General features: G+C 60.8%; 106 protein-coding genes, 2 pseudogenes and 1 riboswitch (2 of these 109 only partly in view). Of the genes and pseudogenes, 53 read left to right on the top strand and 55 right to left on the bottom strand.

Translation table 11 applies throughout. The features are described 5' to 3' along the window. The 5 genes from FHX03_RS15670 to FHX03_RS15690 form a co-directional block, all read right to left on the bottom strand. Positions 1–504, bottom strand: partial view of an ABC transporter ATP-binding protein gene (locus FHX03_RS15670; protein ID WP_097629062.1) — the start only. Its footprint begins 630 nt before the window's first position; only the first 504 of its 1,134 coding nucleotides appear in the window; it begins with the start codon at positions 502–504; the stop codon falls past the left edge of the window. Between the two features lie 91 nt (positions 505–595). Next, on the bottom strand, positions 596–1,801 hold the full coding sequence (locus FHX03_RS15675; protein ID WP_097629061.1) for an ABC transporter substrate-binding protein: 1,206 nt from the start codon (positions 1,799–1,801) through the stop codon (positions 596–598). 73 nt (positions 1,802–1,874) lie between these two features. Then, positions 1,875–2,732 carry a carbohydrate ABC transporter permease gene (locus FHX03_RS15680; protein WP_003594798.1) on the bottom strand — a complete coding sequence of 286 codons (858 nt, stop codon included), beginning with the start codon at positions 2,730–2,732 and terminating at the stop codon, positions 1,875–1,877. Beyond that, positions 2,729–3,613, bottom strand: coding sequence for a carbohydrate ABC transporter permease (locus tag FHX03_RS15685; RefSeq protein ID WP_049735830.1), 885 nt, complete (start codon positions 3,611–3,613; stop codon positions 2,729–2,731). Before FHX03_RS15685 ends, FHX03_RS15680 begins: the two co-directional genes overlap by 4 nt. Positions 3,614–3,626: 13 nt before the next feature. Then, complete coding sequence (locus FHX03_RS15690) at positions 3,627–4,784, bottom strand: Gfo/Idh/MocA family protein (RefSeq protein ID WP_116409423.1); 1,158 nt, start codon at positions 4,782–4,784, stop codon at positions 3,627–3,629. Between the two features lie 330 nt (positions 4,785–5,114). Here FHX03_RS15690 and yghX point away from each other — a divergent pair, with 330 nt between their 5' ends. Beyond that, positions 5,115–6,002 carry a YghX family hydrolase gene (gene yghX, locus FHX03_RS15695; protein WP_097629058.1) on the top strand — a complete coding sequence of 296 codons (888 nt, stop codon included), beginning with the start codon at positions 5,115–5,117 and terminating at the stop codon, positions 6,000–6,002. 70 nt (positions 6,003–6,072) lie between these two features. Here yghX and FHX03_RS15700 read toward each other — a convergent pair. Continuing rightward, positions 6,073–7,448: pseudogene (locus tag FHX03_RS15700) on the bottom strand (MmgE/PrpD family protein). Between the two features lie 39 nt (positions 7,449–7,487). Between FHX03_RS15700 and FHX03_RS15705 the strand changes: the two are divergent. The 18 genes from FHX03_RS15705 to FHX03_RS15790 all read left to right on the top strand — a co-directional run bounded on the left by FHX03_RS15705 (position 7,488) and on the right by FHX03_RS15790 (position 26,923). After that, positions 7,488–8,462 carry a LysR family transcriptional regulator gene (locus tag FHX03_RS15705; RefSeq protein WP_183854452.1) on the top strand — a complete coding sequence of 325 codons (975 nt, stop codon included), beginning with the start codon at positions 7,488–7,490 and terminating at the stop codon, positions 8,460–8,462. 35 nt (positions 8,463–8,497) lie between these two features. Continuing rightward, positions 8,498–9,403, top strand: a complete 906-nt coding sequence (locus FHX03_RS15710; protein WP_183854454.1) for a LysR family transcriptional regulator — start codon at positions 8,498–8,500, stop codon at positions 9,401–9,403. 178 nt (positions 9,404–9,581) lie between these two features. Continuing rightward, the gene (locus tag FHX03_RS15715; protein ID WP_183854456.1) at positions 9,582–10,526 is read left to right on the top strand and encodes an ABC transporter permease; all 945 of its coding nucleotides are present in this window, start codon (positions 9,582–9,584) and stop codon (positions 10,524–10,526) included. Further along, complete coding sequence (locus tag FHX03_RS15720) at positions 10,523–11,341, top strand: ABC transporter permease (protein WP_007812730.1); 819 nt, start codon at positions 10,523–10,525, stop codon at positions 11,339–11,341. Before FHX03_RS15715 ends, FHX03_RS15720 begins: the two co-directional genes overlap by 4 nt. Then, on the top strand, positions 11,338–12,966 hold the full coding sequence (locus tag FHX03_RS15725) for an ABC transporter ATP-binding protein (protein WP_183854458.1): 1,629 nt from the start codon (positions 11,338–11,340) through the stop codon (positions 12,964–12,966). The genes FHX03_RS15720 and FHX03_RS15725 overlap by 4 nt, the downstream gene beginning before the upstream one ends. A gap of 1 nt (position 12,967) precedes the next feature. Next, positions 12,968–13,828, top strand: a complete 861-nt coding sequence (locus FHX03_RS15730; RefSeq protein ID WP_183854460.1) for a serine hydrolase — start codon at positions 12,968–12,970, stop codon at positions 13,826–13,828. Positions 13,829–13,852: 24 nt separating this feature from the next. Then, positions 13,853–15,397: an ABC transporter substrate-binding protein gene (locus FHX03_RS15735; RefSeq protein WP_183854462.1), complete on the top strand. Its 1,545-nt coding sequence runs from the start codon at positions 13,853–13,855 to the stop codon at positions 15,395–15,397. Between the two features lie 135 nt (positions 15,398–15,532). Beyond that, a complete protein-coding gene (locus FHX03_RS15740) occupies positions 15,533–16,981 on the top strand; it encodes a M20 family metallopeptidase (protein ID WP_183854464.1) in 1,449 nt (482 codons plus the stop codon). A 142-nt stretch (positions 16,982–17,123) separates the two neighbouring features. After that, positions 17,124–18,257 carry a transporter substrate-binding domain-containing protein gene (locus FHX03_RS15745; protein WP_097629049.1) on the top strand — a complete coding sequence of 378 codons (1,134 nt, stop codon included), beginning with the start codon at positions 17,124–17,126 and terminating at the stop codon, positions 18,255–18,257. Position 18,258: 1 nt separating this feature from the next. Then, entirely contained in the window at positions 18,259–18,882 is a 624-nt protein-coding gene (locus FHX03_RS15750) for an ANTAR domain-containing response regulator (protein WP_097629048.1), read from the top strand. A gap of 194 nt (positions 18,883–19,076) precedes the next feature. Next, the gene (locus FHX03_RS15755; protein ID WP_097629047.1) at positions 19,077–19,922 is read left to right on the top strand and encodes a nitrilase family protein; all 846 of its coding nucleotides are present in this window, start codon (positions 19,077–19,079) and stop codon (positions 19,920–19,922) included. A gap of 30 nt (positions 19,923–19,952) precedes the next feature. Next, on the top strand, positions 19,953–21,101 hold the full coding sequence (locus FHX03_RS15760) for a substrate-binding protein (RefSeq protein ID WP_183854467.1): 1,149 nt from the start codon (positions 19,953–19,955) through the stop codon (positions 21,099–21,101). A gap of 51 nt (positions 21,102–21,152) precedes the next feature. After that, positions 21,153–21,986: a branched-chain amino acid ABC transporter permease gene (locus tag FHX03_RS15765; protein ID WP_131710811.1), complete on the top strand. Its 834-nt coding sequence runs from the start codon at positions 21,153–21,155 to the stop codon at positions 21,984–21,986. Continuing rightward, on the top strand, positions 21,979–23,736 hold the full coding sequence (locus tag FHX03_RS15770; RefSeq protein WP_409565144.1) for an ABC transporter permease subunit: 1,758 nt from the start codon (positions 21,979–21,981) through the stop codon (positions 23,734–23,736). Before FHX03_RS15765 ends, FHX03_RS15770 begins: the two co-directional genes overlap by 8 nt. Beyond that, on the top strand, positions 23,729–24,436 hold the full coding sequence (locus FHX03_RS15775) for an ABC transporter ATP-binding protein (protein ID WP_183854471.1): 708 nt from the start codon (positions 23,729–23,731) through the stop codon (positions 24,434–24,436). Before FHX03_RS15770 ends, FHX03_RS15775 begins: the two co-directional genes overlap by 8 nt. A 10-nt stretch (positions 24,437–24,446) precedes the next feature. Further along, positions 24,447–25,607, top strand: coding sequence for an amidase family protein (locus FHX03_RS15780; protein WP_183854473.1), 1,161 nt, complete (start codon positions 24,447–24,449; stop codon positions 25,605–25,607). A 180-nt stretch (positions 25,608–25,787) separates the two neighbouring features. Next, entirely contained in the window at positions 25,788–26,633 is an 846-nt protein-coding gene (locus FHX03_RS15785) for a pirin family protein (protein WP_183854475.1), read from the top strand. A 71-nt stretch (positions 26,634–26,704) separates the two neighbouring features. Beyond that, positions 26,705–26,923, top strand: a complete 219-nt coding sequence (locus FHX03_RS15790; RefSeq protein WP_097629041.1) for a hypothetical protein — start codon at positions 26,705–26,707, stop codon at positions 26,921–26,923. A gap of 42 nt (positions 26,924–26,965) precedes the next feature. Here FHX03_RS15790 and FHX03_RS15795 read toward each other — a convergent pair whose 3' ends face one another. Then, positions 26,966–27,406 (bottom strand): DMT family transporter, encoded by a 441-nt coding sequence (locus FHX03_RS15795; RefSeq protein WP_183778229.1) that lies wholly within the window; start codon positions 27,404–27,406, stop codon positions 26,966–26,968. After that, positions 27,403–27,888 (bottom strand): DMT family transporter, encoded by a 486-nt coding sequence (locus tag FHX03_RS15800; RefSeq protein ID WP_183854477.1) that lies wholly within the window; start codon positions 27,886–27,888, stop codon positions 27,403–27,405. Before FHX03_RS15800 ends, FHX03_RS15795 begins: the two co-directional genes overlap by 4 nt. A gap of 179 nt (positions 27,889–28,067) precedes the next feature. Between FHX03_RS15800 and FHX03_RS15805 the strand changes: the two genes are divergently transcribed. Continuing rightward, positions 28,068–28,307: a hypothetical protein gene (locus FHX03_RS15805; RefSeq protein WP_183854479.1), complete on the top strand. Its 240-nt coding sequence runs from the start codon at positions 28,068–28,070 to the stop codon at positions 28,305–28,307. A gap of 66 nt (positions 28,308–28,373) precedes the next feature. Here the strand turns inward: FHX03_RS15805 and FHX03_RS15810 are convergent, their stop codons facing one another. After that, positions 28,374–30,140 (bottom strand): SLC13 family permease, encoded by a 1,767-nt coding sequence (locus FHX03_RS15810; RefSeq protein ID WP_183854480.1) that lies wholly within the window; start codon positions 30,138–30,140, stop codon positions 28,374–28,376. Positions 30,141–30,332: 192 nt separating this feature from the next. On the opposite strand from FHX03_RS15810, the gene ligD (FHX03_RS15815) reads away from it, so the two are divergent. The 8 genes from ligD (FHX03_RS15815) (at position 30,333) to FHX03_RS15850 (ending at position 40,403) form a co-directional block, all read left to right on the top strand. After that, the gene (ligD, locus tag FHX03_RS15815; RefSeq protein ID WP_183854482.1) at positions 30,333–32,975 is read left to right on the top strand and encodes a DNA ligase D; all 2,643 of its coding nucleotides are present in this window, start codon (positions 30,333–30,335) and stop codon (positions 32,973–32,975) included. A 195-nt stretch (positions 32,976–33,170) separates the two neighbouring features. After that, positions 33,171–33,896 (top strand): FadR/GntR family transcriptional regulator, encoded by a 726-nt coding sequence (locus FHX03_RS15820; protein ID WP_183778219.1) that lies wholly within the window; start codon positions 33,171–33,173, stop codon positions 33,894–33,896. A gap of 50 nt (positions 33,897–33,946) precedes the next feature. Next, complete coding sequence (gene denD / locus FHX03_RS15825; protein ID WP_097629034.1) at positions 33,947–34,936, top strand: D-erythronate dehydrogenase; 990 nt, start codon at positions 33,947–33,949, stop codon at positions 34,934–34,936. 147 nt (positions 34,937–35,083) lie between these two features. Further along, positions 35,084–36,151 carry an ABC transporter ATP-binding protein gene (locus FHX03_RS15830; RefSeq protein WP_183778215.1) on the top strand — a complete coding sequence of 356 codons (1,068 nt, stop codon included), beginning with the start codon at positions 35,084–35,086 and terminating at the stop codon, positions 36,149–36,151. A 157-nt stretch (positions 36,152–36,308) separates the two neighbouring features. Further along, entirely contained in the window at positions 36,309–37,613 is a 1,305-nt protein-coding gene (locus tag FHX03_RS15835; RefSeq protein WP_183854484.1) for an ABC transporter substrate-binding protein, read from the top strand. Positions 37,614–37,756: 143 nt separating this feature from the next. Further along, complete coding sequence (locus FHX03_RS15840) at positions 37,757–38,689, top strand: carbohydrate ABC transporter permease (RefSeq protein WP_183854486.1); 933 nt, start codon at positions 37,757–37,759, stop codon at positions 38,687–38,689. Between the two features lie 10 nt (positions 38,690–38,699). Next, on the top strand, positions 38,700–39,599 hold the full coding sequence (locus FHX03_RS15845) for a carbohydrate ABC transporter permease (RefSeq protein ID WP_183778209.1): 900 nt from the start codon (positions 38,700–38,702) through the stop codon (positions 39,597–39,599). A gap of 123 nt (positions 39,600–39,722) precedes the next feature. Further along, positions 39,723–40,403 (top strand): redoxin domain-containing protein, encoded by a 681-nt coding sequence (locus FHX03_RS15850; protein ID WP_183778207.1) that lies wholly within the window; start codon positions 39,723–39,725, stop codon positions 40,401–40,403. Positions 40,404–40,439: 36 nt separating this feature from the next. Here FHX03_RS15850 and FHX03_RS15855 read toward each other — a convergent pair whose 3' ends face one another. Next, positions 40,440–41,033, bottom strand: a complete 594-nt coding sequence (locus FHX03_RS15855) for a TetR/AcrR family transcriptional regulator (protein WP_183778205.1) — start codon at positions 41,031–41,033, stop codon at positions 40,440–40,442. Between the two features lie 157 nt (positions 41,034–41,190). On the opposite strand from FHX03_RS15855, the gene FHX03_RS15860 reads away from it, so the two are divergent. The 3 genes from FHX03_RS15860 (at position 41,191) to FHX03_RS15870 (ending at position 42,836) form a co-directional block, all read left to right on the top strand. Then, positions 41,191–41,589: a RidA family protein gene (locus tag FHX03_RS15860; RefSeq protein ID WP_179612893.1), complete on the top strand. Its 399-nt coding sequence runs from the start codon at positions 41,191–41,193 to the stop codon at positions 41,587–41,589. Positions 41,590–41,916: 327 nt separating this feature from the next. Then, entirely contained in the window at positions 41,917–42,381 is a 465-nt protein-coding gene (locus FHX03_RS15865) for an NUDIX domain-containing protein (protein WP_183854488.1), read from the top strand. A gap of 173 nt (positions 42,382–42,554) precedes the next feature. Continuing rightward, positions 42,555–42,836 carry a hypothetical protein gene (locus tag FHX03_RS15870; RefSeq protein WP_054184529.1) on the top strand — a complete coding sequence of 94 codons (282 nt, stop codon included), beginning with the start codon at positions 42,555–42,557 and terminating at the stop codon, positions 42,834–42,836. Between the two features lie 42 nt (positions 42,837–42,878). On the opposite strand, the gene FHX03_RS15875 is transcribed toward FHX03_RS15870, so the two are convergent. The 3 genes from FHX03_RS15875 to FHX03_RS15885 form a co-directional block, all read right to left on the bottom strand. Next, positions 42,879–44,924, bottom strand: a complete 2,046-nt coding sequence (locus tag FHX03_RS15875) for an SPFH domain-containing protein (RefSeq protein WP_183854490.1) — start codon at positions 44,922–44,924, stop codon at positions 42,879–42,881. 498 nt (positions 44,925–45,422) lie between these two features. Next, on the bottom strand, positions 45,423–46,718 hold the full coding sequence (locus tag FHX03_RS15880; protein ID WP_183778198.1) for an MFS transporter: 1,296 nt from the start codon (positions 46,716–46,718) through the stop codon (positions 45,423–45,425). 182 nt (positions 46,719–46,900) lie between these two features. Continuing rightward, complete coding sequence (locus tag FHX03_RS15885) at positions 46,901–47,353, bottom strand: MarR family winged helix-turn-helix transcriptional regulator (protein ID WP_183778196.1); 453 nt, start codon at positions 47,351–47,353, stop codon at positions 46,901–46,903. A gap of 201 nt (positions 47,354–47,554) precedes the next feature. On the opposite strand from FHX03_RS15885, the gene FHX03_RS15890 reads away from it, so the two are divergent. Genes FHX03_RS15890 through FHX03_RS15915 form a run of 6 tightly spaced genes read left to right on the top strand, consistent with a single transcriptional unit; the run spans position 47,555 to position 52,597 of the window. Next, positions 47,555–48,094, top strand: a complete 540-nt coding sequence (locus FHX03_RS15890; RefSeq protein ID WP_183854492.1) for a flavin reductase family protein — start codon at positions 47,555–47,557, stop codon at positions 48,092–48,094. A gap of 10 nt (positions 48,095–48,104) precedes the next feature. Further along, entirely contained in the window at positions 48,105–49,337 is a 1,233-nt protein-coding gene (locus FHX03_RS15895; RefSeq protein ID WP_183854494.1) for a flavin-dependent monooxygenase, read from the top strand. Between the two features lie 44 nt (positions 49,338–49,381). After that, the gene (gene tsdA, locus FHX03_RS15900) at positions 49,382–50,362 is read left to right on the top strand and encodes a gamma-resorcylate decarboxylase (RefSeq protein WP_183854496.1); all 981 of its coding nucleotides are present in this window, start codon (positions 49,382–49,384) and stop codon (positions 50,360–50,362) included. A gap of 1 nt (position 50,363) precedes the next feature. Next, complete coding sequence (locus FHX03_RS15905; protein WP_183778181.1) at positions 50,364–51,422, top strand: maleylacetate reductase; 1,059 nt, start codon at positions 50,364–50,366, stop codon at positions 51,420–51,422. A 21-nt stretch (positions 51,423–51,443) separates the two neighbouring features. After that, a complete protein-coding gene (locus tag FHX03_RS15910; RefSeq protein WP_183778180.1) occupies positions 51,444–52,292 on the top strand; it encodes a dioxygenase in 849 nt (282 codons plus the stop codon). Next, entirely contained in the window at positions 52,289–52,597 is a 309-nt protein-coding gene (locus FHX03_RS15915) for a YciI family protein (RefSeq protein ID WP_183854498.1), read from the top strand. Before FHX03_RS15910 ends, FHX03_RS15915 begins: the two co-directional genes overlap by 4 nt. Before the next feature lie 20 nt (positions 52,598–52,617). Here FHX03_RS15915 and ligD (FHX03_RS15920) read toward each other — a convergent pair whose 3' ends face one another. The 9 genes and pseudogenes from ligD (FHX03_RS15920) to FHX03_RS15960 all read right to left on the bottom strand — a co-directional run bounded on the left by ligD (FHX03_RS15920) (position 52,618) and on the right by FHX03_RS15960 (position 62,419). Next, entirely contained in the window at positions 52,618–53,670 is a 1,053-nt protein-coding gene (gene ligD / locus FHX03_RS15920) for a non-homologous end-joining DNA ligase (RefSeq protein WP_183778176.1), read from the bottom strand. 65 nt (positions 53,671–53,735) lie between these two features. Further along, positions 53,736–53,886 (bottom strand): annotated as a pseudogene (locus tag FHX03_RS15925) (transposase); the annotation flags it as partial. Between the two features lie 247 nt (positions 53,887–54,133). Further along, entirely contained in the window at positions 54,134–55,339 is a 1,206-nt protein-coding gene (locus FHX03_RS15930; protein ID WP_246699257.1) for an MFS transporter, read from the bottom strand. 201 nt (positions 55,340–55,540) lie between these two features. Next, positions 55,541–56,725, bottom strand: a complete 1,185-nt coding sequence (locus FHX03_RS15935; RefSeq protein ID WP_183854503.1) for an MFS transporter — start codon at positions 56,723–56,725, stop codon at positions 55,541–55,543. A 333-nt stretch (positions 56,726–57,058) separates the two neighbouring features. Next, positions 57,059–57,973, bottom strand: a complete 915-nt coding sequence (locus FHX03_RS15940; RefSeq protein ID WP_183854505.1) for an SMP-30/gluconolactonase/LRE family protein — start codon at positions 57,971–57,973, stop codon at positions 57,059–57,061. 17 nt (positions 57,974–57,990) lie between these two features. Next, complete coding sequence (locus FHX03_RS15945; RefSeq protein WP_183854507.1) at positions 57,991–58,938, bottom strand: ABC transporter permease; 948 nt, start codon at positions 58,936–58,938, stop codon at positions 57,991–57,993. Further along, a complete protein-coding gene (locus FHX03_RS15950; RefSeq protein WP_183778166.1) occupies positions 58,935–59,882 on the bottom strand; it encodes an ABC transporter permease in 948 nt (315 codons plus the stop codon). The genes FHX03_RS15945 and FHX03_RS15950 overlap by 4 nt, the downstream gene beginning before the upstream one ends. Further along, a complete protein-coding gene (locus FHX03_RS15955; protein ID WP_183778164.1) occupies positions 59,879–61,330 on the bottom strand; it encodes a sugar ABC transporter ATP-binding protein in 1,452 nt (483 codons plus the stop codon). Before FHX03_RS15955 ends, FHX03_RS15950 begins: the two co-directional genes overlap by 4 nt. Positions 61,331–61,402: 72 nt before the next feature. Continuing rightward, positions 61,403–62,419 (bottom strand): ABC transporter substrate-binding protein, encoded by a 1,017-nt coding sequence (locus tag FHX03_RS15960; protein ID WP_183778162.1) that lies wholly within the window; start codon positions 62,417–62,419, stop codon positions 61,403–61,405. A 279-nt stretch (positions 62,420–62,698) separates the two neighbouring features. Here FHX03_RS15960 and FHX03_RS15965 point away from each other — a divergent pair, with 279 nt between their 5' ends. Together FHX03_RS15965 and FHX03_RS15970 are read left to right on the top strand one after the other, a co-directional pair. Then, positions 62,699–63,937, top strand: a complete 1,239-nt coding sequence (locus tag FHX03_RS15965) for a sensor histidine kinase (protein WP_183778160.1) — start codon at positions 62,699–62,701, stop codon at positions 63,935–63,937. A gap of 13 nt (positions 63,938–63,950) precedes the next feature. Further along, entirely contained in the window at positions 63,951–64,673 is a 723-nt protein-coding gene (locus FHX03_RS15970; protein ID WP_183778158.1) for a response regulator transcription factor, read from the top strand. 40 nt (positions 64,674–64,713) lie between these two features. On the opposite strand, the gene FHX03_RS15975 is transcribed toward FHX03_RS15970, so the two are convergent. The 7 genes from FHX03_RS15975 to FHX03_RS16005 form a co-directional block, all read right to left on the bottom strand. After that, a complete protein-coding gene (locus tag FHX03_RS15975) occupies positions 64,714–67,038 on the bottom strand; it encodes an EAL domain-containing protein (protein ID WP_183854509.1) in 2,325 nt (774 codons plus the stop codon). A gap of 199 nt (positions 67,039–67,237) precedes the next feature. Then, entirely contained in the window at positions 67,238–68,059 is an 822-nt protein-coding gene (locus tag FHX03_RS15980) for a DUF1206 domain-containing protein (RefSeq protein WP_183778154.1), read from the bottom strand. 417 nt (positions 68,060–68,476) lie between these two features. Further along, positions 68,477–69,436, bottom strand: a complete 960-nt coding sequence (locus FHX03_RS15985; RefSeq protein WP_183854511.1) for a sugar phosphate isomerase/epimerase family protein — start codon at positions 69,434–69,436, stop codon at positions 68,477–68,479. Beyond that, positions 69,433–70,434 carry a Gfo/Idh/MocA family oxidoreductase gene (locus FHX03_RS15990; RefSeq protein ID WP_183854513.1) on the bottom strand — a complete coding sequence of 334 codons (1,002 nt, stop codon included), beginning with the start codon at positions 70,432–70,434 and terminating at the stop codon, positions 69,433–69,435. The genes FHX03_RS15985 and FHX03_RS15990 overlap by 4 nt, the downstream gene beginning before the upstream one ends. A gap of 93 nt (positions 70,435–70,527) precedes the next feature. Continuing rightward, positions 70,528–71,352 carry an ATP-binding cassette domain-containing protein gene (locus FHX03_RS15995; protein ID WP_183854515.1) on the bottom strand — a complete coding sequence of 275 codons (825 nt, stop codon included), beginning with the start codon at positions 71,350–71,352 and terminating at the stop codon, positions 70,528–70,530. A gap of 10 nt (positions 71,353–71,362) precedes the next feature. After that, complete coding sequence (locus tag FHX03_RS16000) at positions 71,363–72,415, bottom strand: ABC transporter permease (protein WP_097629015.1); 1,053 nt, start codon at positions 72,413–72,415, stop codon at positions 71,363–71,365. Between the two features lie 97 nt (positions 72,416–72,512). Then, positions 72,513–73,478 carry a substrate-binding domain-containing protein gene (locus FHX03_RS16005; RefSeq protein WP_097629014.1) on the bottom strand — a complete coding sequence of 322 codons (966 nt, stop codon included), beginning with the start codon at positions 73,476–73,478 and terminating at the stop codon, positions 72,513–72,515. A 313-nt stretch (positions 73,479–73,791) separates the two neighbouring features. Between FHX03_RS16005 and FHX03_RS16010 the strand changes: the two genes are divergently transcribed. From FHX03_RS16010 to FHX03_RS16020, 3 genes are all read left to right on the top strand, one after another. Beyond that, a complete protein-coding gene (locus tag FHX03_RS16010) occupies positions 73,792–74,835 on the top strand; it encodes a LacI family DNA-binding transcriptional regulator (protein WP_210202856.1) in 1,044 nt (347 codons plus the stop codon). A gap of 450 nt (positions 74,836–75,285) precedes the next feature. After that, entirely contained in the window at positions 75,286–75,918 is a 633-nt protein-coding gene (locus tag FHX03_RS16015; RefSeq protein ID WP_183854517.1) for a hypothetical protein, read from the top strand. A gap of 5 nt (positions 75,919–75,923) precedes the next feature. Next, positions 75,924–76,214, top strand: a complete 291-nt coding sequence (locus FHX03_RS16020; protein WP_246699262.1) for a GH32 C-terminal domain-containing protein — start codon at positions 75,924–75,926, stop codon at positions 76,212–76,214. Between the two features lie 150 nt (positions 76,215–76,364). Here the strand turns inward: FHX03_RS16020 and FHX03_RS16025 are convergent, their stop codons facing one another. Next, positions 76,365–76,772: a carboxymuconolactone decarboxylase family protein gene (locus tag FHX03_RS16025; RefSeq protein WP_131710838.1), complete on the bottom strand. Its 408-nt coding sequence runs from the start codon at positions 76,770–76,772 to the stop codon at positions 76,365–76,367. A 299-nt stretch (positions 76,773–77,071) separates the two neighbouring features. Between FHX03_RS16025 and FHX03_RS16030 the strand changes: the two genes are divergently transcribed. Next, positions 77,072–78,001, top strand: coding sequence for a TauD/TfdA dioxygenase family protein (locus tag FHX03_RS16030; protein ID WP_183854519.1), 930 nt, complete (start codon positions 77,072–77,074; stop codon positions 77,999–78,001). Between the two features lie 46 nt (positions 78,002–78,047). On the opposite strand, the gene aspA is transcribed toward FHX03_RS16030, so the two are convergent. From aspA to FHX03_RS16055, 5 genes are all read right to left on the bottom strand, one after another. After that, the gene (gene aspA / locus FHX03_RS16035) at positions 78,048–79,475 is read right to left on the bottom strand and encodes an aspartate ammonia-lyase (RefSeq protein WP_183854521.1); all 1,428 of its coding nucleotides are present in this window, start codon (positions 79,473–79,475) and stop codon (positions 78,048–78,050) included. A 100-nt stretch (positions 79,476–79,575) separates the two neighbouring features. After that, a complete protein-coding gene (locus tag FHX03_RS16040; RefSeq protein WP_183854523.1) occupies positions 79,576–80,670 on the bottom strand; it encodes an asparaginase in 1,095 nt (364 codons plus the stop codon). Positions 80,671–80,741: 71 nt separating this feature from the next. Then, entirely contained in the window at positions 80,742–82,211 is a 1,470-nt protein-coding gene (locus tag FHX03_RS16045; RefSeq protein ID WP_183854525.1) for an amino acid permease, read from the bottom strand. A 224-nt stretch (positions 82,212–82,435) separates the two neighbouring features. After that, on the bottom strand, positions 82,436–83,143 hold the full coding sequence (locus tag FHX03_RS16050; RefSeq protein ID WP_183854527.1) for a FadR/GntR family transcriptional regulator: 708 nt from the start codon (positions 83,141–83,143) through the stop codon (positions 82,436–82,438). 60 nt (positions 83,144–83,203) lie between these two features. Then, positions 83,204–83,914, bottom strand: a complete 711-nt coding sequence (locus tag FHX03_RS16055; RefSeq protein WP_183854529.1) for a FadR/GntR family transcriptional regulator — start codon at positions 83,912–83,914, stop codon at positions 83,204–83,206. Positions 83,915–84,532: 618 nt separating this feature from the next. Here FHX03_RS16055 and FHX03_RS16060 point away from each other — a divergent pair. Beyond that, positions 84,533–84,910 (top strand): hypothetical protein, encoded by a 378-nt coding sequence (locus FHX03_RS16060; RefSeq protein ID WP_312865339.1) that lies wholly within the window; start codon positions 84,533–84,535, stop codon positions 84,908–84,910. Between the two features lie 9 nt (positions 84,911–84,919). Here the strand turns inward: FHX03_RS16060 and FHX03_RS16065 are convergent, their stop codons facing one another. Continuing rightward, entirely contained in the window at positions 84,920–85,186 is a 267-nt protein-coding gene (locus tag FHX03_RS16065) for a hypothetical protein (protein WP_183854814.1), read from the bottom strand. A 24-nt stretch (positions 85,187–85,210) separates the two neighbouring features. Between FHX03_RS16065 and FHX03_RS34500 the strand changes: the two genes are divergently transcribed. The 3 genes from FHX03_RS34500 (at position 85,211) to FHX03_RS16075 (ending at position 86,900) form a co-directional block, all read left to right on the top strand. Beyond that, positions 85,211–85,402, top strand: a complete 192-nt coding sequence (locus FHX03_RS34500) for a hypothetical protein (protein ID WP_246699258.1) — start codon at positions 85,211–85,213, stop codon at positions 85,400–85,402. A 736-nt stretch (positions 85,403–86,138) separates the two neighbouring features. Continuing rightward, a complete protein-coding gene (locus FHX03_RS16070) occupies positions 86,139–86,459 on the top strand; it encodes a hypothetical protein (RefSeq protein WP_097629006.1) in 321 nt (106 codons plus the stop codon). A 150-nt stretch (positions 86,460–86,609) separates the two neighbouring features. Beyond that, positions 86,610–86,900: a ribbon-helix-helix protein, CopG family gene (locus tag FHX03_RS16075; protein WP_097629070.1), complete on the top strand. Its 291-nt coding sequence runs from the start codon at positions 86,610–86,612 to the stop codon at positions 86,898–86,900. Positions 86,901–87,093: 193 nt separating this feature from the next. On the opposite strand, the gene FHX03_RS16080 is transcribed toward FHX03_RS16075, so the two are convergent. The 7 genes from FHX03_RS16080 to FHX03_RS16110 all read right to left on the bottom strand — a co-directional run bounded on the left by FHX03_RS16080 (position 87,094) and on the right by FHX03_RS16110 (position 95,097). Then, on the bottom strand, positions 87,094–87,915 hold the full coding sequence (locus FHX03_RS16080; RefSeq protein WP_097629005.1) for a bifunctional allantoicase/(S)-ureidoglycine aminohydrolase: 822 nt from the start codon (positions 87,913–87,915) through the stop codon (positions 87,094–87,096). Between the two features lie 79 nt (positions 87,916–87,994). Beyond that, positions 87,995–89,830: an ABC transporter ATP-binding protein gene (locus FHX03_RS16085; RefSeq protein ID WP_183778140.1), complete on the bottom strand. Its 1,836-nt coding sequence runs from the start codon at positions 89,828–89,830 to the stop codon at positions 87,995–87,997. Between the two features lie 21 nt (positions 89,831–89,851). After that, a complete protein-coding gene (locus tag FHX03_RS16090; protein WP_183854531.1) occupies positions 89,852–91,048 on the bottom strand; it encodes an aminotransferase class V-fold PLP-dependent enzyme in 1,197 nt (398 codons plus the stop codon). 69 nt (positions 91,049–91,117) lie between these two features. Next, positions 91,118–91,630, bottom strand: coding sequence for a RidA family protein (locus tag FHX03_RS16095; RefSeq protein ID WP_041672209.1), 513 nt, complete (start codon positions 91,628–91,630; stop codon positions 91,118–91,120). 48 nt (positions 91,631–91,678) lie between these two features. Further along, a complete protein-coding gene (locus tag FHX03_RS16100; protein ID WP_183778136.1) occupies positions 91,679–92,548 on the bottom strand; it encodes an ABC transporter permease in 870 nt (289 codons plus the stop codon). Next, positions 92,548–93,489, bottom strand: coding sequence for an ABC transporter permease (locus FHX03_RS16105; RefSeq protein ID WP_183854532.1), 942 nt, complete (start codon positions 93,487–93,489; stop codon positions 92,548–92,550). Before FHX03_RS16105 ends, FHX03_RS16100 begins: the two co-directional genes overlap by 1 nt. A gap of 81 nt (positions 93,490–93,570) precedes the next feature. After that, a complete protein-coding gene (locus FHX03_RS16110; RefSeq protein ID WP_183854533.1) occupies positions 93,571–95,097 on the bottom strand; it encodes an ABC transporter substrate-binding protein in 1,527 nt (508 codons plus the stop codon). A gap of 66 nt (positions 95,098–95,163) precedes the next feature. On the opposite strand from FHX03_RS16110, the gene FHX03_RS16115 reads away from it, so the two are divergent. Continuing rightward, positions 95,164–95,328, top strand: coding sequence for a hypothetical protein (locus FHX03_RS16115; protein ID WP_165503882.1), 165 nt, complete (start codon positions 95,164–95,166; stop codon positions 95,326–95,328). Further along, positions 95,325–95,909, top strand: a complete 585-nt coding sequence (locus FHX03_RS16120) for a DUF1349 domain-containing protein (RefSeq protein ID WP_097629000.1) — start codon at positions 95,325–95,327, stop codon at positions 95,907–95,909. Before FHX03_RS16115 ends, FHX03_RS16120 begins: the two co-directional genes overlap by 4 nt. Before the next feature lie 68 nt (positions 95,910–95,977). Here FHX03_RS16120 and FHX03_RS16125 read toward each other — a convergent pair whose 3' ends face one another. The 12 genes from FHX03_RS16125 to FHX03_RS16180 all read right to left on the bottom strand — a co-directional run bounded on the left by FHX03_RS16125 (position 95,978) and on the right by FHX03_RS16180 (position 110,719). Continuing rightward, on the bottom strand, positions 95,978–96,292 hold the full coding sequence (locus FHX03_RS16125) for a colicin (RefSeq protein WP_097588476.1): 315 nt from the start codon (positions 96,290–96,292) through the stop codon (positions 95,978–95,980). Between the two features lie 22 nt (positions 96,293–96,314). Further along, positions 96,315–96,566, bottom strand: a complete 252-nt coding sequence (locus FHX03_RS16130) for a MafI family immunity protein (protein WP_097628998.1) — start codon at positions 96,564–96,566, stop codon at positions 96,315–96,317. 167 nt (positions 96,567–96,733) lie between these two features. Further along, the gene (locus FHX03_RS16135; RefSeq protein ID WP_245426869.1) at positions 96,734–97,672 is read right to left on the bottom strand and encodes a hypothetical protein; all 939 of its coding nucleotides are present in this window, start codon (positions 97,670–97,672) and stop codon (positions 96,734–96,736) included. Positions 97,673–97,780: 108 nt separating this feature from the next. Beyond that, on the bottom strand, positions 97,781–98,158 hold the full coding sequence (locus FHX03_RS16140) for a hypothetical protein (RefSeq protein ID WP_131710846.1): 378 nt from the start codon (positions 98,156–98,158) through the stop codon (positions 97,781–97,783). Positions 98,159–98,438: 280 nt separating this feature from the next. Next, a complete protein-coding gene (locus FHX03_RS16145) occupies positions 98,439–99,068 on the bottom strand; it encodes a hypothetical protein (protein WP_097628996.1) in 630 nt (209 codons plus the stop codon). 421 nt (positions 99,069–99,489) lie between these two features. Next, positions 99,490–99,993 carry a hypothetical protein gene (locus FHX03_RS16150; protein ID WP_183778128.1) on the bottom strand — a complete coding sequence of 168 codons (504 nt, stop codon included), beginning with the start codon at positions 99,991–99,993 and terminating at the stop codon, positions 99,490–99,492. Between the two features lie 171 nt (positions 99,994–100,164). Next, positions 100,165–100,872 (bottom strand): toxin C-terminal domain-containing protein, encoded by a 708-nt coding sequence (locus FHX03_RS34995; protein ID WP_210298589.1) that lies wholly within the window; start codon positions 100,870–100,872, stop codon positions 100,165–100,167. 107 nt (positions 100,873–100,979) lie between these two features. After that, positions 100,980–107,198, bottom strand: coding sequence for a hemagglutinin repeat-containing protein (locus FHX03_RS16160; RefSeq protein WP_246699259.1), 6,219 nt, complete (start codon positions 107,196–107,198; stop codon positions 100,980–100,982). Between the two features lie 91 nt (positions 107,199–107,289). Beyond that, the gene (locus tag FHX03_RS16165; protein ID WP_183854534.1) at positions 107,290–107,844 is read right to left on the bottom strand and encodes a hypothetical protein; all 555 of its coding nucleotides are present in this window, start codon (positions 107,842–107,844) and stop codon (positions 107,290–107,292) included. Between the two features lie 44 nt (positions 107,845–107,888). Further along, a complete protein-coding gene (locus tag FHX03_RS16170; RefSeq protein ID WP_097628992.1) occupies positions 107,889–108,356 on the bottom strand; it encodes a hypothetical protein in 468 nt (155 codons plus the stop codon). Between the two features lie 13 nt (positions 108,357–108,369). Next, positions 108,370–110,091: a ShlB/FhaC/HecB family hemolysin secretion/activation protein gene (locus tag FHX03_RS16175; RefSeq protein ID WP_183854535.1), complete on the bottom strand. Its 1,722-nt coding sequence runs from the start codon at positions 110,089–110,091 to the stop codon at positions 108,370–108,372. Positions 110,092–110,104: 13 nt separating this feature from the next. Then, a complete protein-coding gene (locus tag FHX03_RS16180) occupies positions 110,105–110,719 on the bottom strand; it encodes an invasion associated locus B family protein (RefSeq protein ID WP_097628990.1) in 615 nt (204 codons plus the stop codon). Positions 110,720–111,423: 704 nt separating this feature from the next. Further along, a riboswitch (TPP riboswitch) is annotated at positions 111,424–111,520 on the top strand. A 48-nt stretch (positions 111,521–111,568) separates the two neighbouring features. On the opposite strand from FHX03_RS16180, the gene thiM reads away from it, so the two are divergent. The 4 genes from thiM to FHX03_RS16200 form a co-directional block, all read left to right on the top strand. Continuing rightward, the gene (gene thiM / locus FHX03_RS16185) at positions 111,569–112,372 is read left to right on the top strand and encodes a hydroxyethylthiazole kinase (RefSeq protein ID WP_097628989.1); all 804 of its coding nucleotides are present in this window, start codon (positions 111,569–111,571) and stop codon (positions 112,370–112,372) included. Continuing rightward, positions 112,369–113,004 carry a thiamine phosphate synthase gene (thiE, locus tag FHX03_RS16190; RefSeq protein ID WP_183854536.1) on the top strand — a complete coding sequence of 212 codons (636 nt, stop codon included), beginning with the start codon at positions 112,369–112,371 and terminating at the stop codon, positions 113,002–113,004. The genes thiM and thiE overlap by 4 nt, the downstream gene beginning before the upstream one ends. After that, positions 113,001–113,834 carry a bifunctional hydroxymethylpyrimidine kinase/phosphomethylpyrimidine kinase gene (thiD, locus tag FHX03_RS16195; protein WP_183854537.1) on the top strand — a complete coding sequence of 278 codons (834 nt, stop codon included), beginning with the start codon at positions 113,001–113,003 and terminating at the stop codon, positions 113,832–113,834. Before thiE ends, thiD begins: the two co-directional genes overlap by 4 nt. Positions 113,835–114,050: 216 nt before the next feature. Next, positions 114,051–114,232 carry the 5' portion of a GNAT family N-acetyltransferase gene (locus tag FHX03_RS16200; RefSeq protein WP_097628986.1) on the top strand. The gene runs 298 nt beyond the window's last position, so the window shows 182 of its 480 coding nt (coding positions 1–182); its start codon is at positions 114,051–114,053; the stop codon falls past the right edge of the window.

Below are 114,232 nucleotides of genomic sequence, written 5' to 3' on the forward strand. Positions count from 1 at the left end.
GAGTGCTGCGTCAAGGTTGGAGAGCGGCTCGTCGAACAGGAAGATTTTCGGTTCGCGCACGATGGCGCGGCCGATCGCGACGCGCTGGCGCTGGCCGCCGGACAGCATGCCGGGTTTCTGTTGCAGCCGCTGTTCGAGGTGAAGGATGCGCGCCGCGTTTTCCACCTTGGCCTTGAGCTTCTCCTCTTCCATCCTCTCGACCCGAAGCGGGAAGGCGATGTTCTCGAAGACCGTCATGTGCGGATAAAGCGCGTAGGACTGAAACACCATGGCGATGCCGCGCTTGACCGGCGGCAGGTCGTTGACCCTGATGCCGTTGATGACGATATCTCCAGCCGTCGTCGCATCGAGGCCGGCGATCATCCGCAAGAGCGTGGATTTGCCGCAGCCCGACGGCCCGACGAAGACGACGAACTCGCCGTTCTTCACCTCGAGCTGCACGCCCTTCAGAACTTCGTAGTCGCCGTAGAATTTCTGAACTTTGTTGAGAAGGAGCTGTCCCAAAAATCTGTCTCCGCCGGCGGTCTTCGTCGCACATTCAATAGAGGGGAGGGGCCGCGGCTCGTGCCGCGACCCCAGGGAGCCTCAGGAGGGCTTATTTGAAGGCTTCGATTTCACCGGCAGCCTTCTTCAGCGCTGCTTCCGGTTCGGCCTTGCCGGTGACGACCGACTGGATCATCTCGATCATCGAGTTCTGGAAGCCCTTATAGTCGGTGAACAGCGGCTCGGGACCACCATAGCTGATGCCCTCGATGAGCGGCTTCCAATAGGGATCCTTGGCGACGAACTCGTCGACCTTTGCCGAAGGACGCAGCGGGGTGAGGCCGGCGCCGCCCTGCAGCTCGTATTCCGACTGGACGTCGGGCGAGGTGATGAACTTGGCGAACTCGGTCGCCTTGTCCTCGACGCCGGAGCCCTTGAAGATCGCCAGGCTGTCGGTGATCAGCAGCGTGCCAGGGCCCTTGGCATCGGGGCCGAGCGGCAGCGTCGTGATGCCCCAGCTGATCTGCGTCTTCTTCAGGCGGTCGGCGGCACCCGAACCAGCCTGGATCATCGCCACCTTGCCATCGAGGAAGATGGCGCGGACTTCGTTCTGCTCATAGGCCGTCGGGCCTTCTTCGGAGTAGGGGACGATATCCTTGTAGGCCTTCAGCGCGGCGAGAATCTGCGGGCTGTCGAGCGTGACCTTGCCGTCGGCATCGGTCACCGCGCCGTTATTGGTGTAAACCCAATGCATGAACTGGTGCATCGTGTTGTCGAAGGTCTTGGCGGAAAGACCGAAGCCCGGAATGCCAGTCTTTTCCTTGATGGTTTTGGCCATTTCGATTTCTTCGGCCCAGGTCTTCGGCGGCTTCTCGGGGTCAAGGCCGGCCTGCTTGAAGAGATCCTTGTTCCAGTAGAGCGCCTTGGTGGAGAAGGCGATCGGAACGCCCCACTGGTTGCCCTCGAAGGTCACCGTATCGACGATGTGGGGGTAATAGGTCTTCTTCTCATCATCGGTCATCGGCACCGGAACGATAAGGTCGTTCTGCGCGAATTCCTTCAACGTGCGCGAGCCGACATAGGCCATGGCAACCGGCGTGCCGGCGGCAGCGAGCGTCGTTGCCTTGTCCTGGCACTGCGCCCAGCCGACCACCTCAGGCGTGATCTTCCAGCCTGCGTTCTTTTCTTCCCACTGCTTGATGTATTTGGTATGGACCGGGTCGATCGTGTCGCCGCAATAGATCCAGCTGATTTCCTTGTCGGCCGCATGGGCAGTGACCGCAGTCAATGCCGTCGAACCGAGCAAAGCGAGCGCCATAAGGCCTGTCTTGATTGTTATGCTCACGTCGTGACTCCCGTTCTTGTGTTAGCTGTTCACTCGTTTTTTGGTCTTATTGTTTCACCGCACCGGCGGTCAGCCCGCCGACAAGGTAGCGCTGAAGGAAGAAGATGACGACCATCGCCGGCGCGATGCCGACGAAGGAAGCCGCCATCAGTTCGTTCCAGATGACCTCCTGCTTGCCGAAATAAGCAAAGAGACCCACCGGAAGGGGCATGTATTCGGTCTTCGAGTTGAAGGTCAGCGCGAAGATGAATTGCTGGGCGTAAGCGCCGATGAAGGTGGTGATGGCGACGACGATGATCCCCGGCATCGCAATCGGCAGGATGACGCGGCGCAGCGTGTAGAAGTGGCTGGCGCCATCCATATAGGCGGCTTCGTTGAGCTCCTGCGGGATACGGATCATGTAGGTACGCAGCAGCCAGATCGCCGAGGGGATCAGGAAGGCCACGCCAGGCACGATCATGGCGAGATAGGTGTTGAGCACGCCCATGCTGCGCATCAGCCGGAAGAGCGGGATCAAGAGCACGGCGCCGGAGAACATGTTCACCGTCAGGAAGGCGCCGAGCAGGATGCCCATGCCCTTGAACTCGAACTTCGCGAAGGCGTAGGCCGCCGGAATGACGAGGCAGAGCACGATCAGCGTGACGATGATCGAGATGAAGAACGAGTTGAAGATATAGCGCCCGAAACCCGGCACGCTGACCCACATCGTCCGATAGGCTTCGAAGGAACCGTTCTCCGGCCAGAAGCGGTAGGGCGAGGAGAAGAGCTGGCTGAGCGGCTTCAGCGACACCATGAAACCTTCGAAGAAGGGCGCCAGCACGAAGAACAGAAACAAGGCGATGCCGCAATAGATCAGGATGATTTCCCACCAGCGGTAACGGTCGATCATGGCAGCACTGCTCATGCGCGCTTCTCCGGGTTGAGGCGGCGGGTGACGCGGAAATAGGCAAAGCAGAAGAGCGACAGGAAGATGCAGATCAGCACGGCGCGCGCTGCCCCTTCGCCGTATTTTTTCGAGCCGATGGCGGTCTGATAGGTGTCGATGATCATCGTCGTCGTCTCGCCGCTCGGCCCGCCCTGCGTCAGGATCCAGATAATGTCGAAGGAGTTGAAAGTGGCGATCAGCGACAGCATCGACATGGTGATGATGGCGGGCACCATCAGCGGCAGAGTGATGCGGCGGAAGCGGTACCAGCGGCCGGCGCCGTCGGTCCAGGCGGCCTCGTAGAGATCCTTCGGAATCGACTGGATCGCCGCCAGGAAGTAGATCGTCACCAGCGGTACGCCGATCCACACGTCGGTGACGATCGTCGCCCAGAAGGCGGTGCTGCCATAGGCGAGGAAGGCGACCGGACCGTCGACCAGACCGAAGCGCTGCAAAACGCCCGATATCATCCCGAACTGGCCATTATACATCCAGCCCCACATGAAGATGCCGATCGCCATCGGCACGATCCAGGGCGGCATGGTCAATAGCCGGAACAGCGAGCGGCCGGGTACGGCGGCATTCAGCATCGTCGCGCCGAAGGTGCCGATCACCATTTTCAGCGCGACCGAGAAGAAGGTCCAGACGAAGGTGCGGAAGATGACCTCGGCAAAGGTGGCGTTGAAGATCTTCTCGTAATTGACCCAGCCGACCCAGTTGGTGGTCTTCTTCAGCGACGCATCGGTGAAGGAGAGAATGAAGGTATCGACGAGGGGATAGGCGACGATGGCGAGAACATAGAGAACGGCCGGAAGGAGGAGGATCCAGGCGAAGATGAAGGCGCTTCTTTGGACACTCATCTTGCCGTCGTCCTCAAGCCGCTCTTGCGTGAAGGGCCTCGTCGAAGCGGTCCCAGATGGGACGCAGGTCGACGACGGTTTTCTTCATCCTCGCTTCGTCCATCGCCAGCGCCAGGATGCCGGCTTCGAGCGCATTCAGCGTGGACACGGGCAGTTCGAGCCCGGTGCGCACGCTTTCCAAAAGGTCGCTCGCCATCTGCTCATCGGCGCCGTAATGCTGGGAGAGCTCAGTGGCGGCATATTTGTTTTCAACCACCTTGTTGCCGGTCAGCTGCTCATGCACATCGAGATAGCCGCGCACGAAATCGCCTTCGGCCATGCCGCGCGAGCCCATGATGGCGAAGCGGCGGAATTGATCGGGCACATTCAGATTGGTGTGGAAGTTCATGCCGACGCCGTTTTCATATTCGACGATCGCCACTTGGTAATCGATGATGTCGGCATCGCTGTCGAAGACCTTGTCGGAGCCCATCCAGCCGCTCGGCTTGCGGTGGAAAAGCTCGAGATCGTTGATACCCTCGCGGGCCGGATCGTTGGCCGGAATGAAGCTCTTGCGGCCGCCGAAACTGGCGACCCGCTCCGGCCTTGCGCCGACGACGCCATTATAAAGGTCGAGGTCGTGGCAGCATTTCTCCAGCATGAAGCTGCCGGAATAGCGCTCGTAGCGGCGCCAATCGCGCATGAAGAAGGCGCCGTGATAGGGCTCGATATGTTCGGAAGCCTCGATCGAGACGATCTGGCCGAGTTTGCCCTCGGCCTGGATGGCGCGCAGATCCTTGTAGAGGGGCGAATAACGCAGCACCAGACCAACCATCAGCCGCTCGTGACCGAACTTCGCCATCAGATGGGCAAGCTCGATGCTCTCGGCGATTGATGTGACGATCGGCTTTTCGCAGAAGACCTTGAGGCCGGCTTGCAGCCCGAGCCTGATATGATCGAGGTGCAGGTGATTGGGGGAGCCGATCATCAGCAGATCGAGCTTTTCGGAGGCGAGCAGTTCCTGCGGCGAGCCATATGCCTTGCCGACCGAAATTCCCTTTTCCGTCAATCCGGGAAGCCCGGCGGGATCCGGATCCACATAGCCGACAATGTCGAAGCTGCTATCGATCGCTTTGAAGACGTAGCCGAGATAGCCGAGCCGGAATCCGAGCCCGATGATTCCCACTTTCATGCCGATCAAGTTCCCAGTTTAGGTAATTTATTTTCTTTAAGTTGGGACAAAAAACGAGAGGCGTCAATAGAAAACGGGCCTCACAGCATGAGTATGAAATTTATTTTCATAGATCGGTAGGCGGCTGCCGATTGCCGGCTGCGACAGGCAGGCCGCGGATTGCAAATGGAAAAGCGCGCACCGCTTGAGGCGGCGGCGGCGAAATCAGCCTCTGCCGCCGCAAGTGGCGATCGCTGCGGCAAGCTCACGCCAAACTCGCGAAATGTTGAAAAGAGTCACGATTTTGCGTGTGTAGGATGGTGCGAAACCCAAAGCCAAGGAGGAGCCATCATGACCCGCATGACAGCCAAGGACTTCCCGCAGGAAATTCTCGAACTCTACGATTACTACGCGCACGGGAAAATCACCAAGCGCGAGTTTCTCGACCGGGCCGGCAAATTCGCCGTCGGCGGGCTGACGGCAGCCGCCATCCTCTCGTCGCTGAGCCCTGATTACGCGCTGGCAACCCAGGTCGAGTTCACCGATCCGGACATCGTGGCCGAATACATCACCTATCCCTCGCCGAAAGGAAATGGCGACGTCCGCGGCTATCTCGTCCGTCCTAAGAACGCCACCGGCAAAGTCGCGGCCGTGGTGGTCGTGCACGAGAACAGAGGCCTGAACCCCTATATCGAGGATGTGGCGCGGCGTGTGGCGAAGGCCGGCTTCATCGCGCTGGCGCCGGATGGCCTCACTTCGGTCGGGGGTTATCCCGGCAATGACGAAAAGGGACGGGAACTGCAGCAGAAGGTCGATCCGGAAAAGCTGATGAACGACTTCTTCGCGGCCGTCGAGTTTCTGATGAAGAGCGACCTCACCACCGGCAAGGTCGGCATCACCGGCTTCTGCTATGGCGGCGGCGTCGCCAATGCCGCGGCAGTCGCCTATCCGGAACTTGCCGCCGCCGTGCCGTTCTACGGCAGGCAGCCGCGCGCCGAAGATGTGCCGAAGATCAAGGCGCCCCTGCTTCTGCATTATGCCGGGCTGGACAAGGGCATCAACGAAGGCTGGCCGGCCTATGAAGCGGCGCTGAAATCCTCTCAGAAAACCTACGAGGCCTATGTCTATCCCGACGTCAACCACGGCTTCCACAATGATTCCACGCCGCGCTACGACGAAGCAGCCGCCAAGCTCGCCTGGCAGCGAACCGTCGACTGGTTTACGAAATACCTTGCTTGAGAGGGGCGTGGCCTGAACGCTGCAGTGGGCGGGGCGGGGGTTCCCCGCCTTCTATCCGTGTCGTGGCTTGTCAGAGCGACTGACGGCCTGCAATCAGGCTCCAGAAGGGATCGTCGCCGGACAGGTTTTCAAAATCGGCAAGCTTGCGAAGTTGCAGGAAAAAACAGCGTCGTACCCATTCCGATTTCCCCAGCGCAAGCAGTCCATGAACTTAACTTCACGTTCGTGATCACTCATCGGCGCTTCGAGCGACCCCTTGGCGTGCAAACGTGATTTCCAATAGATGCGCCCGTCGCGCAACGTGACCGTGACGACATGCGGGAGCCGCTCCACGCCTTTTTCCTCTTCGGCCGAATAGGACTCCATGCCGATGCGCGGCATGAATTCCCGGATTTCCGGCCGTCCGATCCCCTGCCGCGTAAAGTCCGAAAGGCTGAGAGCCCCATTGAGGAAAGCTGTCGCCAGGCAGTATTGCATCGAGAAGCGGGCCTGCATCTCATCGGTGGGCTCGGGATAAGCGAGGTTGCGGACGGCGGATATGCCGACTTTCGCCTCGATCCTGGCAATGTCGCCCGCCAAAAGTCCATGCTCCTGCTTCAGATCCAGAAGCGCGTCGATGGCGCGATGGGTGGAGGCGCAGCAGGGATGGCGTTTGGTCACCACACCGCGGCTTTCGATGATATGCTCCTCGTCGAATGTCAGGCCGTCCCAGCCCTTGGCATCATCGCCTCCGAAAAGGTCGAGGAAGCCTTGCGGCCCCTCGAGGATATCCGGCCGGCCGCTCATGCCCGCAAGCGCCATGCGCGCCGCATCCACGGCATTGCGCGCGGCAATGCCGGCGTGAAGCGGTTTGGCGGCCGTGCCGAATTGCCCTTTCGGGCCACAGGCGAAGCTCGTCGCGAGACTCATCGCCGCGACCAGGCCGTTTTCGTCGGCACCGAGAAGCCGGGCCACGCCAGCCGCAGCCCCAATGCTGCCGACCGTCGCCGTCGCGTGCCAGCCCCTGTTGTAGTGAGAGGGATTGACGCCGAAGCCGACCGCCGCTTGCGCTTCCAGCCCTGCCAGATAGGCTTCGAGAAACCGCCTTCCGCTTGTGGCCTTGCCGCTCGCCAGAACCGCCAGCAGCGCCGGCACCAGCACCGCGGAAGCATGCGCCCTCGCCGGATGGAAATTGTCATCGAAATCGAGTGCATGCGCCGCCGTTGCGTTGATGAGTGCGGCGAGCGAGGGCGAAGCGGAGCCGCCGGTGACGAGCCGCGCTTCGCCGCCTCCGGCGATTTCCCCGTCGAAAGCGCGGGTGAGCGCGGCAACGCTTTCATCGCTTCTGCCGGCAATCATGCAGCCGATGGTGTCCACCGCAGCATCTCTTGCCCGGTCCATGGCGAGGTTTGAGAACGTCGTTCGCGACAGGACCTGTTGCGCGATCTTCCGGAGAATGGTGGCCATTGACGAAAGTCTTTCCGTGAGTTTGGTTCTCAGCGGAAAATGTTCAACTTTCCTGAGATCCGCAATCTTATGCGGTTTGCGGGTAGGGCTATCGACATTGGAGATAGAATGGCGCGAGACACGAGTGCGGCGATCAGCCTGAAGCATATCGAGGCCTATGACGCCATCGCCGCGACGGGCTCGACGATCGCCGCTTCCGTCGAGCTTGGGATCTCGCAATCGAACGCCAGTCGTTTGCTGCAGCAACTGGAAGACTATCTCGGCGTTCGGCTTTTCGATCGGGAAAAGAACCGCCTTCAACCGACCCGCGAAGGACTGCAACTCGGCCCGGAAATCCGCGCCATTTCCGACCGGCTGCGCGCCTTGAAAACGGCAGCGATGGAGCTTGAGAGCGGTCGATCGCGAGAGATCATGCTGCGGCTCGCCTTTCCCGCCAGCCTTTCCTCGACGCGCATTCCGAAGCTTGTGAAGAAGTTTCTCGCAGAAAATGGCCCGATGCGCGTCGAAGTCGCGTCCGGCACCTATCTGGCAATCGAACGGATGGTGGCCGACGGCGAGGCCGATGTCGGTTTCGCGCGTCTGCCGCTGAGGAGCCCGGGCTTGAAGCAGAAAAAGATCCTGTCGTCGCGGATCATTTGCGTGCTGCACAACGATCATCCCAAAGCCGGCAGCCGGCAATTGTCGGTCGGCGAGCTGAAAGGGCAGGATCTGATCATGCTGAGCAGGGAGCGCCCGGTTCGCCATGAGCTGGAGGCGTTGTTCTACAAGGCCGGCATCCGCCAACGCCCCTTGCTCGAAGCTCATTCGGTGGCGAGTGCCTGCGCGCTGGCCGCGCAGGGGCTCGGCATTGCGCTGGTCGGCGAGATCATCGCCAGCGAATATGCGACGCTGCCCCTGCAGTTCATTCCGCTCGAACCGGAACTGCCGGTTGCCTACGCGCTGATCAGCGGAGAGAAATTTCCGATGCCCAAGGCCGCCAGCCTCTTCCTTCAAAGCATTTCGGACTGGGCATGATGACGGCGCCTGAACCGTCCCGGGGGAGCAAGCGCATGAATATCAAGCAACTGGAAGTCCTGCGCACGCTTCTGGCGACAGGGTCGACGATTGCCACGGCAAAGACGATGGGGCTCAGCCAGTCCGGCGTCAGCCGCCTTCTCCAGCAGCTCGAGGCGGACCTTTCAATGTCGCTGTTCGTGCGCGACAAGGGCCGTCTCATCCCCACCCCCGAGGCCCTGCTTCTTGCCCGCGATGCCGAGACCATCTTGCTCGCGGTCGATCGGATGTCGGGCCACGCGGAGGACTTAAGAAGCGGTGCGGCCGGCCCGGAGATCGTCCGCATCGGCCTGCCCAGCAGCATGTGGGAGCATTTCGCACCGGCAATGCTGGCCGACTACATCAGCGATTTCCCCGGAGTGCGGATCGAAACCTTCTTCGAGACGACGACCGCGATCAACAAGCTCGTCGAGCAGAGGGTGATCGATTTCGGCTTTTTGCGCATGGAGGGCGAGAGCGGACCGGGCATCGAGGTGGAGCGCGTCGCCACCGGCGAAAGCGTCTGCGTCGTTCCGAAGGATCATCCTCTTGCGAAACTGGAGGAAATCACGGTCAGGAATTTGCGCGACGTGCCCCTCATTCTGATCGGCCGCCAACGGCCGAACCGCATGGCGCTCGACCAGACCTTCCGGCGGGCCGGCGTCAAGCAGATCGTCAAGATCGAGACGCATACCAACAGCTCCGCCTGTTCCTACGTCGCGCATGGCCTTGGGGTCACGATCATCAGCAGTTTTTATGCGAATCTCTATCGCCACCTGCCGGTGGTTCACCGCCCTTTCGTGCCACGCGCGACCCAGGAATTCGGATTGGCGAGGGCGGTCGGGACACCACTCTCGATTGCCGCCCACGCTCTGAGCGACGCCTTGAAGCGACAGATCCAGCTTTCTCAAAAAGACGTTTAAAATCAAATTTTTAGCCTGAACCCTTACGCCAAGGCAGCCGTTTTGGTTGCGGTCGTATTCCGCATAGACTTATGACAGAATCGCATAATATTGCGGACATTTCCTCATTCGATCATAGTCTGCGGCAACGAAACCGATGTCGCCGGGCACTGTCCGTCGCCAATCGCGGGGAACAAAAATGCTGAAATTCGTTCTGAACCGCCTGTTGATGGCATTGCCGACGATCGTCCTCGTTTCGGTGACCGTCTTCACGCTGATCCGCTTCATACCCGGCGATCCGGCGGCACTGATGCTGGGTGATATGGCTGAGCCGGCCCAGATCGCGGCGATGCGCTCGGAACTCGGCCTCGACAAATCGCTGCCGCAACAGTTCCTCATCTGGACCGCCAATGTCGTGCAGGGTGATTTCGGCCGCTCGATCGTCAATGAGGAGCCGGTTCTGCCGCTTGTCGCATCACGTTTTCTGGTCAGCGCCGAAGTCGTCGTCGTCGCCGTCCTTCTGGCGAGCCTCATCGCCGTGCCGGCCGGCGTCATCGCCGCCTGGCGGCAGAACAGTCTGACAGACCTGGCGCTGGTCGGCACGGCCACGATCCTGCTGTCGATCCCGACATTCTGGCTCGGTCTCCTGCTTCTGCTTTTCTTCGGCTTGAAACTCAGCTGGCTACCGGTCCTCGGCTATGTCTCGATCGGCAGCAACGTCACCGGCGGCCTGCTCTACCTCGTGCTGCCGATCATGACCCTGGTCATTCATGAGATGGGTGTGTTGATCCGCATGGCACGCGCCTCGACGCTGGAAGTGCTGCGGCTCGACTACATCACCCACGCCCGGGCAAAGGGGCTTTCGGAAAGCGCCGTGCTTTGGCGGCATGCGTTCAAGAATGCCTTCGGCCCGACCTGGACAGTCATCGGTCTGATCCTCGGCAATCTGCTCGGCGGCATTGCCGTCATCGAGACGGTCTTCACCATTCCGGGGCTCGGGCGACTGATGGTCGACAGTATTTTTGCCCGCGATTACCCCGTAATTCAGGGTTGCCTGCTGTTCGTCTCGCTTTCCTATGTGCTGGTCAATCTGGTCGTCGACCTGCTCTATCCCTTGTTCGATCCGCGGGTAGTCGCCGAATGAAAAACGTCACGTTCAACGGCTTCATCGGCAGCATTCTGATTGCCGCACTGCTGATCTCCGCTGCGATCGGCCTTTTCTGGACCCCCTACGATCCGATGAAGCTCGGCTTCACCGCACGGCTGGCGGCGCCAAGCAGCGCCCACTGGCTCGGAACCGATGAATTTGGCCGCGACGTGCTCAGCCGCCTGATCGTCGGCGCCCGGGCGAGCGTCTGGATCGGCACCTTGACGGTCACTTTCGCAACAGTCTGCGGCACGCTGATCGGTCTCGTCAGCGGTTACGCCCGCGGTTGGATCGATGCCGTCATCATGGCCGTCAACAATGCGCTTCTCGCCTTTCCGGGCATCCTTCTGGCGCTTGGATTGCTCGCCGTCTTCGGCGCCAACCAATATGGCATCATCTTCGCGCTGGGCATTGCCTATTCTCCCTCGATGGCCCGCGTCGTCCGGGGGGCCGTCCTGTCGCTGCGCGAGCGGGAATTCATCGAGGCCTCCAAGGTGATGGGCAATGGCGAGCTCTACACCATGTTCCGCCATATCCTCCCCAATTGCGTCGCCCCGATCACCGTGCTTGCGACGTCGATGTTCGGCTGGGCGATCCTTTCGGAAAGCGCGCTCAGCTTTCTCGGTCTCGGCGTTCCGCCACCGGCCCCGACCTGGGGCAACATGCTGGCTGCCGGCCGACCATTCATCGAGCAGGCGGTCTGGCTGGGTCTCTTCCCTGGCCTGGCGATCGCCCTGACGCTCCTCGGCATCAATCTTCTGGGCGACGCTCTTCGGGACAAGCTTGATCCGCGGATGAGGGGGCTGAAATGACGAATAGAACGCTTTTGAATGTCCGCAACCTGTCGCTTCAGGTGACTGGGACTGGTGTGCAGGTCGTCAAGGACGTCAGCTTCGACATCGCGCCGGGCGAGATCTTCGGCATCGTCGGAGAAAGCGGATCGGGCAAGACGCTGGCAACACGCGCCCTGATCTCACTGCTGCCTGCACCGATCAAGGTGATCGGCGGCTCCGTTGCCTACAAGGGACGCGACGTGCTTTCCATGAACGGCGCGCAGTTGCGTCAATTGCGTGGAGCCGAAATCGGTGTCGTCTTCCAGGAACCGATGACCTCGCTCAATCCCTCGATGACCGTCGGCCGCCAACTCGAAGAAGGGTTGCAGCTGCATACGAAACTTTCGCGGGAAGAGCGGCGCAGCCGGATCCTCGACATGCTGAACCGGGTCGGGATCCGCGATCCCGCCGGGGCGCTCACGTCCTATCCGCATGAATTCTCGGGCGGCATGCGCCAGCGCATCATGCTGGCATCCGTCATGCTGTTGAAACCGGCGCTCTTGATTGCCGACGAGCCGACAACGGCGCTCGATGCCGTGATCCAGCGCGACGTCATGGAATTGATGGTGGAACTGACGCAGGCGGAAGGCACCGCCGTGCTGCTGATCAGTCACGATCTGCCGATGGTTGCCCGTTACACGAACCGCATCGTCGTCATGGAAAAGGGCGTGATCGTCGAAGAAGGACGCACCGCCGATCTGCTCGACGCACCGCAGCGTGCCTATACGAAGAAACTGCTTTCCTCCCTGCCATTCCGCGGAGAGACGCGGACGATCGACAAGACCAAAGCCCCGATGGTCTCGGCGCGCGATATCGTCGTCGACTATCCGGGCCGGCGGTCGCTGATGAAGACGGCAACGCCGAAACGGGCGCTGCATGGCGTCAGCATCGACATCCACGAGGGTGAAGTCGTGGCACTGGTCGGCGGTTCGGGTTCCGGCAAGACCACGCTCGGCCGCACCATTGCCGGACTGGTCCGGGAGAGCGAAGGCGATATCCAATTCAAGGGACGCAGCCGCGACGACGACTGGATGGACTATCGGCTGAATTGCCAGATGGTGTTTCAGGACCCCTATTCCTCGCTCAATCCGCGCATGACCATCGTAGCACTCGTCGAAGAAGCGCTGCGGCTCGTTCCCGATCTCGATCCGTCGGCAAAGCGCAAGCGCGCCCTGGAGACGCTGGAGGAAGTCGGGCTTGGGGCCGACTATGCCGGGCGCTACCCGCATGAGCTTTCGGGCGGCCAGCGTCAGCGCGTGGCGATCGCCCGCGCCATTGCGCGCCGGCCGAAATTTCTGATCGCCGACGAACCGGTATCGGCGCTTGACGTGACGGTCCGGGCGCAGGTGCTCGAACTCCTGTCCGATCTGCAAAAACGTTACGGCTTTTCCTGCCTGTTCATCAGCCACGATCTCGGCGTCGTCGAACAGGTCGCCGATCGCGTCGTCGTCATGCAGGACGGCCGGATCATCGAGGAGGGCAACCGCGATACGGTTTTCGACAGCCCGAAGGAGGCCTATACGCAAAGGCTTCTCTCGGCCATCCCCGCTCTGGACCACAATGCCCAGGGCGGCGTGATCCTCAAATGGCGCCTGGAGAACTGACATGACGATGATGGAATTCGGAAAGCTTGCGGAGCGATTGAACGCGATCTGCGATGCCCAGCCGTTCGTAACGCGCTTCATGGTGCGTGTGCTTTCAAGCGGCGAAACGATCGGCAGGGGCGCGGACGAGGAAACCCCTTCCGCCAGCACCCGAAAGACCTCGATCATGATGGCAGCTCTGAAGGCCGCCCATGAAGGCCGCCTGGATCTCGACGAACGCATCACCTACGAAAAACGTTTCGCCGAGGAAGTGGCGAGCGGGATGTTCCGCTATCTGACGCCCGGAATCGTCATATCGCTGCGCGACGCCATCACCGGCATGATGGTGCTGAGCGACAATGTCTGCACGAAGATGGTCTTCGAAAGACTGACGCTCGAAGAAGTCGACGGCTATTGCAAGTCGATCGGCATGACCGGAACCAACCATCGCTTTCTGATCCCGCCCTTGGCGCTGTCGCCCGATCATTCATTGAAGGCCGTCACCACGACGACGGCGCGCGATCAGGTCTATCTACTGCAGACCATCCTCGATGCCCAGGATTCGCGGGAAGCCGCCGACCGGCTCGGCTGCTCGCAGGCGCTCAGCGCCTATGCGCTACAAACCCTGAAGAACCAGATCCTGCGCTATGCCATTCCCTCCCGGCTGCCGTTCGGTGTGCTCGTCGCCCACAAGGGCGGCACGGGAAAGCGCGGCCGCATGAATGCCGGTATCGTCTATCGCGATGGTTCCCCCTTCTACATCATCGCCGCCTATACCGACGAGGTGCCGCAGGAGATGCCGGACGGCACCCCCGGCTACACGGTCGCGCTTGAAACCATTGGCAGGCTTTCACGCGCCTGCTGGGATGAACTCCAATCCTGACGAACCATAAACGAGGGTAGAACAATGCATAAGCTTCTTCTTGCAGGCACCATGTTGATGGCGATGACCGGTGTGGTCGACGCCCGCGACATCGTCGTGGCTCAAAGTTCCGATCTGCGCAGCGCCAATCCAGGCGTCAATCGCGACGGCAATACCGATGGCGTCATCCTGCACATCGTCGAGGGGCTCGTCGGCTATGCCAACAACGGCGAGGTCAAGCCGCTGCTGTCAAAGAGCTTCGAAGTCTCGGCGGATGGGCTGACCTACAGCTTCAAACTGCGTGACGACGTCAAATTCCACAACGGCATGACATTGACCGCCGATGATGTCGTGTGGAACTGGAACCGCTATCTCAAGCCCGAAACGAAATGGACCTGCCTTCCTGATTTCGACGGCAGCGGCAGCGTGCATGTTACCGGGGTCAAGGCAGTCGATCCTTCCACTGTCACCATCACCCTGGAAAAGCCATCCGCGGTTTTCCTTGGCCTGATGTCGCGCCCCGAATGCGGTTACACCGGGATGATTTCGCCGGAATCGGTCGGCGCGGACGGGAGCTTCATCAAGCCGATCGGTACCGGTCCCTTCAAATGGGATGAATGGAAGAAGGGCGAGTATATCCATCTCGCCAAGTTCGACGATTATGTCTCGCCGGAGAACGACGGCAAGCCCGACGGGATGGTCGGCTCCAAGCGCCCTCTCGTCGATGGCATCAAGTTCATGGTCATTCCCGATGCTTCGACCGTAAAGGCCGGCCTTCAGTCCGGCGTGCTCGATACCGCGGAGATTTCGCCGGATCTCATTCCCGAATTCAAGACCAGCGACACGATGCAACTGATCGTGGCGCGCAACAACGGCAAAAACCTCTTCTACATCCAGACGCGCGACAAGGTTCTGAGCAATCCCGGCGTGCGCCGTGCCATGGCGATGGCACTCGATCTCGACCAGCTCGTCGAGGCCGCCTCCAATGGCACCGGCGCAGCCAACGGTTCCATGGTTTCGCAAGACTCGCTCTATTTCGACGATGTCCAGAAGAAGCGTCTGCCCTACGACATCGAGGCCGCGAAGAAGGAGCTCGCGGAGGCCGGCTACAAGGGCGAGCCGATTACCATCATCGCCAACAAGCGCAGCAACGTGCCAAGCTTCCCGGCCGCGGTGATGGCGCAGGCCATGATGCAGCAGGCAGGTCTCAATGTGCAGATCGAGGTGCTCGACTATGCGACGCAGGTCGATCGTCGCCGCTCCGGCAACTACCAGATCATCTCGCAATCGGTCGCGCCGCGGCTCGATCCGGCGCTGATGTACGGCTTCTATGTCGGCAACAAGGACAAGAATGCTTCCTTGATGTGGGACGATCCGAAGGCAGTCGAGCTGATGAAGGCCGCCTATGCGGAGGCCGATCAGACGAAGCGGCAAGCGATCTTCGATGAGTTTCATACGCTGATGCTCAAGGAAATGCCGGGCATCTTCCTCTACGACATGGTCGATGTCTGGGGCGCGACCAAGAAACTGAAGGGCCAGCCCGTCTGGCAATCGAATGCCCGTCTTTGGGAAGTTTCGCTCGACAATTGAGCCCGAATTGCCGCGCCCGGTGGATCGAGGCGCGGCCGTCCCACTTCGACAGTCAACAGGAGATCCGGCAGGCGGTCCTGCCGGGTCCAGTGCAACACGTCCCTGTGGCGGCAGGACAGACACCGAGGAAATGCCATGAATCTTGACGCGATCAGCTCCATTGCCGCGACGATCGATAAGATGAAACCCGATTATGTCGCCCTCAGCGACAGTATCTGGGATTTCGCGGAGTTGAAGTTCGAGGAGCGGCGCTCGTCGCAATTGCTGGCAAGGACGCTCGAGGAAAACGGCTTTGCCGTGCGCCGCGGCGTCGCAGGCATGGAAACGGCCTTCATCGGCGAATCCGGCAGCGGCAAGCCGGTGATTGCCTTCCTCGGCGAATTCGATGCCCTGGCCGGAATGAGCCAGACCGCCAATCTGGCCGAGCCTCGTCCCCAAGCGGCGGGAGCGACCGGTCACGGCTGCGGGCACAATCTGCTTGGTGTCGGATCGCTGATGGCGGCGGTTGCACTTGCCCGCCACCTTAAGCAGAGCAACCTGCCCGGAACGGTGCGCTATTACGGCTGCCCGGGAGAGGAGGGCGGTTCCGGCAAGACCTTCATGGTTCGCGCCGGCGCATTTGATGACGTCGATGCCGCCCTGACCTGGCATCCGGCTCCGTTCAACGGTGTTCGCTCAACGAACAATCTTGCCGTTCTCGAATATTATTACCGCTTCAGGGGTGTCGCGGCACATGCGGCTAACAGCGCCCATCTCGGCCGTTCGGCGCTCGATGCGGTCGAACTCATGAATGTCGGCGTCAATTTCCTGCGTGAACACATGCCGCAGGATTGTCGCGTTCACTACGCGATTACCGACACCGGCGGCAGGGCCGCCAATGTCGTGCAGGCCAGCGCCGAGGTTCTCTATCTGATCAGGGCGCCTGACATGCCGCAGGCGCTTGCGCTTGCCGGGCGCGTCGAGAAAGTTGCACGAGGTGCTGCGATGATGACCGAAACCGAAGTCGAGAGCGTGTTCGACACCGCCTCGACGAACCTTCTTCCCAACATCACGCTTGAAACGGCAATGCACGAGAACATGGTCACGCTCGGGCCGATAGCCTTCGACGAGGCCGACATCGCCTTCGCCCGGAAAATCCAGGACACCTTCACTGAGGAAGCGATCAAGAGCAGCATCCGCCTCTATCAGATCAGGGGCGATGTGTTCTCCAATGCCAAGGTCGATGGCTCGACGCCCTTGCACACCGGTCTGCGCGATTTCGAGGGACAATCGCATTTCCGGGCCGGATCGACCGATGTCGGCGACGTCAGCTGGGTGACGCCGACCGCGCAATGCTGGGCGCCAGCCTGGGCGATCGGCACCAATCCCCATACATGGCAGGTCGTCGCACAGGGAAAAAGCCCGGCCGCGCACAAAGCCATGGCGCATGCGGCCAAGACGCTTGCGACGACGGGGCTCGCATTGATGACGTCATCGGACCTCCTGGCAGCCGCGAAAGCCGAGTGGCGGGAAAGGACCGGCGGCAAAGCCTATACATGTCCGATCCCCGACAATGTGATGCCCGCAACGGTTCATGGCCGGTAGTTCCCGTCTCCGTCTGCGGCAACGACCTGCATCGCACCCGCTTGCAGGATCCCATGGAAAAGCACTAAGGGTATGGGAGTCGAAAGCGCGGAACTGAGGCATTCACCGCGTTCGAACCTCCAACATTTCGGAAAAGGCAAAGATGACAAGCTCCGAATGGCGGGTGGGAGTGCTGTTTTCCAGAAGCGGAATTAGCGAAATCACGGAAACCGAGCACTTTCTTGGCACCGCGCTTGCGATCGAGGAAGTCAATGCAGCAGGCGGCGTGCTTGGCAAGCCTATCGTTCCGATCGCCTATGATCCGGGCGGGGACCAGGCCGCTTATCGCAACCTGGCGCGGCGGCTGCTCGCAGACGACGACGTCAACATCATCTTCGGCGCGTCGATGTCGGCCAGCCGAAAGGCGGTGCTGCCGATTGTTGAGCGGCACAACGGACTGCTGTTTTATCCGTCGATGTATGAAGGCTTCGAATATTCGGAGAATGTGGTCTATACCGGCGCCACCCTCAACCAGAACACTTTCGCGCTGGCAGAATATCTGCTGCGCCACCATGGACGCCGCATCCTCTTCGTCGGCGCGGATTACATCTATCCGCGCGAATCCAATCGGGTGATGCGGGATGTGCTCGAGGCAAAAGGCGGTGAAGTCGTCAGCGAGCGATATCTTCCTCTTCATGCCGACGAACAAACCTTGCGGTCGGTTATTTCCGATATCGTCCGTCTTGAGCCCGATGCCATTTTCTCGACGATCGTCGGCCGGCCGGCACAGCGCTTTTACCGCATGTATGCCGACGCGGGGATCGATCGCAAACGGGTTCCGATTGCCAGCCTGACCATGGCCGAGAGCGAGATTCGCGAGATCGGAGCCGACGCTTGCACCGGCCATATTCTTTCGGCGACCTATTTCCAGACGGTCGAAAACGAGGCGAATGAGCGCTTCGTGGCGGCGTTTAAAGCCCGCTTCGGCCAGGACTTCACCACCAGCGTATGGTCGCAGCCGGCCTATGCGCAGGTTCACCTTTTCGCCCGCGCACTCGCCCGGGCCGGCTCGCTCGAGACCCATCGCATTTCCGAGGAAATTCTCCTGGAGGATTTTTCTGCTCCGGAAGGGCGGATCAATTTTGACGCCGATACCCGGCATCTCTGGCTGCATCCCCGCATCGGCGTGGCGCGGGCCGACGGGCTTTTCGATATTGCCTGGCAGGCGCCCGGCCCGATCAGGCCGGACCCGTACCTGACCGCTTCGCGGTTCGAAGATGTTTGGTTGGGGGCCTGAGATGGCGGGACCAAGCCGGATCGTTCAGGATCTGCGGCGCGCACGCGTTCTGGTTGTCCATCCGCGCGACGAGGACGGCAATTTGCTGATCGCCCACCTCAAACGCCTCGGCTGCGAGGTTCGCGCGACCTGGCCGCTCCCGCCTGCCTTGCCGCCCGACATAGACACCGTCTTCCTGCATGTCGAGGATGTCCAACTCGAGCATGCGCTCGAGATCATCGATCTCCAACAGACGGCGGTCATCGCCATCCTGACATATGAGAGCCCGACGGCACTCCAGGCGATCATCGATCTCAACGCCCACGGCGTTATCAGCAAACCGCTGCGGCCGCTCGGCATTCTGACGCAATTTGCGCTTGCACGCTATCGGCAAAGCTACGAAAAACGGCTCGCCGGCAAGGTGCAAAAACTCGAGGAAACGTTGAAAAGCCGGCGGCTGGTCGAAAAGGCCGTTTCGGCGCTGCGGGTCATGAATGGCCTCGATGAAGAGGCGGCCTATAAGCTCTTGCGCGATCAGGCGACGTCAAGGCGCGTTCCGATGGCGACGATCGCCGAATCGATCATTGCCGCGCAAGACACGATGAAAAGCCTTGGACTGTCGATCGGCGCAAAAACGCAAATTTAAGCCTTGAGTTGTGGTCGCGCACGTCTTGAAAATATTGAATAGAGCGGCTTGACGGTCGTATTCTTTCGTGCCAGCCTAAAGATAACGAGCAGGTTTGCTCAGCGGCAGGGCTGCCGTATTAACATCATGGCTATGTAGCCTCTGGTTCACGGATTGAATTCCGTGCCAGAGGTTTTTTGCGTTTGGAGACGAGATTGAGCATCAAGACCTCGACCGCACGGATGGCAACCGTCGCAACCGTCCAGTTCGAACCCATCGTCGGCGATCGTGCCCATAACCTCGCCGCCATCGAGCGGCTGGCGAGGGCAGCAAAGGCCAAGGGCGCAGAGATCGTCGTTCTGCCGGAACTGGCCGACAGCGGCTACAGCTTCCGTGACGGCGACGAGGTTGCCGCATTGGCCGGTCCGGTACCCGGCGGCCCGACTGCCGAGACGCTCTGCCGCCTTGCCGGGGAACTTGGCCTTTACATCGTCAGCGGCGTTGCCGAGCAGGATGGCGAGCGGTTTTATAACAGCGCTCTTCTCTGCGGTCCGGAGGGATATATCGGCAAATACCGCAAGCTCCATCTCTGGAACAACGAAAACCGTCTTTTCAAAAAGGGTGATATCGGGCTGCCGGTATTTGACCTGCCCTTCGGCCGTATCGGCATCGCCATCTGTTACGACGGATGGTTTCCGGAAACATTCCGCGAGTTGGCGCTGGCCGGCGCGGAACTGGTCTGTGTGCCCACCAACTGGGTGCCGATGCCCGGTGCGGAAAGCGTTGCGGAGCCGATGGCCAACATCCTGCACAAGGCAGCCGCTCACACCAATGGCCTTTACATCGCCTGCGCCGACCGGATCGGCGTCGAGCGCGGCCAATCCTTCATCGGCCGCAGCTTTATCGTCGGCCCGCAAGGCTGGCCCATCTCCGGTCCGGCCAGTGCCGATCGCGAGGAAATCCTGATTGCAAAAATCGATCTGTCGAGCGTCACGGAGACCCGCACGCTCAACAGCTTCAATCATCTGCTCAGCGACCGCCGAGCCGATGTCTACGGGTAATCTCGACCCAACTCAAGAAAGGGGAACAAAATGCAAATGAAAACCATCATCCTGACACTGGCATCAGCGGCATTCGCCACCGCAGCTTTTGCCGAGGATCCAATCAAGATCGGCGTGCCGGTGGGGCTGTCAGGCGCAAACAGCGTGGTCGCCCCGTCGGTCGTCCAGGCTGCCGAACTCGCCGTCGAAGAAATCAATGCCAAAGGCGGCGTGCTCGGGCGGCCACTGGCGCTTGAGATCGCCGACGATGCATCCGGGGCCGCCGGCGCGCAAAAGGCCTTCGATTCCCTGGTTTTCCAGAAGGAGGTGAACGCCGTCATCTCCATGGAAACGAGTGCTGCACGCAATGCCGGACTGCCGATCATTTCCAAGGGTGACGTGCCGTATATCTACACGTCTTTCTACGAAGGCAAATCCTGCAACGCCAAGCTTTTCGTCAATGCCTGGGTGCCTGAACAGCAGGTGCCGCCTGTCGTCGACAATTTCATCGGCAAACAGGGCGCCAAGAAGTTCTTCTTGATCGGTTCGGACTATTCTTTCGGGCGCGGTATGCTGACCTTCGCCAAAGCCTATATCGAAAAAGCCGGCGGAGAGGTCGTTGGCGAGGAATATCTGCCGATGGACGGCAGCGACTGGACGGCCATCATCTCCAAGGTCCGCTCCTCCGGCGCCGACGCCATCATCACCTCGACGGCCGGCGGCGCACCGAACGTGACCTTGACCAAGCAGCTGCGTTCGTCCGGCGTCACCCTGCCTTACGGCAATCTGGCGGTCGACGAAGGCACCGCCAAGAGCATGGGCGCGGATGCCAAGGACATCTTCCTCTCCGCTTCCTACGTCACCGGCATCGACAGCCCCGAGAACAAGGCCTTTCTCTCGGCCATGGAAAAGAAGTTCGGCAAGGAACTGCGCACGCCGAACGATCTTTCGGTGCCGCAATATGAGGCGATCTACCTCTATAAAGCGGCCGTCGAGAAGGCCGGCAGCACCGATACGGCTGATGTGCTCAAAGCCCTTCCCGACGTCTCCTTCACCGGTCCGCGCGGCAATATCTCCATGAACAAGCAGCACCACGCGCCGCTGACGATGTATCTTGGCCAGGTAAAGGACGACGGCAGCGTTGCAGTCGTCGATAGCTTCAAAGATGTCGATCCTGGCGATCAGTGCCCGAATCTCTGAAACCAGCGAGGCGGGGCAGGGTGCCCCGCCTCCAGCATCGGAGTTCTAGAAATGACCCTCTTTCTCGATATCGTCAGCACCGCGGCCATTCTCTTCATCGTTGCCGCCGGGCTGCTTGCGATCTTCGGCGTGCTGAAGATCATCAATTTCGCGCACGGCGCGTGGCTGACCATCGGGGCTTACTGCGCTGTCGTCGTCAGCGGGTTCGGCCTCAATCCGTGGCTTGCCATTCCCTTCGCGTTTCTAGTCGGAGCGATCCTCGGCGGTATCGCCGAACGCTTCATCGTGCGGCCTCTCTATCGCCGGCCGCTCGACGCCATTCTCGCAACCTGGGGCCTTGGCATCGTCATCGGCCAGTTGATCACGCTCTGGTTCGGCCGCGACGTGCAGTTCACGCCGGCGCTGCTGCCCGGCACCTTCGATCTCTTTGGCACCGGCTACTCGGCCTACCGCCTTTTCGCCATTGCCGCGGCTATCGGTCTGGGCCTCGGTTTCACCTTGCTGCTCGATGGGACAAGGCTTGGCCTTTCCGCCCGGGCAGTCATCATGAATGAAACACTGGCGCGCGGACTCGGTATCGACACCGAAAAGGTGCGGCTCGCGACCTTCATGATCGGCACCGGCCTTGCCGCCCTGGCAGGCGTACTGCTGGCGCCGCTGACCAGCGTCGATCCCAATATGGGCGTCGCCTGGCTGACGGGCGCCTTCATGCTGGTGATGGTGGCGGGCTCTTCGTTCGCCGCGCTTGCCGGCGCCTGCCTCATCTTCGGGGCCGCCCAGGTGCTCGTCAGCACCTATTTCAGCCCAATCCTCGGCGGCATCACCGTGGCCGTCCTCTGCGCAATCACACTGCGCATACGTCCGAAAGGATTTGCCCGTGCGTGACAGACAAAAACTCCGGCTTGTCCTTCTACTGGCGCTGGCGCTTGCAGCCCTCCTGCTGATCGTCTTGGGACCGACGTTTCTCGGCCGCTTCAGCCTCAACGTCCTGACGCGTTCGATGATCTACGCCATGCTGGCGATCACTGTCGACTTGCTCTGGGGCTATACGGGTGTTCTCACCTTCGGGCAGGCGGCATTCTTTGGCGTCGGCGCCTATGCCACCGCCATGGTTCTCACCCATATCGGCGCAAGCCCGGCGCTTTTCGTCGTCGCCCTTGTGGCCGCCGTGCTCGTTCCGCTCGTGCTTGGCCTCGCCGTCGGCTGGCTGTCGTTCTATCACGGATCGACACCGCTTTACGCCACCGTGATCTCGCTCGTTGTGCCGATCGTCGTCACACAGCTCGTCTTTTCGGGCGGCACCTGGACCGGTTCATCGAGCGGCCTTGTCGGTTACGACACTCTGCCGCTCGGGCTTCCCGGCTACTTCCGCCTGTCGGGCGCCTGTCTACTGGCATTGGCGATTGTTGCGATCGTCTTTGTCCGGTCGGATGCCGGCCGTCTGCTTGTGGCAATCCGCGACAATGAAGCCCGAGTCGCCTATCTGGGCATGAATCCGGCCCGGTTGAAGATCGTCCTGACGGGCGTTCTTGCCGGCGTATGCGGCCTTGCGGGCTTCCTTTATGCCAATGCATCCGGTGTCGTCGCACCAGAGAATACCGGTTTCGTCTTCGGAACCGAACTCGTCGTCTGGACGGCGCTCGGTGGCCGGGGAACGATCATCGGGCCGTTGTTCGGCGCAATCGGTATCGACTATCTGAGCGCTAGTCTTTCGGGCGATCTGCCCTTCCTCTGGCAGCTGATCGTCGGTGCGCTGTTCGTCATCATGATCATCCTTCTGCCGGGCGGCCTCGCCTCCTTGGTGACGCGTTTCCTCAAGTCCGCAAGCTCCAACAGCGCCCTGAAGTCCTTGCCGACGCGCATCGTCGCCAGGAATGGTGCGGTGGCAGGCAAAAGCCTTCTGTCGATCCGCGGTCTCGGCAAGTCCTATGGCAGCTTGGCCGTGCTGAAGGGCATCGACCTGGAAATCGGCGCCGGAGAACTCGTCAGCCTGGTCGGCCCGAACGGCGCCGGCAAGACCACGCTGATGCGTTGTCTTTCGGACGGTACCGAGCAGATCGAAGGTCAAGTGGATATCATCGGCACCAATATCGCCGGTCGTGCACCCGAACGGATCGTCGCACTCGGCGTCGGCCGGAAATTCCAGGTCGCCAGCATCTTCGACAGCATGACCATCGGCGAATGCCTGAAGATGGCGCGTCTCAGCCGCGAGACGCCCAACCCGATGCGATCGTCCGCCGAGATCATGCTGCCGGCCGCTGCGGCCGAAATCCTGACGCTCACCGGCATGGCCGGCATGCTGGACAAACCGGTCTCGCTGCTGTCGCACGGTCAAAGGCAGGCTCTGGAACTGGCGATGGTCGTCGCTCTGGAACCTCGCATCATTCTTCTCGACGAGCCAACGGCGGGTCTTACCAAGACCGAACGCATGACCATCGGCGCCATCCTCAAGAAACTGACGGACGAGATGGGTTTCGCCGCCATCCTGGTCGAACACGATCTGGATTTCGTGCGTGAGATATCGAGCCGCATCGTGGTTCTCCATCAGGGCAAACTGGTTCTCGACGGCACGGTGAATGACGTGGTCAATTCCGAAACGGTTCGCACCATCTACGCAGGAGGCGCACATGGCTGACGCGTTCAAACTCGAGCTCAGCACTGTGTCGAGCGGATATGGCGCGGTCGATGTCGTCAATGGGGTGTCGCTCGCCATCCGGCCCGGCGAGATCCTCACCCTCATGGGCAAAAACGGCATGGGCAAAACGACGCTGCTGAAGACGATCCTCGGCTTCCTGCGGGTCGGCAAAGGCAAGATCGAGGTCGATGGCGCCCCTATCACCGACAGGAAACCGGCGGAGCTGATCGCTTCCGGAATCGGCTATGCGCCCCAGGAATTGCCGTTGTTTCAGGATCTTTCCATCCGCGACAATCTGCGCCTGGCGCTAAAGGGCGACCGGGACATGGCATCCGCCCTGGAGAGGGTCTACGGCTATTTCCCGTTCCTAAAGGACCGGTTGACCCAGAATGCCGGCACGCTATCGGGCGGTGAGCAGAAAATGCTGATCCTGGCACGGGCGCTGATGCTGCGGCCAACGCTGCTGCTAATCGACGAAATCTCCGAAGGCCTGCAGCCCTCCGTCGTCCAGAACATCGCCAAGGCGTTGAGGGACGACCGTGAGAAACGCGGCACGACCATCCTGCTGGTCGAACAGAACCTGGATTTCGCCCTTTCGGTAGCGGATCGCTGGGCCATTCTCAAACTTGGAGCGATCGAAGACGAAAGCGCCAATGGTCCGGACAGCCGCAGCCGTGTCTTGCAACATCTGAAGATCTAGGGAGCGGTAAGTGCAGGACCGGTGGAATGCATTCATGCCCTATCCCGACGTCGATGTCGGCCATGCGTCCACCGGCCCACTTTCCGGCCTTCGCCTGGCGGTAAAGGACCTTTTCGACGTTGCCGGCTATCCAACTGCGGCCGGCAATGCCGCGGTGCTCGCTGCATCGGGCATCAGGGCAGCGACGGCGCCTTTGGTCCAGGCGCTTCTGGATGCCGGCGCCTGTTTCGTCGGCAAAACCAATACGGACGAACTCGCCTATTCCCTCATCGGCGGCAACGTCCATTTCGGCATGCCGAGAAACCCGCGCGATCCTGACCTTATTCCCGGTGGATCGTCTTCCGGTTCGGCCGTCGCAGTTGCCGCCGGCCTTGCGGATATCGGGCTTGGAACAGACACGTCCGGCTCCATCCGGCTGCCCGCCGCCATCAACGGCCTCATCGGCTGGCGGCCGACACATGGAAGCCTCGACAACAGGGCATTGCGTGCGCTGGCGCCAAGTTTCGATGTGCCGGGTTTCATGACGAGAAGTCTGGAACCCATGGACGCGGTGATGAGCGCCGTCGGCATGCCCGCGGCAAATGACCGACCAATATCCATTCTCATTCCCGCAGATATCTTCGAAACCATCGACGGCGCGATCGCCGATGAGATGATCGCCAGCATTCGATCGGCGGTCATGCCTATTCGCAAGATCGACTCTATTTCCTCATTCAGCCTCGCGGATCTTGCTGTGGCGTTCATCACCATCCTGCAAAAGGAGGCCTGGGAAAGCAACAAAACGCTCTTCGAGCAGGCCCCGGAGGCAATTGCGCCCGATATTGCCGCGCGCCTTTTGTCAGGATCTCGCCTCGAAGACTGGGAAGTGCGCGAGGCGCGTGCGATTGCCAAGCTCTTTTCCGGGGAAATCGACCGATTGCTGGGCGAAAATGTAGTCGTCGCTCTTCCGACCTTGGCCATGAGCGCGCCAACTCGCGATGCCGAACCGGAAAGTTTTGCCGCATTTCGTTCCGCTTGTATCAAGCTTCTGTGTCTCTCGGGCCTCAGCGGCTGCACGCAGTTGGCGTTCCCAATCACCGATTGCGCGGGCAATATTTCGCTTTCGTTGCTCGGCGCAAGGAGCACCGACAGGATGCTTGTCTATGTGGCTGGACAAATAAGAGCTGAGTGAACGAGCATGCTACGGGCGGGGAGGATCGCGTGGTCGGCGATCGCATCGGTCGTGCTCTTCTGGTGCAAGACTGCCGTATAATTTATCCTCGAGCAGCAATTCAAAACGGCCCTTTCTCAATGGAGGCGCGGCGCTGTCATGGCCTAGTGTCGTCACTGCCTTGCAAGCACGGAGGATGCAATGCTGCTTAAGGGCGAACGGACATTCGTGGTGCGGGACTCGGGCGGCTTCGTCGTGCACGTCAACATGCCGGGATGGCTGAGGCCGAACCCGACCGATCACGGCCATGGCCCTCTCGCCATGGTCGTCGAATCTCTCCTTGATCCCGGCCGGCAGATCGCGATGCACGAGCACCGGAACGACGAGATCATTTCCTGGGTGCCTGACAGCGTCATGCGTCACGACGACAGGGCCACCGGCCGGCTGGTGATCGACCGCGACCACCTGATGGTGATGAATGCCGGAGCAAGCTTCTGGCATTCCGAAGAGACGCTGGCATCCGATCCGCCGCTGCGGATGCTGCAGATCCTTATTCGACCGCGTGCAACCGATCTCGAGCCGAAAATCCAGTACGGACCGCTGCCGGCGGCCGCGGCAAACGCCTGGCGGCACCTGGTCGGGCCCGAGGGGGAAGACGCGCCGTTTTATGTCCGCAGCGCGGTCGACGTCTTCGACATCCGGCTGGAGGCGGGCGCAAAGGTGGAATTCCCCTATAGGCAGGACCGGGACCTCTATTTCTACGTCTTCACTGGGTCCGTTGTCGTCGGTTCACAGATGTTCGCCGAATGCGAGCAGGGGCTGTCTTTATCGGGTGGCAGGCTCGACGCCGAAGCGGCGGTCCTGAGGATGCTGGTCGCCTTTCTGCTCGATCCGGACGCCCCGGTCACTAGGCAGGGGACGATCGGCGATCACAGGAAGATCCCGTCGGCAATTTTCATCCGCGCATTTCTAAGGTGGAGGAAATTTCGCCATATGTGGTATCGTCTTTTTTCGCAACGCCGCCCGAAGGGCAAAAAGGCGATGTGAAGCGAAACAAGACGGAACAAGGATGCCCCTAATGGGTTTCGAACCTTAGCGTTCAATAGGAGGAGCATTTCATGCCTACGGTTGCCGCGACATCCATCACTCCCCCGGACCAGCATCTTGTCACAGCGCGCGAAGCCCTTGAGCCGCTTTACGAGAAGCTCGAGCTTCAAACGGAATCGCTGGTGCTGGCTGCGGCGCTGGAGGCGGGATGGTCTCCGGATGAGGCGACGGAGGCGCTTGCGGCACTCAGACTGCAGGACGCCCTTTCCACCCTGGGACGCACAAATTAGCCCAGATTCCGTCCCTGACAGCTTCGGCAAAATTGCCGGCGGCTATTGCGAGCCGCCGCTTTTGCGTCGCCTCCGGCTGACCATCATTCCGCCGACGATCAGAAGAATTCCGGTCGCGTTCGCCCAGAACGAGGTCGGAGCGGCGCGCGCATAATCCAGCGCCACGCTGGTGACCATCTGGCCGCCAATGATCAGCAGAGCCGTATTGACCGCGCCGATGCGCGCAATCGCCCAGCTGCCTGCCGCCACGAAAACGACGCCGATCGGACCACCGAGATAGATATACCAAGGCGCCTCGCCGGCGCCGGCAGGAAGCAGGCCTCCGACAACGAGACCGAGGCAGCTCAGCACAGCAAAGCCGACGGCATGGTTCCAGAAGGATGCGATGAGCGGCGTGGTCGATATGCTCAACCGCCCATTGAGCTGACGGCTGAGGCCGACGAGCACGCCGCCAAGGCAAGCAATGAGAATGAACACCGTCATGCCCCACCTCGCCCAAACAGGATGATCAGTGCGCCGCCGGTAACCACCAGGCCGAGCGCGGCGATGTCCCGGACATCCGGGCGCCGCTTTGGCAGACCGAACAGTCCCCAATTGTCGGCCGCCAGGCTGAAAGCGACCTGACCTGCCAGACCCAAAGCCAAGGTGCCGGAGAGCCCGAGCGGCGAGTTGACCGCTGTCGAGGTCAAAATGACCGTTGCGGCGCCGGATACCCCACCGAGATAGGCCCACAAAGGTGCGCGGCCGGGTTTTCCCGCCATCGGCGTGCGTCGGCGGTAGAGCGCCAAAAGAAGAATGACGGCGGCGACCATGCCTGTGCCGTGCGCGGTCCAGGATGAAAACAGCGGATTGCCGTAACGTGCCAGCTCCCCATTCAGATGCACCATGAATGTCAGAAGCCCACCGGTCGCAAAAGCGCCGATGAAATGGATGGGATGCGAATTACGTCCTGCTTGGATGGTCATTGCAGATCCCGTCAAAGAATCGATTGCGGCCGGTATTTTTCAGATTGCTACCACAGCAGGCGCAGCTTTTCAGGAGGCGCAAAAGACGCTGCAGAATCGCAGCATCTTGCATCCGGCCGGACCTTTCAGCTTCGACATCGGAGTGCTAAACGGCGGCGTTTGCACTTAAAGGAAATATGATGAGAAAATTGCTTCGCCTGCTGCTGGTAATCGCTCTGGCCGTCGTCGTCTTTACCGGTTTTCGCTGGTATCGCTATGTCAGCAACACCGACAGCCCCTATGATGAAATCGGCATCACCCTCAACGATGCCATGCCCGCCCCGATCAACAGCTGGGGCTGCGCCAAGCTGAAAACCACCTTCGCCGGCTCCCTGCCACCTTTGGGCTGCGCCGGCGCCGACGGGACGCAGTGGAAGTAATGCTGCCAGGCTGCGCCAAGGGGCGCAGCCTGAATTGCCTCGCAGGTGTTAGTCAAATTGGCCCGGTCAAATCGGCCAGACGGCCAGCAGGGCAGGCACGCTGACGAGCACGACGATGAGCGAGAGTGGCAGGCCCAATCGCGCATAGTCGCCAAATCGATATCCGCCCGGCGCCATGACCAGCGTGTTGCACTGGTGGCCGATCGGCGTCAGGAAATCACAGCCGGCGCCGATTGCCACCGCCATCAGAAAGGCATCGGGCCGGTAGCCAAGCTTGGCGGCAAAGGTCGCGGCAATCGGCGCCATGACCAAAACGGTCGCGGCATTGTTCAAAAACGGCGTCACGGCCATGGCCGCAACCAGGATCAATGCCAGAGCGCCGAACGGCGGCAGCATCTCGGCGGTGCGCGACAGGAGGTCGGCGATGATGTCGGTCGTTCCGGTGGTTCGGAGCGAATCGCTGATCGGGATGAGGGCGGCCAGCATGATCAGAATGGGCGCATCGAGATGATGATAGACTTCGCGCAAGGGAATGGACCCGGTCATCACCATCAGAAAGGCGGCGGCGAAAAATGCCGTCGCCACGGGAATGCCGCCGAAGGCCGTCGCCGCCATCGTCGCCAGCAGGATCATGACGGGGATCATGCCGTTGCGCGCGTTGCCGAGCTTCAGATCCCGTTCGACCAGCGGCAGGCAGCCCCATTCACGCAGGAGATCCGGCAGCTTCTGCAAGTCGCCCTGCAGCACCACAACGTCGCCGTTGCGGATCTTGATCTCGCCCAGACGCTCGGTGAAGCGCCTGTCCCGGCGGCTGACGGCAAGAAGATTGAGGCCGGTATTGTGGAAGAGGGAGACGTCCTTTGCGCTGACGCCTATCAGGCGGGAATGTTCGCCGACGATGGCTTCGACGGAACTGATATCCTGGCGCATCTCGGACTCATGTTTACGATCGGACAGTTGAAGCTTGGCTTCACTGACGATCTTGTCGAGGGCGCTTTGCTCGCCCTCGATGATAAGAAGGTCGCCATCCTTGAGCACGGTGTCGGGAAGAGGCGTTCGTCTTTGGCCGCTGCCGCCGATAATCGCGGTGACCATCGCATCGCCGCCGGCCGGCTTCTGCAGCCAGCTGACGGACCGGCCAATCGCCCCCGACGGCGTGATGACCTTCGCCTCGGTCGTGTAGTTCTTGATCGCCACCGCCTCGTCCATCGACGTTTCCACCCGCGATCTTTCAGGAAGCAGCTTGTAGAACAGCCCTAGAAAGACAATGCCGGCGACCGATAGCGCCAGGCCGACAGGCGTATAGTCGAACATCGTGAACGGCTGCCCGGTAATCTCCTCGCGCACCCGGGAAACGATGATATTCGGCGATGTGCCGATCTGAGTCATAAGCCCTCCGAGCAGCGAGGCGAAAGACATCGGCATCAGGAACATCGACGGTGATACGCGTGATTTCCGGGCCATCTGCACGGCAACCGGGATCATGATTGCCAGTGCACCGATATTTTTGACGGAAGCCGACAGGGCCGCGACGATGGCAACCAAAATGATCAGTTGCATCCGCGGCCCGCGTCTTTCGGGAGAAAATCGGCGCAGCGCCAGATCCATGATCCCGGATCGCGATATCGCCGCACTGACGATCAGCGCACTGCCGACGATGATGACAATGTCATCTGAAAAACCGGAAAAGGCAATTTTGGCGGGGACGATGCCGGCAATGACGGCAACGAGAAGCGAACTCACGGCGACGACGTCGTATCGGTAACGCCCCCACACAAAGGCGCCCATCATGAGCGCGATGATGAGAAGAGAGAGCCATTGGTCAACGCGCATGTTTGCATCCCGGTTGTAGGAATTAACGTTTGAAGCAGGAGAACGATACGACACGATGGCGATTTTTTTCATCGCCTCCGGTCGCCGGCAAATCGGATGGGCTGACAAGCCCGCCCTCCATTGAGACCATCATGGAACTCTATGCCGCCAGCCGGCATTTCGTGCTTTGGGGATGCTGATTCGGAAACGACCATGGCCAGTGACAACCTCTCGACATACCGATCGAAGCGCGACTTTAAAAAAACAGCGGAGCCGAGCGGCGAGAAGCAGATCGCGCGCAGCAATCGCCGTCGCTTCATCATCCAGAAACATGACGCCACTCGGCTGCATTACGACCTGCGACTGGAACTCGACGGCGTCTTCAAATCCTGGGCTGTCACCAAAGGCCCATCGCTCGATCCGCACGACAAGCGGCTGGCCGTCGAGGTCGAAGATCACCCGCTCGACTATGGCGACTTCGAAGGCACGATCCCGAAAGGCCAATATGGCGGCGGTACGGTGATGCTGTGGGACCGCGGCTATTGGGAGCCCGAGGGAAAGAAGAGCCCGCAGCAGGCGCTCGCCAAGGGCGACTTCAAGTTCATCCTTGAAGGCGAAAGGCTGCACGGCAGTTTCGTTCTGGTGCGCATGCGCAACGATCGCGATGGCGGCAAGCGAACCAACTGGCTGCTGATCAAGCACCACGACGCATTCTCGGTCGAGGAGGACGGCGCAGCGGTCCTGGAGGAAAACGACACCTCCGTCGCCTCCGGCCGGACGATGGACGCAATCGCCGCCGGCAAGGGCCGCAAGCCAAAGCCGTTCATGCTCAAGGGCGGCGATCTCAAGGCGGACGCGGTCTGGGACAGCAATCACGGGCTGGCCGCCGAAGAGAGGAAAGAGGAGGGCCGGGTCGGCAAGACGCCGAAAACGATGGCAAGGATCGATCTCCCGGACTTCATTGCGCCGCAGCTTTGCCAGACCCTGGACCGTCCGCCGCCCGGCGAGGGCTGGATTCACGAGATCAAATTCGACGGCTACCGTATCCAGATGCGCATACTCGAGGGCGAGGTGACGCTGAAGACCCGTAAAGGGCTCGACTGGACCGGCAAATATCCAGAGATCGCCGAGGCGGCATCGGCGCTGCCCGACGCCATCATCGACGGCGAGATCTGCGCTCTCGACGACCATGGCGTACCGGATTTCGCAGCCCTGCAGGCCGCCATTTCGGAAGGCAGGACAGGCGATCTCGTCTATTTCGCCTTCGATCTTCTCTACGACGGCGGCGAGGACCTGCGATCTCTGCCTGTCGTCGAGCGCAAGGCGCGGCTTCAGAGCCTTCTTGCGGATGCCGGCAATGACCCTCGGATCCGTTTCGTCGAGCATTTTGAGACCGGCGGCGATGCGGTCCTGCGCTCCGCCTGCAAGCTATCGCTGGAAGGCATCGTCTCCAAACAGGGCGATGCACCCTATCAATCCGGCCGCACCGACAGCTGGGCGAAGTCGAAATGCCGCGCCGGCCACGAAGTGGTGATCGGCGCCTATGCCAAGACCAACGGCAAATTCCGATCGCTGCTGGTCGGCGTCTACCGCGGCGACCACTTCGTCTATGTCGGCCGCGTCGGCACGGGATATGGCGCCAGGAAAGTCGAAACGCTGCTGCCGAAGCTGCAGGCGCTCGAGGCGGCGAAGTCGCCCTTCACCGGCATCGGCGCGCCGAAGAAGGAGGCCGATGTCACCTGGCTGAGGCCCAAGCTCGTGGCGGAAATCGAGTTCGCGGGCTGGACCGCCGACGGCATCGTCCGCCAGGCCGCCTTCAAGGGCCTGCGGGAGGACAAGCCGGCCAAGGAGGTCAAGGCCGAACGGCCGGCCAAGCCAGCAGAAACCGACGTGCCGGAGCCGGCGGCTGAGAAGGCCAAGGCCGCCCGCCGAAAGGGCGCCAAAGCCGAGGTCATGGGCGTGATGATCTCCAATCCGGACAAGCCGCTGTGGCCGGATGCCAATGACCGCAAACCGGTGACCAAAGAGGATCTGGCCCGCTATTATGAAGCCGTCGGCGGCTGGATGATCGCGCATATCGAGGGACGCCCCTGTTCGATCATCCGTGCGCCCGATGGGCTCGGCGGCGAGCAGTTCTTCCAGCGCCATGCGATGCCCGGCGCCTCGAACCTGCTCGAATTGGTCAAGGTCTTCGGCGACAAAAAGCCCTATCTGCAGATCGACCGGGTCGAGGGCCTGGCAGCCGTGGCGCAGGTCGGCGCTGTCGAGTTGCACCCCTGGAATTGCCAACCGCATAAGCCGGAGGTGCCGGGCCGGCTGGTGTTCGATCTCGACCCTGGCCCCGACGTACCGTTCTCGACAGTCGTTTCCGCCGCCCGCGAGATGCACGACCGTCTCGACGCGCTCGGTCTCATCAGTTTCTGCAAGACCACCGGCGGCAAGGGCCTGCACGTCGTCACGCCGCTTGCGCTCAACAAACGCAAGCCGCTTTCCTGGGTGCAGGCGAAAAGCTTCGCGCACGACGTCTGCCAGCAGATGGCGCGTGACAATCCCGATCTCTATCTGATCAAGATGACCAAGAGCCTGAGAAACGGCCGCATCTTCCTCGACTATCTCCGCAATGACCGGATGGCGACGGCGGTGGCACCCTTGTCGCCTCGTGCGCGACCCGGCGCCACCGTCTCGATGCCGCTGAGCTGGAGCCAGGTCAAAGCGGATCTCGACCCGAAACGCTTCACCATCCGCACGGTGCCGGTCCTGCTGTCGAAATCATCGGCCTGGGAAGATTATAGCGACGGCCAGCGCCCGCTGGAGCAGGCGATCAAACGCCTGGGCAAAGTCTCCGACGCGGCCTGAGCGCGAACAACAGTCCGCCCGTGGCGGGCTGTTTTGCCGGAATGAATTTTCTCCGCGTGCCGATCTTGCCCTCCAGAAAACGGCTCCAAATTACAGCGGAGTGGATCGCCGACATCAAGCGTTTGACAATCCTCTTCCCCTGAGGTCTACTGGCCGACTTACCGGACCAGTAGACCTCAGGGGGAGGGCATGGCGATGGATGTGCGAGCCATTCTCGAAGAGGTTGCGACGCTGGGCGGCGCTCCGAAGAAGTCGATGAAGGACTTCGTCGTCCAGAAGATTGCGACCTTCATCGCCACCGGCATCCTCAAAATAGGCGATCCGCTGCCCAGCGAACGTGAACTGGCTGGCGCGCTTTCGGTCAGCCGCGAGACCGTCCGCGGTGCGATTCTCATCCTCTCCACGCATGGAATTCTCTCGGTTGCGCAGGGAACGCGCACGGTGGTGGCATCGGAAGATGTCGGCGAATTGGCTGTCCAGGCGGCGCGCTATCGCGACATTGCGGCCTATAGTCTCGACAATGTTCATGAGGCGCGGCTGCTGATCGAAGCGCAGGTCGTCAGGGCCGCCGCGGTCAAGATGGAAGCGTCGACACTTGATTATCTTCGCAAGTCGATCGCCGCACAGGAAGCCGCCTGTGACGATCCCGTCCGGTTTTTGATCTGCGACCGCGAATTTCACACCGCCATCTACCGGTCCAGCGGCAATGCGGTGCTGGCCGACATCGCCGCCGATCTTTACTCCTATCTTCTCAGCCACCGCAGGCGCGTCGTATCGCAGCCCGGCACGATCGCCACCAGCATCGCCGATCACCGGCTGATCCTCGCCGGCCTGGAGACGCGGGATCCAGACGCCGCATGTGCGGCCTTCGCGATCCATGAAACCCGCATTTATACGACAACCAAGCTGCTCCTAGCGTAGTTCGCAGGCAAAGAGCGCAGAGACGAGACATCGAAGACAGGGGGAATAGAATGCATATTCTCATTATCGGGGCGGGAGGAATGATCGGCCGGAAGCTCGCCGCCAGCTTGGCGCGCAGCGGTTCCCTCGGCGCTCGAACGATCACGCGCATGACACTTGTGGATATCGCGCCGCCGCCGGTGCCGGCGAGCAACGTTGCCTCGGTCGAAGCGCTGGCTGCCGACATATCCGAAGGCGATGCTGCGCAAGCCCTGGCGGCTCGCCGGGCCGACGTAATCTTCCATCTCGCCGCGATCGTTTCCGGCGAGGCCGAGCGCAATTTCGAACTGGGCTACCGAGTCAATCTCGATGGCACGCGATTGCTGTTGGAGGCGATCCGCCATGAGGGAAGCCGGCAAGCCTATGTTCCCCGGCTCGTCTTCTCCTCGTCGATCGCGGTCTACGGCGCGCCGTTTCCCGATCCGATCCCCGACGATTACATCCAGGCGCCGCTCACGAGCTATGGCGTGCAGAAGGCGATATCCGAGCTTCTGCTGTCCGACTATTCGCGCCGCGGCTTCATCGACGGCGTCGGAATTCGACTGCCGACCATCGTGATCCGGCCGGGTGCACCGAACGCTGCCGCGTCCGGCTTCTTTTCCGGAATCCTGCGGGAGCCGCTGGCCGGCCAGCGGGCGGTCCTCCCCGTGGAGGAAACGGTCAAGCACTGGCTGGCAAGCCCGCGTTCCGCCGTCAAATTTCTGATTCATGCCGCGACGCTCGACACATCGTCGCTGGGTGCGCGGCGCACACTGACCATGCCGGGGGTTGCCGCCACCGTTGCCGACCAGATCGCCGCGTTGCGCCGTGCCGCCGGCCCCGAGGCCGTCGATCTGATCGACCGCCGCCGCGACGAGGTCATCGAAGGCATCGTCGCCGGATGGCCGAAATCCTTTACGCCCGATCGTGCGACGCAACTGGGTTTTTCCGCCGAAACCAGCGTCGACGAGCTGATCGAGGTCTACCTCGCCGAGGACGCTCCGGCGGCGCAAGGAGATTGAGGAGAGGGCGGAGGCCCCGCGCGGGCACCCCCGCAGATGCGGGATTGCGGCGGCTGACGGACTTGGGAGAGATGGCAGCCGCCGGCAAGACAGAGTGAGATACGAATATTTAAAGCATGTAGCGCTCGATTTCTGGGAGGAGTGAGTATGGCAGGCGTTCAATTCGCGGATGTGCGGAAATCCTTCGGTGTGCATCCTGTCATCAAGGGGGTGGACATCGACATTGCCGATGGGGAATTCGTCATCCTGGTCGGCCCCTCGGGCTGCGGCAAGTCGACCCTTCTGCGGATGCTGGCGGGGCTCGAGAATATTTCCGGCGGCGAGATCAAGATCGGCGGGCGCGTGGTCAACACGCTGCCGCCGAAGGACCGCGACATCGCCATGGTCTTTCAGAACTACGCGCTCTATCCGCATATGACGGTGGAGCAGAACATGGGCTTCTCGTTGATGCTCAACAAGGCGCCGAAGGCGGAAGCCGAGAAGCGGGTGAAATATGCCGCCGGCATCCTCGGCCTCGACAAATTGCTCGACCGCTATCCCCGCCAGCTTTCCGGCGGCCAGCGCCAGCGTGTCGCCATGGGCCGGGCGATCGTGCGCGATCCGGAGGTCTTCCTGTTCGACGAACCGCTGTCCAACCTCGATGCCAAGCTGCGCGTCGCCATGCGCGCCGAGATCAAGGAGCTGCACCAGCGGCTGAAAACCACCACGGTTTACGTCACCCACGACCAGATCGAGGCGATGACCATGGCCGACAAGATCGTCGTCATGCATGACGGCATCGTCGAGCAGATCGGTTCGCCGCTCGAGCTCTACGACAAGCCCGCCAATCTCTTCGTCGGCGGCTTCATCGGCTCGCCGGCGATGAACATGATCAAGGGCAGGCTCGACCCGGAAGACGCCCGGCAGTTCGTCGCCGCCAACGGCACGCGGCTGCCAGTCGCCAATCCACCGGCAAGTGCGGTGGGCCGTGAACTCGTCTATGGGCTGCGCCCCGAATATATCTCGCTCGATCCGAACGGTGTGCCGGCCGAGATCGTGGTGATCGAACCCACTGGCTATGAGACCCATCTGACCGTTCGCCTCGGCGGCAGCGATGTCAGCTGCGTATTCCGGGAGCGCGTCAATGCTCGCCCGGGCGAGGCGATCCGCGTCGCGATCGACGCTTCGCACGTCCATCTCTTCGATGCCGATGGCGGACAGAGATTGACCGACTGATGCCATCCGGCAGCGCGGGAGGGGAGGAGCCTTCCCCGCCGCCGGAGCGCAAGCATTCCGTGGGCGCTTCCGCTCCGGGGATGCCAGGCCGCCGTCCACCCAAGCGGGAGGTGGACGCCGGAGAATTGCTTCCGCTGTTTCAATGAGGAGGAATCTCATGACGATCAAGAGACGTGAATTTCTTGCGGCATCGGCAGCCGTTGCCGGCGCTGCCGGCTTCGGCATCAAGCCATCCTTTGCGCAGGCCGAACCGACCTACACGCCGGAAAGCGGCGCAAGCCTGCGGCTGCTGCGCTGGACGCCTTTCGTCAAGGGCGATGAGGAGGCCTGGATCGCCAACACCAAGAAATTCACCGAAGCGACCGGCGTCGAAGTGCGCATCGACAAGGAAAGCTGGGAAGACATCCGCCCGAAGGCTGCGGTTGCCGCCAATGTCGGCTCCGGCCCGGATCTCATCATGTGCTGGTTCGACGATGCCCACCAATATCCGGACAAGCTGGTCGATCTCACCGAGCTCGGCAATTATCTCGGCAACAAGTATGAGGGCTGGTACGACGGCGTAAAGGGATATGCGACGCGCGGCGACACCTTCATCGCCATGCCGCTGACGGCAATCGGCAACGCCGTCGTCTATCGCGACAGCCATGTGAAGGCCGCCGGTTTCGCTGAATTCCCGAATGACACCGCAGGGTTCCTCGAGCTTTGCAAGGCGATGAAGGCAAAGGGCACGCCGGCCGGCTTCCCGCACGGCAAGGCGGTCGGCGACGGCAACAACTACGCCCATTGGCTGCTCTGGAGCCATAACGGCATGATGGTCGATGAAAGCGGCAAGGTGACGATCGACAGCCCGGAGACGCTCGCTTCGATCAACTATGCAAAGGAGCTCTACGCGACCTTCATTCCGGGCACTGAAAGCTGGCAGGACGTCAACAACAACCGCGCCTTCCTCGCAGGCCAGGTCTCGCTGATCGCCAACGGCGTCTCGGTCTATTACACCGCCAAGAACGATCCGAAGCTCGCCGAGATCGCCAAGGACATCCGCACGACGAACTTCCCGATCGGCCCCGTCGGCAAGAGTGTCGAGCTTTGCCAGACGAGCTCGCTGCTTCTGTTCAAGCACACAAAATATCCTGAGGCGGCCAAGGCCTATATCAAGTTCATGATGGAAGCCGACCAGATGAACGCCTGGATCCAGGGATCCAGCGCCTATTGCTGCCAGCCGCTCAAGGCCTTCGCCAAGAATCCCATCTGGACGGCCGATCCGGTCCACGCGCCCTATGCGCGCGCTTCGGAGAAGCTGCGCCCGAACGGCTATGCCGGCCCGCTCGGCTACGCCTCGGCGGCAACCATGGCCGACTATGTTCTGGTCGACATGTATGCCGCCGCCGTTACCGGCCAGATGTCGCCGGAAGATGCGATGAAGGAAGCCGAACGCCGGGCCAACCGCTACTATCGCGTCTGAGCCCCGCTTAATGCATGTCGCCCGGAAGTGGGTAGCGGTTCCGGGACAACGACATGCATGGAAACAAAAAAGGACGCGGCGTGCCGGCCTTTCGGCATGCCGCAAGCTCCTCCGGGAGTCCAAACGCGATCTGGAGATAAGCAATGTCGATGGCAAATTCGGGGAATAGGCGTGGGCCGATCTCTTCGCTCCTGCAGAACAACAATGTGCTCGGCTTCCTGTTCATGCTGCCGGCGGCGGTCTTCCTGGTCTGCTTTCTCACCTATCCGCTGGGGCTCGGCGTCTGGCTCGGCTTCACCGATACCCGGATCGGCCGCGACGGCATCTTCATTGGGCTGGAGAACTACCAGTTCCTGATGGATGATTCCGTCTTCTGGCTGTCTGTGTTCAACACCATTCTCTATACCTCCGTCGCCTCGGTGCTGAAATTCGCGCTCGGCCTCTGGCTGGCGATGCTGCTCAACCAGCATCTGCCCTACAAATCCTTCTTCCGGGCCATCGTGTTGCTTCCCTGGGTGGTGCCGACCGTGCTTTCGGCGCTGGCCTTCTGGTGGATCTACGATTCCCAGTTTTCGATCATCTCCTGGTCGCTGATGAAACTGGGGCTGATCAGCGGGCCGATCAATTTCCTCGGCGATCCAATCAATGCCCGCATATCCGTCATCGTCGCCAATGTCTGGCGCGGCATTCCCTTCGTGGCGATCTCGCTGCTTGCGGGGCTGCAGACAATCCCGGCCTCGCTACAGGAGGCAGCCTCGCTCGATGGCGCCACGAGCTGGCAGCGTTTCCGCTATGTGACGCTGCCGATGCTGACGCCGATCATCGCCGTCGTGATGACCTTCTCGGTGCTTTTCACCTTTACCGATTTCCAGCTCATCTACGTGCTGACCAAGGGCGGCCCCGTCAATGCCACGCATCTGATGGCGACGCTCTCCTTCCAGCGCGGCATTCCCGGCGGCCAGCTCGGCGAGGGTGCGGCGATCGCGGTCGCCATGGTGCCCTTTCTGCTCGGCGCGATCATGTTCAGCTTCTTCGGCCTGCAGCGGCGCAAGTGGCAGCAGGGCGGCCAAGATTAGGAGAATGACGATGTCGACACATTCCAACACCGCCGATCAGATCGTGACCGACAATGCCGAAGGCATGAGCTATCTGAACCGCCTGCCGCGGCGGATCGTGATGCTCTATTTGCCGATGGCCGTCTTCGTCTTCGTGCTGCTCTTCCCGTTCTACTGGATGGCGATCACCGCGGTGAAACCCAACGAGCAGCTGACCGACTATACCAATTACAGCCCGTTCTGGGTGGTCGGGCCGACCATTGCACACATCAAATATCTGTTCCTCGAGACATCCTATCCGGGCTGGCTGTGGAACACGATGCTGGTGGCGGTCTGCTCCACCTTCCTCTCGCTGGTGGCTTCGGTCTTGGGCGCCTATGCCATCGAGCGCGTCCGCTTCACCGGCTCGCGCTCGGTCGGCCTGGTGATCTTTCTCGCCTATCTCGTGCCGCCGTCGATCCTCTTCATCCCGCTTGCCTTCATCGTCTTCAAGCTCGGGATCTACGACTCGCGGCTGGCGCTGATCTTCACCTATCCGACCTTCCTCATTCCCTTCTGCACCTGGCTGCTGATGGGTTATTTCCGCTCAATCCCGTTCGAGCTGGAGGAAAGCGCGCTGGTGGATGGGGCCAACAGATGGCAGATCCTCACCAAGATCATCCTGCCGCTCGCCGTGCCGGGGCTGATTTCGGCCGGGATCTTCGCCTTCACGCTCTCTTGGAACGAATTCATCTATGCCCTTACTTTCATTCAGTCATCGGAGAATAAAACCATTCCCGTCGGCGTGCTCACCGAGCTGGTGCGCGGCGATGTCTTCGAATGGGGGGCACTGATGGCGGGCGCCCTGTTCGGCTCGCTGCCGGTGGTCATCCTCTACTCGTTCTTCGTCGACTATTACGTGTCGTCGATGACCGGGGCGGTGAAGGAGTGACAGCCGCAAATGGCATGCCGAACCGCGTTCAGCGTCTCGACATCGAGCACTGGGCCTTCTTGCGACACGTGGTATAGTTAAATTTCGGTCGTCCTCCGGACGATACGATAAAGGAATTATTCCATGGGAGACCAGAAACGCCCGCTGCAACCTGGAGAAGCCGCGCCCGGATTCGCACTGGCCACGGCCAACTTCGATGGAACCGTCTCTTTCGCCGATTTGAGCGGTCGCCCATTCCTGATCGGCTTCTTTCGCGGGCTGTACTGCCCATTCTGCCGGCGGCAGCTGGAACAGCTTGCGGCGGTACAGCCAACCCTGCGCGCCGCCGGGGTGGAGACCGTGGCTGTTATTAACACGCCGGCGGAACGTGCCCGTCTATATTTCCGCCACCGGCCGACGCCGATAACGCTTCTATGTGACCCGGATTGCCGCACGCACCGGGCCTACGGTGTGCCGCATGCCGAGTTCCTACCCGATGGGAGTCGCGAGCAGCCCGAATGGCCCTATAGAACAACGATGGCGCAGTTCCAGACGGCACGCATCAACCCCACCGGCGAACTGCCGGAACCGCTGCACCCGATGGAAGCCAACACGATACTCAACGCCAAGGACGGCTTCGAGCTTGTCGAAGCCGATCGTGCGATCTTCGCTGACCATGCGACCCAGCTCGTCGGGCACTTCCTGGTGAATGCGAACGGCACTATCGGCTGGGCACGGATCGAGGCACTCGACGGACCAAACAGCCTCTCCGTCTTCCCGACCGGGGCAGAGATCATCGCCGCCGCCGGCAGCCTTGGACGCTGACCTGCAGCGAATTCTGCCGCCAGCGCTGCTAGCGGATCACAGAGGCTCCAAAAGCAGACCTGCCGCCAAGGCATGAAAGGCCTCGACCGCCTTTGGCAGCACGCTCTGCGGATTTTCGCTGGCGGCGATCCAGAGTGCCGCATTAAGCGCTGCGCCGCTCAGCAATCGGGCCGTCGCCTCCGCGTCAAGCGGCTTCAGGACGCCTTGTGCGATCAGGCGCTCGACGGTGCTCTTGGTCACCTGCAGACAGGTGTTCTGGCTCGGCCATTGCGAGGGATCGCCAAGAACCGCAGGCCCGTCGAGCAGAACGATGCGTTGGACTTCCGGATTGAGCGCCATCTCGATATAGGCCGCACCCTCGGCGAGCAGGCCCTGCCAATCGTTGCCCACCCCAGCCCCGATCGCGTTAGCGCGGGCCGCCATCTCAGTGTCGATCTGCTCAACAACCGCTGCCAACAGCCCGCGCTTGTCGCCGAAATTGTGGTAAAGCGCCCCCCGTGTCAGACCGGCGTCCGCCGTCAGCTCGTCCATCGATGCTGCGGTATACCCCTTTTCCGCGAAAGCCTTTCGTGCAGCCGCGATCAACTTGCCACGGTTTTCCTGCATCGTTTCGCTACGTGTCCTCGCCATCCAGCCCTCTCGCATTCACATACGTCGCGTATACCAGATTGACATACGCCACGTATGTAGAATATTACACATACGTACCGTATATCAAATATTGCGCAAGCCTGTGAAGCGCCACGCCGCGCTGATCGGTCGTTGCCAACGATAAAGAGAGATGAGGATGACGCAACGCGAAGCAATCTTTCCGGCCGACAGGCACGCCCTTTACGAGGAGCACGGCTATTCCGCCGCGATCCGATCCGGCGATCTGCTGTTTGTCTCCGGACAGGTCGGCAGCCGTCCGGATGGAACAGCCGAGCCCGACTTCGAACGCCAAGTCCGGCTGGCCTTTGAAAACTTGCAGGCGACGCTCAGCGCAGCCGGCTGCACGATCGACGATATCGTCGATGTCACCACCTTCCACACCGACCCTGAAAATCAGTTCGCAACCATCATGGCCGTCAAGCAGCAGATTTTCAGCAAGCCACCTTACCCGAATTGGACTGCACTCGGCGTCAACTGGCTCGCCGGCTTCGACTTCGAGATAAAGGTTATCGCCCGCATTCCGGCAAGCAAATGACAGCGCCACACCCGGCGGCACGGGAAACGCCCTCAAGGTGAAAACATGCAACTTGCGCCGCCGGTCGTGTCAAGAACTTGCCGAGATCGCTAGCCGCCCCTATCTCATGTCGAACAGACTTGATGGAGCGACGAGATGGTGGAACTTGTGGTTGACACTCTCTTCGATACGACGATCGAGATCATTCCTCCGGAAGACAGAGAAGACCAGCCCGATGGCCGTGCTTGCCTATGCTGCAAACGCCGGTGTCGATGGATGGACGATGACGGCTGCGGTATCTGCGAGGAATGTCTGGCCCCATGATGAACGCGGCAAGGGCGTAGCGCGATGGCAATCCGGAGCGCCGGACTTCTCATCTATCGGCGCGTATCCAACGACCTCGAAGTCCTTCTCGTTCATCCAGGCGGCCCCTTCTGGGCTGGGAAAGACGAGGCTGCCTGGTCGATCCCGAAGGGATTGGTCGAGCCGGATGAGGATGAACTTGCGGCGGCGATGAGGGAGACGGCAGAAGAGCTTGGAGTCGCCATCGACGGCAGAGTGACGCCGCTCGGCGAATATCGGCAGCCTGGCGGCAAGATCGTCGTCGTGTGGTCGATCGAAGCCGATCCGGTATTGGACGTGAACGCAGTACGAAGCTCTGAATTTCAAATGCAATGGCCGCCGAGATCAGGCCAGATGAAGAGCTTTCCGGAGGTTGACCGCGCGGGATGGTTTTCCCTGGCCGAGGCGGGAACGAAGCTGTTGAAAGGGCAGCGACCGATGCTTGCCGACCTTCTGAAGCATCAGGGGTGATCGGCGCGAAATGATTGCTTGAACCGCCCGTTTCGCTGCACGCATGCGTGAAGCGCGCGGCAGCCATGCGTTGCTTCTGCAGACATCCATCTCCATCTGACAGTCACAGCCGCCTCACTCAATCGAGACAACCGGCGCTGCGACCCGTCTTGGGCACGCGCGAGGAGACAATCATGAACGGCATATCGAAAACGCTGAACGACATGACGCTGGTCGAGCGGTCGAGCCTGCTCGACACCGTCGCCGACGCCCTGGAGGCAACCGCCGAGGAGGCCGAAGGGGAGGGCGACGCCCGCTTCGTCGCCAATTCCATCTGTATCGCCAATACCATCCGCGGATTATCCGGGGAGCTTGCACCGCGCGATCTGCGGGCAGCCGAGCTGCTCCTCGAGCAGGGTATCATGCTCGTCCACCAATTCTCCAGCAGGGTGAAACCAGGCGGAATGAAGCATTAACGCAAAGCGCAAATCGGGCCGGCAGAGCCGGCCCGTCCGTCATCACTGCTGCTCGATCGGCGCCGGCACTGCAGCCGGTGACGCCGACCGTCCAAGCCGATCGGCGACCAGCATCGACAGCATCATTTCCACAAGACCATTGGCGGCGCCCTTTTCGCCGCCGGCGCCGCCGACCTGGATCTGCGGCACGAGCGGCAGCCGGCCATTTTCGATCGCCTCGGCAAAGCGCATGAGCACCTGCGAGTGGAGCTGATAGTCCGGCCCACCGAAGGCCGCGACCTTCTTCTCCGTGGCCTCGGCTTCCGCCAGACCGATGGCGCGCACCTTCTGGGCATCGGCAAGACCGGTCGCCTTGATGCGTTCGGCATCGGCAAGCGCCACGGCCTTGATCCGATCGGCCTCACCGAGGCCGGCGAGACGCACTTTCTCGGCCTCTGCCTTGGCGGTGACCTGAATGGTTTCTGCCTGCTGGCGGGTGCGGGCGAGCTGCGCCTTGCCTTCGTTCTCGCTGATCTCGATGGTCAGCGCTGATGTGGTGATCTTGGCCTGCTGTTCGGCGAGCGCCTCCTTCTCGCGCAACGTGCGCTCCTGGATCGCCGCCGCCTCCTGCAATTTATAGGTCTCGACCTTTTCAACGGCGATCTGACGTTCGCGCAGCTGGATCAGGATCTGCTCGATGCTGTTCTGGCCATTGCTGGCCCGCGGCGTGCCGATCAGCACTTCCTGCAGTTCGAGGCTGTAGGAGTTGAACTTCTCGCGCATTTCGTCGCCGGATTTGCGCTGGATTTCGCTGCGCTCCTGCAGCAGTTCGATCAGGGTCTTGGTCTGGGCGATATTCTTGAAATAGGCCGAGACCATCGGATCGAGCGTCTGTTCGACCAGCCGTTTGATATCGCCGAAACGCTGCACGACGAGAGGCGCCTTCATGTAGTCGATATGCACGACGACCGAGAGCGGCAGCACCGGTTCGAACGCATCCTTGGTGATCAGCGACACTTCGGACAGATTTTCGTCCAGCCTGTGCTCACCGTACTGTTCCTTCGTCCATTTGAGCACGAAGTTGGTGGTCGGCACGATGATGATATTGCCGGCATAGGTGTTGAACGCATATTTGCCCGGCAGGAGCGGCGTCGACCAGACACCGCGTGCGCCGGTCTCGACCAGTTCGCCGTGGCGATAGGACTGGCCTGAGATATCAGCGCTTCGGCGGCCGGTATAGGATACGACCACACCCACCGTGCCGACGTCGATGATCGTCTTCTCCACAAGTTCGACGGTCGCAAAGATTCGGTTGAGGAAATAACTGCCGTCGGCAAGCACCTGCAATTGCCGGCCGCGATAACCGCCGGCATTGAGAAACTTCTCCGGATCCTGGAAGTTGTTGTGGAAGTTCGGATCTTTGGGGTTGTTGGCAACGGTCGGCGCGATGATCTCGCCATCCGGCAGCGCCGGACCGTCATGGACGGTGACGACGCCGATCAGGTCCTCGGCGTCGTGGATGACGACGGGCTCGAAACCGTTTCGCTCACTGATCAGCGTCGACATGTCGGCAAACAGTCCTTGTTCCGACGTGTTCAAGTTGACGGCATAGGTCGATTGTGCGGTCAGCACGATGAACTGCGCCAGATTGATGGCATAGGTGCCTTCGCGCAGGATCTTGCGCTGCGGCCCCTTCTGGCCGCCCTTTGTCAGAAAGCCGCGCACATCCTGAAAATCATCGGCGTCGACATTCGAGGCAAGCGTCTGGGTCGGCGGCAGCGGCTCGCCGTCACGGGCGAAGACATAGCCGATCTGGCCCTGTGGAATGGTCACGAGATTGGCGCGATGCATCGCATACTGGAACGGCATGAAGAAATGCAGGCCACCGCGCACGACTTCTGGCTGGAAGCCGGCCTCGCCATAGAGCGCAATGAAGCCGTTATCGACAGAGCCGCGAAAACTCCAGAGCTTTTCGAGAATGCCGAGCCTGTCGTTGGGGATATAGCGGATCACGCCGCTCCACCGGAACAGGATTGCCAGCACGATGAGCGTGACGGAGATTTCGATCGCCTTCCATCCCATCGGGCTCAGATATTGTAGGGTTTCCATCTTTTTTCTCATATGGGCGCACGGGTTCGTTCCACCCGATGGCCGCCGGTTGGTGTTTGGTTGATAAGACGGGGAGATGGCGCGCCTGCTCGTTCGACGCACTAAAGGTGTATCTAACGCCTGGGCTGCTCATTGTCTGGGAAAAACGACCGCGCGTCCCGAGTCCCCGATGAGGGGCGGCGTGGTCGTGAGTGATCTCACATCGGTGTCGCCTTGAAAGACATGACGATAGGGGACGTAAGGATTGCGCCTTGAGGTTTAAAGATGCTCGATGGGGAAATCAGGCAAGTACTTCCAACGATTTCGATATTTCGAGCATTCAATTCTACTGAATTAAGCTGCGTCAGCCTGTTTGTTTCGGCCAGCGTTTTGCTTTAGATGAACCTGTCCGACGTTGCAGCAACACGACTTGAGCGACCTCGCTGATCAAGATCAACTGGCTTTTCGAAATTTGCATTGCCGGCAGGTTTGGATTCCACACCTGCCGGCAATCCGCCATCAGGCAGCCTTTTTGCGATAGAGCATTGTCAGGAGTGCGAGGACGCATCCTACGGCTCCGACAGTTGCGAAGATGTAGAAATTCCACTGCGGAGCCAGGCCTGCACCCAGAACAGCACCGCCGATGGCCGGTCCTATCATGCCGCCTATACGGCCGATGCCGAGCGAGAAGCCAAGGCCGGTTCCACGGATCTCGACCGGATAGAGGTTTCCAACGAGAATATTGGCGAGGATTTGCGTGCCGATCGTTCCCGTACCCGCAAGTGCGACAAGGCCGTAGACCTGCAGGCCCTGATCCACTTGCGTCAGCAGCCAGATCGAGCAGGCTCCGAGCAGAAACATGCCTGCGACGACAATCTTGACATTGCCGCGGTCGGCAATCCTCGCGCCGATCAGCAGGCCGACTGCGGCTCCGAGATTGAGGGTTACCGAGAACAGCAGGGCGGAACCGAGGTCATAGCCCATCTTGTTCATGATAGTCGGAAGCCAGTTGACCATACCGAATGTCAGCAGCAGCGAACAGAAGTGGATGCCCCATGCATTCAAGGTCGGCAGCAGGCGACCTTCGGAGAACAGCGACCGGATGCCGACCTGTACAATAGGCTTGGCGATAGGATTGGGCAGCCCGTACTGGTCTGCGATCTGGTTGGCTTCGCTCTGGCGGTTCTTCGTTGCCAGCCATTCGGGAGATTCAGGGATGAGGCGGATGAAGAAAGGCAGAAGCAGGATCGGTGCGCCGCCGATGATCATCAGCGGACGCCATCCGTATTTCTGTATCAGCAGCATTCCGAGGATGCCCGAAATGATGCCGCCGGCGAGATAACCGAGAAGCGCAATCGAATAGGCCATCGCCTTCCGCTTCGGCGGAGAAAACTCGATGATCAACGCGGTTACCGTCGGAAAAAGAGCGCCAAGGCCCAGACCGGCAAGAAAGCGTGTGCCCTCGAAAACGGAAAAGTTCGGCGCCAGCCCGCTGCCGATCATCATGATCGAGAAGCTCAGCAGACTGCCGATGATGACCTTGCGGCGTCCGATCCTGTCAGCGAGCGTTCCCGCAACGAGAGCCCCGAGCAGCATGCCGAACAGGGTGATGGCGGCAGCGCGTCCGACCATGCCGGGCGTCAGGCCCCAACTGGCTTCGGCGAGCAATGCCGGGGCGACTGCGCCGTAAACGATCAGGTCATAGCCGTCGAACAGGATCAGCAGACCGCAAAGCACGATGATGATATTCGGGCTGCGAACGCGTTCCTTGAAAATAGCGAGATCTTGTATGGCCAATTTTCCCTCCCCATACATTTGAGTACAGGAAGTCCGCTCCTGCCAACGGCAGGTCCGCGTCAATCCATGTACAAATCCTCCTCGATCATTGCCGGCGTGGTTCCTCCCAGCGCCAGACTCACCCACGAGCGGGCGATGTCAAGACAATGACGACACGCTATTAAATACTTGCGAATAAAATATTTGCAACTGCAAACTTCTCAGCCGGCAGCTTTTCCCTTTTGGGATATTGCCGGCAGGTTGGCGTGCATGCGGCGCAGCGCATTCTTCAGGGCTGCTACCTCCTCGTCCGACATGCCCTGAACCGCAGTGCGTTCAAGCTCCACGGCAAGCGGCATCAGCCTTTCCGTCAGCGCCTCGCCCTGCGGGGTCAGCCTGACGATGACGATACGGCCATTGTCTTCCGGGCGTGTTCTCGACACCAGCTTGCGCTTGGCCAACGTGCCGACGAGGCGTGACAGCGTCGAGATCTCGACGGAGACGACGTCGGCGAGATCTCCAAGCGTGCTCTCCCGGCGCTCCTTGAGCATGGCCAGAACCCGGTACATCGCCACGCTGAGATTGTCTTCGGCAATTCTCTGCGAGAACACCTCGGCTATCCGCACGCCGGCGCGGTTGAGAAGATAAGGAACGGAATCGGTAAGTTTGTACATGTCTCTGTCTGCTGGCGGGATTCGGCTTGCTGAAGGCTTCCTCCGACATGCACCTAAATTGCCGGGATGACAACATGATAGGCTTTCAGCCGTTGAAAACGGCTTGGCAGAACAAACATTTTCGCGCCTGAATTATAAATTTGCATTGACAATAGTTGCATATGCAATAATTTGAAGCCCGAGGAGACACGGGAGGAAATCATGTCTGCCACTGCTGCCCTCGGCATATCGCCGGCCCCCGCACCGATCAGCGACGCGTTTCGATCGACCATGCGCCGTTTCCCGGCGACGGTGACGGTCATTTCCGCCTGCCGCAACGGTGCGGATCATGGAATGACGGCAACGGCCGTCACATCACTTTCAATGGATCCGCCCTCTCTTCTCATCTGCCTGAACAATCGCACCTATCTGCATGACATGCTAATCGAGGTGCCGGAATTCGCGGTCAGCATTCTGACCGACAGGCAGGCCGCCGTATCGGAAGGTTTCAGCGGCAAGATTGCGCCCGAGCGTCGGTTCGATGCTGCCGATTGGGTTCGCCATGAGCGTGGAATGATGGTGTTGGGCACCGCCCATGCCTCGGTCGTCTGCCGCCGCATGGGCGTCGTTCCCTATGGCACGCACACGATCTTCATCGGGCAAGTGGTGGATACACGCGTTTCCAACGACACCGTCGCATTGATGTACGAGAACTCGAAATATTGCGCGCCACAGCACGCACTTCCCGCATCCCAGAACTGAAGGTCGTTCCATGAACAATACAGCCGCCCTGTTTCCCGCCTCGGCGCGGGTCGAGACCGCATGTCTTGCAGACCGCATCGCCCCGGTGCTGGATGAAATCCGTGCCGGTGCGCGCGATACGGAAAAATCGGGCCGGGTGCCGGCGCGCAATATCGATCTGCTACGCTCGGCCGGCTACTTCGATATCGTCAAGCCTGGCCGTTTCGGCGGCGCCGAAGGATCGTTTGCGGAGCTTGTCGATGCCAATATCGAACTGTCGTCGGCCTGTGCCTCCACCGGCTGGGTTGCCGGCCTGCTTTCCGCGCATCAATGGCTGCTTGCCATGTTCGACGAACGGGTTCAGCAGGAAGTATGGGGCGACAATCCGGATGCGCTGCTCTGCGGTTCCTATGCGCCGGTCCGCATGGCTGAGCGCGTCCACGGTGGTTTCCGGCTATCCGGCGACTGGGCCTTTGCCAGCGGATGCGAAAATGCAGGATGGGCGCTCTGTGCGGCGATCATTCCGCCAAAAGGCGAGGGCGAGCGTCCAGTGCCGGCGTTTCTTCTGGTTCCGGCCGGCGATTATACCATTGCCGAGACCTGGGATGTCGTCGGCCTCGCCGGCACCGGCTCGAAGAGCCTGATCCTCAAGGAGGTCTTCGTTCCGGAATACCGCATGCTGAGCTTTGCGGATGCGACCTCCGGCAGAACACCGGGCGGGCGTGGCTACCAGGGCATCGGCCTTTTCAACATTCCGCTCCTCATGGGCATTCCCTTCTGCCTCGGCAGCGCCGCCGTCGGTGCGGCGAAGGGCGCACTGGATAGCTATATCGACCACATCGGGACCCGTGTGACGCGGGGTGCGGTTGCCGGCGGCAACAACAAGATCGCGGAATTTCCGACGATCCAGCTTCGCGTGGCGGAAGCCTCCGCATCCGTCGATGCCGCCCGCGAAATCCTTCTGCGCGATATTGCCCGGGCGCAGCAATTGGCCCAGGCCCGCGAGGATGGCGCCGCCGAGATCACTGGGGAAGATCGGATACTCGCCCGCCGCAGCCAGTCCTTTGCGGTCAGCTTGGCGCTTCGGGCCGTGGAGGCACTCAACGCGTCGACAGGCGGCCTTGGCCTGCAGATGTCCAATCCCGTCCAGCGCGCATGGCGAGATACCAATGCCGTCGGGCGCCACATTTCCATGAACTGGGATGCCGTCGGCACCATGGTCGGCCAGCAGTTGCTCGGCCTTCCGCCTAAGGGACAATTCTGACCCGCCACCGTCATTGTTTCGAAAGACAGGAAAGAGAGCATATCGTGCAAGGCAAGATCGCGCTTGAAGAACATTTCGCCATTCCCGAGACGTTGCAGGATTCGGCTGGATTCGTGCCGGGCGACTACTGGACTGAACTATCCGCCCGCCTTCTCGATATCCAGGACAAGCGTTTGCGCCTGATGGATGCCCACGGCATCGAAAAAATGATCCTGTCGCTGAACGCTCCGGCCGTGCAGGCAATCCCGGACAAGGCCAAGGCCCTGGAGATTTCCCGGCGCGCCAACGACTTTCTGGCGGAGCAATGCGTCAAGAACCCCAACCGTTTTCTGGGATTTGCCGCTTTACCCCTGCAGGATCCGGATGCGGCGACGCAGGAACTGCAGCGCTGCGTAACGACGCTGGGCTTCGTCGGCGCACTGGTCAACGGCTTCTCGCAGGAGGGCGACGGAACGACGCCGCTCTATTACGATCTGCCGCAATACCGTTCGTTCTGGGCCGAAGTCGAAAAACTCAACATTCCCTTCTATCTGCACCCGCGCAACCCGCTGCCGCAGGATAGCCGCATCTATGCCGGCCACTCCTGGCTGATGGGTCCGACATGGGCGTTCGCACAGGAGACCGCAGTTCATGCGCTGCGCCTGATGGGATCCGGCCTATTCGACGAACATCCGGCTTTGCGGATCATCGTCGGTCACATGGGGGAGGGGCTGCCCTTCATGATGTGGCGCATCGACAACCGGAATGCCTGGGTCAAGGTGGAAAAGAACTATCCGGCCAAACGCCCGATCGCCGATTATTTCAACGAGAATTTCTACATCACGACGTCGGGGAATTTCCGCACGCAATCACTGATCGATGCTATGCTGGAAATCGGCGCGGACAGAATTCTGTTTTCGACAGACTGGCCATTCGAAAACATCGACCATGCTGCAAACTGGTTCGACAGCGCCACCATTTCCGAAGCCGATCGGCTGAAGATCGGTCGCACCAATGCGGTTTCACTGTTCAAACTCGATCGATAGCATGGTCGCACCTTTCAGATACACGGCCAGCGCGGCTGAGATCATCTTCGGGAGCGGTTCACTGAGCCGTCTCGCCGAGGCGGTTGCAGGGCAGGGCGGCAAACGCGCGCTGATCCTTTCGACCCGGCACCAGAAGCAAGAGGCAGAACGGATCGCTGCCTCCCTCGGCCCGCTCGCGGCGGGACTGTTCCACGAGGCGGCAATGCATACGCCGGTCGATGTGACCGAACGTGCAATGGCTAGATACAACCAAGCCGGCGCCGATTGCGTCGTCGCGATCGGCGGCGGATCAACGATCGGCCTCGGCAAGGCGATCGCCTATCGCAACGACGCACCGCAAATCGTGGTGGCGACGACCTATGCGGGCTCGGAGGTCACACCGATCCTCGGCCAGACGGAGAACGGCCAGAAGACGACAGTGCGTGGAGCGGGCATCCTGCCCGAGGTGGTGATCTACGATCCTGAATTGACATTGAGCCTGCCGGTCGAGATCAGCGTCAGCAGCGGGCTCAATGCAATGGCGCATGCGGTCGAAGGTCTCTACGCAGAGGACCGCAATCCAATCTCGTCGATGATGGCGATCGAGGGCCTGCGGGCGCTGAAGCACGCTCTGCCTCAGATCGTCCAAGCCCCTCGGGACATCGAAGCGCGAAGCGAAGCGCTTTACGGGTCCTGGCTGTGCGGCACGGTACTCGGAACGGTCGGGATGGCCCTGCATCACAAACTTTGCCACACGCTCGGCGGCAGCTTCGATCTGCCGCACGCCGAAACCCATGCGGTCGTTCTTCCCCATTCCGCCGACTATAACGCCGCAGCCGCAACGGATGCGCTAAGGCCTGCCGCCGAGCTTTTCGGCGGCTCGCTCGGCCGCGGTCTTTATGATTTTGCCGCTTCGATCGGCGCCCCCCTGGCGCTGCGAGATCTCGGCATGAAGGAGGCCGATTTGGACCGCGCGGCCGAAATCGCCGCTCGGAATCCCTATTGGAACCCGCGTCCGATCGAAGGAAAAGCGATCCGGGCTTTGTTGCAGAGCGCCTGGGAGGGCGCGCGGCCGCGTTAACGCCTCAGGAGGGATGGCCACGTGCCTGAATATTTCAGCGAAGAGAGATCCGTGGAAGCCGTCAACGCGCGCATGGGGCGGGACATCAATCCGCGCCTGGCCGAAATCATGTCGTCGCTGGTCAAGCATCTGCATGCTTTTGCCAGGGATGTCAGCCTGAGCCAGGAGGAATGGGCGTTGGCCATCGGCTTCCTGACCCGAACCGGCCATCTCTGTCATGACGAGCGACAGGAGTTCATCCTGCTCAGCGATACGCTGGGTTTCTCGATGCTGGTGGATGCGATCAACAACCGGCGTCCGCCGGGCGCCACGGAGAATACCGTGTTCGGGCCGTTCCATGTCGAAGGGGCGCCCATACGGCATATGGGTGAAAACATCTCGCTCGACGGCAAGGGCGAGAGTTGTCTGTTCATCGGGCGGGTGCTCGATCTTAACGGCAATCCGATCGAGGGAGCCCGGATCGATGTCTGGTCGGATAATGCCGATGGGTTCTACGACGTCCAGCAGCCGGATATCCAGCCGAAATGGAACAACCGGGGCATTTTCGTCACCGGCGCCGATGGCGCTTATAGTTTCGTCGGCATCAAGCCGGTCTCTTATCCGATCCCGGATGACGGCCCGGTCGGCCAGATGCTGGCATCCCTCGGCCGCCATCCCTATCGTCCCGCCCACACCCATTACCTGATCACGGCTCCGGGTTATCAGAAGCTCGTAACCCACACGTTCGTCGGCGACGATCCCTACCTGGAATCCGATACGGTATTTGGCGTCAAACACAGCCTTGTCGCACCTTTCGAGCGCATAGATCGTCCAACCATCTGGCGCTCCGATTTCGATTTCGTGCTGACGCCGATCGAGGACGGACGATGATCGTTGCCCGCTATGCGGTATCCGACCCTGGCAAGCGCGCCGAGCGCTCGCGATTGCTGGAGAAACACAAGGCCTATCTGCAGGGCACAGCGATCCGCATCCTGCTTTCCGGCCCTTCCGCGCCGCCGGCGGCGGGCAGGGGTTCAACCGCCCTCGTGATCGCGGAGGTCGAGACGCTCGCCGAGTTCGAGGCCTTCAGCACAGGAGATCCCTTCGTCCGCTCCGGTGTTTACGCGAGCGTCGAGATCTTCGAATGGCGGCCCACGCTTGGGCTTCTTCTGGAGAGACTCTCCGACGGCAGCTGAAAACCTGACGATCGCCGACCTCAACTGCCAAAGCCGGTCATATCGAACACGGCGGCGTTGTCCTGAACTTCGCGCAGCCCCTTATACGACGCATGACGGAGGCTGCCGTCATCCGTCCAGCCGCGAAACTCGATCTCGGCGATGAGGGTCGGCTGCACGAAGACGTAGCGTTTGCCCCTCAAGGGGACGGCCGGCCGGTTCGTCTTCAACCGGTCGAGCGTTTTTTTCAGGTCTTCGGCATCGCTGGCACTGAAACCGGTTCCGACCGCCCCCACGGAAACCCAGTCGAAACCCTTCTTGCCGGCGAGCAGCAGGCTGCCGATGCCGCCGCGGGCGGCCGCCGATTGTTCGTAGCCGACGATCATGAAGCTCTCGCTCTCGACGCACTTGATCTTCAGCCAGTCGCCCGTGCGGCCACTGCGGTAGGGCTGATCGCGATGCTTGGCGATGATGCCTTCCAGCCCATGATGGCAGGCGTGATCGAGGAGCTCGTCACCCGGCAGGTCTATTTCTTCGGAAAAGCGGATCGTCCCACTGCCTTCCGGTATCAGGTCTTCAAGAAGGTGCCGGCGCACGGCGAGCTCGGTGCCTGTGAGGTCATGCCCGTCAAGATACAAAAGGTCGAAGGCGTAGAGAATGGACTCGTTCGAGGCCCGCTTGCCGCCGCGACCGCCGAGCGAACGTTGCAGCGCGCCGAAATCCGACCGGCCGTGATCATCCATAACCACGGCTTCTCCATCCAGTATGGCGGTGGCCACGCCGAGTTCCTTGGCGGCCGCGGCGATGGTGGGAAAACGATGCGTCCAGTCATGGCCGCCGCGGGTGATGACACGAACGCCCTTCGGCTCGATGTGGATCGCAAGCCGGTAGCCATCCCACTTCGCCTCGTAGAGCCAATCCGGCCCGATCGGCACGCGGGGCTTCAGCAGTGCGAGGCATGGCTCGACCCTCGCCGGCATTGGATCGAACGGAAGGCTTGGCTGGTCGGGATCGCGCTTGCGGATCGGACGAGATTGCAGCGTTGCATTGGACTCGTTGAGGAATGGCAATGAGGGGCGGCGCGAGCGTGTCATGATCGTTGTCTGTCCTTCCCGGACTGGTTTTCAGGCTCTTCTCCAAACACGATGTCGCCTTTCCCACTCTGCTCAATGGGATTTAGGTCCGGTGAGTATTTCGGCAAGAACCATAGCCTGGCGCCGGCCGCTTTGATGGCATCGCGGATGGCCTTGTTTGTGAGAACCGAGATTGTCGAGAATGACGATGTCCCCGGGCCTGAGAGTTGGGATCAAGTCGGCCCAAGCCTTGCGCTCGAGGACGACGATCTGCCGGTCGGGGTGTGGCGCGATGTCCGGCCCCGGTTCCGTCGTCAGCTTGGTGAATGCCTGCCGGACTTCCAGCATTTCGCGCCAGATGCCGGAAATGGTAATCTCGCCGCTCTTCGAAAAGCCCTGCCCGGCAAAAAATCAGTTGGCGAGTGCTGCGAGGATGCCAACATAGAATAGCCTTTGCGCCGGGCAAAGGCAGCATCGGCAGACGCTACACGGCCTGCACACTCTGGTCCTTCGGCAGCGAGATCGTCATCGCCGCGGCGACGGCGGCCGTAAATGCAACGGCGAGATAGATGCCGCTGAAACTCTCAGTCGAGGTCTGGATCACGCCGCCAAAGAAGTTCCCAGCAGTGCCGCCGATGCCTTGGAGCACGGTGCAGATGCCTAAGACAGTGACCGCGACGCGGGGCGTGGCGCGATGTGAGACGTAGGCCGGCAGCAAGCCATAGATCGGATAAAAGCCCAGCGAAAAGAAGATGCCGGACAGAATCGAGAGTTCCATCGAGGGATCGAGGACGACGAGGGCGCCGGCGGCGAGGAAGCTTGAGTAACAGGTAAGCATGGCATAGCGTGATCCGAGACGCGACGATATCGTGCCAATGGCGAAGCCTGCGCTGATCCCCACCGCCCCGATCGTTGCCCAGAGCCATGAGGCAAAGCCGACGGAGTAGCCGAGTTCCTCGCGCAGGAACGGCGAGAGATAGGTGAGATAGGGATATGGCATCAGCCCGTTGATGAAGCCGAGCGCGAAAATCAGCGTCACCCATGGCATGATCGAGCGCAGGCTTGCTGAACCGCCGGCAGTTGGCGCCAGCGTTTGGTGACTTGTCCCGCTGTCGAAGAGGCCGGCCCGCCCGAAGAGATTGTGGGTGACAACCGCCAGTGCGATCGTGGCCGCGCCTGTGAGGAACCAGACCATCTGCCAGTGACCGCTTCCGGCGTATGCCGCCACGAGTGCGCTGTTGATGAGGACGCCAAAGGCCGGGGCGCTGGAGATCAGGCTCATGGCAAAGCCGCGCTGTTCTGCTCTTACCACCCGCGAGGCAAGATTAATCATCGGCACGAAAGTCGATGCGCCAGTCGCGCCGGCGACCATCAGCAGGCCGGCAACCACATAGAGATTGTCGCTGATGGGGATGCTCGACAGGCAGAGCCCGCAGAGCGACACGGACGCCACCACCGTCCGTGCGGCGCCGATGCGATGGACGAGCCAGGTACCGAGCACGGCGAATGCCACTGTGGAAAACTGCACCAGGCCGGTGACCGTGCCGACGAAGGAATAGTCGAAGGCAAGATCTTTCCGCATGTCGGGGATGATCTGAGGAAAAAGGCTGAGGCCGAATCCGTAACACGTGCCGACGCAGGCGATCATGACGGCTACGAGGACGTTATCATGGATACGCACGCTAGTCATGATGATCGACCTCTGTTGGCAACCGTTCGCGCTCCGGCTCGACGCGATGATCATCTAGCATGAGCAGTCGGCGGACTGTCGGATCTGCGACGCCGGCGGCCTAAAACGCATACAAATGGGAGCGCCGAGCATGCGCTACGGCGTGCTGGCCTATGCTTTTCGCCGAACCAATCAAGCCGCCGAAACAGCCAGCTCGATCGATCACCCGTTGACGCTCCGAACGCTCGCAACGCTGCCGCCGCAGGCCGCCCGGCGCTGAGCAAGCACCTTAACCGAAAAGAGCGCGTAGACGATCAACGGAAGGCAGACGAGATAGGATGTCCTGATGCCCGCATGTTCGGCAATGAAACCGAGCAGCGGCGGCGCCAGGAAGAAGACGACGAAGGTCATCTGGCCAAGGGCGGCGACGTTGAGATGCGCCGCGCGATCTGTGCGCTGGGCCGCCGCCGAGACGGCGAGAGGATAGACCGCGCTGCAGCCGGCGCCCATCGCGGCAAAGCCCGCCAGTGCCACATAGGCATGCGGAGCGCCCCAGACAGCGCAAACGCCGATAGCCGAAAGGACAAGCAACATCGTGGCGACGGCCCGCGGGCCAAACCGATCGACCAGCGGATCGACGAACAGGCGCGCCAGTGCCATGCAGAAAGTAAAGAGGGTCAATCCTAATCCGCCAATGAAGGGCTCGACTGAAAACACGTCGCGCATATAGATCGCCGACCAGTCGATCCCGGCACCTTCGACGAGAAAGGCCGCGATGCCGATCACGCAGAGCGGCATGAGGCTCCGGGTAGGAAGCGCCACCAGTGGCGCCTTGCCTTCATTCAACGGGGTCCGCGCGGGCGCATTGCGCATACCTGAAATCGCCCAGACGCCGAGCACAAGCACCGCTGCAAAGGTCACGGCGAGATGGAGTTGCATCGAAATACCGGCTTGGCGGACGACCGAGGAGACAAGCGCCGTGACGAAGAAGCCGAGGCTCCAAAAACCATGCGCCCTGTTCATCACGCCGCGTCCTAACTGTGCTTCGATGCGATCAATCTCGACATTGAGATTGATCTCCAGCGCCCCGGCGAGCATCCCCTCGACGAAAAGCACACAGAACACGACCGGCGCCGCACCAATCCACGGCACCAGCGACAGCAGCGCAGACGTGCCGAGAACAGTAATGAATGCCGTTGTCCGCGCGCCAAGCCGGGCGATCACGGGCGAAGACAAAGTCAACGAAATCAAGGCGCCGATCGCAGCCCCTATCAATGTCAACCCAAGCTCCGACTTGTCGACGTCAAGCGCAACCTGCAAATCCGGCATCCTCGACAACAGCGCCCCCAGCGACACGGCGAAGAGAAAGAAGCAGACATAGATCCGCTGCTGCGGCGCGATTTTCATGATGCAACTCCGGGAATTGACGCTCGAAGCCGAACGCGCGCTTTTGGACTTGTGATATCTAACTCACAGGGCCGGAGATCAAAACTTTTTTCTGAGGAGATGCGACGGAGCAAGCGATCTTGGGGACCGGCGATTTGCCTGGGCTGCCAAACCATAGGCAGGGCGGCTGGCTTTCTCGACCGCTGCCGGCGGGGACGTTCCGGATCAAGCGCCATGCGGGCGCTTCTGCCTGGCCGATGCTGGCGGTCTAAAGCGCCAACCGCAACTGCGGCTCCATTTTTAGCGGCCCGCCGTTCCACCGACGATAGCGAGACACCGAGTAGAATCACGCTGTCACGGCGTCTGAGCACCGCTGACGGCGACATAGACCGAATAGATCGAACGCGTCGCCGCAATGAACAGCCGGTTGCGCTTGGGACCACCGAAGGTGAGGTTGGCGACGGTTTGCGGCACGCGGATCTTGCCGATCAGTTTGCCGGCCGGATCGAAGCAATGCACGCCATCACCGGCACTCGACCAGAGGTTTCCGTTCACGTCGGTGCGGATGCCGTCCGGAATGCCGTTGTCGATGAGGCAGAAGACGCGGCCGTTTTCAAGCCTGAGGCCGTCGGCCACGTCGAAAGCCCTTATGTGGCGCGGCAGGCTTTCATCGTGGCTTGCCGCCGAATCCGCCACGTATAGAATGGTCTCGTCGGGGGAGAACGCAAGGCCGTTCGGCTGGATGAAATCGGTGACGACAGCCGCAAGCCCCCCGGTCGCCGGATCGAGCCGGTAGACGTTGCGGGTCGGCTGCTCCGGCACGGCGCGATAGCCTTCATAATCCGACATGATGCCGTAGGTGGGGTCGGTGAACCAGATCGTGCCGTCGGATTTCACCACCACGTCGTTCGGCGAATTGAGCCTGGCGCCCTCGAAACGGTCGGCGAGCACGGTAATCGAGCCGTCGATCTCGGTGCGGGTGACGCGGCGCGTCCCGTGCTCGCAGGAGATCAGCCGACCCTGCCGGTCGCGCGTATGGCCGTTGGTGAAGTTGGACGGTTGCCGATAGACGGAGACGCCGCTCTCGGGCGTCCATCGCATCATGCGCTGGTTGGGAATATCACTCCAGAGCAGTTGGTTCGCATCGTTGAACCAGACGGGACCCTCCGCCCAGCGGCAGCCGGAATAGAGCTCGTCGAGGCCGGCGCTTGTTACGATCATCTGCCGGAAGCGCGGGTCGTGGATTTCGTAGATGCTGGCCTCGGCCATGGCGGTCTTCCCGTTTATCACATGCCGGCCCGGCGGCCGCCGGCGAGCATGATGACGCTGATGATGATGAGGCCGGTCATGATGAGGCGGATGCCCGCGCCGACCCCGTAGGTGTTGAGCATGGAGACGACCAGGAACATAAAGAGCGATGCGCCCCAGATGCCCGACACGTTGGAATCGCCGCCGGCGACGGCGGTGCCGCCGATCACCACGACGGCGATCGACATCAAGAGATATTCGGAGCCCATATTGAGCGCTGCGCCGCCGGAGAAACAGGCGAGCAGATAGCCCGCGACCGCGGCAAGCACGGCGCAGAACAGGTAGGTGACGAAGCGCGTGCCGTCGACCGGTATGCCGGCCATGCGCGCCGCCGGCATGCTCTGGCCGATCGCCGAGATCCAGCGCCCGTAGATCGTCTTTTCGAGCAGGAACCAGGCAAGCAGCGAGATGAGGAGTGCTACGATCGCCACATTCGGCACACCGAGCGTGTTCGACGTGGTGAACTCCGCCAGCATGGTCGGAGGCTTGATGCGCAATCCGCGGTTCGTCCAGATCGCCGCGGACTGGACGATGAAGCTCATCGACAGCGTGGCGATGATCGGCGGAATGCGCAGGACCTTGATCAGCGCATAATTGCCGAGGCCGACAACAAGGCCGAGGACGATGGCAATGAGAAGACCGGGCAGGATCATGCCGTTTTCGACATTCATCAGCTTCAGCGCCACCGTGCCGGCCAGCGTCATGGTGGCGGGAACCGAGAGGTCGATGTTGCCGGGGCCCAGCGTGATGACGAACATCTGGCCGATGCCGACGATGACCGAGAAGGCGGCGAAGGTGAGGGCTGCCTGCGACAGACCAAGCGTGCTGGCGCCGAGTGTCACCATGATCGTCAGGAACCAGACGGTGAAGGCGGCAAGCCACGACCATATCCAGGGTTTACCGAACAGACCGAACAGCGGGGTCATCGGCGTTTCTCCCGCTTCTCCAGGCGGTTGAGCATCAGGCGAAGTGCGAGCACGACGATCAGGATCGCGCCTTGCGCCCCGATCTGCCAGTCCGGCGAGATGCGCAGGAAGGACAGGAACGAGCCGGCGAGCGTCAGGGTCAGCGCGCCGATGACGGCGCCGACAGGGGAGACGCGGCCGCCGATGAACTCGCCGCCGCCGAGGATCACGCCGGCAATCGACAGCAGCGTGTAGCGCAGCGCGATATTGGCATCGGCCGAGGTCGTCAGGCCGACGAGGGCGATGCCAGCAAGCACCGCGAACAGGCCGGCAAGGCCGTAGGCGCCGGCGCGTGCAGCGACGATCGACCAGCCGGCGCGCTCGACCGAGCGCTGGTTGCCGCCGATGCCGCGGATCAGCACGCCGAGCGAAGAGCGCATGACGAGGAGATGGGCGACGGCGGCGATGGCGATGCTGGCGACGATCGCCATCGGCGCCAGCGGCGGCTTGACGGTCATAAGCCAGCGTACCCAATCCGGCGCCTGGCCGCCCGGTGCCGGCAGCAGCAGCACGGCAAGGCCGCCCCAGACAAAGCTCATGCCGAGGGTCACGACGATGGAGGGCAGGTTGCGCAGATGGATGACGACGCCAAGGCCCGCATAGATGGCGATTGCGCCGGCAAGGATCAGGATGCCGACCGCCGGGGCATCGCGGAGAAAGGTCGCGGTGACGCAGGCGACGAAGCTGACGAAGGTGCCCATCGACAGATCGAGATCGTTGACCGCCATCACCAGCATCTGGGCGATTGTCGCAAGCGCGATGGGCACAGCCAGGTTGAACAGCAGGTTGAGCCCGACATAGCTCATGGCGCGCGGCTGCAGCCAGAAGACGGCGGCAAGCAGCAGCGTCAGCGACAGAGCGGGGATGGTAAGACGCAAGGCGTCGGACGAAATCCGGAACGTCATGCGGCGACCCCTTCGAAGGAAGCGGCGATGATATTCGTCTCGTTGACGGCGTCGCCGGCGAGTTCGGCGGTGATGCGGCCTTCGCGGAAGACGTAGACGCGGTCGCAGAGGCGGACCTCGTCCATCTCAGTGGAGTACCAGATGAAGGTGCGGCCGTGCGCCGCTTCCTCGCGGATGATCGCGTAGACCTCCTGCTTGGTTCCGACATCGACGCCGCGCATCGGATCGTCCATCAGGACGACAGGCGCGCGCGTCGCCAGCGCGCGGGCAAACAGCACCTTCTGCTGGTTGCCGCCGGAAAGCGACAGGATGCGGTTGGCCATATCGGGTGTGCGGATCTCGATCCGCCGCTTCCAATCGACGCCCTTCGTCTGCTCTTCATCGGCGAGGATAAGGCCGTGCCGGGTAAGGTCACCGAGCGAGGCGATGGAGAAGTTGCGCAGGATGCTCCAGAGTTCGAAGACGCCATTGAGGCGGCGGTCGCCGGCGACGAAGGTGACGAGCGGATCGCGCTCGGGCAGCCAGTTGCCGGACTGGGCGGCATGCAGGGCGAGCAGCAATTCGGTCTGCCCGTGGCCGGCCAGTCCCGCCAGTGCGATGATCTCACCCTTCAGCGCCGTGAAGGGAAGGCCTTTCGTCTGATGGGACAGAATGAGCGGAGCGGTGGATTGTTCGCGCGTCGAGCGCTGCGCGGTCTCCTCCTTCGCAACGGTCCCCATCGCTTCGACGAGACCGTGATGGTCGAAGCCCGGCGCCGGACGCTCGGCAACGACGCGGCCGTCCTTCATGACGACGATGCGGTCGGAGGTTTCGAGGATCTCGTGCAGGATATGCGAGATGAAGATGACCGAGCCGCCGGCGGCGACGAAGCGGCGGACATGATCGAGCATCTGGCGGGCAAGGCTTGCGTCGAGCGACGAGGTCGGCTCGTCGAGGATCACCAGGCGCGGCGCCACGCCGGCGTTGGAAAAGGCCATTGAAATCTCGACCATCTGCCGCTCGGCAATCGACAGATCGCCCACGGCCCGGCCGCTGTCGATGCCGTGGCCGGGAAAGACGGCGTCGAGGCTCGTCTCGATGATTTTTGCGGCGCGCCGCCGCCAGCCGAAGCCACCGAGATGGCGATGCATGATGCGCGTGTTCTCGACGATGGAAAGGTTGGGGCAGAGCGAAAGCTCCTGGAAGACGCAGCGCACGCCGCGGGCACGCGCGGCATTGATGCCATAGCGTTCCAGCCGTTCGCCGTCGCTCGCAACGCTTCCTTCGTGCGGGGTGAGACCGCCGTTGATCACGCTGACAATCGTCGATTTGCCGGCGCCATTGTGGCCGACGAGCCCGACGCATTCGCCCGGCATGACGCGGAGCGTGACGCCGTCGAGCGCCTTGACCGCGCCGAAGCTCACCTTGGCGTCATCGACGGCGATCACCGCCTTCAAAACCTCATTCATCCTGCCCGCCAGATCCGCTTCACAAAGAATGTCGCGCGGCCATATGCGGCCGCGCGGCAGTCGCCGGGAGAGTTACTTTGCCGACTCGATGACCTTGATTGCGTCTGCCTGCGTGTATTCCACGTTGGCGACGCCGCCGGCCTGGGTATTGGCGAGGTTGGTTTCGAGATTGTCCTGGTCGATGCGCAGGAAGGGCACGACGAGGTCCTTCTTGACTTCCTTGCCGTCGAGGATCTGCTGAGCGACCCAGAAGGCGAGCGTGGAGACGCCGGGCGCGATCGACACGGACATGGTCTCGTAGCCCTTGCCGTCCTTCTGCTCCTTCCACCACTTCAGTTCGTCTTCGCGGTTGCCCATGATGATGGTCGGCATCTTCCGGTCGGTCGCCGCAATCGCCTGCGCGGCGCCATAACCGTCGCCGCCCTGCGTCACCACGCCGACGATGTCGGGCAGGCTCGGCAGGATGCCGGCAACCGCCTTCTGCGCCACGTCCTGCGCCCAGTCTCCGTGAACGGAGCCGACGACCTTGAACTGCGGGTACTGCTTGACGCCGTCGTGAATGCCGGCCGAGATCTCGTCATCGACGAAGACACCAGCAAGACCGCGGATCTCGAGCAGGTTGCCGCCCTGCGGGAGTTTCTGCGACAGGTACTCCACTTCGCTGCGGCCCATTTCCTTGAAGTTGACGGCGATGCGCCAGGCGCAAGGTTCGGTGACGATGCCGTCGAAGGACACCACGGTGATGCCGGCGTCGCAGGCTTCCTTGACCGCGCCGTTCAGCGCCGTCGGCGAGGCGGCGTTGAGCACGATTGCGTCATAACCCTGCAGGATCATGTTCTGGATCTGCGCGGCCTGTTCCGTTGCCTGGTTCTCGGCGGTGGTGAAAGGGTCGGCTGCGGCAACGGTGCCGGCCTTGACGGCCTCGCCCGTCACCTTGCCCCAGCTCGTCAGCATGGCCTGGCGCCATGAGTTGCCGGCATAGTTGTTGGAAAGAGCGATTTTCTTGGCCGACGTGTCGGCAAAGGCAGAAACGGGCATCGCGGCGCAAGCAATAGCGGCCGATGCCAAAAGCATCTTGCGGATTGTCATGTCTTCCTCCCTGATGATCGCGCCGGTCGGCGGATCGCTTCACTCCTGCCTGCCCAATCGGGGCCGAGTGAAAATTGTTCTTGCACTGAGCTTCCTCCTCTCAGTAAGGGCAGGATGCGGGAGATCGACCGGCCTGTACAGGGGCAAGGCAGCAAGTCGTTTGCGGGTTTTGCGCAATTAGCTGCGGGTTTACGCAAGACGGCGGCGCTTCCGCGGGCGCTTACTGCGAAGGGATCGCGGCGGGTTGAGGAGCCTGTGCCGTCTCGGGGAGGAATCACAATGCTGCATCTCACACCCGCAGCGATGTTCGACCACTATCTCGGTATTTCCCGGCTGCTCGCGGGCCAGCTCGACTTCCGCTCGGCCATCCGTTCGGTTGCGGCCGAGGTCGCCCATATCATCCCGCACGACCACCTCGATGTCTGCGTGCTCTTGGAGGGCGGCAACTACCACACGGCCTACGAGACGGGCATCGAAACCGCCTGGGGCGATCTTGCCGGCGCGCCGGTTGTCAACAGCCCGATCCGTTCGCTGCTCTGGGGCGAGGTGGACTTTCTGCTGGCGGAAGACGCCATGACGGACCCGCGTTTCCATTTCGAGGGTGCGTTCAAGCGGCCGATCGTCGAGGAGTCGCTGAGAAGCCGTCTGCATGTGCCGATGAAGGTGCAGGGCACGATCATCGCGGCGCTCTCCTGTTCATCGCGAACGGCTGGTGTCTATACGATGGAGGATATCGAACGCGCCCGCATCATCGCCGACCTGCTGACGCCCTATTTCTTCGCGCTGCAGGCTGCCGAACAGGCGCAACGCTCGGCGATCGTCGAGGCCGAGGCCCGCGCCCGCGAGGAGGGGCTGCGGCAGGGCGCGCTGAAGCTGACCGAGGCGCTGGAGCAGGAACGCCAGCGGATCGGCATGGACCTGCACGACCAGACGCTTGCCGACCTGACGCGGCTCGCCCGCCGGATCGATCGGCTGTCGCGCAACGGCGAGGTGACACCGGAGGCGCTGGAGCCGGTCTCGCGTTCGCTGCAGCATTGCATGCAGGATCTGCGGCAAATCATCGAACAGGCAAAACCATCTGTGCTCCAGCTCTTCGGTCTCGCGCAGGCAATCGAGCATCATCTCGACCGCTCGACCCGCGACACGGGATCGGCCATCGAATGGGGTCTGGTCGACGAAACGCACGGCGCATTGGAGCGGCTGGAACCGACCGTCAGCGTCGCGCTGTTCCGGATCGCGCAGGAGGCGATCAACAATGCGGTGCGCCATGCCGCGCCCCTCGCCGTGACGGTGCGGCTCGAGGCCGATGAGGAACGGCTGTCGATCGAAATTTTCGACGACGGAACGGGGCTTGCCAAGGCGCGGGGACGGATCGGCGGCGGCATCGACAATATGAAGACCCGTGCGCGGCTGATCTCGGCGCGCTTCACCACCGGGCCCGGCCACAACAATCGCGGGACCGTGGTGCGCGTCGTGCTGCCGCTGACCCCGCACAACCCGGCAAGCGGGCCGGACTGAGGAGAAACGCGCAATGAAGGTTCTGATCGTCGAGGACGACCCGCTGCACCGCTCCTACCTGCACGAGGCGGTCAACGCCGCCCTGCCGGAATGCGACACGGTGATCGAGGCCGAGAACGGAACGGTCGGCGAGAAGCTCGCCCGCGACCACAAGTCGGCGCATATCGTCATGGACCTGCAAATGGCGAGCCGCAATGGCATCGAGGCGGCGCGCACCATCTGGAAGGAGCGGCCCGAGACCCGCATCCTGTTCTGGTCGAATTATTCCGACGAGGCCTATGTGCGCGGCGTCTCGCGCATCGTGCCGGATGGCGCCGCCTATGGCTATGTGCTGAAATCCGCCTCGGACGAGCGCCTGAAGCTGGCGCTGCGCTCGATCTTCATCGAGAGCCAGTGCGTCATCGACCGCGAGGTGCGCGGCCTGCAGCAGAAAAGTCTCGGCCAGACCAACGGTTTTACCGATTCCGAATACGAGGTCCTCGTCGATATCGCGCTCGGCCTGACGGACAGGGCGATCGCCAAACGCAGGGGCCTGTCGCTGCGCAGCGTGCAGAACCGCCTGCAGCAGCTCTACGACAAGCTCGACGTCTACCAGAGCGCCGGTGACGATCACGAGGACGGCCGCTTCAATCTCCGCGCCCGCGCCGTCACCGTGGCTTTCCTGCGCAAGCTCTTGAACTACAGCGCACTGGAGCGGGCAGAGGCGGAACTGCAAGAATGGCTCGACGGAAAGTAGTCCGGAGCGGCTGGAAAACCCACAATTCTGCCCAGGCGGGTCAGGCGATCGCTTTCAACGGCGCCCGGCTGCTTGGCGCGGCCTCAGGCTTGCCGAACAGGAAGCCCTGCATCTGCGCCGGCTGGCTTGCATGAAGTATCGAAAGCTGTTCCTGCGTCTCGACCCCTTCGGCAATCACCGGCAGGTTGAGCGTCGACGCCATCTCGATGACATTCTCGAACAGTGCCCTGATGGTGGGATCGACGCCGATGCCGGCAAGGAAACGTCTGTCGATCTTCAGCTTGTCGAACGGAAAATCCCGCAGATGGGCGAGCGAGGAATAACCGGTCCCGAAGTCGTCCAGCACTACCCGGATTCCCATCGCCCGCAGTTGACCAAGCGTGGAAAGCACGGCGGCCCGATCGCGGAACAGCGCCGTCTCGGTGATCTCGAGCTCCAGGCGGTCCGGCTGCAGCCCGGTTTTCGCAAGAATTTGCGAGAACTGCTCCACCAGGTTCGGCATCAGGAACTGAACCGGCGAGATGTTGACCGCGATCGTCAGCGGGGCCTTCCACGAGGCTGCCTCGCTGCAGGCTTCTTCCAGAACCCAGATCCCGATGGGAATGATGCAGCCGGTTTCTTCGGCGGCAGCGATGAAATCCGCCGGTGCAAGGACGCCTCGGCTTGCATGGCGCCAGCGCAACAGCGCCTCGTAGCCGCACGGTTCTTGCGAGGAGGTGTCGACGATCCTCTGATAGACCAGGAACAGCTCTCCTTTGGCGACTGCGTGCCGCAGATCGTGCTCGAGCTGCCGCTTGGCATGCAGTTCAATGTCCATCGCCGCCTCGAATGTGCAGGCTCTGCCGCGGCCGCCGCTCTTGGCCCGGTAGAGAGCCATATCGGCGTTGTTTCGCAGGCGCCGATCGGTGACGCCATGCTCCGGGTACAACGCAATGCCGATGCTGGCACCGAATCCCGAAGAGGTGGCGAGATCTGCGAACTCCTGCGCGAAGGCGTGCTGCAGATCGGCCGACAACGCTTCCGTCTGTTGGCGGGACGCGTTTTCCAGGATGATGCTGAATTCGTCTCCTCCCATGCGGGCGATCGTAACATCGGCCGGCAAAGTCCGGACCAAGACCTGGGCGACACGCTGCAGAACCGCGTCCCCCGCGGCGTGGCCGAATGTGTCGTTGACGAGTTTGAAACGGTCGAGATCGAGGGCAAACAGCGCCAGGCCGCTTGGGGTTTCGGCAGCGCCGGCGATCGCCATTTCGAAACGCCGGTCGAACTCGCGGCGGTTCGCCAGACCGGTCAGTGGGTCGTGGCGCGCCATATGCTCGATCCTGCGGCTCGCCTCGTGGCGCTCCGTCAGATCGCGTACGGCGATCACCTGGCACTCGCGCCCGCGATATTCGATCGTTCGAGCCAGGATCTCGACCGGAATCATGTCCTGGCCGTCGCGCAACACCGCTCCCTGGCAAGTGTCGATGCCGAGGCGCCTTTCGATCGCAAGCACCGCCTCGACCGGTTGCCCTTTCAGAAACGCGGCTGCCTTACCGGCCATCGCAGCGAATTTCTCGTTAAGATCGATGACGACATTCTCCTGGGCGATGACAAGCCCCTCGAACGAGGCATTCGCCAGCCCGCGCAGATCGGTCAAATGACGATCGAGGAACAGCGCTGCGGCCGCTCCGAGCAGGATCAAGGTGGAGATGACCGAGACGGCGATGGCGATGGCGATCCGATCGACGGAGGAGAGATCGGCATGCACGGGCTCGGCGGAAGGGGTAATCTGGACCCCGCTCATCGACACGGTGTGGAGGCTGCAGATCGCCAGGACGATGCAGGCCGCGCCGGCGAAAATATGAAAACGCCTGCTGGCGCTGTGCCGCAGGGCCGCAACCGCAACGATGCCGAAGCCGATTGCCAACGCACAGGCGACGATCGATTTGTCCGGGACAAGCGAAACCATGCTGAACGGCGTGATGGCGAGCAACCCCACGAAATGCATTGCCGCAATCGCAACGCCGAACAGGACCCCGCCGGATGCCTGGACAAGCTGGCCGCCTTCCATAAAAGCGATTTCAACCGCCACTGCAAACAGTACGACGGCGGCGATGATCGACAGAATGATCAGGGGACCGTCGTAGCCGATCGGCACCGGACCGGCATAGGCCAGCATCGCGATAAAATGGGTTGCCCAGGTGCTGGCGCCGAGAACGACGGCAGCGGCGATGAGCCAGGAGTGGTGATGCTGCCGCACGCATTCCTGCGCACGTGTCAGCATGAAAACCGCCGTCAGGCTGCCGAAGCAGCAGATCGACAGGGCGACGAAAAGCAACGTCCAGTCATGCTGGTCGGCGATACATGAAAGCACAGTGAACATGGCATCTCCCGAAGGTGCGGGGAGGGTGCCAAAGCGGGCCTAACGAAATCATACGGGCTTCGTTAAAATGCCAGTTATCCAGGGAAAAACCACAACGAAAAGACGAAATAAAATATCGCTCGACAAACCGCGGATGGAGGCGGCCGCGACCGCAGTTCTGCTGCTTCAACCGAAGAAAGCCGGCTTCTGGCAAAGCGTATCAGGAGCCCGCCAGCGGGATCGAACGCCTGGCGCCTGCCAATGACGGGTTGGAAATGACGCGGTACCGTGCCTCGACAAGGTTGTATATTCCGAAGGCTGCCAATCCGGCGGCGACGGCGATGTAGAGGAAGGATCCGAACGGAAGCTGGCGGACCCATTCCAGGGCGTCGCCCATGCTGCCGGCCTGTTGCGGATCCACCCGGAAGCCGGCATAGGCGAACAGTATCCCGGTGATCGCAAACACTATGCCACGGGCGACGAGACCGTAAACGCATATCAAGGTCACGATACCCTTGCTGTCCGGTATCTTCACGTACCGCTCGAACTTCCGGGTGATGCCCTTTGCGACCGTCACGATGCCGCCGATGACAAAGCCAGCCCCAACCGCGATCGCAAGGTAGGATCCGAACGGCTGCGACATGATCCATCCAGCCAGCCCCTTTTCACCCGAGCCTTCGCTCCCTCCACCGAGGAAGATGGCACGACCAAGTGCATATCCGGCAAGCCCGAGATAGGTGATGGCGCTGCCAAGCAGTGCCGCCCGGATCGCCAAAGCCTTTCCGTCCCGGCCGTGGCCGTCGCTATCCGCCAAGGACTGGGCCAGCCTCCAGGCGACAAATCCCAGAAGTCCAAGACCGATCATTCCGACCCAGATCCGACCGAACGGCTGCGCCAGCAGCGTCGAGAGCGCCGACTTCGTTTCCGGCCGGCCGCCGGCGACGCCGGAGAAGAGCGCGAGCCCGGCTATCAGCAGGAAAACGACACCCCGCGCCGTATAGCCGCCCTTGGCGAGCACATCAAATCGAAAGCCTTTGCTCATCAGCATTTCCTCTCCGTCGCCACCGCGCGAGATTAACGCGCCAGCCTTCCGAAAGTTTGCTGAAAGGGTTCGCAACGGGGGGCGTGGTGGCTACCAGGGACCAGTTCCATAAAGCTGGTTCCATAAGACAGATTACGCCACATTTGTGTGGAGCCGCAAAGTTGGAATGTCCTGTTTCCGCAAAGTTTCGTGCTCGCGTTCCGCACTTGGCCGGCGTTAGATTGCCTGTGGCTCGAAATCGATGGAGGTGAATGCCTTGCGAAAGGCCGCGAGCACGCATTCCGGATCGCCCTTGGCGAAGGTTTCCAAGCAGTCAGGTCAGGAATAGCCCATGTCGCTCAGACGCGTTGCACACGTCAGTGGATAGGCTTGTCCTGCCATAGCATTCCCGCACGGGCTGCGAGTTGAAAGCTCATTTCAGATGTCCTGAAGTTTGAAGTCGGCCGGTGCGATCGGCATGACGCCCTTGAGCAGGGCCACGGATTTTTCCAACCCTTCGAGCGAGTTCAGGAGCACATCTTCATGCTCGATCGAGAGCCAGCCATCATAACCGCCCATCTTCAGCCTATAGCAGAACTGCCGCCACCATTCCTCCCCATGGCCGAAGCCGAGCGTGATATAGGACCAGGAGCGCGATGGAATGTCGGTCAGGCTACCGTTTTCGAGCAGGCTGGTAACGGCCTGCTTCGGTGCGTTCAGGAAGGTATCCTTGGCATGGACATGATAGATGGCCTCGCCGAGTGCTTCTGCCGCGAGCAGCGGATCGGCTCCCATCCAGAAGAGATGCGAGGGATCGAGGTTCGCGCCAACGATGGGGCCCACCTCGTTTCGTAGCTTGAGCAGCGAGGGCACGTTGTAGACGCATTGGTTGCCGTGGAGTTCGAGCGCGATCTTCTCGACCCCGCATTCCTTCGCCAAGGCAACGATTTCGGTCCAGAACGGGAAGAGCTTTTCCTCCCATTGGTATTTCAGGATCGCCTGCGTTTCCGGGGGCCAGGAGGAGACCACCCAGTTCGGCATGGTATCGGTCGGATTGCCTGCAGGCAGGCCCGACATGGTGCAGATCGTCCTGATGCCCATTTCGCCAGCGGCGCGGATGGTGTTCTTCAGCCCCTCGCCTTGCGCCGGATCGGTCGGATGCAGCGGATTGCCGTTCGCATTGAGACTGATCACTTCCAGTCCACGATCAGCGAAGGCCTGTAAGAATTCCTGCTGTGCCGCCCTGTTGCCCAGGGTGTTCTTGAGGATGAAATGCGGGGCTGTCGACCAACCGCAGGTGTTTACCTCGACGCCCGACACGCCCATGCGGGCCGCATTGTCCAGCACTTCAGTGAATGACAGCCCACCGAGGCTGTCGGATACGAAACCCAGCTTCATGCATAGAACTCCGGCTTTTGGATCATGGATACGGGCTGCTTGCAGCCCTCGCTGAGGGCAATCACCCCTGCTTCGGCGACAATCGCGGCCGCATAGCCATCCCATGCGGAGGAGGCGATGTCCGGGAAATTGCCGGTCTCTACAAAGCGCAGGAAGGCACGGTTCTGGCGGCGATAGGCATCGAAATAGCGGCCGCGCCAGTCGGCGTCATAGCTGACATGCTGGCCGCGCGCCCGATCAAGGCGGGTATAGGCCACTTGGTTCATGGCTATGCTTGCCTTCTCACCGACAAGTTCAGCGCGAACGTCATAGCCATAGGCGGCGTTGTTGTTGACCTCGATGTTGACCAGCTGGCCGTCGGTGGTTTCGAGCACCATCATGACCGGCGCGACCAGCGCATCCGTGCGCTTCGGCTGAAAGGCCGAGATCGAGGCGTATGCCGTGCCGAGCACATGGCGCACGATATCGAATTCATGCGGGGCGGAATTGGTGATCGCCATCGCACCGGTGAAATCGGAGGCAGGAGTTTCGACATTGCGGTGGAAGTTGTGCATTATCAGCGCCCGGCCGAGCGTGCCATCCGCAAGCGCAGCCTTCATCTCCACGTAGGACTGGTCGAAGCGGCGCATAAAACCGAGCTGGACGAACTTCTGGCCTGCAGCCTGTTCGGCCCGCATGACCTCAAGGCACTCCTTCGAAGACTGCGAAAGCGGCTTTTCGCAGAGCACCTTCTTGCCAGCCCGGATGCAGGCCAGCGACAGGGGCGCATGGGTAAAATCCGGGCTGGCGACGATGACCGCATCGACGTCGGCCCGCGCAATCACAGCCTCCGGGTCACTCGCGGCATCCACAGCTCCATGGGCTTCGGCCATCTTGCGGGCTCGGCCCACATCCATGTCGCAAACCACTTGAAGCGTAGCCCCCGGCATTTCTTCGGTTACGATCTTTGCGTGGTCGGCTCCCATGAGCCCGGCACCAATGACTGCTATTCGCAACATTGGACAAACTCCTTCCTCTCAGTCAGCGCTGTTGCCAACTGCTGCATGTCATTAGATTTCAAATGCATGTCGCGGTCTATGCCATCCATCTCCTCAATGGGCTGGTAGTGGGGGATGCCCATCATGAGTTTCCATATAGCCTTCAATGGAGGCTTCGAGATTGGCCATGGACTCCCCACCCGCCATGAGGTCTGCAATCTGCTCTCTGGTCTTCTCGCCCTTGCGGAAGTCGGCGGCAATTGCGCCACGGATCAGAACGGCAAAATGATCGCCGACGGCCATGGCATGCATCACTTGGTGAGTAATGAAGATCACGGCGAGTCCCCGGCGCTTGGCTTCGTTGACGATGCGAAGCACATGCGCGGCCTGCTTGACGCCCAATGCCGCCGTCGGCTCATCGAGGATCAGCACGCGGGCGCCGAAATAGACGGCGCGGGCAATAGCCAGGGACTGGCGCTCACCGCCGGAAAGACCACCTACCAGTCGGTCCCCGTCGGTAATGCGTGTTATTCCCATTTTCCGCACTTCTTCGACCGCCACCCGATTGGCTTTCTGGCGGTCGAAAATCTTGAAAGGCCCCCATCCCTTCGTCGGTTCCGATCCCATGAAGAAGTTGCGGCCGATGGACATCAGCGGGTAGGTGCCACCGAATTGGTGAACGGTCGCGATACCACGCTCTTGTGCGTCGCGGGGGTTGGAAAAGACGGTAGGTTGACCGTCCATCAGGATCTCGCCTCGGGTGGGCTGATAGACCCCGGAAAGGGTCTTGATGAGTGTGCTCTTGCCCGCCCCATTGTCACCCAATAGGCAAAGTACCTCGCCCTTGCCAACTTTCAGGCTGATGTCATTGAGGACGTCGATATGTCCGAAGGACCTGTCGACATTTCGCAGTTCGAGAACGGTTTTCTTGTCGGACATGCTCGCCCCCTTACTTTTTCTTGGACGCCGACCAGCTTGTAGCCAGATGACGGAAGGTGTCGTTGAGTAGAACGGCGATCAGGAGCATGACACCGATAATGAGGAAGGACAGGTTACGGTCGATATCGGTAAAGCCGATGGCCTGAGTGACGATGGAAAGCGTGAGCACGCCGAAAACGATGCCCATCACGGTTCCAAATCCTCCCGTGAGCAGAACCCCGCCCACGACGACCGAGATGATCGTATTGAAAATAAGTCCGAAGTTCGCCTGAGACGTGGCGGAACTGAAGGTCATCACTTGGAGCACACCCGCGAATGCTGCGGAGGTAGAACACAGCATGAAGAGCGCGATCTTCATCCAGGCAACGGGGATACCAGCGTTCCTGGCGCTTTCCTGGTCACCGCCGAGTGCGAAAACCCAGCTGCCCTTCGGCGAATAGTGGAGAAAGAAGGCAAAGGCCGCGATCAGTCCGGCCCACCAGAATGCGGAGGAATTGAATCCGTAGACCTTTCCGCCGAAGAGCGATTTTGCCCAATCCGGCGCATGGTAGAATGAGTTCGTGTTGTTGATGAAGAAAATCGACAGATAAAGGGTTAGGCCCGCGACGGCGAAAAGTGTCGCCAATGTCACAATGAACGAAGGTACCCGCGTTCGCGTGACGATATAGCCATTGATGAAGCCAATAAGGGCTCCGATGGCCAAGGCAGCTGCAATGCCCACAATGACCGGCATTTTGTAGTGTTCGCAAATGATGGCCACCGTCATGGTTGCTGCAGGCAGGACTGCACCAGTCGAAATGTCCAGTTCGCCTGCAATCATAAGGAACCCCACGGGAATCGCTATCATCCCTACGAGCGACGCGAAGTTAACCCAGGTCGTCACGCCAGGGATGGAGAGAAAATTGCGGCTGTATCCGAACACCGAAAAAAGAATGAAGACGGCCACAAAACCCATGAAAGCACCCGCCGCCGGGCTGCGGAAGAAGGCCTTGAACGAAGAAGTACGCGATCCCGCAGTGCTTTGGTTCTGGACATGGAGCTTGTTGGAGATGGTTTCGGTCATTTGCGTCTCGATCCTCATATAAACAGCGCGAACTCGGTGAAGAGTCAGAGTTGAAAGGGCCCGGCAAGCGGTACCGGGTCCCCATCCTTGAAGCCGATCAGCGTGCGCCGAGCTTCACGCCTTCGATCGCCGAGGCCACGTTAGACTTGTCGACGATCGCCGGACCGGTCAGGACCGGCTTCGTTGCGATAGCCGTGCCGAACTTCAGGTTCGCGAACAGCATCGAGGTTGCTAGGAAACCCTGGAGATAGGGTTGCTGGTCGATTGCGAAGGTCTGAGTGCCTTTCGAGATACGGTCGAGGACCGATGCCGACATGTCGAAGGTGCCGAGCTGAATCTTGCCCGTCTTGTCCTGCTGTTCGATGGAACTGGCAGCAGCATCGGAGGCCCATGCCGCAAGCGTGATCACAGCGTCGATGGACGGATCGGCAATCAATTCCGACTTGATGGCCTCAGAAGTACCGTTCATGTCCTGGTCCAGGTTCGCGGGGACGCGAAGGATGAAGGTCTCCGCACCGGCCTTCTTGGCGCCGTCCTGAACGCCCTTGCATCGGGTTTCAAGGTTTACCGCACCCGGGTTCTGGATGTGGCAGAGGATTTTCTTGGCACCATGAGAAGCAAGATACTTGCCGCCCTCTACGCCTGCCAGATATTCGTCCGAACCGAAGTAGTTCAGAGCACCATAGTTATCCATCTCGCTCTGGCCAGCGTTGAAGGAAATAATGACGACGCCCTTGTCACGCGCGGCCTTAAGCGCCGGAGTTTCGGATTCCGGCAGCCAATTCGGAATAGCAATACCCTTGGCACCCTGTGCAACGGCCTGTTCGATCAGCGATGCGAGGTCCGGACCGAAGTTGTCGTAATTCTGGGTCTGCATGAAGTTGACGGTTCCGCCATTGGCCTTGACCATCAGCGACGCATCGTCAACGCCCTTCTTGACCATGTTCCAGAAGCCGTCCTGAGCAGAGCCCACGATGACGGCAATATCGGTGTCTCCGGCATGCGCGCTGGAAGCCAGCATGAATGCCATAGCGGCGGTAGCGATTTTCTTGGTGAACGACATGTCGAATTCCTCCTCAGGTTAAAGCCGCATTTCTGCAGCTCGACATTTGTTTTTTGGCCGTTCGGCCGATCCCGGCAGGCGCGCACAGATCCGCGATCCCAACGCAGTTGCGTTAAGCCTCCTCATTCAAATTGTGCGATGGGCCTCCCCCAAAGTGCTGACGCTCGAAAACGGCCAAGCCCAATCAGCGCTTATTGAATGCATTGTTGACATCTTTCATGTCAACGCGGATTAATATCCACTCACGAATTCGTCTCATATCATACCGAAATGACGACATCTTGAGACTTTTTGAGATTCGCCCCAAGAGAGAATGGAATTTCTTGATATGAAAAGGCCAACGATTGCAGACCTTGCAAAGGCTGCTGGAGTGTCTGTGTCAACAGTCAACCGCGTTCTCTACGAACCCGAGTCTGTTCGCGAGCATACCCGAACACGGGTACTGGCCGCCGCTGAAGAGATCGGATTTTACGGGCTAGGGACCATCAAGCATGCCATCAAGGCTCCGCAGATGGCACACCGGCTCGGTGTGCTCCTGCAGCGCAAGGAACGCACTTTCTATCGGCTGCTGGGCGAAGCGATCACTCAAGCCGCACAGACATATCCCGGTGGCGGTATCGAGCTGACACTGGAGTTTCTCGAAGATTTGACACCGGAGAAGGTGGCAACGCACATCCTCTCCTTGGGGAGCAGATGCGAGGCAATCGCTATTGTGGCTCCGCAGCATCCGATTGTAGCCGATGCCATTGACAGCGTGCTTGAACAGGGAGTCCCGGTTGTCTCCCTGATCGGTCCACTGACGGCAAAAGGAAACATCAGTTTCGTTGGTCTTGATAACTGGAAGGTAGGCCGGACTGCCGCATGGGCCTTTGACAGGATGGTCCGTGTTCCAGGTAAGATTGGCATTCTCGTGGGAAGCCATCGCCTGCGCAATCAGGAAATGAACGAAAGTGGATTTCGGTCCTACTTTCGTGAACATAATTCCGGCTTCACGTTGCTTGAGCCACTGCCAACTTATGAATCTGCCGTTGTAGCCAGGGAACATGTCGAAAAGCTTCTGACTGAACACCCTGACATGTGCGGGCTATACATCTCGGGCGGAGGTGTCACGGGAGCAATAGCGGCACTTCGAGCGACGCCAAAACGTGATGACTTTGTCGTCGTTGGCTACGAACTCTTCGAAGACACTCGTGCCGCGCTGATCGATGGGACATTCTCATTGCTGATCTCCCATCCGATTGAACGCTTCGGTTCCGAAACGATCGCCACATTGATGAAGGTCAAGACCGCTGGCCCTGATGCCGGCGTATTCAGGGTGACTTTTGGCTTTGACATGTACGGTCCAGAATGCATCTGATCCTTCAAAACGGCGCGGCGACGAGTGGATGGAGCAGGTCACCGACGAGGATTAATCATCCTGCTCAAAACCCTTCCGCCAACGTGATCGCCGTTCTCCGCTTATGAACTGCCTCTTTCGACAGAGGGCACTTCTTATTTCCGTTATTTTGAAGATGACTGGGGAATGCCTCCGCGCTCGGCACCGCCATCAGTGATGCGGTGTCGGAACGTCTCCCGTAAGAGTTTTGCTGCCAAGGATGGCGAGCGGGTGACGATCGTCGAATTCGAGTCGGAGAAAATGCGCCGATCACGCCATCAAATAAGTAAGTTTCGGAATGGCACGTATCAATTCAATTTGCTTGTGACCCGAGGTGCAATGCGGCTAACTCCCTGCATTTCATTCCGCCGCCTGGATCAAGCTGTTCCCTTTCCAGAGCTATACGGCTGATGCGCGTTTTTTAGAGATTGCATGCCCGTGTTCCATTCCGTGCGCCACATTCGTGCCCATCCTCAACTTTTGCTCCTCGCCTTCATGATCTTCGTCCAGGGCTCCGCCTATGGCTCGACCCTGCCCTATCTCTCGATCACGGCGATCCGCGAACTGGGTATGAGCGATCAGGCCTATTCGGTCCTGGTCTTCGTGACATCGGCATCGGCGGTCACGATCAGCGTTTCGCTCGGCATTCTCTCCGACCTGATCGGCGACCGGCGCAGGATCATGATCGCCATGGCGCTGATGGGAGTGGCCGGCTATGACGCGATCTTTTTCTTTCCTTCAGTTCCGGTGTTCATAGTCGCCACGGCATTCGTCATCCCGTTCTTCCAGTCGGTCAGTTCGCTGATCTTCGTGGGTGTGCGGGCTGAAACGGCCACCCTTCCGGGTCGGGAGGCTGCCGCGATCAACGCCACAGTCCGGGCTTTCATGTCGGCCTCCTGGCTCATCATCCCGGCAGCGATGGGACTGGCATTCGCCGGCTCGGCGAGGATGATGGGCGCCTGGGGCGTCGCCGGGCTGTGCGCGAGGCCCTCACCCATGCACCTCTGTGTTGCGCAAAGCCCGGCAGATATGTTCTGGACGGAGCGTCGATCGATATCCGGTTGAACGGGATGCTCGATGGAACAAGGATCACCGCGACCGAAGCCGGGCAATTGTCATTTTCCATCGTGGTGGAAGATCAAAGTGTTTCCGTGCAACTGCCGCAAGACGACGGATCGATCCGTTACGCCGCGGCCGTTGCCGATGCGGCGGATCTGAGAGTCATCCACGACAAGGGCATCTTGGAGATTTTTGCTGACGGAGGAGCCGTCTGCGGCACGCGACGCAACTATCTCAACGTCAGACCGGACAAGCTTGTTATTCTATCAAAAGCACATATGAGCATTTTCAGCGGGGAGTAATCGCATCGCGCTGTAGTCGCTCTAAGAGGTAGCTTCTGTACATCGATGGCGTAGCGGCAAAATTAGGCAAAGTTGGAATATCACACTCCCCGCATTTGATGATGCGGGAGATTGCTGACGGGACTGGTGCTTGATCTGAGACGTCGGTTCCTATCGCACCTCGAATTCCGGATCGGGTGGAACCTGCATGGCGAGAGCGAGATGATTTGTCTGCGCGGCAAGCCCGATGATCGTCAGGAGTTCGCCATGTTGGGCATCGGTCATCCCGCGCGCACGAGCGGCGGCGGTGTGGGATTGAACGCAATACTGGCAGGCATTGGCCGTCGACACCGCGATGTAGATCATCTCGCGCGTCAACGGATCGATGGCGCCTTCCACCGTCATCACTGATTTGAGCGTTTCCCACACCCGTTTGAGATTTGCCGGATCGTTTGCAAGTGCACGCCAGAAATTGTTGATGAAATCGGTCTTGCGTGTCGCCCTGATGTCATCGAACACCGCTTGCACGGCCGGAATGGCCGCGGCCTCTTGATCCGACAGAAGTTTGACTGTTGCCATCGAAAGTTCCTTTCCGGGCGCCGATCTTCGGCCTCAAACATGATTTTGCTCGGCGATCCCACGCCGCCGGCGGAAGATACGAAGAAACGCCAACGGCCGCCAGCCTCCCTGCCGGCGAGGAAATCGAGGCGGCTGTTTCACGAAAACAGCTTAAATTAGAAATTATTGTCTACAGATTTTGTAGATTATACGGTTCCATAGCCCCGTCGACTTCAGCGCTGAGATTTCGAACTCCCAATGGATGCATGCCTGGGTGCATGTGACCTGCCGACTTCTTGCAATATCAACAGGAGATTTCCATGAGCAATCCGGTTCTCGTCAATCAGATCATTCCCGAGTCCGACGTCGTCCCGCTGACCGGCCGTGTCGGAGCCGAAATCAAAGGTACCCGCCTCGGCGGAGAGCTTTCGGATGCAACGGTGGCAGCCATCAACCAGCTTCTCCTGAAGCACAAGGTCATCTTCTTCCGCGATCAGGGACATCTTGAGGATTCCGAACAGGAAGCCTTCGCGCGCCGCCTCGGCGACCTCGTGCCGCATCCAACCCAGGGACCGGTCGCCGGTACGGCCTCCATCCTCAATCTCGATTCCAGCCGCGGCGGCGGCCGAGCGGACCAGTGGCACACCGACGTCACCTTCGTCGACGCCTATCCCAAATTTTCCGTCCTGCGCGGCGTCGTCATTCCGGCGGCTGGCGGCGACACGATCTGGTCCAACACCCACGCCGCATATGAAAGCTTGCCGGCGCCGCTCAAATTGCTGGCGGATAATCTGTGGGCCATTCATAGCAATGCCTATGACTATGCCGCCGTGCGCCCTCGCGCCACCGCTGAAGAGAAGAAACATTTCGAGGAAGTTTTCACCTCGACCATCTACGAGACCGAGCATCCGGTCGTGCGCGTCCATCCGGAAACCGGTGAAAGATCGCTGCTTCTCGGCAACTTCGTTCAGCGACTTGTCGGCCTTTCGAAGAGCGACTCCGCGAAACTCTACGAAGTGTTCCAGTCCTACGTCACCGCCCCGGAAAATACCGTGCGCTGGCGCTGGAGAGCCGGAGATGTCGCGATCTGGGATAATCGTGCGACACAGCACTATGCCGTCAACGATTATGGCGACCAGCACCGCGTCGTGCGCCGGGCCACCGTCGATGGCGATGTTCCCGTCAGTATCGACGGCCGTCGCAGCATAACCCACGTCAAGGCTGCCAAGCCGCAAGCAAAAGCGGCGTGATCGCACACATCTGAGTGTCGCCCGGAAGCAAAATGCGCCACATGCCTTACGAGAAGGACAGCTTCTCGCTTGGCCGGGTCAGCGTTTCCGGGCGCAGCACCGCATCGAGGTGCTCCTTCTGCATCAGGCCGCGTTCGAGAAGGATTTCGTAGACCCCCCGTCCGGAATGATGCGCTTCGAGCGCAACCTCCGTGGCGTTGCGGTAGCCGATATAGGGGTTGAGCGCCGTCACGATGCCGATCGATTGCTCGACCGTCTGCCGCAACCGGTCGCGGTTGGCGGTGATGCCGCAAATGCAATTCGCTTCGAGCGTCAGGCAGGCATTGGTCAGGTGGCTCAGGCTGCGATAGAGGCTGTAGAAGATCACCGGCTCGAACGCGTTCAGTTGCAGTTGGCCGGCCTCGGCGGCCATGGTGATCGTCACGTCATTGCCGATCACTTCGAAAGCGACCTGGTTGACCACCTCCGGGATGACAGGGTTCACCTTGCCGGGCATGATCGAGGAGCCGGCCTGGCGTGCAGGCAGGTTGATCTCGTTGAAGCCGGCGCGCGGCCCCGAGGATAGAAGCCGCAGGTCGTTGCAGGTCTTGGACAGCTTGACCGCCACGCGCTTCAGAACACCCGAAAGCTGCACGAAGGATCCGCAATCCTGTGTCGCCTCCACCAGGTCAGGTGACGTAACCAGATCGACGCCGACGATTTCGGACAGGCGCTCGCGCACCAACGCCGCATAGCGAGGATGCGCGGTGATGCCGGTGCCGATCGCGGTGGCGCCGAGATTGATTTCACGGATCAGCGAAACCGCCTCGGAAAGCCGGGCCTCGTCTTCCGCCAGCATCAGCGCGTAAGTTCCGAATTCCTGACCGAGCGTCATCGGCACAGCGTCTTGCAATTGCGTGCGACCCATCTTGAGGACGTCGGCGAACTCGACCGCCTTGGCTTCGAAGGCCCGGCGCAGGATCGCCATGGCGTCGACCAGACGATGAACGCCGATCCATGCGGCAAGCTTCAGCGCCGTCGGATAGACGTCGTTGGTGGATTGCGAGAGATTGACGTGTTCGTTCGGATGCAGGTGCTGGTACTCGCCGCGGCGATGCCCGAGGACTTCCAGCGCCCGGTTGGCAATCACCTCGTTGGCGTTCATGTTGGTCGAGGTTCCCGCCCCGCCCTGGATCAGATCGACGACGAACTGGTCGTGCAGCGCACCGTCGCGGATTTCGATACAGGCCGCGACAATGGCATCGGCCCGCTCCTGATCCAGAAGGCCGAGGCTAACATTGGCCTCAGCCGCCGCCTGCTTGATCGCCGCCAGGGATGCGATCAGATCCGCCGATTCCTTCAGCGTCTGACCGGTAATCGGAAAATTCTCGACCGCACGCAACGTATGCACGCCGTAATAGGCCGCGGCAGGCACGTCGCGATCGCCGATCAGGTCGTGCTCAACACGGATAGCAGTCATATCGGATGTGGTCATGACAGGAACTTTCGAGTGGGGCGCTGCCGGCACGCATTGCGGCGGCAGGCTGAAGACGAGAATGGCTGGTGACGCGGCAGCATAGCCGCGTCTGCAGGCGTCATCGGGTCGGGGCGGCCTCCTCCCCGTCCGCCTCCGATCGGCGCAGCTTGAACGGAAAAGAGACGCCGCCTGTCGTGACACCCATCGTGTTCACGCGCTGGGGATGATGGAACGGCGCGAGTTGGCTGCGGGTATCAGCCGAACCGATCCCGAGCCGCTGGAGAAGCTCCGTCACGACGGCGTAAAGGATTTCAAGGTTGCCGTCCTCGATCTTGACCGAGATGCCGAGCGCACCGTCCGTTCCCAATCGCCGGGTTGCATCCGAAGCCCGCACGCCGATCGCATAGCTGGCATCGGCCCCGAGCTTGCCGATGAGGGCGCCGTTGAATGCGCGCATCAGCAGCGTGCAGTAGCGTCCCTCGCCCGCGACCATGTCAGGATAGCGCACCATCGCATGGAAGATGCGGGCCAGCGCCGCACCCCGCGCCGACAGCCCCTCACCCGACCCGTCCCCGTCCGCCGCCGAAGCAAGCTTGGCATAAATGCGGGCCAGGCGGTCCAGAGGAAAAGCGGGAGTCGGAAGATTGCATCCGTCGATCCCCCATTCGACATCCCGGACGTCTAGATCGCAGAGTTCGGCGACGGTGCGCTTGACCCTTCCCTGCATCGGATGATCCGGCAAGTGGTAGCCTTCCATGCCCGCGCCGATCGCCCGGGCGCCGGCAAGCATGCCCACATGCTTGCCCGAGCAATTGCTGCAGACGCCCGTCGGGACAAAGTCCTCCTTGATCCATGAGCGGTTGACCGTTTCCGACAGCGAAGGATGACCGCCGCAGCGAAGGTCGGCCTCCTCGGCCTTGATCTTCGACAGCATGGCGCGCGCGCGCGCGATATGCCGCCCTTCGCTGCTGTGGGACGCGCACATCAGCGCAATATCCACATCATCGAAGCCGAAACGCTCGACACCCTCCGTCTCCAGGATGGCAAGCGCCTGGACCGGCTTGGCGGCGGAGCGGGCAAGCGTTATGCGCGCCGGATTTCCCAGCGCGTAAAGCAGCCTGCCCGTTGCATCGACGACAGCCGCGTGGACGCGATGGCTGTTCTCGACGATGCCGCCACGATCGGCGACGACGAAATCCTCACTCGAGGTCATGTCTCTCTCCATTCATGCCGCGCCCCGGCGGCAATATGCACCGCCGGGCAAGCTTGGATTGTCGATCGGTGTCAGGCGAGATCAAAACCGCCGCGGTCCTCGCCCTGTTCGGCGGCGAGCATGTAAATGCGCTCACGCATCAGCAGCCAGCCGACGACCAGCGCCGGAATGATCAGCGCCAGAGAAGCGACCGTGTAGGTTCCGACCGGATAGTCGAGCGCCATGAGGATCACGACGACCGCAAGGAAGCCCAGGGTCAGCAGGCCAGTATAGGGCGCGCCGAACATCCGGAATTCGGGCCGCGCCAACTTGCCTTGCCGCGACAGTTGCCACAGCTTGAGCTGGCACAGCACGATCACGCCCCATGCGGCGATGATGCCGAGGGCGGCGACATTCAGGCCGATCTCGAAGGCCTCTGCCGGAACGACGGCGTTCAGCACGACGCCGAAGGCGGTCACGACAGCTGTCACCGCAATGCCGACATAGGGCACGCCGGACCGGTTCATCTTCGCCAGCGCCGCCGGCGCCGAGCCGGAAATCGCCATGGAATGCAGGATGCGGCCTGTGGAATAGAGGCCGGCATTGAGCGACGACAGGACGGCCGTCAGCACGACCAGGTTCATGACGACGTCGGCGCCCTGGATGCCGATCTTGCCGAAGAAGGTCACGAACGGGCTCTCGCCGCCCTTATAGGCGGTATAAGGCAGCAACAGCGACAGCAGCAGGACCGAGCCGACATAGAAGACCACCAGGCGCAGCACGACCGTGCGGATCGCCCGCGGCATGACCTTGCGGGCATTTTCGGTTTCACCGGCGGCGGTGCCGATCAGCTCGATCGAGGCATAGGCGAACACCACGCCCTGGATCACCACCAGTGCCGGCAGGACGCTGTTCGGGAACATGCCGCCGAAATCGGTGATCGTGCTGAGACCCGGAACATGGCCGTCGATCGGCGTGCCGGTGACGACGAAGTAGACGCCGACGATCAGGAAGACGACCAGGGCGAGGACCTTGACGAGGCTGAACCAGAATTCCAGTTCACCGAAGACCTTCACCGACAGAAGGTTCATCGAGAGGACGAGGACCAGCGCCGCCAACGCAAACACCCACTGATCGATCATCGCGATCCAGGGGACATAGGCCTTGAAGAAATTCATGTAGAGGGCGACCGCAGTGACGTCGGCGACCGCCGTCATCGCCCAGGTCAGCCAATACATCCAGCCAACCGCGAAGGCGAGCTTTTCACCGTAAAATTCGCGGGCATAAGAGACGAACGAGCCCGAGGTCGGGCGATGGACGATCAGTTCGCCGAGAGCCCTCAGAACGAGAAAGGCGAAAAGGCCGCACAAGGCATAGACCAGCACAAGTGCCGGACCGGCAGCGGCAAGCCGGCCGCCGGCGCCGAGAAACAACCCCGTGCCAATGGCGCCACCGATGGCGATCATCTGGATCTGCCGCGGCTTCAGCGCCTTGTGGTAGCCGAGATCCTCCTCGGCAAAGACCTGGCGATCCGCCTCACTTCTATTTTGCATGACTGTCATTTCTCCTCCCTCCATGGGTTCGGCAACCTCCCGGCCGCCCCTCCGTGCAGACCTACAAAGATGTTAATCTGCTATGCGGTCTGACAGGTTTGGCGATTTAAGGAAAAACCACCCTGCAGTCAAGGATTTTCACTCTGCTATTTGTGGATGCGTCACCGCCGGCCTGTGGAAAGCCAGCGTCTGGCGACTGAACAACGTCGCTTCCTTACGCTGCGCGACAAACTTCAGCGCGGCGCGGCGCCGATGATGCGGCTGACAGCCGCCTCGACCTTCCTGAGATGAATTTCCATTGCCGTCTGGGCCTCGGCCTCCGACCCTATCCGAATGGCTTCGACGATGGCGCGATGCTCTTCATTCGATTCCTGACGGCGTGGCCCCAAGGCGGTCAGCAGCCCGGATTGCTGCGCCATCGCCTCGCGGACGTCATCGACGATGTCGCGAAAGACGGCATTCTTTGACGCCTCGGCGATCAGCCCGTGAAAATCCGAATCCAGCCGCACCCAGGCCTCGGTATCTTCTTCCCGCTCCATCCGGTCGCAAAGGAGAAGCAGCCGGGACAGCTCGTCATCGCTTCGGCGCAGCGCTGCCCAGCCGGCAGCGGATACTTCGACGAAGGGCCGCGCCTCCACCAGATCACGCGCCGAATAATCGCCGTAACGGATATCTCGGCCACCGCCAGCCGCGAGCACATAGGTTCCGCTTCCCGTTCGCGTCTCCGTCAGCCCCAAAATCTGTAGCGAGCGCAGCGCTTCCCGCACGATCGGACGGCTGACACCGTATTTCGTCGCAAGCTTGGCTTCCGACGGCAGCTTGGAACCGGCGGCAAAACGGCCGGATAGAATGAGATTGCGCAGTTCCTCGAACACAAGTTCCGAGGCGCTTTTTCGACTGAGGATCGCGGAGTCGGATAGCCAGTCTTCTAGATCGTTCATCGCTTTGTCTTCGATCGGCAGAGCCCCGGACGTCCGGGCGCGAAATTGAAAATCATGTCGTCAGCGGCGATTCTCTTCACCGGCAATGCCGATGATGGACCGCTTGACCTCCAGCAGGTGCTCGGCCATGGCTGCCCGCGCATCCCCCTCGCTGCCTGCGGTTACGGCCTGGAGAATGCGGCGGTGCTCGGCGTTGGAGGCTTTACGCCGGCCGCGAACATGCTCCACCAGTTCCGATTGCGTCGAAAGCGCCCCGCGGACATCGGCAACGACCTTCCCGAAGATCGCATTGCCGGAGGCTTCGGCGATCCCTCCGTGAAACTCAGCGTCCATCCGCACCCATATCTGGACGTCCTCCTCCACGTCCATCCGGTCGCACAAGGATGTGAGCGATGCGAGCTGCTCGTTCGAGCGCCGCAATGCGGCCCAGCCCGCAGCCGGGATCTCGATACAGGGGCGCGCCTCCATGAGATCGCGGGCGGAATAAGCGCCGCCGCCGAGCTGCCGCGCCGGGCTTTCCGAAACGACGAAGGTGCCCCGCCCGGTTCTGGTCTGTGTGAAGCCCAGCGTCTGCAGCGAGCGGAGCGCTTCACGCACGATCGCCCGGCTGATGCCGTAACGTTCGGCGAGTTGCACCTCCGCGGGAAGACGGGTTCCGAGCGCCAGTTTCCGACTAACAATCGCCGTGCGGAGATCTTCGAAGACCGCCTCGGCAGCGTTTCTTCGGCTTATCTCTTTCTTCGCCGACAACCATGAATCCATATCCTGCATCGAAGGACGATGCGGGCATTCGAAAGAGCTGTCAAGCAACCGGACAAGTGCGCGGAAAAGGCGCTGTCAGCATCTCGGCGCGGTACGCGAAGTTGCGGTTGACGGCCTTTTAGAACAGATAGCGGAAGCGCTCTGGCGTGGCAGGCCATGCATTTATCGGAACGGCTCCTGCGTCGCATTCGTCGCCGCCAAGAGATCAGCGAGCCGTCAACTCGATTCGGACACGCTGCGCAAGCGGTTCCCCTCAGCAATCGAGGGCAAATGATGCAGGTCGCGACGCCACGGTAGGCAAGCCACGACAGGCCTCGATCGGCTCCTCATCCTGCGCGATCGTGTAATCGCCTGCGGGTGAATTTCACCGACAGATCGGGAAGCCCGAACTGGGACACAATTCTACAAATACCTTATCGGGACCAATTTCCGGGCGTAAATATTTTTATAATTTTATAATGGTGGCCGAAATGACATCCAGGTAAAATACTTGAACAATAAAACCATTCCGACATTTTATTGTGTTATTCTAAAAGCATGACCTCTTGGAAGTTCCATAGATCGGTTTTTACAACGAAATACACACCGACTTCACCGGCCATGCTAGACAAGCAGGAGGCCAGCACGGTGGCCTCGCCAATTCACAATAAAAAAAGGAGGCAGCAAATGTCGAGGCATAACAACGCCAAACCCTTTATCGCCAGTGACCGCCACGACTTTGGCGCCAACGGCAGGCGCCCGCATGGTAATCCCTCCGCAAAGGAATTGATCGCCCATGCCGTCGCCGCACGCACCGACCTCGCCGCGCAACCTGAGGAAGCGCGCGCAGCTGACGAACTCCGTCAAGCAAAGAAGCCGCGGCATCATTTCACAAAACGCCGAAACGCTGAGACCGAAGATATGAGTCTGGCTGTCCGGGAACTTCCCACAATGGGTGAACTCAAGCAGGCGCGGAGCGATCACAGCATGAAGATCGCCACTCGGGAAGCTGAGAGGCGCGCCTAGGCGGGTGGCTCAGCGCTCTAATCGGATCGAAGCCTGGATCAGATCTTGGTGGAAGCAGTGGTTGCGCAAGTCCTCTGTCAACTTGAGCAGCCTTTCCTTGACCAGACCGGCAGGCTCGCCTCGCGCCAGCATTCTATCGATCAGGCCCTGCTGAATGCAGATCATCTGCCGGTCGACAATCACTGCCAGCGCGCGAGTTCCAGGTCCTTCGGGGAATTGGTCGTAAGACGGCGACTTCGTATTCAGGGCTTCCATCCCGGCGAGCTTCACCGTCATCATTATAACTTTTAAGGGATGGTTATGGTAGTAATCATCACAACTGAAACTGCTGCGAAACGCGACGAGAATTGGCGGCTGCTGTCCATCCTCAAGCGAGCGGACTACGCGACGACAGATCTCGTTGCTTCGGAAAATGGCGACCGTCGCGAAGGGGTGATGGTAGTCCGGCGCATCAGGGCAGCGACGATCCGGGTGCCCGCCTACCCCTCTTAGAGGCGGTGGAAGATGGGCGCCGATCCTGAGGCTTTGGCATCATGGGAAAACGAAGGGAGCGCAACCCGAGCCGGACGCCCCTGCGGAAAGAACTTGATGACCCCGTGAGGCGATTGAGCGAGGAATGCCGAACCATCGTCGTGTTCGCTGATATGGAGATGCCGCGCCATGGTTATCCTGCAGCGACCATGCCAATTACAGGCGCGATTGCCGGCATGCTGTCGGGTGATAGCACCATTGCTCCGGCTTGAGTAAAGGCTGACGGAATCTTCCTTGCACCGAGTTCATTCGGAGGCCGGGCGGCACACATGTGGTAAGTGGCCCTATTGCGCGGACCAACATGATTAAATGAAAGAGATCTCGCCGCCCATCCTTCGAAATACGCGTCAGACCGGATGACGCGGCAGAAAAGATCCAGATATGCGCGAGAGATGAGATGGCTTCGAACGCAATTCAGGACGTGATCGAGAGCGCGTTGCGTCCTGCAGGCCTGAACAAGGACGGCAAACAGAGCGGCAACCGACCGCTAGTCACGTAGAAGCAGGAAATTTATAAGTATTTTTAAATGTCCGCGACGCATTGCAAAGCACAATCTTGATCGCTTTCTGTTCATCCCAAATATTTAATTTGCCAGCCGCATTGATTAGGCGCAGGATAGATCTTCAGTAGCTTTTTACCCGGGCGCTACTGCGTGGAGGCTGACGGTTCCCTTCGCCCCAAAATTAAGGAGGGCAGCATGTCTTCCAATCTCCACATGTCTGTTCGGACCTCTGACATGGCTATATTGCAGGGCGTACTCGACAACGCAGGATACGATTGCACAAGTAGCCTCGAAGATCCCAAATGTTACAACATCGCCGTCAAATTGCTGTTCAAGCTTTACAATGATGGAATGACCTCGCCCGCCGCCCTTACTATCGAACTCAGCCGGCACTTTGGAAAAGCACCACTGTCCTCGAAATCCTCCGCGGAGTTCGAAAAGAATCGCAAACTGATACAAGGAATCGGACCAGTCGTTGTAGTCAGTCGCCTACCGGCGCCTGAGCAGACTCGTTAAGTTACTTCTCGCAAACCTCATCCAGTCTCGGTCATCTTTCGACAGTCGCTTTTATCAAGCGCGCGATTTCCGACAGATTCCGCTCTCCAAAGAGACAGGCGGCACCTTTAGCGCATGCGGTTGGTGAGGAACGTAGGGAAGCGCACAATGATGACATCGTCCGACGCCGCCACGCTTCTCCAGGATGCAGCGGACCGGATCGCGGACATCCCGCGTTCTGATCTGCAGATTATGCTTCGGCGAGCGGCACTCCGGCTGCGCAATGCGACGACTGTTTCTATGGAAGACGATGTTGATGAAGTCTTGCGGGACCTCGCCGGCGAACTCGGGCAAACACGGGAAGACGTGATGAGATACATCATCAGGGAGTGGATGGTAAAGAACAGCTTCCTGTCCGGGCATGTGCTGGACGAGGATGGCGAGTTGGGCGGATCGGCATAACCTTGCCACGTCTGAGCTCGACATGGAATCGCGACAGAGTTTTAGACGCCCTTTACACTAACTTATCAGATGTGTCGCGTCGGCGGCATGAAACGATAATCCCTGTAACTTCGTATTTGAACCGGCGTCCGCTTGGCCCCGAACACAAGGCTTTATCGTCGTTGCTTGCGGAACTAAGTTCCGGCGACCGACGCTACCAGAGCTTCACATGCCGGTTGACGTCCTTGTAGAGCAGGTAGCGGAACCGGCCGGGGCCGCCGGCGTAGCAGGCCTGCGGGCAGAAGGCGCGCAGCCACATGAAATCGCCGGCCTCGACCTCGACCCAGTCCTGGTTGAGGCGATAGACCGCCTTGCCCTCGAGCACATAGAGCCCGTGCTCCATGACATGGGTTTCCATGAAGGGGATCACCGCGCCCGGCTCCAGCGTGACGATATTGACGTGCATGTCGTAGCGCACATCGGCCGGATCGATGAAGCGGGTCGTGCCCCAGCGGCCGTCGGTGTCGGGCATGGCCCGGATCGGATGGTCGTCCTCATGGGTGACGATCGCCGGCGGCGGCTCCAGCCCGTCGACCTCCTGAAAGGCCTTGCGGACCCAGTGGAAGATTACAGCAGCCGAGCCGTCATTCTTCAGACGCCAGGCCGAACCGGCGGGGATATAGACGAAGGAGCCGGCGCGCAGCGTATGGCTGACACCTTCGAGTTCCACCGTCATGCCGCCTTCGACGACGAAGAGCACCGCTTCGGCCCGCTTGTCCGGCTCCGGCCGGTCGCTTCCGCCACCCGGCTGAACCTCCATCACATATTGCGAGAAGGTCTCGGAGAAGCCGGAAAGCGGACGGGAGAGAACCCATGCCCGCGTTCCCGTCCAATGCGGCAGGAGGCTGGTGACGATATCGCTCATGACGCCGCGGGGGATGACCGCGTAAGCCGTGGTGAAAACGGCCCTGCCGGAAAGCAACTGGGTCTGCGGCGGCAAACCGCCGAGCTTCGAAAAATACTCTGTCTTGTCCATTGATGCGGCTTTCCGGGCAGATGTCTCTGCATCTGCTTTATGCGCCGCCGGCCGGTTAAGCAACTCCCAACGCCTTTCGTTACCGGTCGGCCATCACCAGATGGCCCGGCCCGACTTCACGATACAAGGTGGCCGGAGGCTGGTAGTCCACGGCACGCATCGGGCTCTTGATTTCGTCATTCGCCACCATGCGTTTTTCGTGGCGCCGATCGGGATCCGGCACGGGCACGGCGGCGATGAGCTTCTTGGTATAGGCATGCTGCGGATTTTCGAAGACGGCGGCGCGCGGGCCGATCTCGACGATCTCGCCGAGATACATCACCGCCACCCGGTGGCTGACGCGCTCGACCACCGCCATGTCGTGCGAGATGAACAGGAAGGCGAGGTTGAGGCTCTGCTGCAGGTCGAGCATCAGGTTGATGACCTGCGCCTTGATCGACACGTCGAGCGCCGACACGCTTTCATCGGCGACGATGACCTTCGGCTGCAGGGCAAGCGCCCGGGCGATGCAGATGCGCTGGCGCTGGCCGCCGGAAAATTCATGCGGATAACGCGCCGCCATGTCCGGGGAGAGCCCGACCTTGACCAGCAGATCGGCGACGACCTCCCTCGCCTCTCTTGCGCTGCCCATCCGGTGCTCGAGATAGGGCTCTGCGATCGCTGCACCCACCGTCATGCGCGGATTGAGGCTGGCGAACGGATCCTGGAAGATCATCTGCACGGATTTGCGCATCTCGCGCAGATCCTTCCTGTCGAGGCCGAGCACCTCCCTGCCCTCGACGAGAACGGAACCCGCCTGCGGCTCGATGAGACGCATGATGGCGCGGCCCGTCGTCGATTTACCGCAGCCGGACTCACCGACGAGCGACAGCGTCTCGCCGGCATGAAGATCGAAGGAGACGTTTTCGACCGCATGCACGCGGCTGGTCAGCCGGCCGAACAGGCCGGAATGGATATCGAAACGCTTGGTGAGGTTCTTCACCTGCAAGACCGGCGTCGCGGCGACGGTATCGGCGGCCTCAGCCGGTATGTCCGATTCGCCTGTCGCCGTATTGACCACGGGAAAACGCAGCGGCCGCCGGCGGCCCTGCATCGAGCCGAGCACCGGCACGGCCGACAGCAGCGCCCTGGTATAAGGGTGTTTGCCGCGGTGGAAAATATCGGCGGTGGCACCGCTTTCCACCTGTTCCCCGCGATACATCACCACCGTCCGATCGGCGATCTCGGCGACGACACCCATGTCATGGGTAATGAAGAGGACGGAGGTCCCCTCCTCTTCCTGCAGCATCTTGATGAGATCGAGGATCTGGCCCTGGATCGTCACGTCGAGGGCCGTCGTCGGCTCGTCGGCGATCAAGAGTTTCGGCCGGCTGGCGAGCGCCATGGCGATCATCACCCGCTGGCGCATGCCGCCGGAGAAACGATGCGGATATTCGTCGAAGCGCGAGGCGGCAGAGGGGATGCGGACTTTTTCCAGCAGCCTGATCGTCTCGGCCCTGGCATCGGTCCGGCTCATATCGGAATGGCAGAGCAGCGCTTCGGAAATCTGATCGCCAATGGTGAAGAGCGGATTGAGCGAGGTCATCGGCTCCTGGAAGATCATCGCCACCTCGTTGCCGCGCACCTGCCGCATGGCCTGTTCCGGCAAGGCCAGCAAGTCGCGCCCACCGAGCATGACGCGGCCTTCGATGCGGCTCATGTCCGGCTGCAGCAGCCGCATGATCGAGAGCGAGGTGACGCTCTTGCCCGAGCCGGATTCACCGACGATCGCCACGGTTTCACCGGGTGCGACGGTGAAGGAGACATCGCGCACCACCGGTTTCCAGGCGCCGTCGACCAGAAAGGACGTCGTCAGCCCCTCGACGGAAAGAACGGTGCTGGCTGAAGCGATCGATTGTGCTTGGACGCTGCCCATGTCAGTCGGTTCCTTTGCGGCTCAATCCGGCCAGCGCAGCACGCCGTCGAAGCGGTGCCGGCTGCGGTTTTCGATCGGGGTTGCGATGATCTCGTTGGAGGCGCGCGCCTTGTCGAGTTCCTCAGCCAGGCGGTTTGCAACGATGACATCCTGGCCCGGATGCAGGTTGCACGGGTCGAGATAGAAATAGCGGTGCTCCACCTCATGGTCGCGTACGATGATCGGCGGGTTGCCCCTCGCCAGCGCATCGGCCAGATCCCAGGCGGTGATATGGGCCTGCTCGGAATCGACGATAAGACGCAGCCGGTCGAGCGGATTGTTGGTCGGATCGGGCTCGATCAGCGCGGTGACGCCGGGACGGCCGTCGAGTGTGCGCTTCCACAGGGTGAGCGAGCCGGTCTCGCGCTCGCGGATGCCGGCATGATCGCGCTTTTCCCAGGCTTCGAGGGCCGCCATGACGCCGAAGATGCTCTCCTTGCCGACCTTCATGCCGCGGCCGATGCCCATGTTCTGCAGAAAGGCATGACGCACCAGCTCCTTCCGGCCGGCAACGATGCCCGAGGTCGGGCCGCCGAGGAACTTGTGGCCGGAGTAAAGGGCGATATCGGCCCCCTGCTCCAGGAAGATCTTCAGGTCATATTCTGAGGCCGCATCGACAATCACCGGCACGCCCCTGGCATGGGCGATCTCGACGAATTCCTTGAGGTTCAGCAGGCCGTAATCGACGACATGGTGGGAGACGACATAGACGGCCGCGGCAGTCTTGTCGGTGATCGCCTTTTCCATGTGGAAGCGATGCGTCGAGGTCGCCTGTCCCACAAGCACGACCTTGCCGCCGGCAAGCCGGATCGCCTGGTCGACCGGCGCGCCGTAGCTCACCACATGGCCCATCTGCACCAGCACCTCGTTCTTTTCGGACACGGCATCCGGCAGCTTCTCGATCGCCAGCAGATTGTCGCCGGTGATGGCGCCGGCGACGGCCAGCGAAATTCCGGCCGAGCAGGAGGCGGTGACGAAGCCGGCCTCGCCGCCGGTCAGGCGGGCGATGACGGCGCTTGCCTTGCGCTGCAGGTCGTTGATCTCGACGAAATGCGGCAGGATCGATGCCATCGCCTCGATCGCCTCCGGCACGACGATCGAGGCGCCGAGGCTGGTCATCGTGCCGGATACGTTGATGACGGGGCGAAGGCCGAGCGAAGGTCTGATGTCATTGGGCATGAAGGTCTCCAGAAGTCTCAGTCGAGCAACGGGCCATGGTGGACGCTGCTCCGAATATGAAAGCTCTCGTCAGCCATTCAAGGCGACGATCGCCTCGATTTCAACGGTGATGTTGCCGGGCAGCGAGCCGAAGCCGACGGCCGAGCGGGCATGTTCGCCGGCCGCGCCGAAGACGGCAATCAGCAGATCCGAGCAGCCGTTGATGACACTCGGATGATCCTCGAACTCAGGCACGGCATTGACCATGCCGAGAAGCTTGACCACCCGCTTGACGCGGGAGAGATCGCCGAGCGCATCATGCATGACGGCGAGCAGATTGATGCCGGTCAGCCGTGCATGCCGGTAAGCCTCATCGACACCGACATTGGCGCCGACTTTGCCGGCGTGCAGGAAGCCGTCGGCCTCGCGCGGCCCCTGGCCGGAGAGGTAAAGCATATTGCCCTCCACCACATGCGTCACGAAATTGGCGATCGGCGGCGGCGGCGGCGGCAGCTTGATGCCGAGGGCGGCTAACCGTTGGTAAGGCGAATTCTCAACCTTGCCGGCGGCGTTGGGAAACTGATTCACGCAAACTCCTGTCATGCGAATTGGATTAGGCGAATTTCGATTGGCCGACGTCTGGCCAGCGGATTAAAGGTCCTTGCGAAGTCTTGGGTCGAGCATGTCCCTCAGGCCGTCGCCGACCATCTGCAGCGACAGCACCGAGAGGATGATGGCGACACCGGGAAACAGCGTCATCCAGTCGGCCTGGCCGATATATTGGCGGCCGGCTGCAATCATCGTTCCCCACGTCGGAATTTCTGGGCTGACACCGAGGCCGAGGAAAGACAGACCGGCTTCGGCAAGCATCGCGCTGGCGAAGAGGAACGTCGCCTGCACCAGGATCGGCGACAGCAGGTTGCGCAGCACGTGCCGGGTCATGATGTGGAAAGTGGAAATGCCGAGCGCCCTCGCCGCCTCGACATAAGGCAGCTCGCGGATGACGAGGGTCGAGGCGCGGACGATGCGGGCCAGACGCGGCGCATAGACGATCGACAGGGCGATGATCACAGTGGTCAAGGACGGGCCGAGCGCGGCGACGAGGGCGATCGCCAGCAGAATATCTGGGAATGCCATCATCGCATCGATCAGCCGGGCGATCGGCGTATCGAGCTTCTGGAAAAAGCCGGCAAGCAGGCCGAGCGTCACGCCGATCACCGCCGACAGGCTGACGACCGCAACGCCGACGAGCAGCGACAGGCGGCCGGCAAAGATCGTCCGCGAGAAGACGTCGCGGCCGAACTCGTCCGTGCCGAAGAAGAAGGTGCCGCTCGGCGGCTTCAGCCGGTTGACGATGGAAAGCTTGGAGGGCGAATAGGGCGAGACGACAGGCGCGAAGACCGCCAGCAGCACGAAGATCGCCAGGATCAACAGGCCGAAGGCCACCGTTTTGCGCTTGAGCAGACGGCGGACGAATTTGCTGCCTTCGCTCTCGGCTGATTTGATTGCGATATCGGCCATCAGTAGCGCACCCTCGGATCGACCAACAGATAGAGCATGTCGATCGCAAAATTGATCAGCACATAGAGGGCGGCGATGACGAGCAGCGCCCCCTGGATGACGGGGTAATCGCGCCGCAGCACCGCCGAGACGACGAGATTGCCGACACCCGGCAGGCCGAAAACGGTTTCGGTGACGACGGCGCCTGAGATCAGCACCGCCGCCGTCAGGCCGAGCACCGTCAGGATCGGGATCAGCGCATTCTTCAGCGCGTGCTTGAGGATGACCTTGCACTCGACCAGCCCCTTGGCGCGCGCCGTGCGGATATAGTCGTCGCCTAGCACATCGAGCATCGAGGCGCGAGTGAAGCGCAGGATCAGCGCCGAGGAGACGATGCCCAGCGCAAAGGCCGGCAGTGTCAGGTGATACATTCGGTCCGCGAAGGTCGAGCCGGGGCCGCCATAGCCCGAGACCGGGAAGAGGTTGAGCCGGACGGCGAAGAACTGCATCAGGATGAGGCCGAGCCAGAAGCTCGGGATGCTGGCGGCAAACATCGCCAGCGTCGTTGCCGCCTGGTCGACGAAGGAGCCGCGCCGATAGGCGGCGTAGATGCCGATCGGCAAGGCGATGATGCTGGCGATGGCGAGCGAAAACAGCGTCAGGAAGAAGGTCGGCTCGGCGCGGTCGAGCAGAGCGGAGGTGACGGGCATGTTGAGGAAGATCGACTGGCCGAGATCACCCTTCAGCAGCTGGCCGATATAATAGAGATATTGCAGACTGAGGGATTGATCGAGGCCGAGCCGGGCGCGGAGATCGGCAACATCCTGCGGCGTCGCATCCGGCCCGAGCATGACGGCGGCCGGGTCGCCCGGCGTCACGCGCACGATGACGAAGACGATCGTGACGACGAGAAACATCACGACGATCATGCCAAAGAAGCGCTGGAGGATGTAGCGGATCATGAATGATGGCCTTCAAGCCCTTGCAGATGCAGCAGAAAAAACCGGCGCCGAGCCCCGCAGGGCCGGCACCGGCGGCGATGCTTACTTCTTGATCGAAGCGTTCCAGAAATACGGCCACGGGGCCGGATCGACACCTTCAAGCTTGACCGACTTTGCCGCGACGGCGTTGAAATCGCCGATCTTCATGAAGGGCGCGTCTGTATAGATAGCCTTCTGGACATCGGCCCAGAGCGCCACGCGTTTCGTCGGGTCGACCTCGGAGGTGAAGGCATCGACGGCGGCCTTGCGGGCCGGCGTATCCCACCAGCCGGGCGAACTGGTCGAGAGCGAGCCGATCAGCGCCGGCTCCGGCAGGAAGGGGCTGTGGGTGATGTAGATATCCCAGAGCTTCGGATCGGTGCGGCGCTGCGTCAGCGTCGCCCAGTCCACCACCTGCATATCGACGGTGAAGCCGGCAAGCTTCAGATATTCGGCGGCGACCTGCGCCATCTTGTAGTGAAATTCGTACTGGCGGCTGGTCAGGATGCGGATCGGCTCGCCATTGTAGCCGGCCTTCTTGGCGGCAGCGGCAGCCCCTTCCGGATCGGCGACGTTATAGGCGCCTTCGACGCCGGCATCCGTCGACCAGGAAAAGGTCTTCGGATAGATGGCGCCGTCGAGCGCATAAAAGTCCTTGCTGCCGAAAGCCGCGGCCAGCATGTCTTCCATGCTGAGCGCCTGGCGGATCGCCTTGCGAACCTCGACATTCCCGGCAACACCCTCCTTCGTGTTGAAGACGAAGACCGGGTAGCCGAAGGGCTTCAACATGACCGGCTGCGAGGCGGTAGAGGCCTTCAGCTTGTCGTAGGATTCGACCGCGATCGAGTCGACATAATCATACTGGCCGGAGATGGCGGCCTCGACGCGGGTGTTCGGGTCCGGCACCGGCACGAAGCGGATTTCATCGAGATATTGATGGCGGGCGCCGCCATAACCATTGCTGTCGCCTTCGCGGGACTTGTAGCCGTCGAAGCGGACGAGCTGGATATACTGGTCGGCCTTGCGCTCCTTCAGCATATAGGGGCCGGTGCCGATGAACTCCTTCATCGGTTCGTCCTGCTTTTCCGACGGGATGATGATCGCCGCCGAATTGTTGAAGGCGAGCAGCGAGGTCAGCGGCGCATAGGGCTGCTTCAGCGTGATGGTCACTGTCGAGGCATCAGCGGCGGTGATCTTGTCGATGAAGCCGGCCACCTGCTTGCCGCGCGAGGCGATCTTCATCCAGCGGTTCAGCGAGGCGACGACATCCTCCGAGGTCATGTCGCTATTGTCGTGGAACTTGATGCCGGTCCTGAGCTTGATCGTATAGGTTTTGCCGTCGGCGCTGATCTCGGGCAGACTTTCCGCCAGCAGCGGCGTGACGTTCCAGCTCTTGTCGAACGTATAGAGCGTTTCGAAAATATGCTGCGTAACGATGCCGACGAGATCGGCCGTCGACGACATCGGATCGAGCGTCGGCGGCTCGCCGATCGTCGCGACATTGATGACGCCGCCCTTCTCCTCAGCAAGCAGGGTCGAAGGCAGGGCGACGAGCGCAGTGCCGAGCAGGAATGCGACAAGCGGTTTCATATGAGAGCTCCCAGTTAAGTTCCACAATTATGTAATTCATGTTTTTGTAACAGAATAAGAGATGAAATGATCGTGTCAAGCGGAAGCCGTGGATTATGTCGTGAGACGAGCGTCGCAGCGGCAAACAGCGCCGAACCGCATGTGCGGCTGGCCGCCTGCGCGAAGCTCGCGCATGATGCGGGCGTGAAGAATCGGCAGCGCCACGGCTTCAATAAAGCGAGGATGGAATGAGCATCGATTTCAACGACGGAAAATGGCTGAACGAACCGGAAAGCTGGCAGGCCGACGCAACCGGCCTGACGCTGACAACAGGCGAGAAGACCGATTTCTGGCGGGAGACCTATTACGGCTTCACCCGCGACAGCGGCCACTTCCTCGCCTTCCCTACGGCCGAGAGCTTTACCGCCCAGATCCGCATACAAGGCGAATTCCGCACCCTCTACGACCAGGCCGGCCTGATGGTGCGCCTCGACGAGAACCGCTGGGTCAAGACCGGCGTCGAATTCACCGACGGCGAAGCCTTCCTCAGCACCGTCGTAACCGACGGCAGGTCCGACTGGTCGGTGTCGCAACCCTTCAAGGAACTCGAGGACTTCCACATCCGCGTCACCCTGGCGGCCGGCGCCCTGCGCATCCAGGCTTCGCACGACGGGAGCTTCTGGCCGCTCTTGCGGCTAGCGCCCTTCCCAATCGCCGACAGATACCAGGTCGGGCCCACCGCCTGTACGCCGGAGCGGAGTGGATTGACGGTGCGGTTTTCGGAATTTTCGATCGGGCCGGCGATTACGACGGATCTGCATGATTTGAGTTGAGGAACGCTGTGACGCATTCAAGCGCCTCATGCCGACTGCACCACCTGGAACAGGAGACACAGCCATCCTCACTCGGGCATGTCGTATTCTCGACGGCAATATACAAACCCAGACAATGCGTCCAAATCTTTGAAAAGCCGCGTTGCGTAGGAACATTCCGTATCGATACGTTCGATCAGTTCCGGTCCGGCAGAGGCGAAAACGTTTGTGGATAATACTTCCGCGCTTTCGATATCAAACTCGGTCGGCTCACGCTCAAGGTAATATCTTATGAGAAGAGCCTTTTCATCGAATTCGACGGCGATGGCCCTAATCGCTGGGTAAATCTCTCCCAGTAGATTTCGCCAGATATTGAGGACAAGCCAGTTTGGAAGTTTGTTCACTGTTGTCGCCCTTGCACTGAGCTCACGAATTCGAATGCCTGAGGAAGTGCCATGTATCCTCCTCCAGGTTCATTTCCTCGGCTAGCTCCCGAATGGTGATCAGTTCCCCTGGAGCCGGCACCACGTCATGCTCGTACAATTGCGTGCATAGATTTTCCAATGCGACTGCGCACTCATTGTGCTTCGCAAGGGATATGTATTCGCCGATATATTCCTCGGGCAGGCGTCCGGTGAAATCACCTATGAGCTTGATCAGCTGTTTCTCAACTTCCATACGCACCTCACGGGGCTTGAGCGCTAAATCTATGAAATAATCCGAGCAACTCACCTATCCATGAGGAATTCGGCATTGCACGAAACACAAACCGTTTACCGGCTGTCCACCCACTCAACTTTCATCCGGTAACGAGTATCTCGGCTTTTTTTGAACCGCCTGCTCCATCAATATTGGAGTGCAGCGCGCGTGGGAGCTACAGCGGTAAAGCGTGCGTCGCTGAAATCATACAGGCGCTGAAAGGCATCTTCGCGCTTGTCGGCATAATATCGGAATTGGCTTTTCGACAATCGGTAGATGCAACCACCCCGGGCGAACACAAGGTCGCCGCCGTCCCAATCGGCCCAATCGCTCTCAGGCAGATCGATGAGCAGGGTTCCGTCGCGATCAATCACACGATAATCGAGGCCGTACCACGCCTTTTGCCTGCGACCGATCGCGTGGAGTATCATTTGGAGGCGCCGACCGTTAGAACCGACCTTTTCCTCAACGTGCGGCTGGCTAAAGCGAAAAATCGCAGGCGCATTCAAACCGCAGTACTGCTCTTCACCGATCTCTACCACTCGCCAACCATCGCGCTCGCGCAGGAGGCCATTGATGGGTTCGTCCTCACCGCGGCCTGGCCGGTTCCCGCACGGCTTGACATGCATTCCCGGCTTTAGCCGAAATCCATCGGCGAGTTTGAAGCTGGCCTCCCACTCGGGGGAATGATTCAAAAGCAGTGTTTCCTCATCCTCGAAAATGCCGCCGCCGCCCCAGGCATCCCCTTTCGGCCAAAGGGCCAACGCCGTAAAGAATGGCGGCTTTGATATTGCTGTCCAGCTTCCGTAGGGCGCGCGATTTGTCGCTGCGAAATACACCAGCAGTCGGCCGGACGGGGAAAGATCGCAGCGTCGTTCGTAGATGCGTCCCTTGAACCATTGCCCATGTTCAAAAATATCGTTGCGCAGGTCCCAACGAATTAGCTGCACATGTTTGCTCGGGCCGCGACGGAATATAACACCCGTTCTCGCTCCCCGCGCAAGGATCGCATATAGCCGCGTTGCGGCCGGTTTGTTCCTCTGAACACCTTCGTCTGAGGCGGGGTTGCATTCTTTGATGGTCAACTAGACTGCTTCCCAAGCTTGAGGTGTTTTTCCCGATCCACACCTCACAACGGGCCAGAGCTTACTTCAATTAAACGGGGCAAGGTCAAAGGCTTATCCATGGTTGCGTCACCCAAATAATTGAGAAATGCGGTCCGGGACGGATGACGCCGACTTACCAATGTTGTTTTTGACCAACCAAGGACCGGCAACGAGATCGATATTGTCGATGCCACCTCCATCAAATAAAATCTCTAAATCTTGACGAAACTCCTCAAATCCACCTTCGTATAAGGTTTTTCTAAAGTTACCGTTTTCCTGGCGGATGGATTTTCCAGGATTAAAATCTCCATCAGAAATCAGGAAATTTGCCAGCCGGAGTGCGTGGTTAAATCTGTCGGCTTCAGATTTTTCGTATGGGGCATCCTCTCTGTCGAAGCTAACGACACCGATGATGAACCCGAAGAATATTATATCCCTATCTCCTTCATCATAGAGGTAGTCCACGATTGTCCTTGCATATTCTCGATCCATAGTTTGCTTCTTGTCCGATGGAAGCTTATCGGCGGCCCCCGGCACTGCGAAACTCAGCGCTTATCCGGAGGATTTGAATATACTTTTCGGTTGGGTCGGAGAGGGCGCCAGCAGTATCTCGAGATACACCTCTCAATAAACGTAGAAAACGTCCTGTTCACCACCGTCCAGGTCGTCTTCTCGCCCTTGCAGAGGAACCAACCATTGGTGCTGCCACATTGGAGACCGCCTTCTTTTACTTTCAGAGCTCGGCTCAATTGCTGGGCGGCGTCCTGATGATTGAATGCATGCCCGGCAATTGATCCGCCTGCGCCAAAAAATCGTGCGCGAGTTGTACATTTACGTTGTCGGTTAAGCCTATCACGCCAAAACCAAAATCATCGTGTGGATAAAAAGCCAGATTCCAATCGCGTGAGATCATGAAGCAATGACCGTACAGTCCATACGCAATCATCTTTGCGACAAGTAAAGATCTCACACTTTCGATAGGGAAATCATGCGCTTTCATCAGGGCAATATTCGCCCATTCCCTTTCGACCGATTCAGTATATTCCTGCGAACTAGGATCACACCCAAATCGTTCTTTAAAACCAAATTCTTTGATAAGCCCAGCCCCCACAAGGCCCTCTATTAAATTGGCGTCTCGCTGGTCATCCGCAGCATCGCCGTAATGCCCAACTTCGTCGGAGTTTGCGTGTACCGAGGATGCAATCAAAAAATATTCCAGATCGTTTCTGAAATATCGCATGAAGAAATCGACCGCAGATTCTTCCATGCCCGGCTCATATCGGGTGTCTCTTTCAAAAAAACCGAGGAAGCGATCTGATGCTCCATATCCCGCGAGATTGACTGACATCAGTAGCAACCGAAGGGTATCGCTCATTCTTCTCATGCACAGCTTCGATTCCTTAAACAGACGACCTCTCCTGCGTGGGCGCATCACATAAGTCGCTGCGCCCATGTTTCGGTAAGCTTTGCTCCATTACAAAAGTCACGATGTGAACTGAACCATCAACGATTGGTCCTAAGCAATCGAGATGAAGAGCGGCTACCAGACCCTGCCGTTCGGGGCGCCAGCCGCTCGCATGCGCTCCGATCGCCAGCGCGGACGGCCCCGATCGAGTCTTTCGCGGCCTGTTCTCCGAACGCCAAGCTGTCGACGCTGATGAGACGGACGTTTCTGGACCCCGAGGAAACGGAGCACGGTGGCGATGTAAGACAACGCACGCGGCAAAACGGTTTTGGCCTCATCTTTAAGTTCCGATCGGCTCGCAAGCGCGGCCGCCTGTTCGGGCGTGGTGCCCCTAACCTTCGCGCCGCTTAAAGACAAATACCTCGTTTTGATCGGCACCAATTATTGCAGGGGCATCCACCCTTGTGCAGCTTACAGCCACCTCCTGGTCAGGAAAATGAGACATGATCTCTGTCTCAACCTCGCCCATGTTTTCCTTGTCGATTTCACTTACAGCCAAGTCAAATATCGCGCGTACTTGAATATCTGAACTGCTCCAAGAGCACGTTACCGCTCGTAAATTAGGGCTAACGCTTCCTAGAAGTGACTGCTGTACAGCCAGCAAAACCCGGACGCGTAATTCAGTTTTTTCTGACAGGGTCGTGGCCTCGACGGTACAATTTGCACTCTCTTGCAGCCATAGAAATGATTCCTTTTGTCGTCGGTTTCTCTCACCGGCAACCGGATCAAAATAACTGCCGATGACCTTGCCAAAAGGGTTCATCCGGACGAAGTCGCACGACGTCGCGACAAGAAGGGTAGGCTGCTCGATCATTTCGTATAGACAATTAGACATTTCCCATTTTCCTTCCCAACGAAACTGATGGGGCGGGTGGTTTTGCCTCCGTCAATAGATATTTCCGCGAGTAGTTCTGGATCCTCGAAAGACTGCAGCTCTTTTATTAAATCGCGAATAGTTTTTCCTCTCTCCGTCCAGTTTTGAGCGTCGACGCCGTTTGAGATCATTTCAATCACCTATGCGGTTTAGATTCGTGTCGTAAGTCCCAAGTCGGGTGGCTTTGCTGCCGAGATTCTTGATAGACGTTGCCATCTTCCAAGCGCCCCCGTTATGGCCATCCAAGTCTCGTGTAATATATAGGTTCCCTTTTTTAAACACGGGCTGCCCGCCATGTGTTGTGTCGTTAATCTTTACAAATCCGAGTGCAGTAGCCGCAATTTTTGCCTCACTGTTGGTCTTGTAAACGGGTCCTTTTCCTGCAGCGCCACCCAGCATCGCGGTTGCAATGATCGCATTGATGTCAAGCCCTGTGGCCTCCAACCGATCGATCCTAACGCTCCAGGAAATCGAGGTGTCCTGCCAGATCTTCGAGCGCTCGCCGATTAGCTGTTCGCCGACCAGTGCGGCCGCATTCTGGCCCTCGGCATAAGCCTCGGCATTCGCGCCATCCGGGTCGTCACCATCGAGTTTTTTGATCGCATCAAGGAGCCAGTCGCCCTTCACCCAGGTTTCCACGTCGAGGGGGTGGTCGACGACGAAGGCAAAGCCGGCATTTCTGAGAATATCCGAACGCTTTTCAGCGTCCATCGTATTCAGATAAGCGTAGATGGCATCCTGGCAGTCCTGATAAGACTTGATGCCAAGATGAATGAGTTGACCGTCCCGCTGACGAATAGTGCAATCTGTGGAAAAATCGCCCGCATATGCCGGGGTCACAATCAGGTCGAACAGATTGAATCCCTGTTGCTGGGTGCAGCCTCCGAGAGATCCTCCATTCGCCAGCGCATCCAGGCCTGACTTGATGTTTGCAACTTCTTCCGGAGTCAGTTCCTTGTCCAGGTGTCACCAGTGCCGTTGACGTGAGTATTGACCTGAGTGGTTCCATTGGCGTTGGACTTGCCAACCGATGCGTCGGCGCCACCCGTCAGTCCCCCGCTGACACCATTGATGCCGATGCCGGCGGAAACGCCGAAGCTTGCGCCCCCTGACGCGCTGCTCGTCGACGAGCTATCAGTCGCCTGTGCGCTTTCGAGGATGATATCCTTGCCGGCCTTCAGCGTAATATCACCCGCGTTGTCATTATCAGAGATGACGACATTGCCGTCAGCATCGTAACCTGCAGCGATTTGTGCTCCATGACTCGTGAGATCCCCGGAGACTGCCTCGATCGTTACAGACCGCCCTCCGCGTATGTCTGTCAGGACCGGAACAGAGGTTTGCGCCGCCTCCTTTTCCTTCTGATAAGTGAAGCCTACCGTGAGCGACGCCGACCCGACGTTGCCACCCTTTGCAATTTTGTCGAGCGCATCATAGGCCTTGAGCGAGGCAAAGGCGGCGTTAGCTGCGGAATACCCATCAGAGATATTTGCAAGCTTCTGCGCCGCAACGCTCACGCTGTCAGCCGCGCTCACCAGGGAGGTTGAGACCGACAGGCTGATACCCGCGAAGAACTCTTCATGCAGGTGTTCGTAGTTTGTCTGATCTTGCGCCGAGAACAGATTGACGTCGCGTTCAGCAGTGATCCCAACATCGCCCTCGGCCGAGACGTTGGCGGCCTGCAGGTTGGCGTCGCGGCCGGCGGTGATCGTCAGGTCGTTGCCGGCGGAAAGCGTGGCCATCGCGTTGGTCTGCGAGCCTTGCTTCGTCGCGTCAGAAACCGACGACAGGCCGATACCAACGGAAAAGCCGCCGCTGCTCGAGCCGAAGGAAATGCCAAAGCCGGAGCGTTTTTCCTTTTCCTCGGACGAGGCGCTTTCGGCGCCCGGCGTTATGTTGACGTCGCGGGCAGCATCGAGGGTGATGTTCTGGTCGGCATAGATCTGCGAGCCGAGGATGTTGATGTCGGTATCGCGCGACTTGAGTGCGACATCCGTTCCGGCAGAAAGCACCGATGCCACGTTGAGCTCGGAGGCCTGCTTGCCGCTGTTCTGCTGGCTGCCGTAGATCGAAATGAAGCCTCCACCGCCGCCGACCCCGAAGCCGGACTTCTTGCGCGTGATCTCAAGCTCATGCTGCTCGGCCGCACCGATGACCGAGACGCTGTCGCCCTTGACGGAAATCGAACCATCCGCATACGCTTGTGAGCCAGCGATCACCGCAGCGCCGCCGGCATCCAGATTGATATTACCGGATGCCCCGAGTTCGGAAGCGACCGTCGTTTCGTCGTAACTCTTGTAGCTGGATGAGCCTTTGGACAGGAAGCCGCTGCGCGAGCCCTTGTCATCCTTGGCGCTGGTGTCCTTGCCGGAGGCGATGATGAGGTCGCCCTTGGTGGTGATGTTCAGGTTCGCGGCGCCGGCCTCATTGCCGGCTTCGATCTTCGAGGCCGAGATGACCGTGTCCTTGCCGGATTCAATGTCGACGCCGCCACCGCCTGTGATGGCGGAACCGACGGCCGTCGTCGTTTCCTGATGCGTAGTCGTCTTCTCGCTGCTGCCGAGGAAACCGCCCTTGATGCTGAGCTTGGTGTCGAGGGTCGCGGTGTCGGTGGCTTCGGCGATCGTTACGTCACCATCGGCCTTGAGAGCGACCTTGCCGTCGGCGGCGAGCTTGCTGCCGACGATGTTGAGGTCGTGATCGCCGCTGCCGCTGCCTGCCGTCACCGAGAGGTCGCCGCCCGCCGATATCTCTGAGCCGACATGGGTGATCGACGAGGCGGACTTCTTACCGAAGGAGGACTCGGAGCGCTCCTGCGCGGCCGTGATGTTGATATCGTCGCCTGCGGAGAGCGCGACATTGCCGCCAGCCTTGACGGAGGAACCGGAGAGCAGGATGTCGTCGCCGGCCTTGATCGTCGCATTGGTGCCGGCGGATAGCTGCGATTGCTGCTGGTCGGTGGAGAGGGTCTTGGTGTAGCCGGATTGATTGTCGCGGGCGACATCGGTCGACACCACGGCCACCGAACCCTTGTCGGCAGTCACGTCGAGCGTCGTGCCCGCCTTGGCGGAGCTGCCGATGACGTTGACATTGTCGGTGGCCTTGATCGTCAAGGCCCCACCACTGGCGATCTGAGTGCCGGTGGCATTTTGTTGACCACTATTGTCGACCTTGGCCGCATCCAGCGTTACGTTTTTACCGGTGAGCGAAGCGTTGCCTGTGGCATTGACCTTGACGCCCGTCAGCGCCAGATCGCCGCTGCCGCCGGCAAGCTGCAGAGCGCCGCTTGCCGTCACGCCTGCATTGGTATTGACGACGTTCTGGCCGCCGATCGTCATCGTTTGGGCGGCGAGCGTGATGCCGTTGGTGGCATTGAGCGCCGTATCGCCGCGCGACAGGAACGTGCCGCTGCCCTGGATGGAGCTGCCGGAGACGGTAAGGCCGCCAGCCGACGCGATCAGGCCGGAATTGTCGAGATTGCCGACATTCATATTGACCGAGCCGCCCGCCATGGCCGCGCCGCCGCCGGAAAGCTTCTGTCGGTCAGCGGCGGCAACATAAACGACCGGAGCCAGCACCTGGACGCCGTTGACGGTCTGCCATTGGTAGAGGACGATCGACTCGGCCAGCGCCGCCGCCTGCTCAGGCGTGAGGCCTTGGCCGACGGCCAGGCCATGATCCTTGGCATAGGTGGCACCGTTGTCGAGCAGCGTCTTCATCTGCTCGATGGCGCTGTTGCCGGCGATGAACGTGCTTCTGCCGAGCCCTTCGCCGACGAGCTGCCGCAACTGCGTGTCGATCAGTTGGTTCTCGAAATAGGCATCTCCGAGGAAGGGAACCGTCGTCTCCGGCTGATAGCCGATTTTGTCCATGAAATAGCCGGAGCCATAGAAGGTGCCGACATCGAGGTAGGCTGCGCGGGTTTCGAACAGGAACGTCTGGTTGGCTATCTTGCCGCCGAAGCCGCCGGATTTCGGGTTGGCGGGAGGCGCAAGGGCGGCACCGCCGAGTCCCGAATTGACGTTGAACAGCGCACCGCCGGCGGTGAGGCCGGAGAGCGCCGACAGCGGATCGCCGGGATTGCCTGCCGCCGTGACGCTGGCGCCGCCGGCCATCGAGCCGGCCGCCGATGTGTTGCTGACGCTGCCGAAATCGACGGAGAGTGCACCGCCGGCCTTGATGTTGGCCGATACGCCGCCGATCGCCTCGACGGAGCTGACGATGGTCGAGCCGTTGGCGATGTTCTTCGAGGGATTGGCAGTGCCGTTGGCATTATAGGCGGTGCAGGCACCCTGGGCATGGCAGGTCGTCGTCGTCGTGCGGAAAAGGCTGACGCCGGTATTGGTCAGCGTCGAGCCCTTCAGCGTCGCGTCGCCGCCGGCCTCGATCGAGCTGTAGGCATTGGTGAGATTCGTGGCGTCGACAGTAAGGTTGCGGCTCGCGCGGATCGTCGCTTCCGGGCTGAGCGTGCCGACCAACCGGTCTTCGTAAACCGACTGGCTGAGGTGGGACGACCAATCCCAGCTATAGGTGGTGCTTTCATCCGAGCCGCTGAAATTGACCTCGTCGACGATGAAATAGCGCGACGGATTGTTGGGATCGACAACGGGATTACCGTTCGCGTCCCTTGGCACGCGGGCCCTGATCCATTCGATGATCGGCTCGACCTTTTCGGGTCCATCGGCCGAGATCCATGTCCATGCACGATAGGTCGTGCCGTCGGCAAGCGTCGCCTTCGACCAGAGCAGAGGCTGATAATCCTGCCACAGCCCCGGATCCACGCCGGCATAGAGCTGGTACATGTTCTGATCTGCGGTCTCGAGGTAGCCGAAAGGCAGTCCGGCGGCGACGGGATTGAGCGTAAAGCCGCTGACGACGCCTGACGAAACCAGCACCCCGGTCGTCCATTGCGGCGCAGTAGCCCGCTCGTTTGTCAGATTGCTGGTAAGGATGGACATGTCGTTTCCAGCCTGGATCAGACCGGAAATATTGGTGACTTCAGTGTTTCTTACTCCCGATGTCGTCCCGGCAATCTCAAGATCATTGCCGGCGAGGATGGCGCCTTGATTGTTCGTGAGCACCCCGCCGATGAACAGGCCCGCGTCGTGACCGGCATAGGCAAGGCCCGTGGCGCTGTTGGTGAAATCGTCGGAAATGTTGAATGTTAAATCGTGGCCGGCAGCCAATTGCCCGGCATTGGTCAGCGACGGCAGCGTCAGAGTCAGGTTGTTGGCGGCGAGCAGCGCCGTGCCGACCGTTGTCGAGAGGCTGGAAGCGTTGATGTCGATGTCGCCCGAACCGCCGGCATTGGTAACGGCATTGATCCTGGTGCCGCTGAGATCGGCAGCATCTGATAGATTGAGAGTGAGCCCCCCGAGAGTGATGCTGTTATTGCTGAGATTGGCGCTATCGGCGTTGAGCGTCAGCGTGCCGCCCGCAGCGATGTTGCCTGCGCCGCCATTGGAGAGATCGATAGTGGTGGTGGTGAGCGTCAGGTTTCCCTTGGCGCTGGTGGGATTGCCGTAGCTGATCTGGCCGGCAGCGAAGAGATCGGCACTGCCGAGGCTCTGCAGCTTGGTATAGGCGAGATTCTGGCTGGCATTGGCCGAAAGATCGCCGCTGCTCAGCAGCGCGTTGGAAACGGTGATCGAACCATTCGTGGCGGCAAGGCTTATGTCGCCCGCCGGCTGTAGCACCAGTGCGGCATTGGCGGATTGGGCGGTGGCGGCGAGATCGACGCCGGAGGCGATCGTCGCGGCTGCGATCGAACGACCCGAAGCCGTGACGTCGCCCTCAGCCAGGACATCGCCCGATACGGCGATGTCGGCGCCGGCGGAAAGCGTGAGATTGTTGCCGCTGACAAGCGAGGCCGCGGCGATCGAGCCTGATGTCGCGGTGATCGACAGTGCATCGCCGCTCTTTGCCGCACCGGCAATCTGGATGTCGCCCGAGGTGGCGGACAGGGTAAGGATCTGCCCAGCCATGACGCTGCCGGCAGCAATGCCGCCCGAAGACGACATCAGCACGCTGGCGGCGCTGTTGACCTCGCCGCCGACACTCAACAACCCGCTGCCGCTCGACAGCAGGATATCGTCATCGGCGGCGACCGTATCGAGGGTGATGCCCTGATCCGCTTGAACGGCGACCTTTGCCTTCGACGTGACCTTGGAAGCCGTCACCTTCGCCTTCGAGGAGATCGAAACGCCCTGCTGGCCAGAGACGTTGCCGAGCGAGATCTTGCCGTCGGCAGACAGAGACAGCTCGCCGGCATTGGCGGCCATGTCGCCGCGCATGCGCACGCCGGCGCCCTTTTCGGTGACGACGATCTTGATGCGGTCGGCCTGCATGGCGCCGAGCGCCGAACCGTCGATCGCATATTCCGGTGTGCCTGATGTCGCCGCAAGCGGCGTGGCGTCGCCGGTAGCATAATCGAATTGATTACGGCCAGCCGTGACGCGAAGGTCTTTGCCGTAGACCGCGCCGTTGACGTGCACGGAGCGCGAGACGATATCGAAGAGGTCGACCGCGCCAAGCCCGGCGGCGAAATTGCCACCATTCGGTCCGATGGTGACGTCGCCGCCCTTGACGGTAAAGCCGTTGAGCCTGCCGTCGCCGCCGATATCAGGCGCGCCTGTCGTCAACGTCGCATGCGGCGTGTTGATGAAGCCGCAGCCGTCGCAGGTGATGCCGTTCGGGTTGGCGATGATGACGTCGGCTTTCCCGCCGAACACCTCGATCGCACCGTTCAATGCCGAGCGGTTGCTGCTGATCACCTCGTTGAGGATGACCGATGCCGGACCGGAGCTGTTGAGATTGGGGTTGCCCGGCGTGACACCGCCGAGATTGGAGTTGCCGACCTCGCCCTTGAAGTTGTTGAGGATGAGGCCCGGCGTGCCGACGTTGAAATCGTCGTATTTGTTATGCGACAGGCCCTTGCTGTTCGGCGTGACGATGTCGATGAGCGGCACGCCGTTCGGCGCCGTGCCGACGCCCGGCTGGTTGGCGGTCGGCGCCGTGGTGCTGGCCGAGACCGACTGGGCGTTGGCCAGCATCGGCTGGAGGACCAGCAGCGCGCTGAGCACCATCGCAAGCGAGCGATGGGCAAGCCTGCCGAGCCGGCAGCCAAGACCCTTGCCATTCGAACCAAGACCGGTTTTTTCACGCATCGTTTCGTCTTTCCAAACGCACAACTGGTTTTTGTCTCGACATCAATCACGGCCGGCGCTGCCTTCCCCGGCAGCGCCTCGCCTCGTCTCGTTATTTCTGGGTGAGCCAGGTCTTCACATTGCGGGTGAAGGACTTGGAGAGGCGCTGTGCCATGACATCAGGCGCGCCGGACGTGGTCGCAGCTTTGACCGCGACTGCGATGATCACGCCGTAACCGCTTCCGCGCATGGAGAGGTCTTCGCCATGGATGTTTTGCGCTTGGGCGATCAGTTGCCCGGTCTTGGCATCCTCCAGCCGAACGGTTCCGTCGATCATGCTGTCGTGACCACCGATTATGCGGGCCTGCTTTGTGGTGACGTCGAACACATGCAGCGTCACGACCAGCCTGCCCCTGTTAGGGCCACCCGGCACGCCGATCAGTTCCTTCGACATCGTGGCTTGGAGGGTGCGAACCGCGTCGGAGACCTGCTGGTCGGGCTTGTCGCCAAAACCGAATGTCTTGACGTCGGGAGCCAGCTCGATCCGGATCTCGCGCACGGACGTCCGCTGCAGGGCGGCAATCAGCCGAGGATCTGTCCTGGTGGTGACGCAGGACGCCAGGGTCGCCGCCAAAAGGAGAAGGGTTAGAAAACGCACGATACGCATAAGCAACTCCAGGGTTCATTCACGAGTTCAGTTCGTCTGCGGGCTCAGTTCCGGCTGTTGGACGACGAGGCCGGCTTTGGTTTGCTGTCGAGATGCTTGTAGAGTTCGGTCAGCTGAGACTTCGGCGCCGGGCAGCCTTTCGATTTGGCGATGCTGGCCAGGACATTGTTCCTGTTGCGCAAGGCATCGATCTCGACCTTCTCAGGCGATTTCGGGTCCATGAAAAACAGCGCGGGCAGAAACAGCAGCACACCGGTCGCTCCAAGCACGATGTTCTTCCCCTGCGCATCGGTGCGCTCCTTCACCGTCGAGGAGATCTGCCGCTCGTTGGCCTCGAATTCACGCGCGATGCCGGCGCAATCGAAGGCGCTGTCGGACGGGTTGGTCGAAGCGACCGGACGGGCCTCCCGCCCGGCGCAGCCGGCAAGCGACATGGAAAGAGCAAGGATCAGCGCCGTCGATCTTGAAAGGGTTTTGGCGGGCTTGTTCGTCGAAATACTGCGGGTGGTCATTGTCCTGCTTTCGTTACCAATGAGCGGATGCGCTGAAATAAAAGAGCCCGCCGTCGACATCGTCGAGGCTGCTTGCAACAATGTCGGAATAGCCGAGGTCGGCGCTGATATTGCCGCCGACGGTGCGGATGCCGGCCGTCCAGCCGGCGAGGTTGCCGCCTGATATGTCGAAGCGTTTCTGCGCATAGACATGGCCGTAGTCGAAGCCGAGATAGGGGCGCAGTTCGCCGAATGCCTTGGCGGCCGCGCCGCCGCTTTCGTTGGACTTCGTTCTCCAGACGATCTCGTTGTGGCTGAACATGCCGTTGTTGCCGAAGAGCACGCCTTCGCGCGTGCCGCGGACATTGCCGTAGCCGCCGAGAGAGATCTGTTCGGCACCGAGCAGATTGTCCGGGGAATATTGACCGCTGAGCAGCGAGGTGAATTCGAACTGCCGGCCGGCCGCCTGGAACGGCTGTGTCACGCTGACGGTGGCGTTGAATTTCGAAAATCGCGGATCGGCGTTGCCGGCGCCGGGATCGCCGGGGTCCACCGCATCGAAGAGACGGAGCCCCTTGTCGAGGCTGGCGTCGAACATCCAGATGCCGCCGAACATGCGGCGGGAATGGGAAATGCCGATATCACCGACCGTATAGCGGCGGCTGCCGACCTCGATCAGATTGCCGAGCAGGAAGTTGTTGGTCTGCTTGTAGGTCAGGCCGCTGCGGACGGTTGTGATCGAATCCTTGTCGCGAGAGATAACGCGATCGATGCCGAGACCGGCCTGCCCCGAATTGCCGGAGGTTTCGAGCGTGCTGAAGTTTCCCTCGACCGCACTTTCATATTGGTACCAGGAGCCGTTCAGCGACAGGGTGGAGTAGCCGTAGGGCACGCTGACGCTGCCGGAATAGCTGTTGCCGTAGCCATTTCCGTCATTCTCCCACGGATAGCTCGGGCCGCTGTGCTCGTAGGAGAAATTCCACTGGTCATTGATGCCGAGCAGGTCATCGTAGCCGAGCGATGCCGAGCTGCGGGAAAAGCCGGTGCTCTCCTGCCCCATATTGTTGTTGCCGAAGGAGACGTGCCAGGGCCGGCCCGGACGGTTTTCGATGTTGAGGATCGAGGTTCCGTCCTTCGGGCCGGGTAGCATCGCCGATTTGGCGTCGTTGGCCTGCAGCCGGTTCATCTGGTCGAGCCCCTGCTCGATATCGCGGATATTGACGACGCGGCCGATCAGGCCGGGAAAGGCGGTCGCCAGCGAAGCATTGCCGGCCACTTTCCGGGCATTGAGATAGATGTCGGAGAGCGTGCCTTCGACGACCAGCAGACGGAGGATCCTGGTCGTGCGGATATCCTGCTGCGGCACATAGGCGCGCGAGGTCACATAGCCATGATCGATATAGAGATGCGTGACATCCCTCAGGACCGCATTGATCTCGGCGAGGCCGACGCAGCGGTTGCCGTAAGGCGCCGTCACCTTGCCGATCTCCTGGGCCGACAGCAGGCTCGCCCCATCGATCTCGACCCGCGCGATGTCGAAACAGGCGCCGTTGCCCGGTGCGGCGGGCAAAGCGCCGTTTTCCGCATCCGTGCCGCCGCCTGGTGTGGCGCGCCGCAGGGCATCCAGCCGCTGCGTCTGCGACTGCTCTTCCTGGCGGCGGCTGAAGTCATCGGCAGGCGTTTGCGCGTAAGCGGGGGCGATCACCACTGCGAGGGCGGCGCCGGCAATCAGAAAGTATCGAATTTCTATGGTCATCGGTGAAATTCGGCTACTTCGCGGCGACGGACTGAAGCTCGTCGAGGGCCGGCTTCAGCCCCTTCAGCGAGAAGCGGATATTGACGTCCTGGCCGTTCATCAGCCGCACCAGCCCCTCGGCCGCCGCGCCCTTCTTCAGCGCCGCAGTCATCTTGGTATCCAGCGCCAGCTGCGCCCAGCATCCGGTCTGGTTGCAATTGCGGTAATCGAGCTTGGCGACGGGCTTGCCGTCGGCCTTGATCGACAGGCCCGAGGGCAGGAAAACATTGAGCGGCAGAAGGGCGGTCAGCATCAGCCGCGCCTTGCCCTTGCCTTTGTCGGAAGGCGCGGCAGGCGCCGGCGGCGCGGATATCGCCAGCGTCAGGATATTGACGGGTTTGCCGTCCTTGGTGACTTGCGCCACCTGTGCGACTTCGCAGGCCTCGGTGCCTGCCGAACCCGTGCAGCGATAATACCAGTCGTCGAATTTTTGCGATTTTATCGCCGGCGCAGGTTGCGCCGGCGCCTGTTCCGGTTCTTGACCATCAGGAGATTGCGAAAAGGATGGGCTCGCGCAGGCGATCGATATCAGAATGGGGGCGATCGTCCAAAGGACCCTCTTCATGCCGCTTTTCAAAAATTTCTTCATTTAAAATGCAACTTCAGGAAGATTTTATTTGGGTTGGAAGTCATATCGCTACAATCCGCAATTTGGTCAACCTTAACGTGTCAGCACGGTAAAGTTTGCGTTAGGTATTTATTTCGCGTTCTGGGAGATTACGCTCAGTTTGCCCGAGACCCCATTCGCAACGAAATCGCCAACAGATTCAGAAATTCGAATAAAACCGCTTGGCGAGGGACATGAGACGATGCGCAACTTACGCGAAGCTGGTCACCTGCTCGTTTTTATTGAAAATCAGGCGTATAATCGGATAGGATGAATAATTCCGCATCGAGGGACATCCAGAAAAATCTGCGAAAGATGAGCCGCACTCATTTTGAAGAAAAGACGTTCCAAGGCGCCGGCTTTATCCCCGATGCCGCCCACGAATACTGAGATGTATTTCAGAAATTCGTCACACCCGCGGGTTGCTGCGACTGTTCTTCTCGGAAGGGAAAGGACAACCGAATGGTGAAAAGGCGGCGGCCAATGCAGCCTGGGACGGAATCCGCGGGCCGTATTCGGGAAAACCTGATCAAGACCCGAATCGGCGGCAAGCTCTCGGCCCCCGTAAAGCCCGGGCCTGGCCGTCGAGGATGATAGCGTGCCCGCAGCGGACTTCACGCGCCGCGCCGTCGCAGGACCATCATTTTCGGGATGACATCCGCCCCGTTCTCTGCGAAAAAGAGCGCGATGAGAGACAGGGGCGTTCGTCGACAGGCGGGCTGAGAAGCACCCTTCGAACCTGAACCGGATAATGCCGGCGGAGGGAGTCGCTCGGGGTCGCGGTCCGCCGCACGAATGACCCCGTGCCCGCCCCCGCCTGAAAGGGGCCACATGCAGACCAGGAGCACACCAGGAGCCATGCTGACGGCGATGCGCGAGAAGCCGCCGCTCGTTCAGTGCATCACCAATTATGTCGCGATGAACGTCGCCGCCAATGTTCTCCTGGCCGCCGGCGCCTCGCCGGCCATGGTGCATGCGGCTGAGGAAGCCGGTGAGTTCGCCGGCCTCGCGAGCGCGCTGACCGTCAATATCGGCACGCTGTCGACGCAATGGATCGACGGCATGCAGGCGGCGGCGAAGGCGGCGACCTCGGCCGGCAAACCCTGGGTGCTCGATCCGGTCGCCCATTATGCCACGGCCTTCCGCCGCGATGCGGTCGCTGCTCTGCTGGCGCTCAAGCCGACGATCATCCGCGGCAACGCTTCCGAGATCATCGCGCTTGCCGGCGGCGAGAGCCGCGGCCAGGGCGTCGACAGCCGCGATCCGGTCGAACAGGCCGAAGGTTCGGCGCGATGGCTGGCCGAGCGCCAGCAGGCGGTCGTCGCTGTCACCGGCGCTGTCGATTTCGTCACCGACGGCGAGCGGGCGGTACGCATTACCGGCGGATCGGCCGTGATGCCGCAGGTCACCGCGCTCGGCTGCTCGCTCACCTGCCTGGTCGGCGCCTTTGCCGCCACGGTGCCCGAGGATCTGTTCGGGGCGACGGTCGCAGCCCTTTCAACCTTCGCCATCGCCGGCGAGGAGGCAGCACTCGGCGCGGCCGGTCCCGGTTCCTTCGCCTGGCGCTTCCTCGATGCGCTGCACGCCCTCGACGCCGAAACGCTCGATGCCAGGGCAAGGATATCGGCTGTATGAAGAGTTTCGATCTTTCGCTCTATCTCGTTCTCGATCCCGACCTCTGCGCCGCGATCGGCATGGTCGAAACGGCCCGGCTTGCCGTTGCCGGCGGCGCGACGATGGTGCAGTTGCGCGACAAACATGCCGGCACGACTGCAATGATCGAGACTGGACGCGCCTTGAAACAGGCGCTCGATGGCACCGGCGCCCGCCTCATCGTCAATGACGATGTCGAGGCGGCGTTCGCCATCGGCGCCGACGGGCTGCATATCGGCCAGGAGGATATGGATGCGGCGAGCGCGCGGGCGATGATCGGTCCCGACATGATCCTCGGCCTGTCGGTCGAGACCGCGGCGCTTGCCGCTGGCGTCGATCGCAGCCTGGTTGATTATACCGGCGTCGGGCCGGTGTTTGCGACCCCGACCAAGGCCGACCACAAGCAGCCGATCGGTTTTGACGGGCTGGCAAGGCTGGTGAAAGCCTCGCCGGTGCCGTCGGTCGCCATCGGCGGGCTCAAGGCGGAGCATGCGGCCGACGTCTTTGCCGCGGGCGCAAGCGGGCTTGCCGTCGTCTCCGCCATCTGCGGCATGCCGGACCCGGAAGCCGCCACGCGCCGCATCGCCGCAGAAATTCGAAAGGCCCGCGCATGATCCGCAACGTCCTCTCCATCGCCGGCTCCGATCCCTCGGGCGGCGCCGGCATCCAGGCCGATCTCAAGGCCTTTTCCGCCCGCGGCGTCTACGGCATGGCGGTGCTGACGGCGCTGACGGCGCAGAACACGCAAGGCGTCAGCGGCGTGCATCTGGTGCCGCCTCCATTCGTCGCCGATCAGATCAGTGCCGTCTTTGCCGATGTGCGCGTCGATGCCGTCAAGATCGGCATGATCGCCAATGCCGGCATCGCCGAGGCCGTCGCCGCCGCGCTCGACGCAGCTCTGGCCGCAGCACCGGCCGACCGCCGCGGCATCCCCATCGTCATCGACCCCGTGATGATCGCCAAGGGAGGTGCCGCGCTGCTGGCACCCGAAGCCGTCGACGTGCTGAACCGCCGGTTGCTGCCGCTCGCCACACTGCTGACCCCGAACCTGCCTGAAGCCGCCGCCCTGCTGCACCAGCCGGTCGCGACGAACCGGGCTGAGATGGCGGCGCAGGCCGAAGGCCTGCGGGCGCTCGGTCCGGCCGCGGTGCTGGTCAAGGGCGGCCATCTCGACAGCGACGACAGCCCCGACGTGCTTGCCACAGCCGACGGGCTGCACTGGTTCGAAGCCCGGCGGGTGCCGACCAAGAACACCCACGGCACTGGCTGCACGCTGTCGAGCGCGTTGGCGGCCGAGCTTGCCAAGGGCGCCTCGGTGCCGGAGGCGGTCGCCATCGCCAAGGATTACCTCGCCGGCGCGGTCGCCGCCGCCGGAAGCCTCACCGTCGGCTCCGGCCACGGGCCGGTGCAGCATTTTCATGCGCTTTGGAAAGTGACGGGATAAGCATCCATCATCGACGCACCCCTTTCAATCGAAACGGCTCGGGCTCCCCGGGCCGTTTTTGCGTTCGGCAGCCAGCTTGCTTTTGATCGAGAGCATCATGGCGAGCAGCATCGCGCCATTTGAAAAACGCAGTTGACAAGCTCAGCCAGATAGCCAAGTCTATGACATTAAAAGGGGATATATTCCGCAATAACGGAATACGAGGAGGAATGACCGGTGCCAGACCTGCTTGTGAGTCTATACTCCACAAAGCTTGCCGATCTGAATCGGAAAGCCGATCTTGTCGGTGTCTCCATCCGACCGGCCCTCCCCCCGGAACTGCATCTCGTCGTCGACTGGGTTCGCCAGCAGTTCAGCGAAAACTGGGCGAGCGAAGTCTCCGTCGCCTTCTCCCGCCA

The organism is Rhizobium sp. BK456 (genome assembly GCF_014194045.1).
GTDB lineage: Bacteria > Pseudomonadota > Alphaproteobacteria > Rhizobiales > Rhizobiaceae > Rhizobium > Rhizobium redzepovicii.

Excerpts from the sequence above, each read along its gene's own strand:
- FHX03_RS15675 (WP_097629061.1), bottom strand. The coding sequence starts at position 1,801 with ATGGCGCTCGCTTTGCTCGGTTCGACGGCATTGACTGCGGTCACTGCC.
- FHX03_RS15680 (WP_003594798.1), bottom strand. The coding sequence starts at position 2,732 with ATGAGCAGTGCTGCCATGATCGACCGTTACCGCTGGTGGGAAATCATC.
- FHX03_RS15685 (WP_049735830.1), bottom strand. The coding sequence starts at position 3,613 with ATGAGTGTCCAAAGAAGCGCCTTCATCTTCGCCTGGATCCTCCTCCTT.
- FHX03_RS15690 (WP_116409423.1), bottom strand. The coding sequence starts at position 4,784 with ATGAAAGTGGGAATCATCGGGCTCGGATTCCGGCTCGGCTATCTCGGC.
- yghX (WP_097629058.1), top strand. The coding sequence starts at position 5,115 with ATGACCCGCATGACAGCCAAGGACTTCCCGCAGGAAATTCTCGAACTC.
- FHX03_RS15705 (WP_183854452.1), top strand. The coding sequence starts at position 7,488 with ATGTTCAACTTTCCTGAGATCCGCAATCTTATGCGGTTTGCGGGTAGG.
- FHX03_RS15710 (WP_183854454.1), top strand. The coding sequence starts at position 8,498 with ATGAATATCAAGCAACTGGAAGTCCTGCGCACGCTTCTGGCGACAGGG.
- FHX03_RS15715 (WP_183854456.1), top strand. The coding sequence starts at position 9,582 with ATGCTGAAATTCGTTCTGAACCGCCTGTTGATGGCATTGCCGACGATC.
- FHX03_RS15720 (WP_007812730.1), top strand. The coding sequence starts at position 10,523 with ATGAAAAACGTCACGTTCAACGGCTTCATCGGCAGCATTCTGATTGCC.
- FHX03_RS15725 (WP_183854458.1), top strand. The coding sequence starts at position 11,338 with ATGACGAATAGAACGCTTTTGAATGTCCGCAACCTGTCGCTTCAGGTG.
- FHX03_RS15730 (WP_183854460.1), top strand. The coding sequence starts at position 12,968 with ATGACGATGATGGAATTCGGAAAGCTTGCGGAGCGATTGAACGCGATC.
- FHX03_RS15735 (WP_183854462.1), top strand. The coding sequence starts at position 13,853 with ATGCATAAGCTTCTTCTTGCAGGCACCATGTTGATGGCGATGACCGGT.
- FHX03_RS15740 (WP_183854464.1), top strand. The coding sequence starts at position 15,533 with ATGAATCTTGACGCGATCAGCTCCATTGCCGCGACGATCGATAAGATG.
- FHX03_RS15745 (WP_097629049.1), top strand. The coding sequence starts at position 17,124 with ATGACAAGCTCCGAATGGCGGGTGGGAGTGCTGTTTTCCAGAAGCGGA.
- FHX03_RS15750 (WP_097629048.1), top strand. The coding sequence starts at position 18,259 with ATGGCGGGACCAAGCCGGATCGTTCAGGATCTGCGGCGCGCACGCGTT.
- FHX03_RS15760 (WP_183854467.1), top strand. The coding sequence starts at position 19,953 with ATGCAAATGAAAACCATCATCCTGACACTGGCATCAGCGGCATTCGCC.
- FHX03_RS15765 (WP_131710811.1), top strand. The coding sequence starts at position 21,153 with ATGACCCTCTTTCTCGATATCGTCAGCACCGCGGCCATTCTCTTCATC.
- FHX03_RS15775 (WP_183854471.1), top strand. The coding sequence starts at position 23,729 with ATGGCTGACGCGTTCAAACTCGAGCTCAGCACTGTGTCGAGCGGATAT.
- FHX03_RS15785 (WP_183854475.1), top strand. The coding sequence starts at position 25,788 with ATGCTGCTTAAGGGCGAACGGACATTCGTGGTGCGGGACTCGGGCGGC.
- FHX03_RS15790 (WP_097629041.1), top strand. The coding sequence starts at position 26,705 with ATGCCTACGGTTGCCGCGACATCCATCACTCCCCCGGACCAGCATCTT.
- FHX03_RS15795 (WP_183778229.1), bottom strand. The coding sequence starts at position 27,406 with ATGACGGTGTTCATTCTCATTGCTTGCCTTGGCGGCGTGCTCGTCGGC.
- FHX03_RS15800 (WP_183854477.1), bottom strand. The coding sequence starts at position 27,888 with ATGACCATCCAAGCAGGACGTAATTCGCATCCCATCCATTTCATCGGC.
- FHX03_RS15805 (WP_183854479.1), top strand. The coding sequence starts at position 28,068 with ATGAGAAAATTGCTTCGCCTGCTGCTGGTAATCGCTCTGGCCGTCGTC.
- FHX03_RS15810 (WP_183854480.1), bottom strand. The coding sequence starts at position 30,140 with ATGCGCGTTGACCAATGGCTCTCTCTTCTCATCATCGCGCTCATGATG.
- ligD (WP_183854482.1), top strand. The coding sequence starts at position 30,333 with ATGGCCAGTGACAACCTCTCGACATACCGATCGAAGCGCGACTTTAAA.
- FHX03_RS15820 (WP_183778219.1), top strand. The coding sequence starts at position 33,171 with ATGGATGTGCGAGCCATTCTCGAAGAGGTTGCGACGCTGGGCGGCGCT.
- denD (WP_097629034.1), top strand. The coding sequence starts at position 33,947 with ATGCATATTCTCATTATCGGGGCGGGAGGAATGATCGGCCGGAAGCTC.
- FHX03_RS15830 (WP_183778215.1), top strand. The coding sequence starts at position 35,084 with ATGGCAGGCGTTCAATTCGCGGATGTGCGGAAATCCTTCGGTGTGCAT.
- FHX03_RS15835 (WP_183854484.1), top strand. The coding sequence starts at position 36,309 with ATGACGATCAAGAGACGTGAATTTCTTGCGGCATCGGCAGCCGTTGCC.
- FHX03_RS15840 (WP_183854486.1), top strand. The coding sequence starts at position 37,757 with ATGTCGATGGCAAATTCGGGGAATAGGCGTGGGCCGATCTCTTCGCTC.
- FHX03_RS15845 (WP_183778209.1), top strand. The coding sequence starts at position 38,700 with ATGTCGACACATTCCAACACCGCCGATCAGATCGTGACCGACAATGCC.
- FHX03_RS15850 (WP_183778207.1), top strand. The coding sequence starts at position 39,723 with ATGGGAGACCAGAAACGCCCGCTGCAACCTGGAGAAGCCGCGCCCGGA.
- FHX03_RS15855 (WP_183778205.1), bottom strand. The coding sequence starts at position 41,033 with ATGGCGAGGACACGTAGCGAAACGATGCAGGAAAACCGTGGCAAGTTG.
- FHX03_RS15860 (WP_179612893.1), top strand. The coding sequence starts at position 41,191 with ATGACGCAACGCGAAGCAATCTTTCCGGCCGACAGGCACGCCCTTTAC.
- FHX03_RS15865 (WP_183854488.1), top strand. The coding sequence starts at position 41,917 with ATGGCAATCCGGAGCGCCGGACTTCTCATCTATCGGCGCGTATCCAAC.
- FHX03_RS15870 (WP_054184529.1), top strand. The coding sequence starts at position 42,555 with ATGAACGGCATATCGAAAACGCTGAACGACATGACGCTGGTCGAGCGG.
- FHX03_RS15875 (WP_183854490.1), bottom strand. The coding sequence starts at position 44,924 with ATGGAAACCCTACAATATCTGAGCCCGATGGGATGGAAGGCGATCGAA.
- FHX03_RS15880 (WP_183778198.1), bottom strand. The coding sequence starts at position 46,718 with ATGTATGGGGAGGGAAAATTGGCCATACAAGATCTCGCTATTTTCAAG.
- FHX03_RS15885 (WP_183778196.1), bottom strand. The coding sequence starts at position 47,353 with ATGTACAAACTTACCGATTCCGTTCCTTATCTTCTCAACCGCGCCGGC.
- FHX03_RS15890 (WP_183854492.1), top strand. The coding sequence starts at position 47,555 with ATGTCTGCCACTGCTGCCCTCGGCATATCGCCGGCCCCCGCACCGATC.
- FHX03_RS15895 (WP_183854494.1), top strand. The coding sequence starts at position 48,105 with ATGAACAATACAGCCGCCCTGTTTCCCGCCTCGGCGCGGGTCGAGACC.
- FHX03_RS15905 (WP_183778181.1), top strand. The coding sequence starts at position 50,364 with ATGGTCGCACCTTTCAGATACACGGCCAGCGCGGCTGAGATCATCTTC.
- FHX03_RS15915 (WP_183854498.1), top strand. The coding sequence starts at position 52,289 with ATGATCGTTGCCCGCTATGCGGTATCCGACCCTGGCAAGCGCGCCGAG.
- ligD (WP_183778176.1), bottom strand. The coding sequence starts at position 53,670 with ATGACACGCTCGCGCCGCCCCTCATTGCCATTCCTCAACGAGTCCAAT.
- FHX03_RS15930 (WP_246699257.1), bottom strand. The coding sequence starts at position 55,339 with ATGACTAGCGTGCGTATCCATGATAACGTCCTCGTAGCCGTCATGATC.
- FHX03_RS15935 (WP_183854503.1), bottom strand. The coding sequence starts at position 56,725 with ATGAAAATCGCGCCGCAGCAGCGGATCTATGTCTGCTTCTTTCTCTTC.
- FHX03_RS15940 (WP_183854505.1), bottom strand. The coding sequence starts at position 57,973 with ATGGCCGAGGCCAGCATCTACGAAATCCACGACCCGCGCTTCCGGCAG.
- FHX03_RS15945 (WP_183854507.1), bottom strand. The coding sequence starts at position 58,938 with ATGACCCCGCTGTTCGGTCTGTTCGGTAAACCCTGGATATGGTCGTGG.
- FHX03_RS15950 (WP_183778166.1), bottom strand. The coding sequence starts at position 59,882 with ATGACGTTCCGGATTTCGTCCGACGCCTTGCGTCTTACCATCCCCGCT.
- FHX03_RS15955 (WP_183778164.1), bottom strand. The coding sequence starts at position 61,330 with ATGAATGAGGTTTTGAAGGCGGTGATCGCCGTCGATGACGCCAAGGTG.
- FHX03_RS15960 (WP_183778162.1), bottom strand. The coding sequence starts at position 62,419 with ATGACAATCCGCAAGATGCTTTTGGCATCGGCCGCTATTGCTTGCGCC.
- FHX03_RS15965 (WP_183778160.1), top strand. The coding sequence starts at position 62,699 with ATGCTGCATCTCACACCCGCAGCGATGTTCGACCACTATCTCGGTATT.
- FHX03_RS15970 (WP_183778158.1), top strand. The coding sequence starts at position 63,951 with ATGAAGGTTCTGATCGTCGAGGACGACCCGCTGCACCGCTCCTACCTG.
- FHX03_RS15975 (WP_183854509.1), bottom strand. The coding sequence starts at position 67,038 with ATGTTCACTGTGCTTTCATGTATCGCCGACCAGCATGACTGGACGTTG.
- FHX03_RS15980 (WP_183778154.1), bottom strand. The coding sequence starts at position 68,059 with ATGAGCAAAGGCTTTCGATTTGATGTGCTCGCCAAGGGCGGCTATACG.
- FHX03_RS15985 (WP_183854511.1), bottom strand. The coding sequence starts at position 69,436 with ATGAAGCTGGGTTTCGTATCCGACAGCCTCGGTGGGCTGTCATTCACT.
- FHX03_RS15990 (WP_183854513.1), bottom strand. The coding sequence starts at position 70,434 with ATGTTGCGAATAGCAGTCATTGGTGCCGGGCTCATGGGAGCCGACCAC.
- FHX03_RS15995 (WP_183854515.1), bottom strand. The coding sequence starts at position 71,352 with ATGTCCGACAAGAAAACCGTTCTCGAACTGCGAAATGTCGACAGGTCC.
- FHX03_RS16000 (WP_097629015.1), bottom strand. The coding sequence starts at position 72,415 with ATGACCGAAACCATCTCCAACAAGCTCCATGTCCAGAACCAAAGCACT.
- FHX03_RS16005 (WP_097629014.1), bottom strand. The coding sequence starts at position 73,478 with ATGTCGTTCACCAAGAAAATCGCTACCGCCGCTATGGCATTCATGCTG.
- FHX03_RS16010 (WP_210202856.1), top strand. The coding sequence starts at position 73,792 with ATGGAATTTCTTGATATGAAAAGGCCAACGATTGCAGACCTTGCAAAG.
- FHX03_RS16015 (WP_183854517.1), top strand. The coding sequence starts at position 75,286 with ATGCCCGTGTTCCATTCCGTGCGCCACATTCGTGCCCATCCTCAACTT.
- FHX03_RS16020 (WP_246699262.1), top strand. The coding sequence starts at position 75,924 with ATGCTCGATGGAACAAGGATCACCGCGACCGAAGCCGGGCAATTGTCA.
- FHX03_RS16025 (WP_131710838.1), bottom strand. The coding sequence starts at position 76,772 with ATGGCAACAGTCAAACTTCTGTCGGATCAAGAGGCCGCGGCCATTCCG.
- FHX03_RS16030 (WP_183854519.1), top strand. The coding sequence starts at position 77,072 with ATGAGCAATCCGGTTCTCGTCAATCAGATCATTCCCGAGTCCGACGTC.
- aspA (WP_183854521.1), bottom strand. The coding sequence starts at position 79,475 with ATGACCACATCCGATATGACTGCTATCCGTGTTGAGCACGACCTGATC.
- FHX03_RS16040 (WP_183854523.1), bottom strand. The coding sequence starts at position 80,670 with ATGACCTCGAGTGAGGATTTCGTCGTCGCCGATCGTGGCGGCATCGTC.
- FHX03_RS16045 (WP_183854525.1), bottom strand. The coding sequence starts at position 82,211 with ATGACAGTCATGCAAAATAGAAGTGAGGCGGATCGCCAGGTCTTTGCC.
- FHX03_RS16050 (WP_183854527.1), bottom strand. The coding sequence starts at position 83,143 with ATGAACGATCTAGAAGACTGGCTATCCGACTCCGCGATCCTCAGTCGA.
- FHX03_RS16055 (WP_183854529.1), bottom strand. The coding sequence starts at position 83,914 with ATGCAGGATATGGATTCATGGTTGTCGGCGAAGAAAGAGATAAGCCGA.
- FHX03_RS16065 (WP_183854814.1), bottom strand. The coding sequence starts at position 85,186 with ATGACGGTGAAGCTCGCCGGGATGGAAGCCCTGAATACGAAGTCGCCG.
- FHX03_RS34500 (WP_246699258.1), top strand. The coding sequence starts at position 85,211 with ATGGTAGTAATCATCACAACTGAAACTGCTGCGAAACGCGACGAGAAT.
- FHX03_RS16070 (WP_097629006.1), top strand. The coding sequence starts at position 86,139 with ATGTCTTCCAATCTCCACATGTCTGTTCGGACCTCTGACATGGCTATA.
- FHX03_RS16075 (WP_097629070.1), top strand. The coding sequence starts at position 86,610 with ATGACATCGTCCGACGCCGCCACGCTTCTCCAGGATGCAGCGGACCGG.
- FHX03_RS16080 (WP_097629005.1), bottom strand. The coding sequence starts at position 87,915 with ATGGACAAGACAGAGTATTTTTCGAAGCTCGGCGGTTTGCCGCCGCAG.
- FHX03_RS16085 (WP_183778140.1), bottom strand. The coding sequence starts at position 89,830 with ATGGGCAGCGTCCAAGCACAATCGATCGCTTCAGCCAGCACCGTTCTT.
- FHX03_RS16090 (WP_183854531.1), bottom strand. The coding sequence starts at position 91,048 with ATGCCCAATGACATCAGACCTTCGCTCGGCCTTCGCCCCGTCATCAAC.
- FHX03_RS16095 (WP_041672209.1), bottom strand. The coding sequence starts at position 91,630 with ATGACAGGAGTTTGCGTGAATCAGTTTCCCAACGCCGCCGGCAAGGTT.
- FHX03_RS16100 (WP_183778136.1), bottom strand. The coding sequence starts at position 92,548 with ATGGCCGATATCGCAATCAAATCAGCCGAGAGCGAAGGCAGCAAATTC.
- FHX03_RS16105 (WP_183854532.1), bottom strand. The coding sequence starts at position 93,489 with ATGATCCGCTACATCCTCCAGCGCTTCTTTGGCATGATCGTCGTGATG.
- FHX03_RS16110 (WP_183854533.1), bottom strand. The coding sequence starts at position 95,097 with ATGAAACCGCTTGTCGCATTCCTGCTCGGCACTGCGCTCGTCGCCCTG.
- FHX03_RS16115 (WP_165503882.1), top strand. The coding sequence starts at position 95,164 with ATGATCGTGTCAAGCGGAAGCCGTGGATTATGTCGTGAGACGAGCGTC.
- FHX03_RS16120 (WP_097629000.1), top strand. The coding sequence starts at position 95,325 with ATGAGCATCGATTTCAACGACGGAAAATGGCTGAACGAACCGGAAAGC.
- FHX03_RS16130 (WP_097628998.1), bottom strand. The coding sequence starts at position 96,566 with ATGGAAGTTGAGAAACAGCTGATCAAGCTCATAGGTGATTTCACCGGA.
- FHX03_RS16145 (WP_097628996.1), bottom strand. The coding sequence starts at position 99,068 with ATGAGCGATACCCTTCGGTTGCTACTGATGTCAGTCAATCTCGCGGGA.
- FHX03_RS16150 (WP_183778128.1), bottom strand. The coding sequence starts at position 99,993 with ATGTCTAATTGTCTATACGAAATGATCGAGCAGCCTACCCTTCTTGTC.
- FHX03_RS16160 (WP_246699259.1), bottom strand. The coding sequence starts at position 107,198 with ATGCGTGAAAAAACCGGTCTTGGTTCGAATGGCAAGGGTCTTGGCTGC.
- FHX03_RS16165 (WP_183854534.1), bottom strand. The coding sequence starts at position 107,844 with ATGCGTATCGTGCGTTTTCTAACCCTTCTCCTTTTGGCGGCGACCCTG.
- FHX03_RS16170 (WP_097628992.1), bottom strand. The coding sequence starts at position 108,356 with ATGACCACCCGCAGTATTTCGACGAACAAGCCCGCCAAAACCCTTTCA.
- FHX03_RS16175 (WP_183854535.1), bottom strand. The coding sequence starts at position 110,091 with ATGACCATAGAAATTCGATACTTTCTGATTGCCGGCGCCGCCCTCGCA.
- FHX03_RS16180 (WP_097628990.1), bottom strand. The coding sequence starts at position 110,719 with ATGAAGAAATTTTTGAAAAGCGGCATGAAGAGGGTCCTTTGGACGATC.
- thiM (WP_097628989.1), top strand. The coding sequence starts at position 111,569 with ATGCAGACCAGGAGCACACCAGGAGCCATGCTGACGGCGATGCGCGAG.
- thiE (WP_183854536.1), top strand. The coding sequence starts at position 112,369 with ATGAAGAGTTTCGATCTTTCGCTCTATCTCGTTCTCGATCCCGACCTC.
- thiD (WP_183854537.1), top strand. The coding sequence starts at position 113,001 with ATGATCCGCAACGTCCTCTCCATCGCCGGCTCCGATCCCTCGGGCGGC.